This is a genomic window from Marmoricola sp. Leaf446, assembly GCF_001424755.1.
Taxonomy (GTDB): Bacteria; Actinomycetota; Actinomycetes; order Propionibacteriales; family Nocardioidaceae; genus Marmoricola.
The window spans coordinates 1-111,445 of record NZ_LMRF01000003.1 but is presented as its reverse complement, the minus strand read 5'-3'; the positions used below and the strand labels follow the sequence as shown (position 1 = coordinate 111,445).

The 111,445-nt window shown below is 73.5% G+C and carries 113 protein-coding genes (1 of these 113 cut by a window edge); 66 read left to right on the top strand and 47 right to left on the bottom strand.

Annotated features, from left to right (window positions below):
- Window positions 1–344, top strand: the 3' portion of a protein-coding gene (locus tag ASG49_RS10975; protein ID WP_056541634.1) for a hypothetical protein. The gene continues 391 nt to the left of window position 1, outside the view; 344 of the gene's 735 nt are visible here — the last part of the coding sequence; its start codon lies off the left edge, out of view; it ends in the stop codon at window positions 342–344.
- Between the two features lie 92 nt (window positions 345–436).
- Window positions 437–1,864 carry a PepSY domain-containing protein gene (locus ASG49_RS10970; RefSeq protein ID WP_056541631.1) on the top strand — a complete coding sequence of 476 codons (1,428 nt, stop codon included), beginning with the start codon at window positions 437–439 and terminating at the stop codon, window positions 1,862–1,864.
- Between the two features lie 3 nt (window positions 1,865–1,867).
- Here ASG49_RS10970 and ASG49_RS10965 read toward each other — a convergent pair whose 3' ends face one another.
- The 4 genes from ASG49_RS10965 to ASG49_RS10950 are packed head-to-tail and all read right to left on the bottom strand — an operon-like array spanning window position 1,868 to window position 4,043.
- Entirely contained in the window at window positions 1,868–2,482 is a 615-nt protein-coding gene (locus ASG49_RS10965; RefSeq protein WP_082534046.1) for a bifunctional 2-polyprenyl-6-hydroxyphenol methylase/3-demethylubiquinol 3-O-methyltransferase UbiG, read from the bottom strand.
- Between the two features lie 4 nt (window positions 2,483–2,486).
- A complete protein-coding gene (locus ASG49_RS10960) occupies window positions 2,487–2,882 on the bottom strand; it encodes a co-chaperone YbbN (protein WP_056541628.1) in 396 nt (131 codons plus the stop codon).
- 22 nt (window positions 2,883–2,904) lie between these two features.
- Window positions 2,905–3,450, bottom strand: a complete 546-nt coding sequence (locus ASG49_RS10955; RefSeq protein ID WP_156384299.1) for a hypothetical protein — start codon at window positions 3,448–3,450, stop codon at window positions 2,905–2,907.
- Window positions 3,447–4,043, bottom strand: a complete 597-nt coding sequence (locus ASG49_RS10950; protein ID WP_056541623.1) for an RNA polymerase sigma factor — start codon at window positions 4,041–4,043, stop codon at window positions 3,447–3,449. The genes ASG49_RS10955 and ASG49_RS10950 overlap by 4 nt, the downstream gene beginning before the upstream one ends.
- Window positions 4,044–4,214: 171 nt before the next feature.
- On the opposite strand from ASG49_RS10950, the gene ASG49_RS10945 reads away from it, so the two are divergent.
- The 9 genes from ASG49_RS10945 to nhaA all read left to right on the top strand — a co-directional run bounded on the left by ASG49_RS10945 (window position 4,215) and on the right by nhaA (window position 8,769).
- Complete coding sequence (locus tag ASG49_RS10945) at window positions 4,215–4,655, top strand: Asp23/Gls24 family envelope stress response protein (protein WP_056541620.1); 441 nt, start codon at window positions 4,215–4,217, stop codon at window positions 4,653–4,655.
- Complete coding sequence (locus ASG49_RS10940; RefSeq protein ID WP_056541618.1) at window positions 4,652–4,960, top strand: hypothetical protein; 309 nt, start codon at window positions 4,652–4,654, stop codon at window positions 4,958–4,960. Before ASG49_RS10945 ends, ASG49_RS10940 begins: the two co-directional genes overlap by 4 nt.
- Entirely contained in the window at window positions 4,957–5,274 is a 318-nt protein-coding gene (locus ASG49_RS10935; protein WP_056541615.1) for a hypothetical protein, read from the top strand. Before ASG49_RS10940 ends, ASG49_RS10935 begins: the two co-directional genes overlap by 4 nt.
- A gap of 51 nt (window positions 5,275–5,325) precedes the next feature.
- The gene (locus ASG49_RS10930; protein ID WP_056541612.1) at window positions 5,326–5,505 is read left to right on the top strand and encodes a hypothetical protein; all 180 of its coding nucleotides are present in this window, start codon (window positions 5,326–5,328) and stop codon (window positions 5,503–5,505) included.
- Entirely contained in the window at window positions 5,498–5,866 is a 369-nt protein-coding gene (locus ASG49_RS10925) for an Asp23/Gls24 family envelope stress response protein (RefSeq protein WP_056541611.1), read from the top strand. The genes ASG49_RS10930 and ASG49_RS10925 overlap by 8 nt, the downstream gene beginning before the upstream one ends.
- A gap of 34 nt (window positions 5,867–5,900) precedes the next feature.
- Complete coding sequence (locus ASG49_RS10920; RefSeq protein WP_056541608.1) at window positions 5,901–6,488, top strand: DUF6286 domain-containing protein; 588 nt, start codon at window positions 5,901–5,903, stop codon at window positions 6,486–6,488.
- Window positions 6,485–7,054: a hypothetical protein gene (locus tag ASG49_RS10915; RefSeq protein WP_056541605.1), complete on the top strand. Its 570-nt coding sequence runs from the start codon at window positions 6,485–6,487 to the stop codon at window positions 7,052–7,054. Before ASG49_RS10920 ends, ASG49_RS10915 begins: the two co-directional genes overlap by 4 nt.
- 65 nt (window positions 7,055–7,119) lie before the next feature.
- Window positions 7,120–7,293 (top strand): CsbD family protein, encoded by a 174-nt coding sequence (locus tag ASG49_RS18315; protein ID WP_082534045.1) that lies wholly within the window; start codon window positions 7,120–7,122, stop codon window positions 7,291–7,293.
- Between the two features lie 156 nt (window positions 7,294–7,449).
- Window positions 7,450–8,769 carry a Na+/H+ antiporter NhaA gene (nhaA, locus tag ASG49_RS10910; RefSeq protein ID WP_056541602.1) on the top strand — a complete coding sequence of 440 codons (1,320 nt, stop codon included), beginning with the start codon at window positions 7,450–7,452 and terminating at the stop codon, window positions 8,767–8,769.
- Window positions 8,770–8,779: 10 nt separating this feature from the next.
- Here nhaA and ASG49_RS10905 read toward each other — a convergent pair whose 3' ends face one another.
- Window positions 8,780–9,517, bottom strand: coding sequence for a hemolysin III family protein (locus ASG49_RS10905; RefSeq protein WP_056541600.1), 738 nt, complete (start codon window positions 9,515–9,517; stop codon window positions 8,780–8,782).
- 95 nt (window positions 9,518–9,612) lie between these two features.
- Here ASG49_RS10905 and ASG49_RS10900 point away from each other — a divergent pair, with 95 nt between their 5' ends.
- The 3 genes from ASG49_RS10900 (at window position 9,613) to ASG49_RS10890 (ending at window position 12,823) form a co-directional block, all read left to right on the top strand.
- A complete protein-coding gene (locus ASG49_RS10900) occupies window positions 9,613–10,389 on the top strand; it encodes an isoprenyl transferase (protein WP_056541598.1) in 777 nt (258 codons plus the stop codon).
- Between the two features lie 365 nt (window positions 10,390–10,754).
- The gene (locus tag ASG49_RS10895; RefSeq protein ID WP_235562037.1) at window positions 10,755–12,020 is read left to right on the top strand and encodes a PhoH family protein; all 1,266 of its coding nucleotides are present in this window, start codon (window positions 10,755–10,757) and stop codon (window positions 12,018–12,020) included.
- Between the two features lie 158 nt (window positions 12,021–12,178).
- Window positions 12,179–12,823 carry a hypothetical protein gene (locus tag ASG49_RS10890; RefSeq protein ID WP_056541593.1) on the top strand — a complete coding sequence of 215 codons (645 nt, stop codon included), beginning with the start codon at window positions 12,179–12,181 and terminating at the stop codon, window positions 12,821–12,823.
- 27 nt (window positions 12,824–12,850) lie between these two features.
- Here ASG49_RS10890 and ASG49_RS10885 read toward each other — a convergent pair whose 3' ends face one another.
- On the bottom strand, window positions 12,851–14,269 hold the full coding sequence (locus ASG49_RS10885; protein ID WP_056541590.1) for an aspartate ammonia-lyase: 1,419 nt from the start codon (window positions 14,267–14,269) through the stop codon (window positions 12,851–12,853).
- A gap of 24 nt (window positions 14,270–14,293) precedes the next feature.
- Entirely contained in the window at window positions 14,294–14,968 is a 675-nt protein-coding gene (locus ASG49_RS10880) for a hypothetical protein (protein ID WP_056541587.1), read from the bottom strand.
- A gap of 169 nt (window positions 14,969–15,137) precedes the next feature.
- On the opposite strand from ASG49_RS10880, the gene ASG49_RS10875 reads away from it, so the two are divergent.
- Complete coding sequence (locus ASG49_RS10875) at window positions 15,138–16,091, top strand: DUF559 domain-containing protein (protein ID WP_056541585.1); 954 nt, start codon at window positions 15,138–15,140, stop codon at window positions 16,089–16,091.
- Window positions 16,092–16,287: 196 nt separating this feature from the next.
- Entirely contained in the window at window positions 16,288–16,521 is a 234-nt protein-coding gene (locus ASG49_RS10870; RefSeq protein ID WP_056541582.1) for a hypothetical protein, read from the top strand.
- Window positions 16,522–16,527: 6 nt separating this feature from the next.
- On the opposite strand, the gene ASG49_RS10865 is transcribed toward ASG49_RS10870, so the two are convergent.
- The 4 genes from ASG49_RS10865 to ASG49_RS10850 form a co-directional block, all read right to left on the bottom strand.
- Complete coding sequence (locus ASG49_RS10865; RefSeq protein WP_056541579.1) at window positions 16,528–18,615, bottom strand: alpha-galactosidase; 2,088 nt, start codon at window positions 18,613–18,615, stop codon at window positions 16,528–16,530.
- Window positions 18,616–18,624: 9 nt separating this feature from the next.
- Window positions 18,625–19,551, bottom strand: coding sequence for a carbohydrate ABC transporter permease (locus ASG49_RS10860; protein WP_235562027.1), 927 nt, complete (start codon window positions 19,549–19,551; stop codon window positions 18,625–18,627).
- Entirely contained in the window at window positions 19,548–20,525 is a 978-nt protein-coding gene (locus ASG49_RS10855) for a carbohydrate ABC transporter permease (RefSeq protein ID WP_056541575.1), read from the bottom strand. Before ASG49_RS10855 ends, ASG49_RS10860 begins: the two co-directional genes overlap by 4 nt.
- A gap of 90 nt (window positions 20,526–20,615) precedes the next feature.
- Window positions 20,616–21,914: an ABC transporter substrate-binding protein gene (locus ASG49_RS10850; RefSeq protein WP_056541572.1), complete on the bottom strand. Its 1,299-nt coding sequence runs from the start codon at window positions 21,912–21,914 to the stop codon at window positions 20,616–20,618.
- Window positions 21,915–22,121: 207 nt separating this feature from the next.
- On the opposite strand from ASG49_RS10850, the gene ASG49_RS10845 reads away from it, so the two are divergent.
- From ASG49_RS10845 to ASG49_RS10835, 3 genes are all read left to right on the top strand, one after another.
- Window positions 22,122–23,129, top strand: a complete 1,008-nt coding sequence (locus tag ASG49_RS10845; RefSeq protein ID WP_056541570.1) for a LacI family DNA-binding transcriptional regulator — start codon at window positions 22,122–22,124, stop codon at window positions 23,127–23,129.
- Window positions 23,126–24,109 (top strand): hypothetical protein, encoded by a 984-nt coding sequence (locus ASG49_RS10840; protein WP_056541566.1) that lies wholly within the window; start codon window positions 23,126–23,128, stop codon window positions 24,107–24,109. The genes ASG49_RS10845 and ASG49_RS10840 overlap by 4 nt, the downstream gene beginning before the upstream one ends.
- A 63-nt stretch (window positions 24,110–24,172) precedes the next feature.
- Complete coding sequence (locus ASG49_RS10835) at window positions 24,173–25,255, top strand: ABC transporter ATP-binding protein (protein ID WP_056541563.1); 1,083 nt, start codon at window positions 24,173–24,175, stop codon at window positions 25,253–25,255.
- Here the strand turns inward: ASG49_RS10835 and ASG49_RS10830 are convergent.
- Complete coding sequence (locus tag ASG49_RS10830; protein ID WP_056541560.1) at window positions 25,245–26,195, bottom strand: alpha/beta fold hydrolase; 951 nt, start codon at window positions 26,193–26,195, stop codon at window positions 25,245–25,247. The two genes, ASG49_RS10835 and ASG49_RS10830, sit on opposite strands and share 11 nt — an antisense overlap.
- 75 nt (window positions 26,196–26,270) lie before the next feature.
- On the opposite strand from ASG49_RS10830, the gene ASG49_RS10825 reads away from it, so the two are divergent.
- Window positions 26,271–27,134 carry an alpha/beta fold hydrolase gene (locus ASG49_RS10825; protein WP_056541558.1) on the top strand — a complete coding sequence of 288 codons (864 nt, stop codon included), beginning with the start codon at window positions 26,271–26,273 and terminating at the stop codon, window positions 27,132–27,134.
- Here ASG49_RS10825 and ASG49_RS10820 read toward each other — a convergent pair.
- On the bottom strand, window positions 27,067–27,981 hold the full coding sequence (locus ASG49_RS10820) for a carbohydrate kinase (RefSeq protein WP_056541555.1): 915 nt from the start codon (window positions 27,979–27,981) through the stop codon (window positions 27,067–27,069). The two genes, ASG49_RS10825 and ASG49_RS10820, sit on opposite strands and share 68 nt — an antisense overlap.
- Before the next feature lie 8 nt (window positions 27,982–27,989).
- Complete coding sequence (glpX, locus tag ASG49_RS10815) at window positions 27,990–29,015, bottom strand: class II fructose-bisphosphatase (protein ID WP_056541552.1); 1,026 nt, start codon at window positions 29,013–29,015, stop codon at window positions 27,990–27,992.
- 43 nt (window positions 29,016–29,058) lie between these two features.
- Between glpX and ASG49_RS10810 the strand changes: the two genes are divergently transcribed.
- Complete coding sequence (locus ASG49_RS10810; RefSeq protein WP_056541549.1) at window positions 29,059–29,619, top strand: DUF4245 family protein; 561 nt, start codon at window positions 29,059–29,061, stop codon at window positions 29,617–29,619.
- Between the two features lie 4 nt (window positions 29,620–29,623).
- Here the strand turns inward: ASG49_RS10810 and ASG49_RS10805 are convergent, their stop codons facing one another.
- Together ASG49_RS10805 and xseA are read right to left on the bottom strand one after the other, a co-directional pair.
- On the bottom strand, window positions 29,624–29,845 hold the full coding sequence (locus ASG49_RS10805; protein ID WP_056541546.1) for an exodeoxyribonuclease VII small subunit: 222 nt from the start codon (window positions 29,843–29,845) through the stop codon (window positions 29,624–29,626).
- A complete protein-coding gene (gene xseA / locus ASG49_RS10800) occupies window positions 29,838–31,109 on the bottom strand; it encodes an exodeoxyribonuclease VII large subunit (protein WP_056541543.1) in 1,272 nt (423 codons plus the stop codon). The genes ASG49_RS10805 and xseA overlap by 8 nt, the downstream gene beginning before the upstream one ends.
- 56 nt (window positions 31,110–31,165) lie before the next feature.
- Between xseA and ASG49_RS10795 the strand changes: the two genes are divergently transcribed.
- Window positions 31,166–32,164: a 4-hydroxy-3-methylbut-2-enyl diphosphate reductase gene (locus ASG49_RS10795; protein WP_156384298.1), complete on the top strand. Its 999-nt coding sequence runs from the start codon at window positions 31,166–31,168 to the stop codon at window positions 32,162–32,164.
- Between the two features lie 3 nt (window positions 32,165–32,167).
- The gene (locus tag ASG49_RS10790) at window positions 32,168–32,788 is read left to right on the top strand and encodes an L-threonylcarbamoyladenylate synthase (protein WP_056541538.1); all 621 of its coding nucleotides are present in this window, start codon (window positions 32,168–32,170) and stop codon (window positions 32,786–32,788) included.
- On the opposite strand, the gene ASG49_RS10785 is transcribed toward ASG49_RS10790, so the two are convergent.
- Window positions 32,737–33,192, bottom strand: coding sequence for a DUF6542 domain-containing protein (locus ASG49_RS10785; protein WP_200936291.1), 456 nt, complete (start codon window positions 33,190–33,192; stop codon window positions 32,737–32,739). The genes ASG49_RS10790 and ASG49_RS10785 overlap by 52 nt on opposite strands.
- Window positions 33,193–33,211: 19 nt before the next feature.
- On the bottom strand, window positions 33,212–34,339 hold the full coding sequence (locus tag ASG49_RS10780; protein WP_056541535.1) for a DNA recombination protein RmuC: 1,128 nt from the start codon (window positions 34,337–34,339) through the stop codon (window positions 33,212–33,214).
- Between the two features lie 142 nt (window positions 34,340–34,481).
- Between ASG49_RS10780 and ASG49_RS10775 the strand changes: the two genes are divergently transcribed.
- Together ASG49_RS10775 and katG are read left to right on the top strand one after the other, a co-directional pair.
- A complete protein-coding gene (locus ASG49_RS10775) occupies window positions 34,482–34,928 on the top strand; it encodes a Fur family transcriptional regulator (RefSeq protein ID WP_056542008.1) in 447 nt (148 codons plus the stop codon).
- A 48-nt stretch (window positions 34,929–34,976) separates the two neighbouring features.
- Window positions 34,977–37,253 carry a catalase/peroxidase HPI gene (katG, locus tag ASG49_RS10770; protein ID WP_056541532.1) on the top strand — a complete coding sequence of 759 codons (2,277 nt, stop codon included), beginning with the start codon at window positions 34,977–34,979 and terminating at the stop codon, window positions 37,251–37,253.
- 207 nt (window positions 37,254–37,460) lie between these two features.
- Here katG and ASG49_RS10765 read toward each other — a convergent pair whose 3' ends face one another.
- The 4 genes from ASG49_RS10765 to ASG49_RS18310 all read right to left on the bottom strand — a co-directional run.
- Window positions 37,461–38,666, bottom strand: coding sequence for a cysteine desulfurase-like protein (locus tag ASG49_RS10765; protein WP_056542006.1), 1,206 nt, complete (start codon window positions 38,664–38,666; stop codon window positions 37,461–37,463).
- Window positions 38,667–38,779: 113 nt separating this feature from the next.
- Window positions 38,780–39,757 carry an ATP-binding protein gene (locus tag ASG49_RS10760; RefSeq protein ID WP_056541530.1) on the bottom strand — a complete coding sequence of 326 codons (978 nt, stop codon included), beginning with the start codon at window positions 39,755–39,757 and terminating at the stop codon, window positions 38,780–38,782.
- Between the two features lie 65 nt (window positions 39,758–39,822).
- On the bottom strand, window positions 39,823–40,332 hold the full coding sequence (locus tag ASG49_RS10755) for an ATP-binding protein (protein ID WP_056541527.1): 510 nt from the start codon (window positions 40,330–40,332) through the stop codon (window positions 39,823–39,825).
- Window positions 40,333–40,494: 162 nt separating this feature from the next.
- A partial coding sequence (locus tag ASG49_RS18310; RefSeq protein WP_156384309.1) for an exodeoxyribonuclease III occupies window positions 40,495–41,264 on the bottom strand: 770 nt, incomplete at its 3' end.
- A 122-nt stretch (window positions 41,265–41,386) separates the two neighbouring features.
- On the opposite strand from ASG49_RS18310, the gene ASG49_RS10740 reads away from it, so the two are divergent.
- The 8 genes from ASG49_RS10740 to ASG49_RS10705 all read left to right on the top strand — a co-directional run bounded on the left by ASG49_RS10740 (window position 41,387) and on the right by ASG49_RS10705 (window position 49,074).
- On the top strand, window positions 41,387–42,937 hold the full coding sequence (locus ASG49_RS10740) for a BCCT family transporter (protein WP_056541518.1): 1,551 nt from the start codon (window positions 41,387–41,389) through the stop codon (window positions 42,935–42,937).
- A complete protein-coding gene (locus tag ASG49_RS10735; protein WP_082534041.1) occupies window positions 42,934–43,869 on the top strand; it encodes a glycine betaine ABC transporter substrate-binding protein in 936 nt (311 codons plus the stop codon). The genes ASG49_RS10740 and ASG49_RS10735 overlap by 4 nt, the downstream gene beginning before the upstream one ends.
- 58 nt (window positions 43,870–43,927) lie before the next feature.
- Window positions 43,928–44,419: an Hsp20/alpha crystallin family protein gene (locus ASG49_RS10730; protein ID WP_056541511.1), complete on the top strand. Its 492-nt coding sequence runs from the start codon at window positions 43,928–43,930 to the stop codon at window positions 44,417–44,419.
- A gap of 61 nt (window positions 44,420–44,480) precedes the next feature.
- On the top strand, window positions 44,481–45,176 hold the full coding sequence (locus tag ASG49_RS10725) for a GNAT family N-acetyltransferase (protein WP_056541508.1): 696 nt from the start codon (window positions 44,481–44,483) through the stop codon (window positions 45,174–45,176).
- Window positions 45,177–45,211: 35 nt separating this feature from the next.
- Window positions 45,212–45,535 (top strand): TraR/DksA C4-type zinc finger protein, encoded by a 324-nt coding sequence (locus ASG49_RS10720; protein ID WP_056541505.1) that lies wholly within the window; start codon window positions 45,212–45,214, stop codon window positions 45,533–45,535.
- An 82-nt stretch (window positions 45,536–45,617) separates the two neighbouring features.
- On the top strand, window positions 45,618–45,827 hold the full coding sequence (locus ASG49_RS19120) for a hypothetical protein (protein WP_056541502.1): 210 nt from the start codon (window positions 45,618–45,620) through the stop codon (window positions 45,825–45,827).
- 62 nt (window positions 45,828–45,889) lie between these two features.
- Window positions 45,890–48,400, top strand: coding sequence for an RNA helicase (locus tag ASG49_RS10710; RefSeq protein WP_056541499.1), 2,511 nt, complete (start codon window positions 45,890–45,892; stop codon window positions 48,398–48,400).
- A 152-nt stretch (window positions 48,401–48,552) separates the two neighbouring features.
- Window positions 48,553–49,074 carry an AAA family ATPase gene (locus tag ASG49_RS10705; protein ID WP_056541496.1) on the top strand — a complete coding sequence of 174 codons (522 nt, stop codon included), beginning with the start codon at window positions 48,553–48,555 and terminating at the stop codon, window positions 49,072–49,074.
- Between the two features lie 247 nt (window positions 49,075–49,321).
- Here the strand turns inward: ASG49_RS10705 and ASG49_RS10700 are convergent, their stop codons facing one another.
- Genes ASG49_RS10700 through ASG49_RS10680 form a run of 4 tightly spaced genes read right to left on the bottom strand, consistent with a single transcriptional unit; the run spans window position 49,322 to window position 54,846 of the window.
- On the bottom strand, window positions 49,322–50,518 hold the full coding sequence (locus ASG49_RS10700; protein ID WP_056541493.1) for an acyl-CoA dehydrogenase family protein: 1,197 nt from the start codon (window positions 50,516–50,518) through the stop codon (window positions 49,322–49,324).
- Entirely contained in the window at window positions 50,515–51,408 is an 894-nt protein-coding gene (locus ASG49_RS10695; protein WP_200936289.1) for an alpha/beta fold hydrolase, read from the bottom strand. The genes ASG49_RS10700 and ASG49_RS10695 overlap by 4 nt, the downstream gene beginning before the upstream one ends.
- Window positions 51,398–53,350 (bottom strand): alpha/beta hydrolase, encoded by a 1,953-nt coding sequence (locus ASG49_RS10690; RefSeq protein ID WP_200936288.1) that lies wholly within the window; start codon window positions 53,348–53,350, stop codon window positions 51,398–51,400. The genes ASG49_RS10695 and ASG49_RS10690 overlap by 11 nt, the downstream gene beginning before the upstream one ends.
- A complete protein-coding gene (locus ASG49_RS10680; protein WP_056541484.1) occupies window positions 53,350–54,846 on the bottom strand; it encodes a long-chain fatty acid--CoA ligase in 1,497 nt (498 codons plus the stop codon). The genes ASG49_RS10690 and ASG49_RS10680 overlap by 1 nt, the downstream gene beginning before the upstream one ends.
- A gap of 109 nt (window positions 54,847–54,955) precedes the next feature.
- Here ASG49_RS10680 and ychF point away from each other — a divergent pair, with 109 nt between their 5' ends.
- Both ychF and ASG49_RS10670 read left to right on the top strand, forming a co-directional pair.
- Window positions 54,956–56,032: a redox-regulated ATPase YchF gene (ychF, locus tag ASG49_RS10675; protein WP_056541481.1), complete on the top strand. Its 1,077-nt coding sequence runs from the start codon at window positions 54,956–54,958 to the stop codon at window positions 56,030–56,032.
- Window positions 56,033–56,079: 47 nt separating this feature from the next.
- On the top strand, window positions 56,080–56,862 hold the full coding sequence (locus ASG49_RS10670) for an ABC transporter permease (RefSeq protein WP_235562026.1): 783 nt from the start codon (window positions 56,080–56,082) through the stop codon (window positions 56,860–56,862).
- Here ASG49_RS10670 and ASG49_RS10665 read toward each other — a convergent pair.
- Window positions 56,859–57,566, bottom strand: a complete 708-nt coding sequence (locus ASG49_RS10665) for a hypothetical protein (protein ID WP_056541476.1) — start codon at window positions 57,564–57,566, stop codon at window positions 56,859–56,861. The genes ASG49_RS10670 and ASG49_RS10665 overlap by 4 nt on opposite strands.
- A 106-nt stretch (window positions 57,567–57,672) precedes the next feature.
- Between ASG49_RS10665 and ASG49_RS10660 the strand changes: the two genes are divergently transcribed.
- Window positions 57,673–59,106 (top strand): aromatic ring-opening dioxygenase LigA, encoded by a 1,434-nt coding sequence (locus tag ASG49_RS10660; RefSeq protein WP_056541995.1) that lies wholly within the window; start codon window positions 57,673–57,675, stop codon window positions 59,104–59,106.
- A 26-nt stretch (window positions 59,107–59,132) separates the two neighbouring features.
- On the top strand, window positions 59,133–60,818 hold the full coding sequence (locus tag ASG49_RS10655; RefSeq protein ID WP_369814223.1) for a peptide chain release factor 3: 1,686 nt from the start codon (window positions 59,133–59,135) through the stop codon (window positions 60,816–60,818).
- 34 nt (window positions 60,819–60,852) lie between these two features.
- Here ASG49_RS10655 and ASG49_RS10650 read toward each other — a convergent pair whose 3' ends face one another.
- Together ASG49_RS10650 and ASG49_RS10645 are read right to left on the bottom strand one after the other, a co-directional pair.
- Window positions 60,853–61,725 carry an oxidoreductase gene (locus ASG49_RS10650; protein WP_056541471.1) on the bottom strand — a complete coding sequence of 291 codons (873 nt, stop codon included), beginning with the start codon at window positions 61,723–61,725 and terminating at the stop codon, window positions 60,853–60,855.
- 10 nt (window positions 61,726–61,735) lie between these two features.
- Window positions 61,736–62,950, bottom strand: a complete 1,215-nt coding sequence (locus ASG49_RS10645; protein ID WP_056541468.1) for an ATP-binding protein — start codon at window positions 62,948–62,950, stop codon at window positions 61,736–61,738.
- 146 nt (window positions 62,951–63,096) lie between these two features.
- On the opposite strand from ASG49_RS10645, the gene ASG49_RS10640 reads away from it, so the two are divergent.
- The gene (locus ASG49_RS10640) at window positions 63,097–63,960 is read left to right on the top strand and encodes a thioesterase family protein (RefSeq protein WP_056541465.1); all 864 of its coding nucleotides are present in this window, start codon (window positions 63,097–63,099) and stop codon (window positions 63,958–63,960) included.
- Window positions 63,961–64,132: 172 nt separating this feature from the next.
- On the top strand, window positions 64,133–65,521 hold the full coding sequence (locus ASG49_RS10635; protein ID WP_156384295.1) for a lytic transglycosylase domain-containing protein: 1,389 nt from the start codon (window positions 64,133–64,135) through the stop codon (window positions 65,519–65,521).
- A 46-nt stretch (window positions 65,522–65,567) separates the two neighbouring features.
- On the opposite strand, the gene ASG49_RS10630 is transcribed toward ASG49_RS10635, so the two are convergent.
- Window positions 65,568–66,599 carry a hypothetical protein gene (locus ASG49_RS10630; protein WP_056541459.1) on the bottom strand — a complete coding sequence of 344 codons (1,032 nt, stop codon included), beginning with the start codon at window positions 66,597–66,599 and terminating at the stop codon, window positions 65,568–65,570.
- A gap of 36 nt (window positions 66,600–66,635) precedes the next feature.
- Here ASG49_RS10630 and ASG49_RS19115 point away from each other — a divergent pair, with 36 nt between their 5' ends.
- Genes ASG49_RS19115 through ASG49_RS10600 form a run of 6 tightly spaced genes read left to right on the top strand, consistent with a single transcriptional unit; the run spans window position 66,636 to window position 71,365 of the window.
- Window positions 66,636–67,010, top strand: a complete 375-nt coding sequence (locus tag ASG49_RS19115) for a (deoxy)nucleoside triphosphate pyrophosphohydrolase (protein ID WP_235562025.1) — start codon at window positions 66,636–66,638, stop codon at window positions 67,008–67,010.
- Window positions 67,011–67,322: a hypothetical protein gene (locus ASG49_RS19110; protein ID WP_056541456.1), complete on the top strand. Its 312-nt coding sequence runs from the start codon at window positions 67,011–67,013 to the stop codon at window positions 67,320–67,322. It abuts the gene before it with no gap.
- 4 nt (window positions 67,323–67,326) lie between these two features.
- The gene (mshB, locus tag ASG49_RS10615; protein WP_056541453.1) at window positions 67,327–68,232 is read left to right on the top strand and encodes an N-acetyl-1-D-myo-inositol-2-amino-2-deoxy-alpha-D-glucopyranoside deacetylase; all 906 of its coding nucleotides are present in this window, start codon (window positions 67,327–67,329) and stop codon (window positions 68,230–68,232) included.
- 2 nt (window positions 68,233–68,234) lie between these two features.
- The gene (locus ASG49_RS10610; RefSeq protein ID WP_056541450.1) at window positions 68,235–69,962 is read left to right on the top strand and encodes a VanW family protein; all 1,728 of its coding nucleotides are present in this window, start codon (window positions 68,235–68,237) and stop codon (window positions 69,960–69,962) included.
- Window positions 69,963–69,977: 15 nt separating this feature from the next.
- Complete coding sequence (locus ASG49_RS10605) at window positions 69,978–70,814, top strand: triacylglycerol lipase (protein WP_235562024.1); 837 nt, start codon at window positions 69,978–69,980, stop codon at window positions 70,812–70,814.
- Window positions 70,811–71,365, top strand: a complete 555-nt coding sequence (locus ASG49_RS10600) for a hypothetical protein (RefSeq protein ID WP_056541447.1) — start codon at window positions 70,811–70,813, stop codon at window positions 71,363–71,365. Before ASG49_RS10605 ends, ASG49_RS10600 begins: the two co-directional genes overlap by 4 nt.
- On the opposite strand, the gene ASG49_RS10595 is transcribed toward ASG49_RS10600, so the two are convergent.
- The gene (locus tag ASG49_RS10595) at window positions 71,347–72,282 is read right to left on the bottom strand and encodes a GNAT family N-acetyltransferase (protein ID WP_082534038.1); all 936 of its coding nucleotides are present in this window, start codon (window positions 72,280–72,282) and stop codon (window positions 71,347–71,349) included. The genes ASG49_RS10600 and ASG49_RS10595 overlap by 19 nt on opposite strands.
- Window positions 72,283–72,415: 133 nt before the next feature.
- On the opposite strand from ASG49_RS10595, the gene fdxA reads away from it, so the two are divergent.
- The 4 genes from fdxA (at window position 72,416) to ASG49_RS10575 (ending at window position 74,864) form a co-directional block, all read left to right on the top strand.
- Window positions 72,416–72,739, top strand: coding sequence for a ferredoxin (gene fdxA, locus ASG49_RS10590; RefSeq protein ID WP_056541444.1), 324 nt, complete (start codon window positions 72,416–72,418; stop codon window positions 72,737–72,739).
- Window positions 72,736–73,842, top strand: coding sequence for a succinyldiaminopimelate transaminase (dapC, locus tag ASG49_RS10585; RefSeq protein ID WP_056541440.1), 1,107 nt, complete (start codon window positions 72,736–72,738; stop codon window positions 73,840–73,842). The genes fdxA and dapC overlap by 4 nt, the downstream gene beginning before the upstream one ends.
- Before the next feature lie 153 nt (window positions 73,843–73,995).
- A complete protein-coding gene (locus ASG49_RS10580) occupies window positions 73,996–74,337 on the top strand; it encodes a PadR family transcriptional regulator (RefSeq protein WP_200936287.1) in 342 nt (113 codons plus the stop codon).
- On the top strand, window positions 74,334–74,864 hold the full coding sequence (locus ASG49_RS10575; RefSeq protein ID WP_056541434.1) for a hypothetical protein: 531 nt from the start codon (window positions 74,334–74,336) through the stop codon (window positions 74,862–74,864). Before ASG49_RS10580 ends, ASG49_RS10575 begins: the two co-directional genes overlap by 4 nt.
- A gap of 168 nt (window positions 74,865–75,032) precedes the next feature.
- On the opposite strand, the gene ASG49_RS10570 is transcribed toward ASG49_RS10575, so the two are convergent.
- Together ASG49_RS10570 and dapD are read right to left on the bottom strand one after the other, a co-directional pair.
- Window positions 75,033–75,875, bottom strand: a complete 843-nt coding sequence (locus tag ASG49_RS10570; RefSeq protein ID WP_056541431.1) for a hypothetical protein — start codon at window positions 75,873–75,875, stop codon at window positions 75,033–75,035.
- A gap of 18 nt (window positions 75,876–75,893) precedes the next feature.
- Window positions 75,894–76,901, bottom strand: a complete 1,008-nt coding sequence (gene dapD / locus ASG49_RS10565) for a 2,3,4,5-tetrahydropyridine-2,6-dicarboxylate N-succinyltransferase (protein WP_082534035.1) — start codon at window positions 76,899–76,901, stop codon at window positions 75,894–75,896.
- Window positions 76,902–77,004: 103 nt separating this feature from the next.
- Here dapD and ASG49_RS10560 point away from each other — a divergent pair, with 103 nt between their 5' ends.
- The 8 genes from ASG49_RS10560 to ASG49_RS10525 are packed head-to-tail and all read left to right on the top strand — an operon-like array spanning window position 77,005 to window position 84,652.
- On the top strand, window positions 77,005–77,475 hold the full coding sequence (locus ASG49_RS10560) for a (2Fe-2S)-binding protein (protein WP_056541428.1): 471 nt from the start codon (window positions 77,005–77,007) through the stop codon (window positions 77,473–77,475).
- A 1-nt stretch (window position 77,476) separates the two neighbouring features.
- Window positions 77,477–79,981 (top strand): xanthine dehydrogenase family protein molybdopterin-binding subunit, encoded by a 2,505-nt coding sequence (locus tag ASG49_RS10555; protein ID WP_056541426.1) that lies wholly within the window; start codon window positions 77,477–77,479, stop codon window positions 79,979–79,981.
- The gene (locus tag ASG49_RS10550; RefSeq protein WP_056541422.1) at window positions 79,978–80,835 is read left to right on the top strand and encodes a xanthine dehydrogenase family protein subunit M; all 858 of its coding nucleotides are present in this window, start codon (window positions 79,978–79,980) and stop codon (window positions 80,833–80,835) included. The genes ASG49_RS10555 and ASG49_RS10550 overlap by 4 nt, the downstream gene beginning before the upstream one ends.
- A 1-nt stretch (window position 80,836) precedes the next feature.
- Entirely contained in the window at window positions 80,837–81,595 is a 759-nt protein-coding gene (locus tag ASG49_RS10545) for an SRPBCC family protein (protein WP_056541419.1), read from the top strand.
- Between the two features lie 48 nt (window positions 81,596–81,643).
- The gene (locus ASG49_RS10540; protein WP_056541416.1) at window positions 81,644–82,003 is read left to right on the top strand and encodes a lycopene cyclase domain-containing protein; all 360 of its coding nucleotides are present in this window, start codon (window positions 81,644–81,646) and stop codon (window positions 82,001–82,003) included.
- Entirely contained in the window at window positions 82,003–82,359 is a 357-nt protein-coding gene (locus ASG49_RS10535) for a lycopene cyclase domain-containing protein (RefSeq protein ID WP_056541412.1), read from the top strand. The genes ASG49_RS10540 and ASG49_RS10535 overlap by 1 nt, the downstream gene beginning before the upstream one ends.
- Window positions 82,356–83,111: a class I SAM-dependent methyltransferase gene (locus ASG49_RS10530; RefSeq protein WP_056541410.1), complete on the top strand. Its 756-nt coding sequence runs from the start codon at window positions 82,356–82,358 to the stop codon at window positions 83,109–83,111. The genes ASG49_RS10535 and ASG49_RS10530 overlap by 4 nt, the downstream gene beginning before the upstream one ends.
- On the top strand, window positions 83,108–84,652 hold the full coding sequence (locus tag ASG49_RS10525; protein WP_156384294.1) for an FAD-dependent oxidoreductase: 1,545 nt from the start codon (window positions 83,108–83,110) through the stop codon (window positions 84,650–84,652). Before ASG49_RS10530 ends, ASG49_RS10525 begins: the two co-directional genes overlap by 4 nt.
- Window positions 84,653–84,823: 171 nt before the next feature.
- Here the strand turns inward: ASG49_RS10525 and ASG49_RS19105 are convergent, their stop codons facing one another.
- From ASG49_RS19105 to idi, 4 genes are read right to left on the bottom strand one after another with little or no spacing between them, the layout of a single operon-like run.
- The gene (locus ASG49_RS19105; protein ID WP_200936286.1) at window positions 84,824–86,698 is read right to left on the bottom strand and encodes a DUF5914 domain-containing protein; all 1,875 of its coding nucleotides are present in this window, start codon (window positions 86,696–86,698) and stop codon (window positions 84,824–84,826) included.
- A complete protein-coding gene (locus tag ASG49_RS10510; RefSeq protein ID WP_056541407.1) occupies window positions 86,695–88,194 on the bottom strand; it encodes an NAD(P)/FAD-dependent oxidoreductase in 1,500 nt (499 codons plus the stop codon). The genes ASG49_RS19105 and ASG49_RS10510 overlap by 4 nt, the downstream gene beginning before the upstream one ends.
- Window positions 88,195–88,225: 31 nt before the next feature.
- The gene (locus ASG49_RS10505; RefSeq protein WP_056541402.1) at window positions 88,226–89,329 is read right to left on the bottom strand and encodes a polyprenyl synthetase family protein; all 1,104 of its coding nucleotides are present in this window, start codon (window positions 89,327–89,329) and stop codon (window positions 88,226–88,228) included.
- Window positions 89,326–89,919, bottom strand: a complete 594-nt coding sequence (idi, locus tag ASG49_RS10500) for an isopentenyl-diphosphate Delta-isomerase (RefSeq protein ID WP_200936285.1) — start codon at window positions 89,917–89,919, stop codon at window positions 89,326–89,328. The genes ASG49_RS10505 and idi overlap by 4 nt, the downstream gene beginning before the upstream one ends.
- A 158-nt stretch (window positions 89,920–90,077) precedes the next feature.
- Here idi and ASG49_RS10495 point away from each other — a divergent pair, with 158 nt between their 5' ends.
- The 3 genes from ASG49_RS10495 (at window position 90,078) to ASG49_RS19520 (ending at window position 94,247) form a co-directional block, all read left to right on the top strand.
- Complete coding sequence (locus ASG49_RS10495; RefSeq protein WP_056541399.1) at window positions 90,078–90,848, top strand: ABC transporter ATP-binding protein; 771 nt, start codon at window positions 90,078–90,080, stop codon at window positions 90,846–90,848.
- A gap of 2 nt (window positions 90,849–90,850) precedes the next feature.
- Window positions 90,851–93,388 carry an ABC transporter permease gene (locus ASG49_RS10490; RefSeq protein WP_056541395.1) on the top strand — a complete coding sequence of 846 codons (2,538 nt, stop codon included), beginning with the start codon at window positions 90,851–90,853 and terminating at the stop codon, window positions 93,386–93,388.
- A 118-nt stretch (window positions 93,389–93,506) separates the two neighbouring features.
- Complete coding sequence (locus ASG49_RS19520) at window positions 93,507–94,247, top strand: GntR family transcriptional regulator (RefSeq protein WP_082534034.1); 741 nt, start codon at window positions 93,507–93,509, stop codon at window positions 94,245–94,247.
- Here ASG49_RS19520 and ASG49_RS10480 read toward each other — a convergent pair.
- Window positions 94,244–94,606, bottom strand: a complete 363-nt coding sequence (locus ASG49_RS10480) for a hypothetical protein (RefSeq protein WP_235562023.1) — start codon at window positions 94,604–94,606, stop codon at window positions 94,244–94,246. The two genes, ASG49_RS19520 and ASG49_RS10480, sit on opposite strands and share 4 nt — an antisense overlap.
- A gap of 10 nt (window positions 94,607–94,616) precedes the next feature.
- On the opposite strand from ASG49_RS10480, the gene ASG49_RS10475 reads away from it, so the two are divergent.
- Window positions 94,617–95,339: a copper homeostasis protein CutC gene (locus ASG49_RS10475; protein WP_056541389.1), complete on the top strand. Its 723-nt coding sequence runs from the start codon at window positions 94,617–94,619 to the stop codon at window positions 95,337–95,339.
- Between the two features lies 1 nt (window position 95,340).
- Here ASG49_RS10475 and ASG49_RS10470 read toward each other — a convergent pair whose 3' ends face one another.
- The 5 genes from ASG49_RS10470 to ASG49_RS10450 form a co-directional block, all read right to left on the bottom strand.
- A complete protein-coding gene (locus tag ASG49_RS10470) occupies window positions 95,341–95,769 on the bottom strand; it encodes a hypothetical protein (protein WP_156384292.1) in 429 nt (142 codons plus the stop codon).
- A 182-nt stretch (window positions 95,770–95,951) separates the two neighbouring features.
- Window positions 95,952–97,160, bottom strand: coding sequence for a phosphoglycerate dehydrogenase (serA, locus tag ASG49_RS10465; RefSeq protein WP_056541384.1), 1,209 nt, complete (start codon window positions 97,158–97,160; stop codon window positions 95,952–95,954).
- 204 nt (window positions 97,161–97,364) lie between these two features.
- Window positions 97,365–99,014, bottom strand: coding sequence for a DNA repair helicase XPB (locus ASG49_RS10460; RefSeq protein WP_056541382.1), 1,650 nt, complete (start codon window positions 99,012–99,014; stop codon window positions 97,365–97,367).
- 9 nt (window positions 99,015–99,023) lie between these two features.
- Complete coding sequence (locus ASG49_RS10455; protein ID WP_056541379.1) at window positions 99,024–99,602, bottom strand: TIGR03086 family metal-binding protein; 579 nt, start codon at window positions 99,600–99,602, stop codon at window positions 99,024–99,026.
- Between the two features lie 123 nt (window positions 99,603–99,725).
- Window positions 99,726–101,888 (bottom strand): helicase-associated domain-containing protein, encoded by a 2,163-nt coding sequence (locus ASG49_RS10450; protein ID WP_056541376.1) that lies wholly within the window; start codon window positions 101,886–101,888, stop codon window positions 99,726–99,728.
- A gap of 67 nt (window positions 101,889–101,955) precedes the next feature.
- On the opposite strand from ASG49_RS10450, the gene ASG49_RS10445 reads away from it, so the two are divergent.
- The 3 genes from ASG49_RS10445 to ASG49_RS10435 all read left to right on the top strand — a co-directional run bounded on the left by ASG49_RS10445 (window position 101,956) and on the right by ASG49_RS10435 (window position 106,117).
- The gene (locus ASG49_RS10445) at window positions 101,956–103,800 is read left to right on the top strand and encodes a GAF domain-containing protein (protein ID WP_056541374.1); all 1,845 of its coding nucleotides are present in this window, start codon (window positions 101,956–101,958) and stop codon (window positions 103,798–103,800) included.
- A 79-nt stretch (window positions 103,801–103,879) separates the two neighbouring features.
- On the top strand, window positions 103,880–104,656 hold the full coding sequence (locus tag ASG49_RS10440) for a 3-hydroxybutyrate dehydrogenase (protein ID WP_056541372.1): 777 nt from the start codon (window positions 103,880–103,882) through the stop codon (window positions 104,654–104,656).
- A 93-nt stretch (window positions 104,657–104,749) separates the two neighbouring features.
- On the top strand, window positions 104,750–106,117 hold the full coding sequence (locus ASG49_RS10435; protein ID WP_056541369.1) for an MFS transporter: 1,368 nt from the start codon (window positions 104,750–104,752) through the stop codon (window positions 106,115–106,117).
- A 134-nt stretch (window positions 106,118–106,251) separates the two neighbouring features.
- Here ASG49_RS10435 and ASG49_RS10430 read toward each other — a convergent pair whose 3' ends face one another.
- On the bottom strand, window positions 106,252–106,824 hold the full coding sequence (locus ASG49_RS10430; RefSeq protein WP_056541366.1) for a YdeI family protein: 573 nt from the start codon (window positions 106,822–106,824) through the stop codon (window positions 106,252–106,254).
- A gap of 25 nt (window positions 106,825–106,849) precedes the next feature.
- On the opposite strand from ASG49_RS10430, the gene ASG49_RS10425 reads away from it, so the two are divergent.
- Complete coding sequence (locus ASG49_RS10425) at window positions 106,850–107,446, top strand: hypothetical protein (protein WP_056541363.1); 597 nt, start codon at window positions 106,850–106,852, stop codon at window positions 107,444–107,446.
- On the opposite strand, the gene ASG49_RS10420 is transcribed toward ASG49_RS10425, so the two are convergent.
- From ASG49_RS10420 to ASG49_RS10410, 3 genes are read right to left on the bottom strand one after another with little or no spacing between them, the layout of a single operon-like run.
- A complete protein-coding gene (locus ASG49_RS10420) occupies window positions 107,443–108,114 on the bottom strand; it encodes an anti-sigma factor (protein WP_056541360.1) in 672 nt (223 codons plus the stop codon). The two genes, ASG49_RS10425 and ASG49_RS10420, sit on opposite strands and share 4 nt — an antisense overlap.
- Complete coding sequence (locus ASG49_RS10415) at window positions 108,111–108,665, bottom strand: sigma-70 family RNA polymerase sigma factor (RefSeq protein WP_056541357.1); 555 nt, start codon at window positions 108,663–108,665, stop codon at window positions 108,111–108,113. The genes ASG49_RS10420 and ASG49_RS10415 overlap by 4 nt, the downstream gene beginning before the upstream one ends.
- A 21-nt stretch (window positions 108,666–108,686) precedes the next feature.
- Window positions 108,687–109,517: a DUF4394 domain-containing protein gene (locus tag ASG49_RS10410; protein WP_056541354.1), complete on the bottom strand. Its 831-nt coding sequence runs from the start codon at window positions 109,515–109,517 to the stop codon at window positions 108,687–108,689.
- A 122-nt stretch (window positions 109,518–109,639) separates the two neighbouring features.
- On the opposite strand from ASG49_RS10410, the gene ASG49_RS10405 reads away from it, so the two are divergent.
- Window positions 109,640–110,905 carry a NupC/NupG family nucleoside CNT transporter gene (locus tag ASG49_RS10405; protein WP_056541349.1) on the top strand — a complete coding sequence of 422 codons (1,266 nt, stop codon included), beginning with the start codon at window positions 109,640–109,642 and terminating at the stop codon, window positions 110,903–110,905.
- Window positions 110,906–111,445: the final 540 nt, after the last annotated feature.

The window sequence follows — 111,445 nt, the reverse complement described above, 5'->3', positions numbered from 1 at the left end:
ACCCGCTGACCCTGCCCGCACCGCTGCTGCACGCCGTGACCGACGTCGTCGACCACCCTGTGATGGCGCTGGCCCACGTGCTCGCCGCGGCTGCGTGCGGCTGGTGGCTGGCCCGCGGGGAGCGGGCGCTGTGGCAGCTCCTCGCCCTCACCGCCCGCGCGTGGGCGCGCCCGGTCGCCGTGGTGCTGCTGGCCGCGCGGGCGCGGGCGCGGGCGCTGCTCGCCGTGCTGCGCAGCCGGCTCTGCGACGTACGCCGCACCGTGGCGCTGCCCGACCCGCCACCCCGCTTCGCCGAGCTCCACGCCCGCCGCGTCCCCCGCCGCGGGCCACCCCTGGCCGCCTGACCCCCAGGCCTTCCGCGCCCCACCGCCGCCCGCTCGAGACCGACCGGGCCGGCGGCTGCTGCGCGTCCCCTCCGCACGCCAGGAGCACACCAGTGTCCGTCGAGACCCGTCCCACCGCACCACCCGCACGCACCCGCCGCCCCGCCCGTCGAGCCCGGTCCTCGGGCGGGCTGTTCCGCGCCTTCTGGCGCTGGCACTTCTACGCCTCGTTCGTCGTCGTCCCCGTGATGCTCGTGCTCTCGGTCACCGGGTTGATCTACCTGTTCCGGTTCCAGCTCGAGCCGGTGCTCAACCCGTCGCTGATGCAGGTCGAGCGGCCGGCCGGCACCGACATAGCCCAGCCGTACGCCGGGCAGCTGCGCGCCGTCGAGGAGGCCTACCCCGGCGCCGAGCCGGTGTCGCTGGCCGAGCCGCGCGATGCGGGCCGCAGCACCGTCGTCTCGGTGACGATGCCCGACGGCGAGGGCCGCGACGTCTTCGTCGACCCCTGGACGGCCGAGGTGCTGGGCGACCGCGACCCCGACACCACGCTCAGCGGCTACGCGATCCGGCTGCACGCCGACCTGATGTCGGGCCGCCCCGGTGACCTCGTGATGGAGCTCGGCACCTGCTGGGCGATCGTGATGTCGCTGACCGGCTACTACCTGTTCGTGCGCGGCCGTGCCGCCCGCAGGCGTCGGGCCCGGGCCGGCAGGCGCGGCGCCCGGCTGCGGGCCCGCCACGGCGTGCTCGGCTCGGTCGTCGGCGTCGGGCTGCTGCTCATGGTCGTCACCGGCCTGCCCTGGACCGGCGTGTGGGGCGCCACCGTGCAGCAGCTGGCCACCACCACCGGGTCCTCGATGTGGAGCCTCGACCACGGGGCCGAGTCCGCGCCGCTCTCGACGCTGGACGAGTCGCTGCCGCACAGCCACGCCGAGGTGCCGTGGGGGATGGGGGCGAGCGAGGTCCCGCGTTCGGGGGCCCACGAGGACGGGACCGTGGCGGTCGCCAACGTCGACACCGCGATCGAGGTGGCCGACGGCGAGGGCTTGCGCCACCCGATGACCGTTGCGCTGCCGTCGGGGGAGGACGGCACGTTCTCGGTGATCGGCTACGCCTTCGACGCGCCCAGCGACGAGCGGACGGTGCACGTCGACCGCTACGACGGCGAGGTGCGGTCGACGTACGGCTACGACGACTACCCGCTGCTCGCGAAGGTCGTCTCCCAGGGGATCGGCGTCCACGAGGGCCGCAGCCTCGGCGGCTGGACGATGGCGCTCGCCGCGGCGTTCTGCGTGGGCGTGGTCGCGCTGTGCGTGACCGGGCCGCTGATGTGGTGGCGACGGCGGCCCTCGGGCCCCCGGATGGGCGCCCCCCGCGGCCGGCTCCCGGTGCGCAGCTCGCCGGTGCTCGCGGTCGGTCTGGTGGCGCTGGCGGCGTTCCTGCCGGTCTTCGGCGTCAGCCTCGTGGTCGTGCTGCTGCTGGACCGGTTCGTGCTGCGGCGGGTGCCCGCGCTCTCGGACTTCTTCGGGACCGCCTGAGGGTCAGCGGCGGCGCAGGTGCACCAGGGCGTCGTACGCCGTGCCGGCGTCGCCGTGCCCGTCGGGCGCCGCGACCGTGCGCGTCACCCGGTCGGCGTGGACGACCTCGACCTCGGCGTCCGCGAGGTCGTCGAGCACGTCGGCGGCGCTGCACAGCACCGCGGGGTCCTGCGGCCCGCCGGTGCCCTCGGTCAGGTTGGTGGTGTCGTGACCCACGAGGTGGAAGGTGCCGCCGGGGACGAGCGCGTCCCACGCCCGGCGCAGCGCCGTACGCCGCTCGGCCTCCGGCAGGTGGAGGTAGGCCACCACCACGAGGTCGAGCGGGGCGGGCAACGGTGCGGTGAGCACGTCGCCCACCACCCACTCGACGTCGAGGGGCGGGTCGTGCTCCTCGGCCAGGCGTCGGCCCTTCCCGACCGCCACCGGCGACCAGTCGAGGGCGGTCACGTGCCAGCCGAGGGAGGCCAGCCACCGGGCGTTGCGGCCCTCCCCGCAGGCCAGGTCGAGGGCCCTGCCGGGTGGCAGGTGGGCGAGGTCGCGCTCGACGAAGGCGTTGGGTCCGGCGGACCACACGAGCGGCGCCGCGGCGTACCTCGCGTCCCAGTCGGCGGCGTCCACGGGCCTAGCCCTGCTGGCCGGACTGCTGCTCGGACTGCTCGCCCTGCTGCGAGGCGAGCTGGCGACGCACGTCGTCCATGTCGAGGTCGCGCACCGCGGCGATCAGCTGGTCGAGCGCGGCGGGCGGCAGCGCGCCGGGCTGGGAGAAGACCAGGATGCCCTCGCGGAACGCCATCAGCGTCGGGATCGAGGTCACCTGCGCGGCAGCCGCGAGCGCGTGCTGCTCCTCGGTGTTCACCGAGCCGAACGCGAGGTCGGGATGGGCCTCGGACGCGGCCTCGTAGGTGGGGGCGAACTGGCGGCACGGGCCGCACCAGCTCGCCCAGAAGTCGACGAAGAGCACGTCGTGCTCCGCGACGCTGGACTCGAAGTTCTCACCGGTCAGCTCGAGGGTCGGCATCGCACCAGCCTAACGAGCGGGCCTACTCGTCGCTGGGGTCCACCAGGTGGGGGTCGCCCACCGTGACGTCGCTGACGTGCACGTGGCTGACCGCCATCGTGACCGGCTCGGTGCCGTCGGCCGCGGCCCCCAGCGTCTGGGTGAGCGCCTCGGCCGCGAGCCGGCGGGTCCGGTCGCCGAGGACGAGGATGTCGGAGCCGTAGCGCACCAGCAGCTCGATCGTCACCGCGTCGAGCCGGCCGTCGCGCTCGACGTCGAGCAGCACCCGGCCGACGGCGCCGCCGTCGAGGTGGGAGTCGACGTGCTCGCGCAGCCGCTCGACCAGCACCAGCGAGGAGACCCGCAGGAACGACATCGTGCCGCGGCCCCGCACCAGCTCCGCGGGGCGGGGGGTGCGCAGCGACCGCTGGAGCACCTGGTCGGCGATCTCCACCGCCCGGGGGTGCGGCGGTTGGTCGCGCAGCAGCCGGGTGGCGTCGTCGAGCGCGCGGGCGCCGACCGGGGCCACGTCCTCGGCGGCGGGGTCGAGGGGGGTGGACCCGTCGTGGTGGTGCGGTGAGGCGCTCATCGCCACTGCTCCATCCTGATCGCGAGGGTTCGTCGGGCCCGGTGCAGCTGGCCGCGGACGACCCCGGGGGTGGTGTCCAGTACCCGCGCGATCTCGTCGTAGGAGAACCCCTCGAGCTCGCGCAGCAGCCAGCTGGCCCGCTGTCGCCACGGTAGTTCGAGCAGGGCGAGGTTGAGCGTCTCCCACAGCTCGGCGGCCAGCACCGACTGGGCCGGGTCCTGCGAGGCGGCGGCGCGGTGGGTGGAGCGGTCGATGATCGGCTCGAGGATCTCGCTGTTCACCGCGACCGGCCGGCGGCGGCGGCGTACCTCCAGGGCCTCGCGGGAGACGATCGAGAACAACCAGGTGGAGAAGCTCGAGGTGCCGCGGAAGTCCGGGAGCCCGCGCCACGCCTTGACCCAGGCCTCCTGGACGGCGTCGTCGGCCAGGGCGGCCTCGTGGTCGAGCATGCGCAGCGCGAACCGGTAGGTCGAGGGGAACAGCCGCCGGAACAGCTCCTCGTAGGCCACCCGGTCGCCGAGCCCGGCGCGCCGGGCGAGCGCCTGCTGCGTGGCCGCGGCGACGTCGGCCGTCGCCTCACCCTCGTCGGACACCGTCGTCCTCCTCCGCCGCACGGGTGTGCGGCGCCCTCGTCACGACCCTAGGGGTGCCCTGGGCGGTACGGAACATGCAGGTGTGAGCTGGGTCACGTCCGCGTGACGATTCGCGACCTCGGCCCGTCCAACCTGCGTACACCACACGACGTCCCAGGAAGGACGGATCCCATGACCGAGAAGTCCGTAGAGAAGAGCACCACCGCCAACGCCCTGGTGGGCAAGGACGGCCGCACCACGATCGCCGACACCGTCGTGTCGAAGATCGCCGGCATCGCCGCCCGCGAGGTCGCCGGCGTGCACGCCCTCGGTGGCGGCGCCGCCCGCGCCGTCGGCGCGCTGCGCGAGCGCATCCCCGGCAGCAGCACCAACCACTCCCAGGGCGTCTCGGTCGAGGTCGGCGAGCGTCAGGCCGCGGTCGACGTGCAGCTCGTCGCGGAGTACGGCGTGAGCCTGGCCGACCTGGCCACCGGCATCCGCCGCAACGTCATCTCCTCCATCGAGCGGATGACCGGCCTCGAGGTCACCGAGGTCAACATCGAGATCCAGGACGTGCACCTGGAGACCGAGGAGCGCACCGAGGACACCTCGAGCGAGCCGCGCGTCCAGTGACGTCCTCCGAGCTGCCGGTCGAGCCGGAGCCCGTGGAGCCGGACCCCGTGGACCGGGTGGCCGACGCGGTCGTCCGCGTCCCGGGCGTCACCGGTCTCCACGCCGGCTCCTACGGCGAGGTCGCGACCTACCTGCCCGGGCGCCGCGTCGCCGGGGTCCGGCAGCGCGACGGCATCACCGAGGTGCACGTCACCGTCGCCATGGGCACGGCGATCCTCGAGGCGGCCACGCAGGTGCGCACCGCCGTCGAGGCGGTCACCGGTGACGAGGTCCACGTCGTCGTCGAGGACGTGTCCCCGGCGTGACCGACCGTCGCGGGGCCGCGTCGCCCGGGTCCGAGAGGGCCCGGGCCGCGGCCCGGCGCGCCGTCATCCGTCGGCACCACCCCGACGTCGGCGGCGATCCCGAGGTGCTGCGGCGCGAGCTCGCGGCGGTGGACGCGGCGTACGACGCTCCCGCGGACACCGTGCCCGAGGTCGGGCTCCGGCCGCCCGGCCGCTGGCAGCCACTGGCCCGACGGGCCACCCGGGCCCGACGCACGGTCAGCCGAGGCACCCGGCAGCTGCGCTCGCGGCTGCCACCGGGCTGGCCCGGCGCCCGCCGCTGGACCGACATCTGACCTGCACCACCTGCTCGACCCCCACTCGTCCCACCACAAGGAGCCCCTGACATGACCACCTCCACCATCGGCCTCATCGCCGGCCTGCTGCTGGCCATCGCCGCCGCCGCCGGCGGCCTCGTCGGCTTCCTGATCGCGCTCGTCCTCGGCACCGCCGGCTACGTGATCGGCGGTCACTTCGACGGCGAGGTCGACCTCAGCCAGGTCTTCGGGAAGCGCGACCGTGGCTGAGGTAGAGACCCTGCCCGCCCCCGAGGAGCGCGGCCGCACGGTCATCGCCGACCGGGTCGTGGAGCGCATCGCCTCGGCCGCCGCGGCGGAGGTCGAGTCGACCGTCGACAGCCGCGGTGGCTTCGGCCGCCTCGTGCGCGGCAAGCTCCCCAGCGCGGAGGCCGTCGTGGCCGGCAGCACCTCGCGCATCGCCGTCGAGGTCGGGGCGATCTGGCCCACCTCCCTGCCGGTGCTCGCCGCACGCGTCCGCGACCACGTCGGGGAGCGGGTCCACACCCTCGCCGGTGTCGAGGTCACGGCGGTCGACGTCACCGTCGCCGACGTGGTCCACAGCACCGCCCCGTCCCGCCGCGTCCTGTGACGCGGCCCCCCACCACCCGAGAGGACCTCTCGTCATGACCCAGTCCGCGAGCGAGACCCGCCCACCGGCGGACGACGCCCTGCGCGCGTCCAAGCCGCCCGTCGGGGTCGGCGCCTCGCCGCTCGTCGCCCAGCTCGTCGCCCTCGGCCTGATCGCGCTCGGCGCCGTCGGCGTCCAGGCGCTGCTGAGCAGCACCGGCGCGATCAGCCAGGCCCCGTGGACCACGAGCGCCGTCGACGCCGTCGACGGCACCGCCTCCGACACCCCGGTCGTCCTCGTCGTGGCGGTCGTCGCCATCCTGCTCGGACTGCTGGTGCTGCCCATCGCCTTCAAGCGCCGCCCCCGCAAGGCCATCGAGCTCGACGCGACGACCGGCGTGCGACTGCGCACCGGCGACCTCTCCCGGGTGGCCAAGGCCGCGGTCGAGGGCACGGATGGCGTGACCGACGTGGACGTCAGGGCCTCGCGCCGCAAGCTCCGCGTGGTCGCCACCAGCGTGGCCGCCAAGGACCGCGACGCCGCCATCCGATCCGACATCGAGTCCCGGCTCCAGCCGACGCTGCGCGCGCTGCAGCACGGCCCCCGGCTCTCGGTCTCCGTCCGCAACGAAGGAGTGTCATGACCTCCCGACGCACCCTGCTCGTCGACCGCCTCGCCACGCTGCTGCTCGCGCTGCTGCTGCTCGCGGGGGGTGCCGCCGCGGCGTACTGGTGGAGCGGGCGCAGCCCGTTCGGCGACCGGCTCGACCTCGCGGTCGTGCGGGACGCGGTCGAGGCCGCCTGGTTCCCGTGGGTCGCCGCCCTCGTCGGCGTCGTCCTGGCGCTGCTCGGCCTGCGCTGGATCCTGGCCCACCTGGGTCGGCCCACGGTCTCCCGGCTGCACCTCACCGGCTCCGGCTCCGGTGGCCGCCTCGACGTCAACGCGGGTCAGGTCGCCGGCGCGGCCGCCGACGCGCTGGCCGACACCATCGGCGTGCGCAGCGCCCGGGGCACGGTCGTCCGCGACCGCGGCCAGCTGGTGGCCCGCCTCACCGCCACCATCGAGCCCGACGCCGACCTCGGCGTCGTCGCGCGGCGGGCCGACCTCGTGTCGGCGCAGCTGCGGGAGGTGCTCGACCGGGACGACGTGCGCTGCAGCGTCGAGCTCCGGGTCGCCGCACGCAGCCGCGGACTCGTCCGCGCCCACTGACCACACGTTCGGATCCGGACGTTTGGGGAACGCACCAACCAACACCCGACACGAGAGGAACCATCATGGGACTCGCCGACAAGGCCAAGAACACCGCGGAAGACCTCAAGGGCAAGGCCAAGGAGGCGCTGGGCGACGCCAAGAACGACGACCAGCTCAAGGCCGAGGGCAAGGCCGACCAGACCAAGGCCTCCACCAAGCAGGCCGGCGAGAACGTGAAGGACGCCTTCAAGGGCTGACCTCCACCTCGCAGCGACGCCCCGTCCCCGGTCCGCCGGGGGCGGGGCGTCGTCGTTCCCGGGGGCGACCGGTCGTGCCGGTCGGTCCGTAGGATGGCCGTGGTGTGCCGGGAAGCCTGGTCGGCGACGAGTGCCGACCTGCCCCGAGGAGACCCTGTGCCGTCCACCCCCTCCGGACCCCCGTCCCGCCGCCGCACCCTGCTCGGCCGTGGGTCGTGGGCCGAGACCACCCGCGTGGCCGACGTGCTGCGCCGCGAGACGGTCGGTGGAGCGCTGCTCCTGCTCGCGACCGTCGTGGCCCTGGTGTGGGCCAACTCGCCGGCGGGCGGGTCCTACCTCGCGCTGCGCGACACCGTCGTCGGCCCGGCGGCCCTGCACCTCGACCTCTCGCTCGGCACCTGGGCCGCCGACGGCCTGCTGGCGGTGTTCTTCTTCGTGGTCGGCCTGGAGCTCAAGCGCGAGTTCGTCGCCGGCGACCTGCGCGACCCACGCCGGGCGGCGCTTCCGGTGCTGGCCGCGGTCGGCGGCATGGTGGTCCCGGCCCTGGTCTTCGTCGCCGTGACGCTGCGGGCGGGCGACGGCGCGGTGCGGGGCTGGGCGATCCCCACCGCGACCGACATCGCGTTCGCGCTGGCGGTGCTGGCCGTCATCGGCAACCACCTCCCGACCGCGCTGCGCACCTTCCTGCTGACGCTGGCGGTGGTCGACGACCTGCTGGCGGTCACCGTGATCGCGGTCTTCTACACCGCCGACCTGCAAGCCCTGCCGCTCCTGCTCGCGCTGGTGCCGATCGCGGGCTTCGGCTGGCTGGTGCAGCGCCGGGTCCGCTCGCCCTGGTTGCTGCTGCCCCTCGCGGTGCTCGCCTGGGGGCTGGTCCACGAGTCGGGCGTGCACGCCACCGTGGCCGGGGTGGTGCTCGGCTTCACCGTGCCGGTGCTGCGCAGCGCCGCGGCAGGCGGACCCGACGCGGGTCCGGGACTGGCCGAGCACCTCGAGCACCGGGTCCGGCCGCTGTCGGCGGGGGTCGCGGTGCCGGTGTTCGCGTTCTCCGCCTGCGGGGTCGTGGTCGGCGGTTGGAGCGGACTGGTGGGCTCGCTGTCCGACCCGGTCGCGCTCGGCATCGTCGCGGGGCTGGTGCTCGGCAAGCCGGTGGGGATCCTCGGCACGACGTACGTCGTCGCGCGGCTCACCCGCGCCGACCTCGACCCCGACCTGCGCTGGCTCGACGTGCTCGGGGTCGCTGTCCTCGCCGGGATCGGGTTCACGGTCTCGCTCCTCATCGGCGAGCTGGCCTACGGCCAGGGCAGCGGTCGCGACGACCACGTCAAGGTGGCGGTGCTGACCGGCTCGGTCCTCGCGGCGACGCTGGCCGCGGTCGTGCTGCGGTCGCGGGACACGGCGTACCGCCGGATCGCGGAGGCCGACCGCGTCGACCTCGACGGCGACGGGGTGCCCGACACCTACCAGCAGGAGTGAGTCGGCGCCCTCAGCGCAGGGAGTACGTCGCGATGCTGGCGGCGACGTAGTGGCAGACGAAGGCCGCGATCGTCAGGGTGTGGAAGACCTCGTGGAAGCCGAACCAGGTCGGGAACGGATCGGGCTTCTTCAGGCCGTAGACCAGGCCGCCGACGGTGTAGAGCCCGCCGCCCACGACGAGGAGCGTCGTGACGGCCGGGCCGCCCGAGCCGAGGTCGCCGGCGTAGAAGATCGCCACCCAGCCCAGCGCGACGTAGATCGGGGTGTAGATCCAGCGCGGCGCGTGGCTCCAGAAGATCCGGAACAGCACGCCCAGGATCGCGCCGGTCCACACGATCGCGAGCAGCGCGGTGCGCTCGGGGTCCTCGAGCAGGATGAGCGTGAAGGGCGTGTAGGAGCCCGCGATCAGCAAGAAGATGTTGGAGTGGTCGAAGCGGCGTAGGAACGCCATCGCCCGGGGCGACCAGGTGCCGCGGTGGTAGACCGCGGAGACCGCGAACAGCAGCAGCGCGGTGCCGGCGAAGATCGCCGAGCCGACGCGGGTGGTGACGGTCGGCGAGAGCACCAGCAGCACGATCCCGGCCGCGAGCGCCAGGGGAGCGGTGCCGGCGTGCAGCCAGCCACGCAGCTTGGGCTTGACCTCCTCGGCGACGTCGCGCACCCGCTCGCGGACCTGGTCGGCCGCCTCGTGGCCGCGGTCGGACACGCGGTCGCGGGCACGCTCGGGGAGCGGTCGGTCAGGGGCCATGTCCGAAGCGTACGGAGCCGAGGCCGGGACAGGCACGCCTGCGGCGGGCGTTGAGGTCGACCTCACACGGCCCCGCGACGAGTACAGTCGCAGCCGTGGCAGCGTGGAAGCAGGGCCTGCGGCGGGTGCTGTACCCCGCCTACGAGGCGCGCGTCGTACGCCGTCTGCCGCCCGAGCGCATCCCGCACCACGTCGGGGTGATGCTCGACGGCAACCGTCGCTGGGCCCGTTCGGTGGGCGCCGACACCGCCCACGGGCACCGTGCCGGGGCGGCCAACATCGAGCCGCTGCTCGGCTGGTGCGAGGAGATCGGCGTCGAGGTCGTCACGCTGTGGCTGCTCTCCACCGACAACCTCAACCGCCCGAGCGAGGAGCTGACCGACCTCCTCGGCATCATCGGCGACGTCGTGGAGTCGCTGGCCGCCCAGGGCCGCTGGCGGATCAACCCCGTGGGGGCCCTCGACCTGCTGCCGTCCCCGGTCGCCGAGCGGCTCAAGGCCGCCGCGGAGTCGACGCGCGAGGTCGACGGCATCTGGGTCAACGTCGCCGTGGGGTACGGCGGTCGCCGCGAGATCGCCGACGCGGTGCGCTCCCTGCTCCACGAGCACGCCGGCCGCGGCACCACCCTGGAGGAGCTGGCCGAGGTGCTCGACGTCGAGCACATCGCCGAGCACCTCTACACCAAGGGCCAGCCCGACCCCGACCTCGTGATCCGCACCAGCGGCGAGCAGCGTCTCGGCGGGTTCCTGCTGTGGCAGAGCGCGCAGAGCGAGTTCTACTTCTGCGAGGCCTACTGGCCCGACTTCCGCAAGGTCGACTTCCTCCGCGCCGTCCGGGCGTACGCCGCCCGCGAGCGCCGCTTCGGTGCCTGAGCCCGTCCGAGGGCGGTTCCTGACCGCCGCGTAACACGACGTTCACCCCGCGTACGGGCGTGTCGCCCGCGGGTGGTCCCCACCCCGGCCTACCTTCGGGTCAATCGGCTGTGGGGAAGCAGTCCGATGCCAGGAGGGCGACCATCTTCGTGATGATCCACGACGACAGCAGCACCGGGAACCGGCACTCCGGCCCCCGGCGCCCCACCCGGTCCGAGCAGCTCTACTAACGGACCGGGGCGCTGAGTGCGCGCGTCGGTCACCTAGGGGAAACCGTGGCACCAGCGCAGCGCACCTCCGTCCAGCAGCAGGCTCCCGGGGCCGAGCCGGGCGACACCCGTCGCACCTACGTCCTCGACACGTCGGTGCTCCTCGCCGACCCGAAGGCCATCTCCCGGTTCGCAGAGCACGAGGTCGTGCTCCCCGTCGTGGTGATCACCGAGCTCGAGGGCAAGCGGCACCACCCCGAGCTGGGCTACTTCGCCCGCTCCGCGCTGCGCGGGCTCGACGAGCTCCGCGTGGCCAACGGCCGCCTGGACCAGCCCGTCCCGGTGGGGGAGGAGGGCGGCTCCCTGCGCGTCGAGCTCAACCACACCGACGCCACGTCGCTGCCCTCGGGCTTCCGGCTCGGCGACAACGACACGCGCATCCTCGCCGTGGCCCGCAACCTCGCCGACGAGGGCCACGTCGTGACCCTGGTCAGCAAGGACCTGCCGCTGCGCATCAAGGCCTCGGCGGTGGGGCTCGACGCGGAGGAGTACCGCGGCGAGCAGGTGCACGAGTCCGACGCCGGGTGGACCGGGATGGCCGAGCTCGAGGTGTCCGGCGCCGACCTCGACGAGCTGTACGACGACCAGGTGATCGACCTCGACGCTGCGCGCGACCTGCCCTGCCACACCGGGCTGGTGCTCGTCTCCGAGCGCGGGAGCGCCCTGGGCCGCGTCAAGGCCGACAAGCAGGTGCACCTGGTGCGCGGCGACCGCGAGGCGTTCGGCATCCACGGCCGCTCGGCGGAGCAGCGGATCGCGCTCGACCTGCTGCTCGACCCCGAGGTCGGCATCGTCTCCCTCGGGGGACGCGCCGGCACCGGCAAGTCCGCGCTCGCGCTGTGCGCCGGGCTGGAGACGGTGCTCGAGCGGCGCCAGCACAAGAAGGTGGTCGTCTTCCGGCCGCTGTTCGCGGTGGGTGGCCAGGAGCTCGGCTACCTGCCGGGCAACGAGTCGGAGAAGATGTCGCCGTGGGGCCAGGCCGTCTTCGACACCCTGGGCGCCATCACCACCCCCGACGTCGTCGACGAGGTGCTCGACCGGGGCATGCTCGAGGTGCTCCCGCTCACCCACATCCGGGGTCGTTCGCTGCACGACGCGTTCGTGATCGTCGACGAGGCGCAGTCGCTGGAGCGCAACGTGCTGCTGACCGTGCTCTCACGGATGGGCGCCAACTCCAAGGTGGTGCTGACCCACGACGTGGCGCAGCGCGACAACCTCCGGGTGGGGCGTCACGACGGCGTCGTGGCGGTCGTCGACCGGCTCAAGGGGCACCCCCTGTTCGCCCACACGACCCTCACCCGGTCGGAGCGCTCGCCCATCGCGGCGCTGGTCACCGAGATGCTGGAGCACGTCACGATGTAGCGAGGACCACACCCCAGGACGGGTGGTTGGACTTGCAACCACCCGTCCGGGCGTGTTTCGGTGGTGACTTCTTCCCCCTGCGCTCCACCCTTCTCGGGTGGGTTCGTCCCCGATGTCGGAGCGCGGTTGACGTTGTCGCCAACCGATGGGCCCCACCTGTGTCGCACCACCACCACGCCAAGCACCGCAGCCTGCCCGAGCGCGGCCACCGGCGCCGCGCGCTGCGGCGTACGACGCTGCTCTCCTCCGTCGCGCTCGGCGCGACCGGTCTGGTCGTCGCCGCCGGGGTGCTGACCGGCTCCGCGCCCGGCGACGGGGCGGCGGCCGCGCTGGCGCGCCCCGCCGTCACGGCCGGTGACCTCAGCGCCGACGAGCTCGCCGAGCGCGAGCGCGACGTCTCGCGCTCCGACGCCGGGCGCCGCCCGCTCGCCGACCGGTCCAAGACGAGCGACCTCGCCAGCGCCGCGGGTCGCGCGCGCACCGGCACCCAGGACCTCGCGAAGGCCGACCCCAAGGTGCTGGCCCGCGCGTTGATGCCGGAGTTCGGCATCAGCGCCTCGGAGTTCGGCTGCCTCGACAGCCTCTGGTCCGGGGAGTCGGGATGGAGCACCACCGCGGACAACCCGACGTCCTCGGCGTACGGCATCCCGCAGGCGCTGCCGGGGTCCAAGATGGCCTCGGCCGGCCCGGACTGGCAGACCAACCCCGAGACGCAGATCCGCTGGGGTCTGGGCTACATCCAGGACCGCTACGGCACGGCCTGCAGCGCGGAGTCGTTCAAGCAGGGCAACGGCTGGTACTGACGCCGCCGCCCTGCCGGGACGCCGCGATCAGACCCGCGGGCTCGTCATGGCCGCGACGTCGAGGGCGTCGTCGAGCTCGGCCTGGGTGAGGTCGCCGCGCTCGACGTAGCCCATCTCGAGCACCTGCTCGCGGATGGTCCGGCCCTCCTTGAGCGCCGCCTTGGCGACCTTGGAGGCCTCCTCGTAGCCGATGTGCTTGTTGAGCGGCGTGACCACGGACGGCGAGGACTCGGCGTACGCCCGGCAGCGCTCGACGTTGGCCTCGATGCCGTCGACGCAGCGCTCGGCGAGCACCGGCGCCACGTTGCCGAGCAGCCGCAGCGACTCGAGCAGGTTGCGGGCCATGACCGGCAGCATCACGTTGAGCTCGAAGGAGCCGCTCGCGCCGGCGTGGGCCACGGTGGCGTCGTTGCCGATGACCTGGGCGCACACCATCAGCGTCGCCTCGGGCAGCACCGGGTTGACCTTGCCGGGCATGATGCTCGACCCCGGCTGCAGGTCGGGCAGGCGGATCTCGGCCAGGCCGGTGGTGGGGCCCGAGCTCATCCAGCGCAGGTCGTTGCAGATCTTGGTCAGGCCCACCGCGATGGTCCGCAGCTGGCCCGAGAGCTCGACGAGGGCGTCCTGGGAGCCCTGCGCCTCGAAGTGGTTGCGCGCCTCGGTGAACGGCAGACCGGTCTCGGCGGCGATGTCGGCGATGACCTTCTCGGCGAAGCCGGGCGGGGTGTTGATGCCGGTGCCGACGGCGGTGCCACCCAGCGGCAGCTCGGCGACGCGGGTCAGCGAGGACTCGACGCGCTCGATGCCGTAGCGCACGATCGCGGCGTACCCGCCGAACTCCTGGCCGAGCATCACCGGCGTCGCGTCCATCAGGTGGGTGCGACCCGACTTCACGACCTCGGCGAACTCCACCGCCTTGGCCTCCAGCGACGACGCGAGCCGGTCGAGCGCGGGCACGAGGTGGTGGGCGGCCGACTCGACCGCGGCGACGTGGATCGAGGTGGGGAAGGTGTCGTTGCTCGACTGGCTGGCGTTGACGTGGTCGTTGGGGTGGACCTCGACGCCGGCTCGGCCGGCGATGGAGGCGAGCACCTCGTTCATGTTCATGTTGGAGCTGGTGCCCGAGCCGGTCTGGAAGACGTCGATCGGGAACTCGTCGAAGTGGTCGCCGGCGATGACGGCGTCCGCGGCGGCGGTGATCGCGTCGGCGCGCTCGGCGGTGAGGATGCCCAGCTCGGCGTTGACCCGCGCGGCCGACTTCTTCACGCGTGCGATGGCGACGAGGTGGGAGTCCTCGAGGGTGCTGCCGCTGATCGGGAAGTTCTCGACCGCACGCTGGGTCTGCGCCCGCCACAGGGCGTCGCGGGGGACCTCGATGTCGCCCATGCTGTCGTGCTCGGTGCGGGTGGGGGTGGCGCTCGGGCCGGTCGTCGTCTCGCCGTTCATGGCACGGACGCTATCGCGTGCGGGTCAGCCGCGACGGGCGGCGTAGAGGTAGTAGGACTCCTCGCGACCCTGCAGGTCGACGTCCAGCGCCTGCTCGGTGCACTCGCCGAACACCGTCCGCAGCGTCGCCTCGAGCTCCGGTGACCGGTCGGCGGACCACACCACCAGCACGCCCCCGGGGTTGAGCAGCGCGTGCACCTCGGTGAGGAACGGCGCGTCGTACACCTCGGCGTTGGCGTCGTGCACGAGGTAGCCGGGTCCGTTGTCGACGTCGAGCAGCACCAGGTCGTAGGTCCGGGTCGCCTCGGCGACGGCCGTCACGAGGTCGGCGGTGACCAGCTGCACCCGTCGGTCGGCCAGCACGCCGGGGCCGTGCGGCACGGTGCCGTCGCGCATCCACCCGACCAGCGCCTCCTCGACCTCGACGACGGCCACCCGCTCGACCCGGGGGTCGGCCAGCAGCCGCTGCACCGTGAAGCCGAGCCCCAGCCCGCCGACGACCACGTCGCGGGGGTCCTCGACCAGCGCCAGCGCGCTCGCCGCCAGCGCCTCCTCGGTCGACGTCTCGTGGGTGTCCATCACGAACACCCCGTTGACGCGCAGCTCCAGGACGTCGGCCGCGTGCTCCGACGTGCGCCGCCGCAGCACCACCTCCCCCCGCTCGGACTCCGCCCGCGCCACCTCGGCGTACTCGGTCATGGCGGGCTCCTGTGCGTCGGGTGGGATGGCGTGATGCGTCATACGAGCTCGTCGCCCGGACCGCCGCACTGTATGACGTCCGGCAGGGGCAGCCGTCCGGCCCCGGTGGTCGTCCACAGGTCGCGGCCGGGGGCTACCGCCTGCGCGTGGGCTGCGGCACGGTGCGGCGGTGGAGATCCGGGAGGTACGCCGCCGGCGGCGCCGGCTGGCCCTCGACCTGGCCGACCGGCAGGGCGGGGTGCTCTGCCGGGCCCAGCTCTACGCCGCCGGGTTCAGCCGGGGAGAGGTGCGTGCCCAGCTGCGGGCCGAGCGGTGGCAGCCCGTCGGGCGCCACTGCGTCGCCGTCCACACCGGACCGCTGACCGACCTGGCGCGGCTGTGGTCGGCGGTCCTGGAAGGCGGTCCGCGCGCCGTGCTCGACGGCGACTCGGCGCTGGTCGCGGCGGGGTTGTCGCGCTACGAACCCGAGCGCATCCGCGTCTCGGTGCCGCGGGGCGCCCGCGTCCGGCACCGCGGGACCTCGGTGGACGTCCGGCAGACGCGGCGGTGGGACCCCGACGACCTCGAGCCGGGATCGTCGCCACCTCGCACCCGGGCCCCGGTGGCGGCCGTGCGCGCCGGCCTGTGGGCGCGCACCGAGCGGCAGGCGACGCTGGTGGTGACGATGGCCGTGCAGCAGCGGCTGGTCACCCCCGAGGAGCTGGCGGTCGAGCTGCTGCGGGTCCGCCGTGCCCCGCGTCGGGCGCTGCTCGGCGGTCTGGTCCTCGAGCTGGCCGGTGGAGCCGGGTCGCTCGGCGAGCTCGACGTGCTCCGGGCGTTGCGGGAGCGGGGGCTGCCGCAGCCGGACCAGCAGGTGCTGCGGCGTACGTCGTCGGGGAGCTACTACCTCGACTTCCGCTGGGCCCGGTGGGGGCTGGTGCTCGAGATCGACGGGGTGCAGCACGGCTGGGTGGAGAACGTCGTGGCCGACGCCGTGCGGCACAACGCCGTCGCGATGGACGGCGACGTGGTGCTGCGCCTCCCCGTGCTCGGCCTCCGTCTGGTGCCCGACCTGTTCCTCGACCAGGTGGAGGAGGCGCTGCGCCGCGCCGGGTGGAGCGACGGGGGCGCGGTCGCCTCCTGAGCCGCCACCCGGCCCCCGTCGACGCGTCATACGTCGTGGCCGTCGGGGCAGCCATCTCGTATGACGTCCCGGGATGCGTCATGCGTGGCGGTCGTCAGGGCGACGAGGACGTATGACGCGGCGGGGACGTACGACGCGGCGGGGCGCGAGGGGGCGGTGGGTACCGTCGGGGGCACACGACCAACGAGGAGAGCACGTGAGCGAGCAGGACTCCGGGGGCCAGGTCTCCGAGGTGGACAACCTCGGCGACGGCAGCGACATCCAGCCCGACCAGTCGGTGGCGGGCAAGCCCGACGACGACGGGGTCCAGGAGGGTCGGCAGGGTCCCAACGCCCGCACCGGCGCCCGCGCCGAGGAGCACCGCAACGAGGACTACACCCGCGACGGCGAGGCCCGCGACCCGGAGGTCGACCGCGACCTCGACGCCTGAGCCCGCTCAGACGCGGGTGAGGTGCACCAGCGTCGCCGTCTCGGGCTTGCGGCGCGGCACCCAGTAGCCCCGGGTCGCCAGCAGCCGGCCCGTGACGGGGACGCCGTCGGTGGGCCCCTTCTCGGCCAACGGCGAGGACATGCTCGTCCAGCCGTGGTCGACCTCGCCCTCCCACGCGAGGTCGTAGCACGACTCGGGGTCGAGGCCCGGCACCCGGACGAACACGCCCCGGTTGTGCGACGGCTCGTCGAGCTGCACGTGCGCGAGCAGCGCCTCGGACCGGTCGGCCGCCACGACGCCGTGGAGCAGCACCGTCGGGTCCGGTGACCCAGGTCGTACGACGCGACCCGAGTGCAGCAGCGCACGGTGCTGCTTGAACCGGGCGATCCAGCGACCCAGCCGGGCGAGGTCGTCCTCGTCGGCCAGGGTGAGGTCCCACTCGATGCCGAACGCGCCGAACATCGCCGTCGCGCAGCGCAGGTCGAGCGGCAGCGTCCGCCCGGTGGTGTGCGAGGTGGGGGAGGAGACGTGGGCGCCGGCGTACTCCGGGGCCACCAGCTGCGTGGTCCAGCGCTGGATCTCCTGGCGCGCCATCGCGTCGGTCATGTCGGAGGTCCACACCCGCTGCACCCGCTCCAGCACGCCGAGGTCGATCCGGCCGCCGCCCGAGGCGCACGACTCCCAGTCGATGGCGGGGTGCGCGGCGCGCAGGTCGTCGAGCAGCCGGTAGAAGGCGATCGTCTGGCGGTGCACGGCGGGCGCACCGCCGAGGGCCCCGCTGCCGGCCTCGAGCAGGTCGCGGTTGTGGTCCCACTTCACGGCGTCGACCGGGTAGGCCCCGAGGACGCCGCTGATCTTGGCGAAGACGTGCTCGCGGACCTCGTCGCGCGAGAGGTCGAGCACCAGCTGGTGGCGCCACAGCAGCGGCACCCGGTCGCCCGTGGACAGGATCCAGTCGGGGTGCTCGCGGTAGAGGTCGGAGTCGGGGTTGACCATCTCGGGCTCGATCCAGAGCCCGAACTCCATCCCGAGCCCCGTCACGTGCTCGACCAGCGGGGTCAGCCCGTCGGGCCAGACGGCAGGGTCGACCTCCCAGTCGCCGAGGCCACGGGTGTCGTCGCGTCGGCCCAGGAACCACCCGTCGTCGAGCACGAACCGCTCCACGCCGACCGACGCCGCGCGGTCGGCGATCGCCCGCAGCCGGTCGAGGTCGTGGTCGAAGAACACCGCCTCCCAGACGTTGAGCACCACCGGCTGCAGGTCGGGGTGCGCCGGCAGCGAGCGCTGGTGGGCGTGGAACGCGGCGGCGACGCCGTCGAGGCCGTCGGCCGCGGCGACGACGTGCACCCACGGGGAGGCGTAGCCCTCGCCGGGGGCCAGGGTCAGCTCGCCGGGCAGCAGCTGCTCGCCGCCCCCGACGGTGGTGCCGGTGGCGGCGTCGCGCTCGACGCGCAGCACCGAGCTGCCGCTCCAGGCGACGTGGACGGCCAGCACCTCACCGGACGTGGTGGAGAAGCCGGGGGTGCCCAGGACGGTCATGGTCGCCGCGCCCAGGCCGGGCCGGCCGACGCCGGACTCGCGCAGGTAGAGGCCGTCGGTCAGCGCGTGACGCTGCGGCTGCCGCTCGCGCTCGTGGCGGCCGGTGAAGTCGAGCACCTCGGTGAGGTGGTCGGGCACGGGTACGACGACCTCCAGCCCGTCGAGGTGGTAGCCGGTGGCTCCGGTGTTGGTCAGGACGTGCCGCAGGCGCAGTGCGCCGCCCGGCAGCGTCTCGGCCTCGGTGAGCAGGTCGAGGCCGGCCTGCTGGTCGCGCAGCGTGACGCGCAGCGTGGTGTCGTCGTGGGTCAGGTCGACGCACTCGAAGCGGGTCGACCACCCGGCACCGCCGTCGCGGTGGCCGCGCAGGTGCGGGCGGGTGTAGCGGCCGCGCGCGTGCTCGCCGAGCAGCGGCAGGCCGGGGCCGTTGGGGAGCAGGGGCAGGCCGGACGCGTCGTCACCGAGCAGACCGACCGCGAGCACGACGGGGAACCCGTCGTGCTCGCGGACCAGCTCGATGCCTGTCGTCCCGGCCGAGGGCCGAGGCGGGAACAGCATGCGGTCGTCTCAGCCCTTCACCGCTCCCGCGGTCATGCCGCGGACGAAGTAGCGCTGGAGGGACAGGAACACCAGGATCGGCACGACCATGGTCAGGAACCCGCCGGCGGTGGTGAGGTTCCAGCCCTGGCCGAGCTGGCCGCGCAGGCCGGTCAGCGCCAGGGTCACCGGCTCGTTGTCGCCGGGGCCGATGAAGACCAGCGCGACGAGCAGGTCGTTCCACACCCACAGGAACTGGAAGATCGCGAACGACGCCAGCGCGGGCGTCGACATCGGGAGCACCAGCCGGTAGAAGGTCTGGAAGTGGCTGGCCCCGTCGATCTTGGCCGACTCGATGATGGTCTTGGGCAGCGTCGCCATGTAGTTGCGCAGGATGTAGATCGCGAGCGACATGCCGAACCCGATGTGGGCGAGCCACACGGCCGGGAACGTGCCGTTCATGCCGAGGAAGCCGTAGATCTTGAGCATCGGCACCAGCGCCACGTAGTTGGGCACCACGAGCATCGCCACGATCGTCAGGAACAGGACGTCGCGGCCCTTGAACTCCATGAACGTGAAGGCGTACGCCGCGAACGCGGCGATGAGCAGCGGGATGAACGTGGCCGGCAGCGTGATCGCGAAGCTGTTGATGAACGCGTTGCCGAAGTTGGACCCGGTCCAGGCCTCCTGGTAGTTGCCGAACGTCAGGTTGCCCAGGCTGCCCAGGACGGTCCACCAACCGGAGTTGTTGGAGTCGTCCAGCGGACGGAAGGACGTCACCAGGGTGCCGATGACCGGGATCAGCCAGGTCAGGCAGAGCAGCGTCAGCACGATCTTGGTGCCGATGCCGGCCTTGGCCGGGTTGGGGTCGAAGCTGCTGGCCCGGCGGCGCTTGGCCGGCTCGGCCGTGGTCTCGCTCGGCGGAGGGGCCTGGGTGGGGGCGGTCATGCCGGTCATGCGTTGGCCTCCTCGCGGCGGAAGTGCCGGACCTGGTAGATCATGATCGGCACGACGGCCACCATCAGCATCACGACGATGGCGGCAGCGGCACCGCTGTTGAAGTTGGTGTTGAGCTGGTTGAAGAACTCGTTGCCGAGCACGTTGGTGTTGAAGCCGCCGTTGGTCATCACGTAGACGATGTCGAAGATCTTCATGACCGCGATCGTGACGGTGATGAACACCGTGATGATCGTGCCCTTGATCTGGGGGACGACGACCTGGAAGAAGATCTGGCGCTCGCCGGCGCCGTCGATGCGGGCCGCCTCGAGGGTGTCGCCCGGCACGCCCTTGACGGCGGCGGAGAGCAACACCATCGCGAAGCCGACCTGGGCCCAGAGCAGCACGATCATCAGCAGGATGCTGTTGAACCGGAAGTCGGAGGTCTGCAACCAGGCCACCGGGCTGCCGCCGAGCTTGGTCCAGATGGCGTTGAGGATGCCGATCTGGGCCTGGCCCTCGGGCTGGGTGGCGTAGATGAAGCGCCAGACCGTGGCCGCGCCGACGGCGCTGATGGCCATCGGCATGAAGATGATGGTCTTGGCCAGCTTCTCGGCGCTGGGCTTGAGCCGGTCGGCGAGCACCGCGACCCCGAGGCCGAGGACGACGGTGGTCGCCGGGACGATGAGGATCCACAGCAGCGTGTTGACCAGCGTCTGCTGGAAGGCGCCCGAGGTCAGCAGCTGGGTGTAGTTGGCCAGGCCGATGAACTCCGTGGAGGTCGCGTCCTGGAAGCTCGCCACCACCGTCTGGATGGCCGGGTAGACGAGGTAGACGATGATCGCCAGGTAGGCGGGCAGGATGTAGAAGAAGGGCTTGATCCGCTCCTCCCACTTGGTGGGCATCAGCTCGGCCAGCTTGTTGAGCAGCCAGTACAGCGCGAGCGCTGCGCCGATGCCGGCGGCGACCGTGATCACGGCGCTGAGCAACTTCATGTGTTCACACCTTCTTGGTCAGGACGGACGGCCGGGCTCCGGCGGGGCGGGTGGGGACCCGCCCCGCCGGAGGTGTCACCGAGTCGGTCGTCAGCTGGCGGGCCAGCTGCCGTCGATGTTCTTCAGCGCGGTGTCGAGGTCCTCCTGGCCGGCGATCCAGGCGGTCATGTCCTTCCAGAACGTGCCCGCGCCGACCTCACCCGGCATCTGGTCCGAGCCGTCGAAGAGGAACTCCGAGGAGTCGTAGGCCACGCTCGCGACCTGACGGGTCAGGTCGTCGGGGTAGTTGGCCGCGTCGAAGTCGGTGTGGGGCGAGATGAACGAGCTCGACTTGGCCGCCTCGTTGCCGATGTCGGTGCTCGACAGCAGCTTCATGACCGTCTTGGTCGACTGCGAGTCGTCGAGCATGGTGGCGAGGTCGCCACCGCCGAGGACCGGGTTGTCGCCGCCGGCCTCCGCGGGCGGGAACCCGAAGACACCCACGTTGGCGTCGAGGTCGGAGGTCACGTCCTTGGGGAAGAACCCGGTGATGAACGAGCCCTGCTTGTACATCCAGCAGCCGGGCTCCGCGTCGAACATCGGGTTGCCGGCCGTGCCGAAGTTGGTGCTCGCGATCGCCTTGCGGCCACCGAGCACGTTGCCCTCGGTGAACATCAGCTCCTCGAACTCCGCGGCGGCCTCCTTGACCACGGGGGAGTCGAACTTGGTCTCGTTCTTGACCCACTTCTTGTACTCGTCGGGGCCGCCGTAGCGCATGATCAGGTCCTCGAACCAGTCGGTGACCGGCCACCCGGTGGCGGTGTCGGACTCGATGCCCATGCACCAGGGGGTGTTGCCGTCGGACTTGATCTGGTCGGTCAGCTCGTTGAGACCGTCGATGGAGTCGGGGGCCTCGTAGCCCTCCTTCTCCCACGCCTTCTTGGGGTAGAGCACCAGGCTCTTGACGTTCATGCTGACGAGCAGGCCGTAGAGCTTGCCGTCCACGGTGCCGGCCTCGAGCGTGCCGGGCACCATGTTGCCCTCGAGCGCGCCCGTGTCGACCACGTCGTCGAGGGCGAAGGCCTTGTTGCGCTTGACGATGTCGCCGACGACGCCGGGCTGCGGGATGAACGCGATGTCCGGGGTGTCGTTGGCCTGGATGCGCTGCATGATCAGCTGGTTGATGTTCTCGACCTTCTGCCAGTCGATCGTGATGCCCTCCTTCTTGGCCTCGGCGGTGAGGGTCTTGCTCAGGCCGTCCTGCACGGGCTGGTCGATCGAGCTCCAGATCGTGACCTTCTTGTCGTCGGCGCCAGAGCCGCTGCCGCCGCCGCAACCGGCGAGCGAGGCCGCGGTGGCCATCGCCGTCACGGCCAGCACGGCGGTGCGCGCCCGCTTGGGGAACTGCATCGTGGATCTCCTCGGTGGTGAAGGGGGGAAGTGGTGCTTGACCTTCGGCCGACAGTTGGCCGTAATGTGACAGGCACCACATGCTGAATCGAATCAGCACAGTACGGGGTCCGGCTCCGCTGCTGTCAAGCATCGATCGCACGACGTCTAGGCAGGTCCGGTCCTGCTGCTGGACTGGTCGGCCCGGGACAGGGGAGAGAGGACGTCATGCCCAAGCTCAGACGCGTCACGCTGACCGACGTCGCCCGCCGTGCCGGCGTGTCGGTGACCACGGCGTCCTACATCCTCAACGGCCGTTCGGCCCAGATGCGGATCTCCAAGGACACCGACATCAAGGTGCGCGAGGCGATGCGCGAGCTGCAGTACCAGCCCAACTGGAGCGCGCGCACGCTGCGGCGCAAGAGCACCCAGACCATCGGCCTGGTCTCCGACTTCATCGCCGGCGGCGCGTTCTCGAGCGAGCTGCTCACCGGCGCCAACGCCGCGGCGCGCCAGCGCGACCACCTGCTCGTCATCGGGGAGTCCCAGGGCGACCCCGAGCTCGAGCAGCTGCTCGTCGAGGAGCTGCTCTCGCGCCAGGTCGACGGCATCGTCTACGCCACCCGCACCGCACGTGAGGTGGAGGTGCCCGACCGGCTGCGCGAGGTCCGCACGGTGCTGCTCAACTGCGCCGACGCCCGGGGTGACCTGCCGGCCGTGCTGCCCGACGACGTGCAGGCGGGCCGCACCGCGGCCGAGATCCTCATCCGTTCCGGGCGCGACGGGACGATCCAGGTGGTGGGCGAGGACCCGACGCCGTCGGCGACCGCCGGGCCGCAGCGGATGACCGGGATCCACGAGGCGATGCACGCGGCCGGACGCGTGCTGGGGCCGACCGTCGCGTGCGAGTGGGACGTCGTGCCCGCTCGTGAGGCGATGCTCGGCTGGCTCGCGACGCACGAGGCTCCGGCGGGGCTGATCTGCCTCAACGACCGGGTGGCGCTGGGCACCTACCAGGCGCTCCAGCAGCACGGGTACGCCGTGCCGCACGACGTCAGCGTGGTCTCCTTCGACGGGTCGGAGGCGGCGGCGTGGCTGCAGCCCGAGGTCACCTCGCTGCGGCTGCCGCTGCTCGAGATGGGGGAGCGTGCCATCGACCTGCTGCTGGGTGGGGGGAGGGTCAAGGACATGCTGCGGCTGCCGCTCACGGTGCACCAGGGAGGATCCGTCGCGTGACCTTCGATCTCGACGACTCCTACGTGTGGGACTTCTGGACGGCGTACGACGCTCCGGTGACCCACCTGTTCTTCCTGCACGCCCCGCGGACCCTCGGTGACCCCGAGCTGCGCCACCGAGCCGCCCGGGTCGGGCACGCGGTCTCCACCGACCTGCTCACCTGGGAGCGCCTGCCCGACCCGCTGCCCGAGCCGCGGGAGGGCCTGGACGACCTCGCCACCTGGACCGGCTGCGTCACCCGCGGCGACGACGCCTGGTGGCTGTTCACCACCGGTCTGAGCCGCGCCGACGACGGACTGGTGCAGCGGATCGGCTCGGCCCGCTCGACCGACCTCGTGACGTGGAATCGCACGCCGCTGCTGCTCGAGGCCGACCCGGCGCACTACCAGCGCTCGGTCGCCGCGTGGCCCGAGGAGGCCTGGCGCGACCCGTGGGTGGCGCGCGACGAGGCCGGCACCTGGCACCTCCACGTCACCGCGCGCGACGCGGCCGGCGGACCCGGCGCCGGGGTGGTCGGGCACGCGACCTCGACCGACCTGGTCGACTGGCAGGTGCAGCCGCCGCTGAGCGAGCCCACCGGGCGGTTCGAGTGGCTCGAGGTGATCCAGGTCGTGGCCGTCGAGGGGCGCTGGGTGCTGGTGTTCTCCTGCCTGTCCGACCAGATGCCGGGCGCGGCGCCGGGCGACGGCGGCGTGTGGACGGTCCCGGTCGCGGGGCCCGGTGCGCCGGTCGACGTCGCCGCCGCGGTGCGGCTGCTGGACGAGCGCCACTACGTCGGCAAGGTCGTGGAGCACGACGGGGCGGCGTACCTCATGGCCTTCCGCAACCAGGGTCCCGACGGCGCGTTCGTCGGGGGTCTCGCCGGCCCCGCGCGGCTGCGCTGGCGCGCGGACGGGCGCGGCCTGGAGCTGGACCCGGAGGACCAGACCGGTGCTGAAACGTTTGAGCGCTCCATTGTCGCCACGCGGACGACGCCCTAGTGTGAGCGCCGTCACTTACAACGGATCGTCCGGCACGTTCCTGCCGGTGAGGAGATAACGCAGATGGCATCGATCAGCTTCAAGCAGGCCCAGCGCTGGTACCCCGGCGCCGACAAGCCCGCCGTCCCGGGCATCGACCTGGACATCAAGGACGGCGAGTTCATGGTGCTCGTCGGCCCCTCGGGGTGCGGCAAGTCCACCACCCTCCGGATGCTCGCGGGGCTGGAGGAGGTGAACAGCGGCCAGATCTTCATCGGCGACAAGGAGGTCACCAAGCTCCCGCCGAAGGACCGCGACATCGCGATGGTGTTCCAGAACTACGCGCTCTACCCGCACATGACGGTGGCCGACAACATGGCCTTCGCGCTCAAGATGGCGAAGATGAAGCCCGAGGAGCGGCGCAAGCGCGTCGAGGAGGCCGCGCGCATCCTCAACCTGACCGAGTACCTCGAGCGCAAGCCCAAGGCGCTCTCCGGCGGTCAGCGCCAGCGCGTCGCCATGGGGCGCGCGATCGTCCGCAACCCGCAGGTCTTCTGCATGGACGAGCCGCTGTCCAACCTCGACGCCAAGATGCGCGTGCAGACCCGCACCGACATCGCCAAGCTGCAGACCGACCTCGGCGTCACCACCGTCTACGTCACCCACGACCAGGTCGAGGCCATGACGATGGGCGACCGCGTGGCGGTCATGAAGGACGGCTACCTGCAGCAGGTCGACACCCCGCTCAACCTCTACGACCGGCCCGTCAACCTGTTCGTGGCCGGCTTCATCGGCTCGCCGCAGATGAACCTCATGGGCGCCACTGCCAAGGACGGCCGGGCCGTCGTGGGCGACTACGTCGTGCCGGTCGACGAGACCGCCTCGCGCAAGATGAACGGCGACATCGTCATCGGCGTCCGGCCCGAGGCCTGGCGCATCGTGGGCGCCGAGGACGGCGGCCTGCCGGTGACGGTGACGGTCGTGGAGGAGCTCGGCTCCGACGCGTTCGTCTACGGCACCAGCGGCGTCGAGGGTGCTCCCAGCAACATCATCGTGCGCGTCTCCGCGCGCGACTCGGTGCACAAGGGCGACACCATCCACGTCACCACCGACCCCAAGAGCGTCCACGTCTTCGACGCGGAGTCCGGGGACCGGCTCAGCGACTGACGTCGCCGGCGGACCGGGTGCCCTGCGTCGCGGGTGCCCGGTCCGCCGTACGCCGCACCAGGTCGACCAACGTGTCGAACAGCTGGGGCGGCAGGTCGTGGCCCATGCCCTCGACCACCAGCAGCTCGGCGCCCGGGACGGCCCGTGCCGTGGCCCGTCCGCCCGAGACGTGCACCATCTTGTCGGCGCTGCCGTGCAGCACCGCCACCGGCATCGCGAGCCGAGCGAGCGCCTTGCTGCGGTCGGGCTGGCTCACGATCGCGAGCATCTGCCGCATCACGCCGGAGGTCGAGACGCCCCGGTCGAAGGTCTCCTCGGCGCGCTCGCGCAGCCGCTCCTCCGAGACCGGGAAGTGCGGGGAGCCGATGACGTTCCACATCTTGGCCGAGGTCGCGGCGTACGCCTCCTTGCCGCTGCCGCGCGGCGAGAGCAGCATCGGCAGCAGCGAGGGGTGCTGCCAGCCGACGGTGCGTCGGCCCAGCGTCGACATCACCGAGGTCATCGAGCGCACCCGGTCGGGGTGCTCCACGGCGAGGGTCTGCACGATCATGCCGCCCATCGAGACGCCGACGACGTGCGCGGAGTCCCAGCCGAGGTGGTCCATCAGCCCGACGGCGTCGCCGGCCATGTCCGAGATCGTGTACGGCGCGCGCACCGGGCGGCCGAGGAAGGCCTGCACCAGCTGGGCGCGGCCGACGCGGCCCTTGATCCGGCTCGAGCGCCCGGTGTCGCGGTTGTCGTAGCGCACCACCTGGAAACCCTCGCCCGCGAGCTGCTCGCACAGCTCGTCGTCCCACCAGTTCATCGGGCCGCCGAGGCCCATCACCAGCAGCAGCGGGTCGCCGTCGGGCGACCCGAAGGTCTGGTAGCACAGCTCCACCCCGGGGGAGACCGGTGCGAGCAGCTCCTCGGAGACCGGGACGTCGGCGTTGCTGGACATCGTTCCTCTTTTCCCTGATGCCGGATTATGTGCGATTTGAGAGAAGTGACTGATCACTAACGCTACCGTCCGAGGATGAGCTCACCACTCGGTTCGTTCCTGGTCCCCGACGGATTCGGCGGCCCCTCCGGGGTCCGGGCGCTCGCCCGCGAGGCCAGCACCGTGACCGAGGCGGCGCGGCTGCTGCGTCGTACGCGCACGGACCGGAAGGCACGCTCGGTCCTGCCGTACGCCGGTCCGCACCGCGTCAGCGCCCACGACCCGGTCGTGCTGGTGCCCGGCTTCATGGCCGGCGACTCCACGCTGCGGGCGATGTCGGCGTTCCTGCGCCGCGAGGGGTTCCGCACCTACCGCTCGCAGATCCACGTCAACGTCGGCTGCACCCGCGAGGCGGGCGACCGGCTCGAGCAGCGGCTGGAGGCGATCGCGGTCAAGCGGGGTCGCAAGGTGACCATCGTGGGCCACAGCCTCGGCGGGATGCTCGCCCGCGGGGTCGCGGCCCGCCGGCCCGACCTCGTCGAGGGCATCGTCGCGCTGGGGTCGCCGGTGCTCGCCCCCGGCGCGGTCCACCGGCTCCTGGCCTGGGACGCGCGGCTGCTGGCACGGCTCAGCACCGCCGGGCTGCGCGGGCTGATGAGCGCCGACTGCTTCGGCGGCGAGTGCGCCCGGGCCAGCTGGGAGGAGAGCCGGATGCTGCTCGACCCCGCGGTGGCCTTCACGGCCGTCTACTCCCGTCGCGACGGGATCGTCGACTACCGCGCCTGCCTGGACCCCGCCGCCCGCCACGTCGAGGTGACCACGAGCCACTGCGGCATGGCCGTCGACCCGGTCGTCATGGACCACGTGCTGCGCGCGCTGCGCGACCAGCAGGTCAGCCGGGCCAGCCTGCTGGCAGCTCCGATCGACGAGGTGGGTTCGCGCCGCGCCGCTCACAGGTGATCGCGGCGACCTCGATCGCCCCGGCCAGGAGCCGGCGCAGCGCCGCCTCGTCGGTCGGCAGGTCCTGCGCGTGGTGGTCGTAGGCGTCGAGGTCGGAGAGCTGGGCCAGCGTGGCCGCCATGAAGGCGTCGCCCGCCCCCACGGTGTCGACGACGTCGACCGGTCGCGGGGTGGCGTCGTGCTCACCCTCGGCGCTGAAGGCCGTCGCGCCGGCCGCGCCCCGGGTCAGCAGCACCAACCGGGTGCGGGCGCCGGTGAGCAGCTCGCGGGCGACGTCGTCGACGTCGGACCCGGGGTCGAGCAGCTCGGCGTCCTCGTCGCTGAGCTTGACCAGGGTGCAGCGCGAGCCGAGCTCGCGCACGGCGTCCCAGACCCGGGCGCGGTCGTCGACGAAGGTCTCGCGGAGGTTGGCGTCGAAGCTGACGAACAGGTCGCGGGCCACGGCCTGGTCGACGAGGTCGGAGACCGCGTCGCGGCCCGGCTCGAGCAGCGTGCCGAGCGACCCGACGTGCAGCGCCCGGCAGGGCGGCAGCTCCTGGGCGGGCAGCGACCACTCCAGGTCGAAGTCGTACGCCGCCGCGCCGCCGGCGTCGAGCCGCGCGGTGGCGACCGACGTGCGGCCCGAGGTGGTGGGGACGGCGACGATCTCGGCGCCGCTCGCGGTCACGTGGGCGACCACGGCGCCGCCTCGCTCGTCGTGACCCACCTGGGTGATCAAGGTGGCGGCGACGTCGAGCCGGGCCAGACCGACCGCCACGTTGAGGGGGGACCCGCCGGGGGTCTCCGAGGTGTCGCCGTCGGGGTCCACCACGACGTCGACGAGCGCTTCACCAGCGACGACGATCACGACGCGCCCTACCGGCCGAAGTCGACGTCGGCGTAGGCACTGAGCTTGGAGAGCCGGTGCTCGGACTTGATCGACCGGATCGTGCCGCTGCGCGAGCGCATCACCAGCGAGTGGGTGGTGGCCCCGCCCGCGACGTAGCGGACGCCCTGCATCAGCTCGCCGTCGGTGATGCCGGTGGCGACGAAGAAGCAGTCGTCGCCGCTGACCAGGTCGTCGGTGAGCAGGACGCGGTCGAGGTCGTGGCCGGCGTCGACCGCCCGCTCCCGCTCGGCGTCGTCGGTGGGCCACAGCCGGCCCTGGATGACACCGTCGAGGCACTTCATCGCGCAGGCGGCGATGATGCCCTCCGGCGTGCCGCCGATCCCGAGCAGCAGGTCGATGCCGGTGCCCTCGCGGGCAGCCATGATGGCGCCGGCGACGTCGCCGTCGGTGATGAACTTGATGCGGGCGCCGGTCTCGCGGATCTCCTGGGCGAGGCCCTCGTGACGGGGCCGGTCGAGCAGCACCACCGTGACGTCGCCGGGCTTGGTGCCCTTGGCCTTGGCCACCTGGTGGATGTTCTCGGCGACGGGGTAGCGGATGTCGACCACGTCGGCCGCGGCGGCGCCGGTGACGAGCTTCTCCATGTAGAACACGGCCGAGGGGTCGTACATCGAGCCGCGGGGGGAGACCGCCAGCACCGAGACGGCGTTGGCCATCCCCTTGGCGGTGAGCGTGGTCCCGTCGATCGGGTCGACCGCGACGTCGACCTCGGGGCCGTCGCCGGTGCCGACCTCCTCGCCGTTGAAGAGCATCGGGGCGTCGTCCTTCTCGCCCTCGCCGATCACGACGGTGCCGCGCATGCTCACGGTCGAGACCAGCACCCGCATCGCGTTGACCGCGACCCCGTCGGCGCCGTTCTTGTCGCCCTTGCCGACCCACCGGCCGGCGGCCATCGCGGCGGCCTCGGTGACACGGACGAGCTCGAGGGCGAGGTTGCGGTCGGGGTAGCTCGGGGCGACGGTCAGGGCGTCGGGCAGCTGGCTGTCGGACATGGTGGTGATCGTAGCCTCAGGCGGGCTTGGCAGGATTGGTCTCATGAGCCAGTCCACCGGCAGCCCGGGCCGTTACCGCCGGAGCTCGGGCGGGCTGATCGGCGCCATGATCGTCACCGTCGTGCTGGTGGTCGTCTACGTCGGCGTGCGGGGCTTCCTGTTCGGCGACCGCAGCGCCGACGTCGAGGGCGTCGACTGGGAGGCCCAGGTGCGCGCCGGCCGCGCCGACGGCAAGCTGACGGTGGCCGCACCGAGGTCGTTGCCGGAGGGCTGGAAGGCCACCAGCGCGGCGTACGAGACCGGTACGGCGCCCAGCTGGCGCCTCGGGGTGCTCGACCCCGACCAGCTCTACGTCGGCGTCTACGAGCGGCTCGCGAGCATCGACGACCTCGTGCAGGAGCACGTCGACGAGGACGCCCAGGACGAGGGCACGGTCACCGTCGCGGGCGAGGAGTGGCGGGTCTTCACCGACTCCGGCGGCGACTACGCGCTGGCCCGGACCGTCGAGGAGCCCGTCGGTGGCCGCGGGTCGGTCGTCGTCGTCGGCACGATCCCACCGACCGAGGTCCGTGACTTCGCCGCCGGGCTGACCACCGGCGATTAGCCGGCTAGTCCTCCAGCGCGGCGTCGAGTCGCTCCCGGGCGCCCTCGAGCGCCTCCTGGCAGACCCGCGCGAGCTCCTCGCCGCGCTCCCACAGCGCCAGCGACTCCGCCAGGCTGGTGCCGCCGCCCTCGAGGGTGCGGACCACCTCGACGAGCTGGTCGCGGGCGTCCTCGTAGCTCAGCCCGCCGGACGGCCCGTCCTGCGCCGGCTCGGTCTGCTCACTCATCGGGGTCCTCCTGGGGGTCGGTCGGGTCGGTCTCGCCGACGAGGGCCACGCGCTCGACGCCGGTGACTTCTGCGCCGATGCGGCCGTCGGCGACGCGGACGTGCAGCGTGGCGCCGGGCTCGAGGTCGGCCACGCTGGACCGGGCCCGGCCGTCGGCGTCGGAGATGACGGCGTAGCCCCGGCGCAGGGTGGCCAGGGGCGACAGGGCGCGCACGCGGGCGAGCTGGTGGCCGAGGTCGACCTCGCCGCGGTCGACCCGGTGGCCGAAGCTGCGGCGCGCGCGGTCGCGCAGCGCGTCGACCTCGTGGGCGCGCTCGGCCAGGCCCGCCCGCGGGTCGGCGAGGCTGGGGCGCGAGCGCAGCGCCTCGAGGGTGCGGCGCTCGCGGTCGAGCAGCTGGCGGACCGCACGGCGGCCGCGCTCGCGGGCGGTGAGCACCCGCTGCGCCTCCTCGGCCACGTCGGGCACGACCCGCTTGGCCGCGTCGGTCGGGGTGGAGGCGCGCAGGTCGGCGACGAGGTCGAGCAGCGGGGAGTCGGGCTCGTGGCCGATGGCCGAGACGACCGGGGTCGTGGCCGCGTGCACGGCACGGACCAGCGACTCGTCGGAGAACGGCAGGAGGTCCTCCACGGAGCCTCCGCCGCGCGCGATCACGACCACGTCGACGTCGGTGTCGCGGTCGAGGGCGGCCAGCGCCTCCATCACCTCGCGGGCCGCGTGGACGCCCTGCATCGCGGCGTACCGCACCTCGAAGCGGACGCCCGGCCAGCGGCGGCGCGCGTTGTCGAGGACGTCGCGCTCGGCCGCGCTGTTCTGCGCGGTGACCAGCCCGACGGTGCGGGGCAGGAACGGCAGCCGCCGCTTGTGCACGTCGGAGAACAGGCCCTCGGCGGCGAGCAGCTGGCGACGGCGCTCCAGGCGGGCCAGCAGCTCGCCCTCGCCGACCAGCCGGATCTCGCGGACCTGCAGCGAGAGGGTGCCGCGGGTGGGGTAGAACGACGGCTTGGCGTGGACCACCACCGACGCGCCCTCGACCAGCGGGGTGGGCAGGGAGTCGACCACGCCGCGTGGGCAGGTGACCGAGACCGAGACGTCGGCCAGCTTGTCGCGCAGCGTCAGGAAGACGGTGTTGAGCCCCCCGCGGCGGGAGACCTGGGTGACCTGTCCCTCCACCCACACCGCCCCCAGCCGCTCCACCCAGGCGCCGATGGCCTGGCTGATCTGGCGGACGGGCGCTGGGTGCTCGGGGGAGGTCTCCAGGGCCATGACCGCACCCTAGGTGCCAGGACCGACGGCGAGGGTCGCCGCCTACCATGGGACCCATGACCGACCTGGGTACGCCGACCTTCCTCCCGCCCGACCAGGCCGACCTCGCCGTCCGGCTGGCCGCGCCGCGCGGCTACTGCGCGGGCGTCGACCGCGCCGTGATCACCGTGGAGAAGGCGCTCGACCTCTACGGCTCCCCGGTCTACGTGCGCAAGCAGATCGTGCACAACAAGCACGTCGTGGCCGACCTCGAGTCACGCGGGGCCATCTTCGTCGAGGAGCTCGACGAGGTGCCGTCCGGCGAGACCGTGGTGTTCTCCGCCCACGGCGTCTCCCCGGCGGTGCACACCGACGCCGCCGAGCGCGGCCTGAAGACGATCGACGCGACCTGCCCGCTGGTGACCAAGGTGCACCACGAGGCCCGCCGCTTCGCCACCGACGACTACGACATCCTGCTCATCGGCCACGAGGGCCACGAGGAGGTCGAGGGCACCGCCGGCGAGGCGCCCGAGAACATCCAGCTCGTGCAGAGCCCGGCCGACGTCCCGAACATCGTGGTCCGCGACCCCGCCAAGGTCGCCTGGCTCTCGCAGACCACGCTCTCGGTCGACGAGACCATGGACACCGTCGACGCGATCCGCGAGCGGTTCCCGCTGCTGCTGGACCCGCCGAGCGACGACATCTGCTACGCCACCCAGAACCGCCAGCTGGCCATCAAGGAGATCGGCGCCGACGCCGACCTCGTGATCGTCGTGGGCTCGGCCAACTCCTCCAACTCGGTGCGGCTCGCCGAGGTGGCGCTGGAGGCGGGCGCCAAGGCGGCCTACCGCGTGGACGACGCGAGCGAGGTCGACGTGGCCTGGCTCGAGGGGGTGCGCAAGGTCAGCGTGACCTCGGGTGCCTCGGTGCCCGACTCGCTCGTGGTCGGCGTGCTGGAGCTGCTCTCCGAGCACGGCTACCCCGACGCCGAGGCCGTGCACACGGCCGAGGAGTCGCTGATCTTCGCCCTGCCGCCCGAGCTGCGTCGCGACCTGCGGGCCGCCGGCAAGTCCTGAGCCGTGGCCCGTTTCCTCGACGTCCACCCGGTCGACCCGCAGCCGCGGACCATCGCGCAGGCGGTCGCGCTGCTGCGCGACGACGGCCTGCTGGCCTACCCGACCGACTCCGGCTACGCGCTCGGCATCCAGCTGGGCAACCGTGAAGGGCTGGCCCGCATCAAGCGGCTGCGCGACCTCGACGACCACCACCACTTCACGCTGGTGTGCCGCGACTTCGCCCAGCTCGGCCAGCTCGTCAAGCTCGACAACGCGGCCTTCCGGGCGGTGAAGTCGGCGACCCCGGGGCCCTACACCTTCATCCTGCCGGCGACCTCGGAGGTGCCGAAGCGGCTGATGCACCCCAAGAAGCGCACGGTGGGCGTACGCATCCCCGAGCACCCGGTGGTGCAGGCGCTGCTCGCCGAGCTGGGGGAGCCGCTGCTCTCCAGCACGCTGCTGCTGCCGGGCGAGACCGAGCCGATGACCGACGGCTGGACGGTCAAGGAGACGCTCGACCACCAGCTCGACGCCGTGCTCGACAGCGGCGAGTGCGGCCAGGAGCCGACCACCGTCGTGGACTTCTCCGAGGGCTACCCCGAGGTGACGCGGGTGGGAGCGGGCGACCCGGACCGCTTCGCGTAGCGCTCCCCGTGGCGCGCACGCACGCGCATCCGGACCACCAGGACCGCCAGCACCAGGGCGTACGCCGCGGCGAGACCGCCCGCCCGGTGGGCCAGGCCCGAGACGACGGCCTGGACGACGGTGTCCTCGGGCAGCGCGACCCAGCCCGGCTCGAAGACCGCGGCCAGCAGCACCAGGCCCAGCAGGAGCAGCGGCGGGAGCACCGCCACCGGGAAGAAGTCGCTCGGCCGCACGGCCAGCGCGGCGGCGACGCAGAGCGCGACGAAGCCGAGGTCGAACAGCAGCGACAGCTCGGGCCCGAGGAGCAGGTCGACGGCCAGCACGAGCAGGCCGGCCAGGACCGCCAGCCGCACGACGCGGCTGCCGCTCAGCTGTCCCTCTTCCCACAGGGTGGGTGCGCTCACGTCGACAAGATAGGTCGGCTCACGCCGTGTCGCGGCGCGACTCGCCGGGCGGCGTCCCGTCGTGGGGCAGCTCGGGGCGGGTGGGCGCGACCTCGTCGAGCAGCTCGGCGGCGGTCAGCGGGCGCGAGGTCGTGGTCACCGACCGGGGCCGCGCCAGCTCCTCGCGGGTCACCCCGATGTCCTCGAACTGGCGGGCGGTGACGAGGACCCGGCTCTCCAGCGACCCGACGGCGGCGTTGTAGCCCTCGACGGCGCCGGTCAGCGCACGGCCGACCCGGTCGAGGTGCCCGCCCATGATCGCGATCCGGGCGTGGAGCTCCCGGCCCAGCTCGTGGATCTCGCGGGTGCGCTCGGCCAGCAGCTCGGTGGTCCACCCGTGGGCGACGGTGCGCAGCAGCGCGATCAGCGTGGTGGGGGTCGCGAGGACGACGTCGCGCGTCGCGGCGTACTCCAGGAGGGTGGGGTCGGTCTCCAGGGCCGCGGCCAGGAACGACTCGGCGGGCACGAACATCACCACGAACTCCGGGCTGCCCGGCAGCGCCCGCCAGTAGGCCTTGGTCGACAGCGCGTCGACGTGGGCGCGGACCTGGCGCACGTGGCGGCGCAGGTGGGCCTGGGTCTCGTCCTCGTCGTCGGCGGTGAGTGCGTCGAGGTGGGCGTCGAGCGGCACCTTGGCGTCGACCACGACCGATCGGCCCCCGGCCAGCCGCACCACCAGGTCGGGGCGCTGCCGCCGGGCGTCGCCGTCGCTGAGGTGGACCTGCTCGGCGAAGTCGCAGTGCTCGACCATCCCCGCCAGCTCGACCGAGCGACGCAGGTGGAGCTCACCCCACTGGCCGCGCACGTGGGGCCGCCGCAACGCCGTCGACAGCGCGCCCGTCTCGCGCCGCAGCAGGTCGGTGCTGTGGCGCACGTCGTCGACCTGCTGGCGCAGCTGCCCCTGCCACGAGGCGCGCTGGTGCTCGACGTCGCGCAGCCGCTCGTGGAGCCGGTCGAGGCCGTCGCGCAGCACCGCCTGGTCCTCCCCGCGGGCGCCCAGCGCCCGCAGCACCTCGGGCTCCCCGGCGCGCCGCGACCACACGAGCGTCGCGAGCGCCCCGAGGAGCAGGCCGATCACCAGGGTCAGCACGGGCAGCAGCAGGTCCATCCCCGCAGCGTGGCAGCGACCACCGACAGGCCTCGACAGGCTCGGCCGGCGAGGGTGGGCTCGGCCGGCGAGCGGGGGCGGCGTTCGGACACGCAGCGCCCCTAGTCTTGATTCGTTCCAGAAAGTGCGGGAGGGTGAGGTGATGGAGACGAGGGCGGAGGGTCGGCTGCGCGAGGCGTCGCTGCGCGTGACCCGTCCGCGCGTCGCCGTGCTGGAGGCCGTCAGCGACCACCCGCACGCCGACACCGAGTCGGTGATCCGGCACACCCGGGAGCGCCTCGGCGAGGTCTCCCACCAGGCGGTGTACGACGTGCTCAAGGCGCTCACCGCTGCCGGTCTCGTACGCCGGATCCAGCCGACCGGCTCCGTGGCCCGCTACGAGGCCCGGGTCGGCGACAACCACCACCACGTGGTGTGCCGCTCGTGCGGCGCCATCGCCGACGTCGACTGCGCCGTCGGCGGTGCACCGTGCCTGCACGCCTCCCAGGACCACGGCTTCGCCATCGACGAGGCCGAGGTCGTCTACTGGGGCACCTGCCCCGGGTGTGCGGTCGCCGGCACCGCCGTCGCCGCCGTCCAGCCCCTCTGACCCGCACGTCCGTCCCGACACGACCAGCACCGCAGCGGAAGGAACCAGATGACCGAGAACACCGACAACGCGCCCGTCAGCCCCCAGGGGGTGGACCGGAAGGCCGAGGGCGGCTGCCCGGTGATGCACGAGGGCTCCGCCGCCGCCCAGGGCAGCGAGAGCGAGAACCCCGTCATCGACTCGCCGACCCCCACGACGAGCCGGCCGCACACCATCCAGGACTGGTGGCCCAACTCCCTGGACCTGTCGGTCCTCCACGCGCACTCCTCCAAGGGCAACCCGCTGGGCGCCGACTTCGACTACGCCGCGCAGTTCGCGCAGCTCGACGTCGACGCGGTCAAGCACGACGTCGTCGAGGTGCTGCACAGCTCGCAGGACTGGTGGCCGGCCGACTTCGGCCACTACGGCGGCCTGTTCATCCGGCTGAGCTGGCACGCGGCGGGCACCTACCGGATCTACGACGGTCGCGGCGGCGCCGGTGACGGCGGCCAGCGCTTCGCACCGCTCAACAGCTGGCCCGACAACGCCAACCTCGACAAGGCCCGCCGCCTGCTGTGGCCGGTCAAGCAGAAGTACGGCGTGAAGCTGTCGTGGGCCGACCTGCTGGTCCTGGCCGGCACCGTGGCCCTGGACGACATGGGCCTGGAGACCTTCGGCTTCGGCTTCGGTCGCGTCGACACCTGGGAGCCCGAGGAGATCTTCTGGGGCCCCGAGGACACCTGGCTCGGCGACGAGCGCTACGCCTCGGAGGAGCGCGAGCTGCACGAGTCGCTCGGCGCGGTCCAGATGGGCCTGATCTACGTCAACCCCGAGGGTCCCAACGGCAACCCCGACCCGCTGGCCTCCGCCCGTGACATCCGGGAGACCTTCGCCCGGATGGCGATGAACGACGAGGAGACCGTCGCCCTGATCGCCGGTGGTCACACCTTCGGCAAGACCCACGGCGCCGGCGACGCCGACCTCGTCGGCCCCGAGCCCGAGGGTGCCCCCCTCGAGGAGCAGGGCCTGGGCTGGAAGAGCGGCTTCGGCAGCGGCAAGGGCGAGGACGCCATCACCTCGGGCCTCGAGGTCACTTGGACCCGCACGCCGGTGCAGTGGAGCAACGACTACTTCGACTTCCTCTTCGACCACGAGTGGGAGCTGGAGAAGAGCCCGGCCGGGGCCTACCAGTGGGTCGCCAAGGACGCCGAGGCCGTCATCCCCGGCCCGACGCCCGAGTCGCCGAAGCGTCGGCCCACGATGCTGACCAGCGACCTCGCGCTGCGGGCCGACCCGGCGTACGAGGAGATCTCGCGCCGCTTCCGTGACAACCCCGACGAGTTCGCACTGGCCTTCTCCAAGGCCTGGTACAAGCTGCTGCACCGCGACATGGGACCGGTCTCGCGCTTCCTCGGCCCCTGGGTCGCGGAGCCGCAGCTGTGGCAGGACCCGGTGCCGGCCCACGAGGGCGAGCTGGTCGGCGACGCCGACGTCGCCGCGCTCAAGGAGGCCGTCCTCGGCTCCGGCCTGACGGTCTCGGAGCTCGTGCAGACCGCGTGGGCCTCGGCGGCGACCTTCCGGTCGACCGACAAGCGCGGTGGCGCCAACGGCGCCCGCATCCGGCTCGAGCCGCAGCGCGGCTGGGCGGTCAACCAGCCCGAGCAGCTCGACCGCGTGCTGGCCACCCTCGAGGACGTCCGGTCGGAGTTCAACGGCCGGGGCGGTGCCCAGGTCTCCCTGGCCGACCTGATCGTGCTCGCGGGCTCCGCTGCGGTCGAGAAGGCCGCCCGGGACGCCGGGGTCGAGGTGACCGTGCCGTTCCGCGCGGGTCGCACCGACGCCACCCAGGAGCAGACCGACACCGACTCCTTCCGGGTGCTCGAGCCGCGCGCCGACGGGTTCCGCAACTACCTGCGGGCCGGCGAGAAGACCCACCCCGAGGTGCTGCTCGTGGACAGGGCCTACATGCTCGACCTCACTGCTCCGGAGATGACCGTGCTCGTCGGCGGCCTGCGGGCGCTGGGCAACAACGTGGAGGGCTCGCAGCACGGCGTGCTCACCGACCGTCCCGGCGTGCTCAGCACCGACTTCTTCCGCAACCTGCTCTCCCCGGGCACGCAGTGGAAGGCCTCGGAGTCCGAGGAGCACGTCTACGAGATCCGCGACCTCGCCAGCGGTGAGACCCGCTTCACCGCCACCGCGGTGGACCTGATCTTCGGGTCCAACTCGCAGTTGCGCGCGCTCGCGGAGGTGTACGCCGCCGACGACGCGGGCGAGAAGTTCGTGCACGACTTCGTCGCCGCGTGGACCAAGGTGATGGACGCCGACCGGTTCGACCTCGCCTGAGGACGTAGCCGCTCGACACCCGGAGCCCGGGTCGACCACGGTCGGCCCGGGCTCCGGCGCGTCCGGCGGGCGGCGTACGACGGTGGGGCTCGTCCATTCCCCGTGCGTTCCTGCTGCTTCCCGGAGAGGACTTCGACCGGGAAGTGTCGGTTTCACAGGGGACCCTGTGAACCGCCGCCGACACCGACCCCTGGCGCGCGGGTGTCCTCAGCCCAGCGAGTCGAGCCCGGCGAGCAGCCGGTCGACGTCGTCCTCGGAGGAGTACGCCGCCAGCCCGACCCGCACCGCGCCGGCGTCGCCGAGGCCGAGCCAGCGCGAGGCCTCGATCGCGTAGAAGTTGCTCGCCGGCGCGTTGATCCCGAGCGAGCCAAGGTGCTCGTGGACCTCGCGACCGGCGCGGCCCTCGACCTCCAGCAGCACCGTGGGCGTACGCCGCGCCGCCCGGCCGTGCGTCCGCACGTGGCCCATCGACCCCAGGCCGTCGAGCAGCCGGGCCAGCAGCGCCGCCTCGTGGCGCTCGACCGCCGCCATCGAGGTCAGCACCCGCTCCCGCCGGGCGGGCGGCTCGGCTGCGCCCGAGGGGACGAGGGCGGCCACGAAGTCGACGGCCGCGGTGGTGCCGGCGAGCAGCTCGTAGGGCAGCGTGCCCAGCTCGAACCGCTCGGGCACCGCGTCGGTCGAGGGCAGCAGCTTGTCGGGCCGCAGTCTCTCGAGCAGGTCGGGGGAGGCGACCAGCGCGCCGTGGTGGGGGCCGAAGAACTTGTAGGGCGAGCAGGCCAGCAGGTCGACGCCGAGCGCCGTCAGGTCGACCGCGGCGTGCGGCACGAGGTGCACCGCGTCGAGGTGGACCAGCGCGCCGACGGCGTGGGCCGCGGCCGCGACCGCGGCCACGTCGGGCCGGGTGCCGATGAGGTTGGAGGCGCCGGTGACCGCGACCAGCCGGGTGCGCTCGCCCAGGACGTCCGTGACGTCGTCGAGCTCGCCGGTGACGCGGTCGAAGCCGAGCCACCGCACGGTCGCCCCGACCCGCTCGGCCAGCGTCACCCACGGGCGCACGTCGGCGTCGTGGTCGAGCCGGGTGACGACGACCTCGTCGCCGGGCCCCCAGCCGGCCGCCAGCGTGCGGGCCAGCGACCAGGTCAGCTCGGTCATCGAGCGGCCGAAGACGACGCCGCGGGGGTCGCCGCCCACCAGGTCGGCGACCGCGGCGCGGGCGGCGGTCACGACCTCGTCGGCGCGCCGCTCCGAGGGGTTCACCGGTCCGCGGTTGCTCAGCCCGGCGACGAGCGTGTCGGCGACCGCCTCGGCGACCACGGTCGGCGTGAGCGAGCCGCCGGGGGAGTCGAAGCGGGCCCGGCCGTCGGCCAGCGCGGGGAAGGCGCGGCGTACGCGCTCCAGGTCGAGGTCGTCCATGGCGGTCTCCTGGTCTCCTGCNTCGAGGTCGACCACGACGGGGGCGTGGTCGCTGGCGCCCTTGCCGGCGCGCTCGTCGCGGTCGGTGGCCCAGCGTGGCACCACGTGCGTGCTCACGGCAGCCGGTACAGCGTCGCGCGGCGCTCCCCCTCTTGAACCAGGCGCCCAGCGAGCACCAGGCCCTTCAGGAGCTGCCCCGCCTGATAGCGATCCAGGCCGGTCAGTTCACGAACCCTGGCGTTCGTGACGGGATGCGCCCGGGCGGCGTCGAGCACGACCTCCTCGTGGCTCCGGCCGGGACCGATGACACCCAAGGTGTAGTAGGCCCGGCCTCTTGTTCCATGCCGCAGCAGCATGCCCGCGTTGCGAAGCCGCCCCAGCCGTGCTCGAACCTCGACGCTGTCCGCGCTCATGAGCTCCCTGGCAGTGCCGTTGGTCACTCGACCTTCGCGCATGACCGTGAGGAGAAGGGCGCGATCGCCTGGTCTCAGTCGTCCCTGCTGCTCGTACTCGTTGAGCCAGGCGCGCTCCGTGCTGCTGATTTGGCCCCGCAGCTTGAGCGTGACGCTGAATGCGCCCTCAATCTCGTCAAAGACCGGTTCGTCCAGCAGCTCGAAACGCATGCCGTCCTGGATCACATCGATGCCCTGGCCACTGTCCTCAGCGAGCCCGAATCGACGCAGGACGTCGATGACCGTGTGGTTGCGAGGGGCTTGGGCGTCGCGCAGGGTCGCGATGGTCACGGGCGCGGGCAGCCCTCCCGGACTGGTCACTTTCACTGCGGAGGGGCGGACCTCGATCACGACGGGGGTGGAATCAATCGAGTAGTCGCGGTGTGCGACCGCGTTGGCGACAGCCTCACGCACCACCCGGCGAGGCAGGCGTGGGACATCGTGTCGTCGAGGGCCGGTGATGACCATCTCTGTCCCGATGTCACGAAGCACCCACTCCGTCGCATGCTCGATCTGTGACTGCACGGGTCCGGTCAGAGAGTCCCGGCGCACGTAGCTGGTCGAGTCGTCGGACTCGTACGAACGGATGTCGATCGTGAACTTGGCTGTGCCCAGGCTGCTGTCGGGGTTGGTGAGCACCAGAGCACCAGCGATGGTGAGAGTCCCGTCCGCATGAAGCAGGCCGCGCTCCGACCATCGGTCCGTCAGGCCTTCCGTTCCCCATCCGTGTACGGCTCCGCGATCTCCGGCGTGACCGTGCTGGGGTCGACACCGCTCGGGCTGGCCTCGTAGCGGCGTAACGCCCTGGAAGACATGAGTCTCCACAACTCGGCCCCGAAGACCGCAACGTTCCGACCGCCTCTCCGCTGGAGTACGCGGCCGTCGCTCGTCTGGGCGACCTCATCCTCACGGCGCTCGACGTCGACCACAACGATCGGAGTGCCGTCGACGTTGCTCTCGCTGATGGAGTAACGACCGACGTTGCGGGCGGCCAGGGCTGCCTCGTGAATCGCATCGTCAGTGCCTCGGTCACGCTTTCTCCCGAGCACGTGTCGTTGGTCGTCGACCCCGATGAAGATCGTGCCGCCACCGGAGTTGGTGAAGGCGACCATGGCCTCCTGCAACTTCTTGGAGGAGGCGCCGGACTTGAGTTCGACGTCGTCGTCCTCCCGCTCGACGAGGGACCGGAACTCTGCCGAGGACCACTGGTGCATGGGTCGAGTTTGTGACTCTTTTGAAGACGAATCGACCCCCTGTGGAGGGTCACCCATTTCGACTTCATACAACCTTCAAAACCCCTTACGTGCTCACAGCAACCCTTCTGACCTGGCGCGATGCGATCAGGCATGTGGATAACTGGTGGCCGCCCGGTGGTNTCGAGGTCGACCACGACGGGGGCGTGGTCGCTGGCGCCCTTGCCGGCGCGCTCGTCGCGGTCGATGAAGGCGCCGCGCACCCGGCCCGCGAAGGACGGGTTGCCGAGCACGAAGTCGATGCGCATGCCGCGGTTGCGCTCGAAGCGCTGCCGGTAGTAGTCCCAGTAGGTGTAGACCTCGGGGCCCGGCGTGTGGGGCCGTACGACGTCGGCCCAGCCGTCGTCGAGGAACGCCTCGAAGGCGGCCCGCTCGGGCCGGGTCACGTGGGTGCTCCTCGCGAACGCCGCGACGTCGAAGACGTCCTCGTCCTGCGGCGCGATGTTCCAGTCGCCGACGAGCGCGACGTCGCCGGTCATCGACCGCGACGCCTCGTGCAGCCGCGCCAGCCAGTCGAGCTTGTAGGCGTAGTGGGGGTCGTCGACCTTGCGGCCGTTGGGCACGTAGAGCGACCACACGCGCACCCCGCCGCACGTCGCGCCCAGCGCTCGCGCCTCGGCCACCCCGGGGTCGCCCCAGGTCGGCATGCCGGCGAAGCCGACCTCGACGTCCGCGATGCCGACCCGGCTGAGCACGGCGACGCCGTTCCACTGGTCGTGGCCGACCGCGGCGACGTCGTACCCCAGGCTGGCCAGCCCCATCAGGGGCAGCTGCTCCTCGCGGGCCTTGGTCTCCTGCAGCGCCAGCACGTCGACGTCGTGGCGCTGCAGGAACGCCTCGACCCGGTCGATGCGGCTGCGGAGCGAGTTGACGTTCCAGGTGGCGATGCGCACCGGCCGAGGGTATGCCGCGGCGGCGACCCGTCGGCCGGGGGTGGTCGACCCCGGCGCCCCAAGTGCTGTTGACTGAGCGAGTCAGTGGACTAACGACCCGACACCACCAGGAGCCGTGCCCGATGAGCAACCGCCTGCTGAAGGGCACCGATCCCGGAGTGTTCTGGGGGTCGGCGCTGCTGATCCTGCTGTTCGTGGCGTGGGGCCTCGTCGCGCCGGAGAGCCTCGGTGCCCGGATGACGGCCGTGCTCGGCTGGGTGGTCGGCAACTTCGGCTGGGGGTTCATCCTCATCGCCGTCGGCGGGCTGGTGCTGAGCATCGTGCTGGTGCTGCACCCCTGGGGACAGACCCGTCTGGGACCCGACGACTCGCGGCCGGAGTTCAAGACGTTCTCCTGGGTCTCGATGATGTTCGCGGCCGGTCTCGGCGCCGGGCTGCTCTTCTACGGGACCGCGGAGCCGATCTCGCACTGGGCCGCCCCGCCGCACGGACTCGCCGAGCCGCAGAGCGAGGAGGCGGCCAAGGTCGCGCTGCGCTACACCTACTTCCACTGGGGCTTCAACGGCTGGGCGCTGTACGCCGTGATGGGCGGCGCGCTCGCCTACTTCAGCTTCCGCAAGGGCCTGCCCAACCTGGTCAGCTCCTGCTTCACGCCGGTCCTGGGCCCCGACGCCAACACCCGGGTGATCGGCCGGGTCATCGACGCGCTGGCCATCGTGGCCACGCTGTTCGGCACCGCGACCGCGCTGGGCCTCAACGGGCTGCAGCTCAACTCGGGCCTGCGCTACCTGACCGGCATCGAGAAGTCGAACACCGTCGCGGTGGCGATCATCGTCGTCGTCACGCTGCTGTTCTGCGTCTCGGCCACGACCGGCGTCGAGAAGGGCATCCAGTTCCTCGCCAACCTCGGCTCGGTCGCCACGGTCGTGCTGTTCCTGTTCTTCCTGCTCGCCGGCGGCTTCACCGTGCTGGTCATCTCGCAGGGCATCGAGACCATCGGCGACTACGTCGTCCAGGTGCTGCCGATGTCGCTGGAGACCGGTGTGGGCGACGAGGAGTGGATGGCGAACTGGACGATCTTCTACTGGTCGTGGTGGATCTCCTGGGCCCCCTTCGTGGGCATGTTCGTGGCCCGCATCTCGCGCGGCCGCACGATCCGCGAGTTCGTGCTCGGCGTGACCGCGGCGCCCACCGGCTTCGGCTTCTGCTGGTTCGCCGTCGTGGGCGGCACCGGCATCGAGCTGCAGCGCACCGGAGCGGCCGACCTGCTGGGCTCGGTCTCCACGCCCGAGCTGTCGCTGTTCAACGCCCTCGACGCGCTGCCGTTCCCGGTGGTCACCTCGGCGGTGTGCATCTTCCTGATCGCGCTGTTCTTCGTCAGCGGCGCCGACGCGGCCGCGGTGGTGATGGCCACGATGGCCAGCCGCGGCACGCAGGAGCCGCCCAAGCTGGTCGTGGTCGTGCTCGGCGTGCTGATGGGGCTGATCGCCTGCGCGATGCTGCTCGTCGGCGGGCTGGGGGCGCTGCAGCAGGCGGCCATCCTGGGCTCGGTGCCGTTCTCGTTCGTCATCGTCGGGGTGGCGTGGTGCTGGATCAAGGCGCTGCGCGAGGAGTCCCGCGCGGGGACCGACGTCGTCGCGCCCACCGAGCCGGTGCGCGAGGCGGGCCGGTGAGGCGCGGGGTGGTGGCCACGGCGGCGCTCGCGGTCTCGCTCGCGCTGGGCGTGGCCGGCTGCGGCGAGGTCAAGGAGCCGCGCGGCTCCTCGCAGCCGCAGGGCGCCAGCCTCCGCATCACCCTGGGCACCCAGGAGTTCCCCGAGGGACGGATCCTGGGGGAGCTGTGGCGCCAGGTGCTCGCCGTCAACGGCTACGCCGTCGACCTGCGCAAGGGCGTCGGGCCGGCCCAGGACCTCGACGAGGCGCTCAAGGCCGACGAGGTCGACGGCTACGTCGCCTACACCGGCACCGTGCTCTCCGTGGTCGCGGGCGAGGACCCTTCGGGCCTGGACCCCGAGGAGACCTACGACGCCGTCCGGGAGTTCTACGCCGGCCAGGACATGGTCGTCAGCCCGATGACGCCGTTCGAGAACACCGACGCCGTCGCCACCACCACGACGTACGCCGAGGAGGAGGGACTCACCTCGATCGGCGACCTCGCCGACGTCTCCGGGCTCCGGCTCGGGGCGCGGCCGGAGTTCGAGGACCTCGACCTGGGGCTGGCGGGGCTGCGGTCGACGTACGGCCTGACCGACGTGGAGTTCACCCCGGTCGAGCTGGGCGAGCAGTACGCCGCCCTCGACCGCGGCGAGGTCGACGCCGTCGACGCCTTCACCACCGACCCGGCCCTGCGCGACGGGGACTACCGGCTGCTGGAGGACCCCGAGCGCCTCTTCGGCTCGCAGAACGTCGTCATGGTGGTCGGCGAGGAGAAGCTGGCCGAGATCGACGACGAGCGGTTCCTGGCCGTGGTCGACTCGGTCAACGAACTGCTCACCGAGGACGTGATGGTGGACCTCAACGCCGCGGTGGAGCAGGGTCGTGACGAGGAGTCCGTGGCCCGCACCTTCCTGCGCGAGAACGACCTGCTCGAGCGCTACCGGGGCTGAGACCCACCCACCGCACGGCACCACCGAGGCACCACCCGTCATCCCAGGAGGAGAGCCCATGGCCGAGCCCGAGGCGCGACGCAACCCCTTCGAGGGGGTGACCGACTACTTCAGCGAGCTGAGCCGGATGCGTGAGGTCGGCACCCACGGCCGCGAGCACCCGCGCGAGGAGCACGAGCGCACCCACGCCAGCGCCTGGGTGCCGACCACCGACATCCTGCTGCGCGGCACCGACCTGGTGATCCGCGTGGAGCTGGCCGGGGTGGAGCCGGGCTCGGTCGACCTGGGGTTCGCCCACGGCCACCTGAGCATCTCGGGGTCCCGGGCGGGCGACGAGGAGGGCGTGCAGTACTACGTGCGCGAGCGCTTCCACGGCGCCTTTCGCCGCACCGTCACGCTGCCCGAGGGCACCACCCGCGAGCAGATCACCGCGCGCCTGGTCGACGGGCTCGTCGAGGTCACCGTGCGCGGCGCCGCCGAGGCCGACGCGCCCGAGCGGATCAGCCTCGACGACGCGCGCGGCGAGCCGCAGGTCCGCTCCGTCGACTGAGGGGGCGCGGGCGCGCGGAAACCGGTTGCCGGCGCCCGCCTCTCCTCGGGGAGGATGCGGCATGCTCACCCTGGAGGACGTCTTCCCCCCGTTCGCGCTCGCGCTGTCCTGCGGCCCGGTGGAGCTGCGGGTGCTGCGCGACGACGACCTCCCGGAACTGGTCGAGCTGGTCCGCGGCGGCGTCGTCGACCCCGACCTGCCGATGCCCTTCCTCCGGGCCTGGCACGAGGAGCCCTACGCCCCGGGTGCTCCGAGCGGCTTCCCGACCTCCTCGCTCGCCTGGTGGTGGACGCAGCGGGCGACCTTCGCACCCGGCGAGTGGCGCCTGGCCCTGGTCGTCCGCCGCGACGGCGTCCTGGTCGGCATGCAGGACCTCCACGGACAGGACTTCGTGCAGACCCGCCGGGTCGTGACCGGGTCGTGGCTGGGACGGACCCACCACGGGAGGGGGACCGGCACCCTGATGAGGCAGCTGGCCGTCGGGTTCGCGTTCGACGAGCTCGACGCCGTGCAGTGCGAGTCCGGCTACGTCCTGGGCAACGGGGCCTCGGCGGCGGTGAGCCGCAAGGTCGGGTACGCCGACAACGGGCGCCGACGCGTCGTCCAGCACACGCTGCACGGCCCCGTCGGCGTGGAGGAGCAGACCGTGCTGGTCACGCCCGACACCCTCGTCCGCCCGGACGCCCCGGTCACGGTCGTGGGCGCCGACGCGCTGCGGCGCTTCCTGGGGATCGACCGCGGTCCCGCCGACGGGTAGCGGGACCGGGCGGGGGCAGCGGGCATGCTGGACGGATGGACCCGCGCCGCACGCTGACCGAGAAGCTCGCCGAGATCGACGCGCAGATGGCCGAGATGGAGCGTCCCCCGACCGAGACGGGCGGCATCTCCTTCGGCAAGCGCATCGGCGAGGGCACGTCGCTGGCCATCGACCGGATGCAGCAGGTGGCCGTGCACGACCAGCTGCAGGGCGTGCGCGCCGATGTCGTGAGGGCGCTGGAGAAGCTCGACGACGGCTCCTACGGCCGCTGCGACGGGTGCGGTCGCGAGATCCCCGCGGGGCGCCTGGAGGCGCTGCCCTGGGCCGTGCTGTGCGTGGAGGACGCCGCCCGCCGCTGAGCGGCCCACCCCGGCCGCGGCCCGGCGCATGGAGCGCGCCGTCCTGGGCACGAGACGTCATCGGGCAACGTGGCCCGCGACGATGAGGGAGACCGTCATGGCCAATCTGCGAGGAATCATCAACAAGGTCGCCGGCGGCGCCGCGAGCGGACGCCGCACCGGCGGCACCCCCGGTCCCGGACGCGTCGGTGGCCCGGGTGCCGGCGCCGGTGCCGGCGGTCGCCGCAGCTCCGACGAGGCCATCGGCCGCGGCGTACGCGGACTGCTGAGCCGCTTCGGCGGACGCCGCTGACCCTCGGGGTCGAGCACACCGCGACGGCGGCCGGGCCGCGGGTCGGGGAGACTGGGCGCACGATGCGCCTCCTCGACCTGCTGCCCGGCTCGCCCGACGCCCCCGTCCCCGCCGACCCGGACGCGCTGTACGACGCGTTCTCGACGTGGGTGGGCGAGCAGGGTCTGACGCTCTACCCGGCGCAGGAGGAGTCGCTGCTCGAGCTGGTCAGCGGGGCCAACCTGATCCTGTCCACCCCCACCGGCACCGGCAAGAGCCTGGTCGCGCTGGCCGCCCACGCCGTCGCGCTGTCCGAGGGCCGCCGGACGTTCTACACCGCCCCGATCAAGGCGCTGGTCTCGGAGAAGTTCTTCGCGCTCGTCGACGTGCTCGGTCCCGAGCACGTCGGGATGCTCACCGGCGACGCCGCCATCAACGCGCAGGCCCCGGTGATCTGCTGCACCGCCGAGGTGCTGGCCAACATCGCGCTGCGCGAGGGGTCCTCGGCCGACGTCGGCCAGGTCGTGATGGACGAGTTCCACTACTACTCCGAGCCCGACCGCGGCTGGGCGTGGCAGGTGCCGCTGCTGGAGCTGACCGGCGCGCAGTTCGTGCTGATGTCCGCCACGCTGGGTGACGTCAGCCGGTTCGAGGCCGACCTGACCCGGCGTACGGGACGGGCCACGGCGGTGGTCACCCACACCGAGCGGCCGGTGCCGCTGAGCTACGAGTGGGCCGTGACGCCGCTGCACGAGACGATCGAGGAGCTGCTGACGACCCACCAGGCTCCGGCGTACGTCGTCCACTTCACGCAGGCCTCCGCGCTCGAGCGCGCCCAGGCGCTGACCAGCGTCAAGGTCGCCACCCGCGAGGAGAAGGACCGGATCGCCGAGCGGCTGGTCGACTTCCGGTTCGCGCCCGGCTTCGGCCGAACGCTGTCGCGGCTGCTCAAGGCCGGGATCGGCGTCCACCACGCGGGGATGCTGCCGAAGTACCGCCGCCTCGTCGAGCAGCTCGCCCAGGCCGGCCTGCTCAAGGTCATCTGCGGCACCGACACCCTCGGCGTCGGCATCAACGTGCCGATCCGGACCGTGGTGCTGACCGGGCTGACGAAGTACGACGGCCGCCGCCAGAGGATGCTCAAGGCGCGCGAGTTCCACCAGATCGCCGGGCGCGCGGGGCGGGCGGGCTACGACACCGCCGGCACCGTCGTGGTGCAGGCGCCCGACCACGTCGTGGAGAACGCCCGGCTGGTGGCCAAGGCCGGCGACGACCCCAAGAAGCTCAAGCGGGTGCAGCGCAAGAAGCCGCCCGAGGGCCAGGTGACCTGGAACGAGGACACCTTCCGCCGGCTGGTCGAGGGCGAGCCCGAGCCGCTGGTCTCGCGGATGCGGGTCACCCACTCGATGCTGCTCAACGTGATCGCCCGGCCCGGCGACCCGGCCGCGGCGATGCGGCGGCTGCTGCGCGACAACCACGAGGACGAGCGCTCGCAGCGGCGGCTGATGCGGCTCGCGGCCGCCCAGCACCGGTCGCTGCTCGCGGCCGGGGTGGTGCGGCTGGTGCCGCGCGAGCCCGACGGGCGGCGGGTCCGGCTGGCCGAGGGGCTGCAGCTCGACTTCGCGCTCAACCAGCCGCTCTCGGCGTACGCCCTGGACGTGCTGGACACCCTCGACCCCGAGTCCGCGACGTACGCCCTGGACATCCTGTCGGTCATCGAGGCCACCCTCGACGATCCCGGGCCGGTGCTGCGCGCGCAGGAGCACCTCGCGCGCGGCGAGGCGATCGGGGCGATGAAGGCCGAGGGCATCGAGTACGACGAGCGGATGGAGCTGCTCGAGGAGGTGACCCACCCGAAGCCGCTGCAGGAGCTGCTCGAGCACACCTTCGGCCTCTACCGCGCCCACCACCCGTGGGTCGGCGAGGACGCGCTCTCGCCGAAGTCGGTGGTGCGCGACCTCTACGAGCGCGCGATGTCGTTCGGGGAGTACGTCGCCTTCTACGGCCTCACCCGCTCCGAGGGACTGGTGCTGCGCTACCTCGGCGACACCTACCGCGCGCTGCGCCAGACCGTGCCCGACCGCGTGCGCACCGACGAGCTGACCGACATCGTGGAGTGGCTGGGCCTGCTGGTGCGCCAGACCGACTCCAGCCTGCTCGACGAGTGGGAGCAGCTCAGCGACCCCGACCACGTGCTCGCCGAGGTCGGCCCCGACGTGCTGCCGCCCGCGCCGTCGGCGATCACCGCCAACACCCGCGCCTTCACGGTGCTGGTGCGCAACGCGATGTTCCGCCGCGTCGAGCTGGTCGCCCGACGGCGGCTGGACGAGCTGCAGTCGCTGGACGCGGACGTCGACTGGGAGGCCGGCCTCGTCGCCTACTTCGACGAGCATGCGTGGATCGCCACCGACGCCGACGCCCGCAGCCCGCTGCTGTTCCAGGTCGAGAAGACGCCGACGACCTGGGAGGTCCAGCAGGTGCTCGCCGACCCCGAGGGCCACCACGACTGGCGGATCACGGCCACCGTCGACCTCCCCGCCTCCGACGACGCCGGTGAGCTGGTGCTGGGGGTGGGTGGGGTGGTGCGGCTGTAGGGCGGTTTCACCGGCTAACCGGTGAAACTGTCCGTGCAACCGGGAGGAAACGGGCGCCTGCGGGCAGTTTTGACACACCGGTCGCCTGATTTGTCCGCTGGCGGCGCCTCTGCGCGGTGGACGCAGTCCTCCCGTCGCGGTGGGATGGCCGCGTGTACGTCGTCCTGACCGGGCCGCCCGCCTCCGGCAAGAGCACCCTCGCCGCTGCCCTGGCCGTCGAGCTCGGGCTGCCCCTGCTGGCCAAGGACACCCTCAAGCGGGGCCTCGTCGACGTCCTGGGGGCTGCGGACCTCGAGGCGTCGCGGACGCTGGGACGGGCCGCGGTGGTGGCGCTGCTGGCGGTGGCGCGGGAGGCGCGGTCGGGGGTGCTCGACAGCGTGTGGGTCGACCGGGCGCGGGCGGTCGAGCAGCTGACGGAGCTCGGGGTCGACGTCGAGGTGCACTGCCGCGTCGGCGTACCGATCCTGCGGCAGCGGTACGCCGCCCGCGCCGCCACCAAGGGCCCCGGTCACTTCGACGCCGACCGCCCCGAGTCCGAGCTCTGGCCGCCCTCGGCGCTCGAGCCGCTCGCCGGAGGCTGGCCGGTGCTCGAGGTCGACACCACCGGCCCCGTCGACGTGGCCGCCCGTGCCCGGGACGTCATCGGGATCGTGGCCTCCAGCCCACGATCCTGATGACGTCCCGGCGTGGATGGGGTGGGAGCCCGGGGCGCGACGTCGGTGCGTCATACGAGCGGGCCGCCAGGGCGACGAGGACGTATGACGCGTCCCGGAGCGTCATACGAGGTGGCCGCCCCGACGACGAGCTCGTATGACGCGCCACCGCACCGCCGCCCCGGACGCGCCACCGCACCCGCCGACGCGCACGCACCCGCCGCACCCGGCACCCGGCAGCGCACCCCGCACCGCCAGCGAGGACGCCCTAGACGAACGCGCTCTCGCCCGTGATCGCCCGCCCGACGATGAGGGTGTTGATCTCGCGGGTGCCCTCGTAGGAGTAGATGGCCTCGGCGTCGGCGACGAAGCGGCCGACGTGGTGCTCGAGCAGGATGCCGTTGCCGCCGAGGACCTCGCGGGCCCAGCCGACCGCCTCGCGCATCCGCACGGTCGCGTGGGCCTTGCACAGCGAGGCGTGCTCGTCGCGCAGCTGGCCGGCGTCCTGCAGCTGCGAGGCGCGGGCGTTCATGGCGGTGGACGCGGTGACGTTGGCGAGCATCTTGACCAGCAGGTCCTGCACCATCTGGAAGCCGGCGATCGGGCGCCCGAACTGCTCGCGCTGCTTGGTGTAGCGCAGGGCGTGCTCGAAGGCGCCGCGGGCGCACCCGGCGGCCTGCCAGGCCACGCCCATCCGGGTCACGCGCAGCACGTCGGAGGTGGTGCGGAAGGACTCGGCGCGCTGCAGCCGGTTGGCCTCGGGGACGCGGGCGTCGCGCAGGTGGATCTCGGCGTTCTGGACGACCCGGAGGGCGATCTTGTCCTCCTGCTTGACCAGCTCGACGCCCTCGGTGTCCTTCTCCACCACGAAGCCCTTGACCTGGCCGTCGTCGGTGTCGCGGGCCCAGACGACGATGAGGTCGGCGAAGGTGGCGTTGCCGATCCACTTCTTGTCGCCGTTGAGCACCCACTCGTCGCCGTCGCGGGTCGCGGTGGTGGCCAGGCCCTGCGAGATGGCCGAGCCGGTCTCGGGCTCGGTGAGGCCGAAGGCGCCGATCAGCTCCATCCGTGCCATCGCGGGCAGCCAGCGCTCGCGCTGCTCGTCGGAGCCGCCGAGCTGGATCGAGCCCATCGCCAGGCCGCCGTGGACGCCCATGAAGGTGCCCATCGAGGGGTCGACGCGTGCGAGCTCCATGGCGACCAGCCCGTCGACGAGGGCGCCGCGGGCGGGGCAGCCCGGGCCGTCGTACGCCAGTCCGGCGATGCCGAGCTCGGCCATGCCGGGCAGCAGCTCGTGGGGGAACTCCGCCCGGGTCCAGTACTGGTTGATGACCGGCTCGACCTCGCGGGTCATCCACGCCCGCACCCGGCTCAGCAGCTCGCGGTCCTGCTCCTCGAGCAGCAGCTCGAAGCCCAGGAAGTCGGAGAAGGGGGACTCGTCCACCTGGCCGTCGAGCTCGCTCATGCGGGTCTCCTCAGGGTGTCGGGCTCGTCCAGGAAGGCGTCGATCACCGGGGCCAGCTCGTCGGCCTCGGTCAGGATGCCGAGGTGGCCGCCGTGGTAGAGGTGCAGCCGGGCGCGGGGGATCATCGCCGCCTGCATCCGGGGGTTGACCGCCGGGATGATCGGGTCGTCGTCGCCGCCCATCACCAGCGTCGGCTGCCGCAGCAGGCCGAGGAACGGCAGGCTCGTCCAGCCGGCCATCGCGGCCAGCTGGTAGTAGTAGCCGCGCTTGGGGCCCGACCGGGTCGCCGCGTGCAGCAGCGCCGCACCCCGCTCGGGGTCGGTGCGCATCGAGCCGCCGTAGATCTCGGGGGCCACGCGGGCGGCGTACTCCGGGTCGCGGTGGCGTCGCGGCGTCGACATGATGCCGAGCACCCGCGGCGAGGCGGGCACCATCAGGCACCCCGTGCCGGTCGCGACCAGCACCACGCGGTGCACCTTGCGCGGCGACTGCACCGCCAGCTGCTGCGCCAGCCCGCCGCCCCACGACAGCCCGAAGACGTCGAAGCGGCGGTGGCCGAGCCTGGCCATCAGGGCGGTGACCCACGACGACAGCGCGGCGATGGGGTACGGCGTCGGCGGCAGCGCCGACCCGCCGATGCCGGGCACGTCGAAGCGCACCAGGCCGCGGTCGGGGTGGAGCTGGTCGACCAGCGGCTGCAGCGCCTCGAGGCTGACCCCGATGCCGTTGCACAGCAGCAGCGGCGGCTTGGCGGCGTAGGACCCCACACCCGGCCGCACCGAGACACGCGCGGTGATGCCGCGCACCGTGAGCTGGCGCACGACGTCGCGGCGCCGCGGCGTCATCACGTCACCCTCGTCCGAGGAGCCCCGGGGCGGCTCAGCGGTCATGGACGTAGGTCCCGGGCGCGTCCGCGAGCGGCTCGTGGGACGCGTTGCCCAAGCGGCGGGGCTTGGTCTTCTCCTCGCCGGTGCGCTCGGCCAGCCAGCCGGTCCAGTCGTCCCACCAGCTGCCCTTGACCTTGACGGCCTGGCTGAGCCACGCGGCGGCGTCGGCCGGGTTGTCGGTGCCCTGCTGGCCGCCGCCGGAGGGCGAGGTCTGGAAGCTGGCCTTGGGGTTGCCGGGCGGGTTGACCATGGCGGCGATGTGGCCGCTGGTCGACAGCACGAACTTGGTGTCGCCGCCCAGCAGCTGGGTGGTCTGGTAGCACGACTCCCACTTGCACAGGTGGTCGGCGATGCCGGCCACGACGTAGGTGTCGGTGGTGACCTTGGACAGGTCGACCGGGGTGTCGAGGATCGACGCCGCGTCGGGCTCGACCAGGGCGTTGCGGATCGCGAGGTCCATGAAGTCGCGGTGCATCGCCGCCGACATCCGCACCGGGTCGGCGTTCCAGTAGAGGATGTCGAAGGCCTTCGGGGCGTGGCCCATCAGGTAGTTGTTGACCCAGTAGTTCCAGATCAGGTCGTTGGGCCGCAGCCAGGCGAAGATCTCCGCCAGCGTGCGGCCGTCGAGGTAGCCCTTCTCCTTCGACGCCTGCGTCGAGGCGGCTGCCGACTTGTGCGAGAGCAGCGCGCTGGTCACGCCGGCGCGCTCCTGGTCGAGCACCGTGACCGCGAGGCTGTACGCCGCCACGCGGTCGAGCTGGTCGGTGCGGGCCAGGTGCGCGAGCACCATCGAGGCGATCATGCCGCCGGAGCAGATCCCGAAGATCGCGGTCTTGTCCTGGCGCGAGATGTCCTCGCAGGCCGACATCGCCTCGAGGATCGCCTGGCCGTAGGTGTCCAGGCCCCAGTCGGCGTGACGCACGTCGGGGTTGCGCCAGGAGATGCAGAACACCTGCTGGCCGGACTGCACGAGGTGCTCGACGAGGGAGCGCTGCTCGGCGAGGTCGATGACGTAGTACTTGTTGATCGTCGGCGGCACGATCAGCACCGGCACCTCGCGCACCTTGGGCGTCTGCGGGGTGTACTGGATCAGCTCGAAGACGTCGGTGCGGAACACGACGGCACCCGGGGTGACGGCGATGTCCTTGCCGACCTCGAAGGCGTCGGCCTCGACCATCGACGGCACCCGCGGCGGGGTCGCGAAGTCGCGCACCAGCCGACGGCCGCCCTCGACGAGGTTGCCGCCCCCGGTGTCCAGCGTCCGCTTGATGACCTTGGGGTTGAGGAACGGGTTGTTGCTGGGCGCGGCCGCCTCGACCAGGTTGTCCATGATGAAGCGGATCCGCTGGTCGTCGCCCCACTCCAGCGCGGCGTCGTCGACCAGGCCGCGGGCGGCCTCGCCGAGCGCGAGGTAGCCCTGGAGGGTCCGCTTGAACAGCGGGTTGCGGGCCCAGGCCTCCTCGGTGAAGCGGCGGTCCTTCTCGGCCGGGGCGAGCCGGGATCGGCCCAGGCCGACCCGGGTCAGCTCGGCGGCGAGCCCGGTGGTGCGGCGTACGACCTTGCCGGGGTGGCGCACCAGCCCGGCGGTGAACTTGATGCCGGAGACCCCGGGCACGAACCGTCGCAGCGGCCCGGTCCCGGCGTCGGCCAGCAGCAGGTCGAGCGGGGTGGCGAGCGGGGTGCTGGCCGAGGTCTCGGCCTGCTCCTGCGACTCGTCCTGGCGGTGCATCCGACGCTCCGCCGCGTCCGACGACGCCGACGACGCCGACGACGCAGCCGGCGCCTTCTTGCTCGCCTCGGTGGTGCCCTTCGGGCTCGCCTTCCTCGCAGCTGCCTTCTTGGTCGGCGAGGACTTCTTCGCCGCCGGCTTCTTCTCGGCCGGCTGCTCCTCGGAGGCCCGCTGCGCGGGTGTCTCGACGGCGGGCTTCTCGGTCGTGGCAGTCATCAGGATCCGTCCTCGGGTGCGTTGACCTCGCGGCGCAGGATCTTGCCGGTGGGGCCCTTGGGGAGCTCCTCGACGATCCACACCGCGCGGGGGTACTTGTAGGCGGCGAGCCGCTCCTTGGCGAACGCCTGGAGCTCCTCGACCTCGACCGTGGCGCCCTCCTTGAGCGCGACGGCGGCGCCGACCTCCTCGCCGAGCGAGTCGTCCTTGATGCCGATCACGGCCACCTCCCGCACGGCCTCGTGCTCGTAGAGCGCTTCCTCGACCTCGCGCGGGTAGACGTTGTAGCCGCCGCGGATGATGAGGTCCTTCTTGCGGTCGACGATGAAGAAGTAGCCGTCCTCGTCTCGCGTGGCGACGTCGCCGGTGGAGAACCAGCCGTCCTTGATCGACTCGGCGGTCGCCTCGTCGCGGCCCCAGTACCCCTTCATGACGTTCTCGCCCTTGATGACGATCTCGCCCTTCTCGCCCTGGGGGACCTCGTTGCCGTCGTCGTCGACGACCTTCATCTCGCAGCCCCGGACCTCGGTGCCGATGGAGCCGGGCTTGCGCTCCTGCCCGGGCTGGTTGAAGGACGCGACCGGCGAGGTCTCGGAGAGGCCGTAGCCCTCGAGCACGATGCAGTCGAACTTCTTCTCGAAGCTCTTCATCACCTCGACCGGCATCGCCGAGCCGCCGGAGATGCAGGTGCGCAGGCTCGACATGTCGGCCGCGTCCGCGCCCTTGGCGTGCAGCAGCGCGGCGTACATGGTCGGGACGCCCTCGAAGACGGTCACCTTGTCGCGGCCCACGACCTCGAGCGCCTTCTCGGGGTCGAAGCGGGGGACCAGGGTGAGGCAGGAGCCCTTGAGCACCGAGGCGTTGAGGCCGCAGGTGAGCCCGAAGACGTGGAAGAGGGGCAGGCAGCCCATCACGACGTCGCCCTCGGTGATCTCGATCAGCGTCTCGGCGCTGGTGGCGGCGTTGGTGCTCATGCTGTGGTGGGTCAGCTGGGCGCCCTTGGGCTGCCCGGTGGTGCCGGAGGTGTAGAGCAGCACCACGTCGTCGTCGTCCTCGCGGCTGACCACCTCGGTGACGGGCTCGTGCTGGGCCAGCACGTCGGCGAAGTCGGTGCCGACCTCGACGCACTCGATGCCGACCTCCGAGGCGCCCTTGCCGGCCTCCTCGGCCATGTCCTTCCAGGCGAAGACGATCGAGGCGCCGGAGTCCTCGAGGTAGTACTTCACCTCGCGGCCCTTGAGCAGCGGGTTCATCGGCACCACGACCGCGCCGACGGTGAGCGCGCCGTAGAAGATGACCGGGAACGGCGGCACGTTGGGCAGCACCATCCCGACGCGGTCGCCCGGGCCGATGCCCTTGCTGCGCAGCATCCCGGCGACGCGCTGCGCCCCGGCCTGCACGTCGGACCACGTCAGCACCAGGTCGTCGAGCTTGATGGCGGGGCGGTCGGGGAACCGCTCGGCGGTCGCGGTCAGGTTGTCGGCCAGGTTCGTCATGCCCCTTGTCTACCCCGTCGTGACGCGCGCCACACCGGTCGGGCCCACTCGTCCGGGCGTACGGCGACGATTCGGCGACCCGGTGCCTGCGCTCGTAGACTCGCCGCCCGTGGCCCTCACCATCGGGATCGTCGGACTCCCCAACGCCGGCAAGTCGACCCTCTTCAACGCGCTGACCAAGAACGACGTGCTCGCGGCGAACTACCCGTTCGCGACGATCGAGCCCAACGTCGGCGTCGTCGGGGTCCCCGACAGCCGCCTCGGCGTGCTCGCCGGGATCTTCTCGTCGGCCAAGGTCCTGCCCGCCACGGTGGAGTTCGTCGACATCGCCGGCATCGTCGCCGGCGCCTCCCAGGGGGAGGGCCTGGGCAACAAGTTCCTCTCCCACATCCGGGAGTCCTCGGCCATCTGCCAGGTCACCCGCGTCTTCCGCGACGAGGACGTCACCCACGTCGACGGCAAGGTCGACCCCGCCTCGGACATCTCCACGATCCAGACCGAGATGATCCTCGCCGACCTGCAGACGGTCGAGAAGGCGGTGCCCCGGCTGGAGAAGGAGGCCCGCGGTGACAAGGCCAGGGCCGCCAACCTCGCCGCCGCTCGGGAGGCCCTCGAGGCCCTGGAGGCCGGTACACCGATCAGCTCGACGAAGATCGACCGCGACCTCGTCCGCGAGCTGTCGCTGCTGACCGCCAAGCCCTACATCTACGTCTTCAACTGCGACGCCGACGAGCTCGGCGACGAGGAGCTCAAGCAGCGGATGCGCGACATCGTCGCCCCGGCCGAGGCGATCTTCCTCGACGCCAAGTTCGAGGCCGAGCTGGTCGAGCTCGGCGACGACGACGAGGCCCGCGAGATGCTCGCCGAGACCGGCGTCGACGAGCCCGGGCTCGACGTCCTGGCCCGGGTCGGCTTCGACACCCTCGGCCTGCAGACCTACCTCACCGCCGGCCCCAAGGAGTCCCGCGCCTGGACCGTCCGCAAGGGCGCCACCGCACCCGAGGCCGCCGGCGTCATCCACACCGACTTCCAGAAGGGCTTCATCAAGGCCGAGATCGTCTCCTTCGACGACCTCGTCGAGGCCGGCTCCATGGCCGCCGCCAAGAGCGCCGGCAAGGTGCGCATGGAGGGCAAGGACTACGTCATGGCCGACGGCGACGTCGTGGAGTTCCGCTTCAACGTCTGACGGCCACGGCGACCCGGCGACGAGCGCCCCCGCCTAGCCTGAGCGGCGTGATCCCGCTCGTCGAGTCCGTCGCGCCGGCGCCCGACTGGCGCCTGGCCGTGGTGCTGGTGCTGCTCGTCGCCCTGGCGGTCGGCGTCTCGGTGCTCGCCCGCACCGGCGTGGCCCGCGAGCAGCTGGTCGCGGCGGTGCGGGCGGTGGTGCAGCTCGCGGCCGTCTCGCTCGTGATCGCGGCCGCGCTCGCGTCGGTCTGGTGGTCGCTGCTGGTCGTCCTGGTGATGTACGCCGTGGCGGTGGCCACCGCGACGAGGCGGGTCGACGTGCCGGCCCGACAGGCCGGGTGGGTCGGCCTCGCCGTGGCGGCGGGGGCGCTGCCCGTGTTGGTGCTCAGCCTCGGCTCGGGCGTCATCCCCTTCTCCGGCGCCGGGATCGTGCCGGTGGCCGGCATCGTCGTCGGCGGGACCATGACGGCGGCGACGCTGACCGGGCGGCGTACCTCCGACGAGCTGGTGCAGCAGCACGGCCGCTACGAGGCCGCCCTCGCCCTGGGGCTGCCGCAGCACGAGGCGGCCTTCCTGGTGGTCCAGCCCTCGGCCCGGGAGGCGCTGGTGCCCGGCATCGACCAGACCCGCACCGTCGGCCTGGTGACGCTGCCCGGCGCCTTCATCGGGGTGCTGCTCGGCGGCGGGACGCCCCTGGAGGCGGCCTCGGCCCAGGTGCTGGTGCTGATCGGGCTGATGGCCGGGCAGGCCGTGACCAACGCCGTCATGCTGCGCCTGATGACGCGCGCCCGGATCGTGCGCCGGGACCTGGCGGGAGCGTTCCCGCGCTAGGCGGACCACCGCTGCGTCCGGCGACGCGTCCGCCACCGGCCCCACAGCACGAGCAGCGCCACCGGGCCGGCGACCACGCCGAACGTGATGAGCTCGGCCCGCAGCGAGCCGGCGAAGAAGGCGCAGAACGACGCGAGCATGACGGTCGTCAGGGTCGCGCCGACGAGGCCGGTCCGCCCCCGCCGGGGGAAGTCGTCCCAGGAGGTGCGGCGGTGCCAGACGCCGAGCAGCATCAACGCGCCGAGCGAGCCGAGCCAGAGGCCGGCCCACAGGGTGGTCCGGTCACGGCCGGGCTCGCCCGACATCTCGACCACCCGCTCGCCGTCGACGTCGAACGCCACGACCGTGTCCCCGGCGTACAACGCCGTCACGGGAGCCCCCGCCAGCAGCGTGGGCATCGCCCCGCCCCGGCTGGTCTCGTCACCCGAGAAGCGCACCCAGGCGTCGTCGACCGCCGGGTCGTCCGGCTCGAAGTGGTAGCGCTGGGAGGTGCGACCGCGGCGGTCGGTGAGGCTCCCGGGCACCGGCACCAGGCAGTCGTCGGCGCCGACGGCCGTGCCGGGGTCGCAGACCCGGTCGGACGCCATGACCTCGGCCCGCTGCCGGTCCTCGTCGAAGAGCCAGGGGGAGTAGAGGCCGGCCGCGAGCAGCACCAGGCCGACGGGGACCTGCAGCCACGGGGAGAGGGCCCGGCTGCGGTTCACCCGGCGGAGGCTACCGGCCGCCGAGGGGCGACGTCCCGGCCCTGCCGGTCTAGGGTGAGCGCCGGGCGCCACTGTGACGCCCGTCACGTCCTGCTCGGAGGCCGTCATGCTGGTCCGTCACCGCCGCGCCCTCGCCGGCGCGCTCGCCGCCGTCACCGCGGCCACCACCCTGGCGCTGGTGCCGGGCACCGGCGTCGCCGAGGTCCGGCAGGCGGGTCGGCCGGCATCGGTCCCCGGCGACCAGCCGCTGCCGGGCTACACGATCGCCAACCCGCCGCTGGCGCCGCTGGTCGTCGACGGCCGCCCCACCCGGGTGGTCCAGGGCGTGCACCAGCACGCGGCGTACGACCTCGAGGTGCCCGCCCGCTGGAACGGCGAGCTGGTGATGTGGGCCCACGGCTACCGCGGCACCGGCCGGGTCCTCACTGTCGACGCGCCGCAGTTCGGGCTGCGCGAGCGGCTGCTGCGCCAGGGCTACGCCTGGGCCGCGTCGAGCTACGCCCAGAACGCCTACGACGTCCGCACCGGCGTCACCACGACCAAGGGCCTGGCCGACCTCGCGGCGAGGAAGCTCGGCCGCGAGCCGCGCCGCACCTACCTCGCCGGGGTCTCGATGGGCGGCCACGTCATCGGCCGCTCGCTCGAGCAGTACCCCCGGGAGTACGACGGCGCGCTGCCGATGTGCGGCGTGCTGGGCGACCAGGAGCTGTTCGACTACTTCCTGGGCTACAACCTGGTGGCCCAGGACCTCGCCGACCGCCAGGTCTACCCGCCGCCGGCCGACTACCTCACTACCGACGTGCCGGTGATCCAGCAGCGGCTGGGGTTGGCCGGGCTGCGGCCGGGCGGGCCGGACACCACCAACGAGCTCGGCAAGCAGCTGCGCGCGGTCACCACGAACCTCTCCGGCGGCCCGCGCCCCGGCGCCGACCAGGCCTTCGCGGTCTGGAAGGACTTCCTGTTCACGCTCTACACGCCCGACAACGGCGGCCCGCTGTCGGAGAACGCCGGCCGTCTCGCCCAGAACCTCCGCACCACCTACGCGCCCAACACCCCGGTCGACGTCAACGCAAGCGTGCAGCGGGTGGCGCCGACCGACCCGGTGTCCCGGCGCACCCACCGCCTCACCCAGGTGCCCCGCATCGAGGGCCGGCCGCGGGTGCCGGTGATGACGCTGCACGGCCTCGGCGACCTGTTCGTGCCGTTCTCGATGGAGCAGGTCTACCGCCGTGAGGTCGCCCGCCAGGGACGCTCGGACCTGCTGGTGCAGCGGGCCGTCCGCGCCGCCGGCCACTGCGAGTTCACGCCCGCCGAGGTGGGCCGCGCCTGGGACGACCTGACCCGCTGGGTGGAGTCGCGGCGCCCCGGCCGCGGGCTCGCGAAGGGCCGCCCGGTCGCGCGTCCGGCCGGCGACGACGTGCTGACCGCGTCGACGGTCGCCGCCCCGACGTACGGCTGCCGCTTCACCGACCCCGCGGCGTACGCCTCGCCGGGGCTGTTCCCGACCCGGGCGCTCTACCCCCGCTGCCCGGCGGGGTGAGCCGCCCGCCGACGTAGCATGGGGGGCTGCCCGCCCACGAGAACCCAGGACCCGTCATCTCCACGCCCACCGACGCCAGGCCGCCCGCCTCGCAGACCGCCTCGCAGCCCGCCACCGACGACGTACGCCGGGAGGCGCTGCGTCGCCGCACGTTCGCCGTCATCAGCCACCCCGACGCGGGCAAGTCGACGCTGACCGAGGCGCTGGCCCTGCACGCGCAGGTCATCAACGAGGCGGGTGCGGTCCACGGCAAGGCCGGCCGCCGCGCGACCGTCTCGGACTGGATGGACATGGAGAAGGCCCGCGGCATCTCCATCACCTCCGCGGCGCTGCAGTTCGCCTACGGCGACCACGTCGTCAACCTCGTCGACACCCCGGGCCACTCCGACTTCTCCGAGGACACCTACCGCGTGCTCTCGGCCGTCGACGCCGCGGTGATGCTGGTCGACGCGGCCAAGGGCCTGGAGCCGCAGACGCTCAAGCTCTTCCGGGTCTGCAAGGCCCGCGGCATCCCCGTCATCACCGTCATCAACAAGTGGGACCGGCCGGGCCTGGACCCGCTCGCGCTGATGGAGGAGATCCAGGACCAGATCGGGCTGGTGCCGACCCCCCTGACCTGGCCGGTCGGCATCGCGGGCGACTTCCGCGGCGTGCTCGACCGGCGCACCGGCGGCTACGTCGCCTACACCCGCACCGCCGGCGGCGCCACCCGTGCCCCGGAGGAGCGGATGGACGCCGGCACGGCGGAGCAGCGCGAGGGTGACGTCTGGACGACCAGCGTCGAGGAGTCCGAGCTGCTGGCGGCCGACGGCGCCGACCACGACCAGGACCTCTTCCTGTCGGGGTTCACCACGCCCGTGCTCTTCGCCTCGGCCATCCTCAACTTCGGCGTGGCCACCATCCTGGAGACGCTGGTCGAGCTGGCGCCCCCCGCGGCGCCGTTCCACCACGGCACGGAGGACGCCGACGGCCGCCTCGCCGAGGTCCGCGAGGTGACCGCGCCCTTCAGCGCGTTCGTGTTCAAGGTGCAGGCCGGCATGGACACCAACCACCGCGACCGGCTGGCGTTCGCCCGGGTCTGCTCGGGCGTCTTCGAGCGCGGCATGGTCGTGGTGCACGCGCAGAGCGGCCGGCCGTTCGCGACGAAGTACGCCCAGAGCGTGTTCGGCCGCGACCGGGCGGTCCTCGACACGGCGTACCCCGGCGACATCGTGGGCCTGGTCAACGCCAACGCGCTCAAGATCGGCGACACCATCTACGTCGACGAGCCGGTGCAGTTCCCGCCCATCGCGACCTTCGCCCCCGAGCACTTCGCGGTGGCGACGGCCGTCGACCGGGGTCGGTTCAAGCAGTTCCAGCGCGGCATCGACCAGCTCGACGGCGAGGGCGTGGTGCAGGTGCTGCGCTCGGACCTGCGCGGCAACCAGTCGCCGGTGCTCGCTGCGGTGGGCCCGATGCAGTTCGAGGTCGCCTCGGCCCGGATGGCCGACGAGTTCGGCGCGGCGATCCGCCTGGAGACCCTCGGCTACAGCCAGGCCCGGCGCACCGACGCGGCGTCGGCGCCGACCTTCGCGGGCGTCCGTGGGGTGGAGGTGCTCGAGCGCAACGACGGCACCCTGCTGGTGCTGGCGCCGGACAAGTGGCGGATGAGCGTGATGGAGCGGGACCACCCCGACCTCACCCTCGAGCCGCTGCTCGCCGGCGAGCGCTGAGCGCCCCTGACCCCAACGGGGGCGCCCGGTGGGCTCAGCCGGCGAGCTCGGCCAGGTCCTCCCCGGTCAGCTCGACGTCGCGCACGGCGAGGTTCTCCTCGAGGTGCGCCACCCGCGACGTGCCCGGGATGAGCAGCACGTTCTCGCGCAGCGCGAGCAGCCAGGCGAGGCCGACCTGGGCCGGCGTGACGCCGCGGCGCTCGGCCACCGCGAGGACCCGCGGGTCCTCGCTCACCTTGGGCATGCCGGGGAAGGCCGAGCCGAGCGGGAAGAACGGCACGTAGGCGATGCCGAGCCCGGCGCACAGCTCGAGCACGTCGAGGTCGTGCTGGTCGACGAGGCTGAAGGGGTTCTGCACGCAGACGACCTCGGTGGTCTCCGCGGCCGTCCGCACCTGGTCGAGCGTCACGTTGGAGAGGCCGACGCCGGCGATCTTGCCCTCCTCGCGCAGCGCCACCATCTCGGCGAGCTGGTCCTCCAGCGGCACCAGCTGGTCGGCCGGCACGTCGTGGCCGGCGTCCATCAGCCGCAGGTTGACCGCGCCGAGCCGCTCGACGTCGAGCGTGCGCAGGTTGTCCTCGACCCCGCGGCGCAGCTCCTCGGGCCGCTGGGCGGGGAGCCAGGCGCCCTCGGCGTCGCGGCGGGCGCCGACCTTGGAGACCAGCACGAGCGGCTCGGGGTAGGGGTGCAGGGCGTCGTGGATCAGCTCGTTGGCGACGTCGGGGCCGTAGAACTGCGAGGTGTCGACGTGGTCGACGCCCAGCTCGACGGCTCGCCGCAGCACGGCCAGCGCCTCGTCGCGGTCGCGCGGCGGACCCATCACGCCCGGGCCGGGCAGCTGCATCGCGCCGTAGCCCACGCGGTGGACGGGCAGGGAGCCGAGGGTGCCGAGGTCGGGGTTCGTCATGCCCCCGACGCTAGCCAGTGGTCGGCGACGCCGCGGGTCCGGTCTGGTCGGGCAGCTCGAACCAGACCTCGGTGCCGCCCTCGGGCACCGACTCGATCCCGGCGCGGCCGCCGTGGGCACGCACCAGCCGGGACACGGTCGCCAGCCCGATGCCGTGCCCCTCGACGTCGTGGTCACCGCGCTGGAACAGCGCGAACGCCTGCACCCGGCGCTCGTCGGGGATGCCGACGCCGTTGTCGCGGACCGCGATCCGGTAGCCCCCGGGACGGCGTCGCGCGGTCACCCGGATCCAGGGCGCGACGTCGGGGCGGGCGAACTTCACCGCGTTGCCCAGCAGGTTCTGCAGCACGGAGTACATCGCGTCGGGATCGGCCCGCACGACCGGGAGGTTGCGCGTCTCCACGACCGCGCCGACGGGGTCCAGCACGTGGGCGGAGTCGGCGACCAGCTGCTCGACGACCCGACCGAGGTCGACGTCGGTGCTGCCGCGCCGGGTCTCCACGGGGTCGACGTCGAGGTTCTGCTCGAGCATCCGCAGCAGCCGGCCGGCCGAGCTGCGCATCCGGTCGAGCAGGGTGGCGACCGCGGGGGTGCGGTGGCCGGCCAGCTGGTCCTCGAGCAGCTCGACGCCGGCCGTGAGCGCCGCCAGGGGGACTCGCATGTCGTGGCTCAGCTCGGCCGCGATCTGGCTGATGACGGTGGTCGCCGCCTCGCCGTCGGGCCGGGTGATGCCCGGGTCGGCCTCGCGCCGCAGCCGCAGCTCGATCAGCTGGGCCACGCTGGCGGCGAGGGTGGAGAGCGAGCGTCGCTGCATCGGACCCAGGTCGTGGGGCCGGGGGTCGATGACGCACAACCGGCCGAGCGAGACGCCGTCGGGGGTGTGCAGCGGGGCCGAGGCGTAGAACCGGCTGCTGGCGCGGGTGCCGTCGACCCAGCTGATGGTGCGGTACGCCGCGTGGTCCTGCGCGTCGCGGACCACGACCACCTCGTCGCGGTCCATCACGGTGGCGCAGAAGGTGTCGTCGGCCGGGCACACGAACGGCTCGATGCCGTAGGTCAGCGGCACGTGGAAGATCTCCTCGCGGCGGATGGTCACCCCGGCGGCCTCCGCGTCGCACAGCCCCGCCGCGAGTCGCAGCAGGTCCTGGAAGTCGACGTCGTCGGCCCGGGCCAGCACGCGGAGGACCTCGTCGACCGCCGCCGGCGCAGCACCTGAGGAGCCCATCGCCGCCACCTCTCCACCCCCGTGGCACCCGTCGGCCCCCGTCGCGACGCCCGGTGGCCAGCACCCTCAATGTAGGCGGCACGTGGCGCGAGGTGAAGGGGGCGACCGGAGGCAGCCCCGTGCCGCCGCCCACCTAGCCTGGCGCCATGACCTTCGAGCTCGACCGCACCGCCGCCGTGACCCCCGTGGGCGGGGGCGCGTACGCCGCCGACCTCGACGCGGGCTGGGTGGTCGGCGGCGGTGTCAACGGCGGCTACGTGCTCGCCGTGGCGACGGCCGCGCTGCGCGCCGAGCTGGCCGAGGTCGGCCACCTCGACCCGGTGAGCGCCAGCGGCTACTACCTGTCTCCGAGCGTGCCCGGCGCGGCGACGGTCCGCACCCGGGTGCTGCGCACCGGCGGTCGCCGCTCGACGGTGGCCGCGACGCTGAGCCAGGAGCAGGACGGCGTCGAGGTCGACCGGCTCACCGTGCTGGCGGTCCTCGGCGCCGTGGCGGACGGCGGGGCGCCCGCGTCCGACGCCGCCGTCGAGGCCGTACGACGCCAGCCCGCGCCCGTCGACCTGCCGCCGGTGGAGCAGTGCGTCAGCGCCTCCGACGCCCCCGACGGCGGACGCCTCGCGCCGCCGCTGATGCAGCGGCTGGACCTGCGCCTGGACCCGGCGTACGCCGGATGGGCGGTCGGGCGACCGAGCCGGGCCGGGGTGGTGCAGGGCTGGATGCGCCTGGCCGACCACCGGCCGCCCGACCCCTGGTCGTTGCTGGTCGTCGTGGACGCCCTGCCCCCGGTCAGCTTCGACCTGGGGTTACCCGGGTGGGCACCCACGGTGGAGCTCACCGTGCACGTGCGGCAGCGGCCGGTCGACGGCTGGCTGCGGGTCCGCCACGCCACCCGGACGGTCGCCGGCGGGAGCTTCGAGGAGGACTGCGAGGTCTGGGACGAGGCCGGCCACCTCGTGGCCCAGTCGCGCCAGCTCGCGCTCCTCCCACGCGCCCCGCGAGGTCGTTCCTGACCCTCGCGTCACACCCGTCCCAGGCCCGGTCTAGTCGCCCGTCACGATCCGGTCTCTGTTTGCCCGGAGTTGGTCGCCCGGGTGTTCCGCTGTGACCCAGGGCGCCGCAAGATAGAGGCTCGAACCCGGGCAAAAAGGCCCGTAAATACGGACAAAGGTGGAGACTCGGGGCATGAGCCGACGAACGACCGTGGCCGGACTGCTGGGGTGCGCGCTGCTCGCCGCACCCGTGGCGTCCTCCAGCCAGGGCCCCACCGCGCTGGCGCCCGAGCGGGCCGCCGCCGAGTCCGTCCCTGCCGCTGCCGCGACCGGTGCCACCGAGGTCCCGCTGCCCGACGCCGTGGTCGTCCCGGCGTCCACCGACGCCCGCTCCTGGGCGTCCGGCACCGCCCCCACCGGGGTCGCACCCGACCGGCTCTCCTCCGTCGTCCTCGACGCCTACACCCGTGCCGCGGCGCTCGCTCCGGAGCGCTGCCACCTGACCGTCCCGCTGCTGGCCGCCATCGGCCAGGTCGAGAGCGGCAACATGGTGGGCCGGGCGCTCGACGCGGACCACCGCGCCACCCCGGCCATCGTCGGCCCGCGCCTGGACGGCGGCGCCTTCAGGGCGGTGGCCGACACCGACAAGGGCCAGCTCGACGGCGACCGCAGGTTCGACCGGGCCCTCGGGCCGCTGCAGTTCCTCCCGTCCACCTGGCGCTCGGTCGGGGTCGACCTCGACGCGGACGGCACCCGCGACCCGCAGAGCATCTACGACGCCGCCGGCGGTGCCATGGTCTACCTGTGCGGCGAGGGGCGCGACCTGGCCCAGGACGCCGACCTCCGCGACGCCGTGCTGTCCTACAACCGCTCGCAGGCCTACCTCTCCCAGGTGCTGCGCTGGAAGACCACCTTCGACGCCGCCGAGCTCGACCAGCTCAGTTCGCTGCCCGCCTTCTCCTCGTGGGCCGTCGCCACCGCTGTCACCGGCCCCGCGAGCCCCGAGGGTCCCCGCGTCGACGTCGCCGAGGCCGTCCGTCCCGTGCCCGTCGGCCCCCGCGCCCCGCGCCCGTCGAGCACGCCGACCTCCGTCAGCACCGGGAGCACCGGTGGCACCGGCACCGCGCCGGTCCGGCCGACCCCCGGTCCGGGCACCACCCCCACCGACCCCGCGACGCCGGTCACCCCGGGCACCCCGACCACCCCCGGCACCCCGGGCGGCACGCCGGCCCCGGGCGGGCCCGTCGACCCGGCCGACCCCACCGCGCCCGCGGACCCCGCCGACCCCACGGCACCCGCCGACCCCGCGGAGCCGGGCAGCCCGACGCCCGACCCGACCCCGGACCCGACGCCGACCCCGGACCCGACCCCGGAGCCGACCCCCGTGCCGGCGGCCGTCCCGGCGCTCGCCGACCTCCCCGTCTGCCTCGAGCCCGCCGATCCGTCGCTCCCCGCGCCCGCGCCGGTCGACGCCGTCACCCACCCGCAGCTGGTGCTGGGGGAGACCGAGGGCACCGTGCTGCTCCCCGACGGGACCCTCGTGACCCTCGACCAGCTCTGCCAGGGCACGCCGCCCGCCTGACCCGACCCGACCCGGTCGGCTCCGGGTCCGACCGGCAGCGCGCCGGTCAGCCCATGTCGACCGTGCCGCGGCGCATCGCGTAGACGTAGCGCCGACCCGGGTGCTCGGTGACCGACCAGAGCAGGTCGAGCTCGGGCCAGTAGGCGATGTCCTCGGGCCCGATCGGCAACGCGCCCGGGAAGCCCCGGAAGCGGCCCGGCCGACCGACGTACAGCGTGCCGTGGCGGAACCGGCCGCGGCTGCTGGTGACGTAGTAGGTGTCGCCGACCACCGCGGCGCCCTGCATCTGCCCCAGGCCGCTGTCGTGCAGCCGCAGCGCCGAGCAGCGACCGTCCTCGGTGGTGCTGAGCAGGTGCGTCTCGGGGTCGAGGGGGAAGTGCGCGATGCGCCGGGTCTGGTCGCTGCCGTGGGCGTACTCGCCGGCCAGCAGCTCCGGCGGGTCGGCGCCGCGGTCGAGCGAGCAGAACGAGTAGCGCATCTCCTCGGTGTCGTCGTCGTGCTCGGCCCGGTAGGCGAAGCGCACCGGGAGCACGTAGCGGTAGCCCAGCGCGTCCTCGAGGTCGTCGACCCGCACGAGGTCGTCGAGGCGGCAGCTGACCAGGCCGCGTCGCGTGCCGGCCACGTGCAGGTAGGGGCCCCACCACACCAGCCCGCCCGCGTGCACCTGCACCGGCTTCAGCCGGGCCCGGCCACGACGGTCCACGACCGGCTCGACCAGGAGCACGTGGCGGTAGCGCAGCGTGTCGAGGTCGACCACGGTGATCCGGCTGCCGTGCTTCTGCCCGTCGACCTCGTGGGCGTACCAGCTCACCACCACCAGCCGGTGCCCCGCGGTCACCGCCGGGTCGTCGGCGTCGGCGGAGGTGGTGATGCCCTGCGGCCACCAGCGGCGGTTGCGCGCGTCGCCGGGCTGCCAGGTCCAGCCCCACTCCACGGCCCGCCCCGGGACGCGCGCGAGCTCGGCCTGCCGGTTCAGGTGCGGCAGCAGCCCCGCGACCCCCACCCGGCGCCCGAGCTGGGAGGCGACGGCCTCGATCTCCTCGACGTTCTCGTCGGTGCGGCGCAGGTGGATGGTCACGGCCCCCAATCTAGGAGCCCGCCTACGATCGTCGGCGTGAGCGTGGTGGGAGTGGCGGTGCGGGCCGGCGGGCGGGTCCTGGCCGCACGGCGTACGGCGCCCGTGGCGCTCGCCGGTCGCTGGGAGCTCCCCGGCGGCAAGGTCGCCCCGGGCGAGACCCAGGAGCAGGCCGGCGTCCGCGAGGTGCGAGAGGAGCTCGGCTGCGAGGTCCGCTGCGTCGGCGTGCTCCCGGGCCGGGTGCCGCTCGACTGGCCCCTGGTGTTGCACGTCGTGGTCGCCGACCTCGTCGACGGCGAGCCGGAGCCCCGCGAGCACGACGCCGTCCGCTGGCTGGCCGCCGACCAGCTCCACGAGGTGGCCTGGCTCGAGGGCGACCGGCCGTTCCTCGATCTGGTGCGGGGGTGGCTCTAGGTGACCGGGGCACGCGGCGTCTTCTTCGACGGCGACGACGCCCGCCTGGCCGCCGAGCGGCTGCGCCGCGACGGCTTCGAGGCCGAGGTGGCCCGCCAGCCGCTGGCCGGCGAGGACGACGACGAGGACCACCCGTGGGTGGTGGTGACCGACGCCCCGGTGGTGATGCTCGAGCTGCTGGTGGAGGCCCACGACGGCTGGCTGGAGGAGGCGGCCGCCCCGCCGCCGCCCGCGCCGCTCGTGCTGCCGCGGGCCCCGCGGCGCCTGCACCGTGACTCCCCGGAGGACCGTCGGGACCCGCGCCTAGGCTGAGGGCATGGACAAGCACCTGCTCCTCGTGCACGCCCACCCCGACGACGAGAGCATCGGGCAGGGCGCCACGATGGCGCGCTACGTCGCCGAGGGCGTCGGCGTCACCCTGGTGACCTGCACCGGTGGCGAGATGGGCGAGATCCTGGTGCCCGAGCTGGAGCACCTCGCGGCCGACTGCGACGACGGCCTCGGCGAGCACCGGCGCGGCGAGCTGGCCAACGCGATGAAAGCCCTCGGCGTCACCGACCACCGCTACCTGGGCGGCTTCGGCCGGTTCCGCGACTCCGGCATGCAGTGGCACGCCGACGGCCACGCCGTGGCCGCCGACGACGTGCCGGTCAACGCGTTCTGGCACGCCGACCTGACCGAGGCGGCCACGCTGCTCGTCGAGGTGATCCGCGAGGTGCGCCCGCAGGTGCTGGTCACCTACGACGAGTTCGGCGGCTACGGCCACCCCGACCACGTGCAGGCCCACCGCGTCGCGACGTACGCCGTGGCGCTGGCCGCCGTCCCCTCCTACCGCCCCGACCTCGGCGAGCACCACGACGTGGCCAAGGTCTACTGGGGCGCGATGTCGGCCGAGAAGGTGCGCGAGGGCCTGCGCGCGCTGCGCGACGCGGGCGACACCACCACCTTCGAGGGCATGGAGCCCGACGGCGACCTGCCGGCGTTCATGGTCCCCGACGCCGCGCTCACCGCGGCGATCGACGCGACCGACTACGCCGCCGCCAAGACCGAGGCGCTCAAGGCCCACCGCACCCAGATCGCCGTGGACGGCCCGTTCTTCGCGCTGTCCAACAACCAGGGCGCCAACATCTGGGGCACCGAGTACTTCCGCATCGCCAAGGGGGCCCCCGCCCCGGGCGAGGCGGGCGCGCTCGAGGACGACCTCTTCGCCGGGCTGGTCTGAGCGTGGCCGATGACACGGCCCGGAGCGGGCCCTCCGGGCGTCGTCGTGCTGCGCTGGGCGGCGTCGGCCTGGTCGGCCTCGTGGCCCTGGTGTGGCTCGGCGTGGGGCTGTGGGGCGGCGACCGGCTTCCCCGGGGCACCTCGGTGGCCGGGGTCGCCGTCGGCGGTCTCGACCGCGACGAGGCACGGGCCCGGCTGGAGTCCGAGCTGGGCGACCGCGCGGCGCGGCAGGTCCGGCTCACCTACGCCGACGGCCGCGCCGAGCCCGTCGACCTGCGCGAGGCGGGCGGACGGCTCGACCTCGAGGACACCCTCGACCGTGCCTCGGCCGGCGCCCGGTTCGCGCCGACGCGGGTGTGGGCGCTGGTCGTCGGCGGCGACGAGCTCGCCCCGACGGTGCGCTTCGACAGCGAGCGGCTCGACGCCACGCTCGACACGCTGACCGAGGGGCTGCGACGTCCCGCCGTGGAGGGCACCGTGCGCTTCCGCGACGGCGAGGCGCGACCCGTGCTCGGTCGGGCCGGCACTGCCGTCGACCGCGACGCCACAGAGCAGCTGCTGCAGGAGCGGTTCCTGCGCGGCGGCCGGGTGCCGCTGCCGGTCGTCGAGGTGGAGCCCGACGTGTCCGACGCCGAGGTGCGGGCCGCGATGCGCGACGTCGCCCGGCCGGCGATGTCGGGCCCGGTCACGCTGGTGCTCGAGGGCCGCGAGCTGCAGGCACCGCCCCGGCTGTTCGGCCGCGGCCTGCGGATGGTCGAGCGCGACGGCGACCTCGTGCCCGAGGTCGACGGGAAGCGCATGATCGAGGCGCTCGCCCCGGTGGTCGCCCAGGTCGGTCGGGCGCCCGTGGACGCGACGGTCGAGATCGTCGACGGCCGGCCGCGCGTCGTACCCTCCCGGCCGGGGCTGGAGCTCGACCCCGCCGAGCTCGAGGAGGGCTTCGTCGAGGCCGCCACGGCCACCGGCGAGGCCCGCCGGCTGCAGGTCGACGGCCGTCGCGCGAAGCCCGACCTCACCACCGCCGAGGCACGCGAGCTCGGGGTGCGCCGCAAGGTCAGCAGCTTCACCACCAACTTCCCCTACGCCGAGTACCGCAACGTCAACCTCGCCCGGGCCGCCGAGCTGATCGACGGCACCCTGCTGCTGCCCGGGGAGACCTTCAGCCTCAACGGCATCGTGGGGGAGCGGACGGCCGAGAACGGTTTCACCGAGGGCTACGTCGTCAGCGACGGCATCTTCCGCAAGGACCTCGGCGGCGGCGTCTCGCAGATCGCCACCACCACCTTCAACGCGATGTTCTTCGCCGGGCTCGAGGACGTCGAGCACAAGCCCCACTCGGTCTACATCGACCGCTACCCCGAGGGCCGCGAGGCGACCGTGGCCTGGCCGACGCTCGACATGGCGTTCGAGAACGACAGCCCCCACGGCGTGCTCGTCACGGCCTCGGTGACCCCGTCCACGCCCAGCAGCCAGGGGTCGGCGACGGTGGAGATGTGGTCGACCAAGCGGTGGGACATCACGTCCCGCACCAGCGACCGCTACGCCTACACCTCGCCCGCGACGCGCACCCTGGACGACGAGGACTGCGAGGAGGCGACCGGCACCAGCGGGTTCAGCGTCGACGTGTTCCGCGACTTCAAGCGGCCCGGTTCTGCCACAGTGCTGCGCACCGAGAAGTTCCACACCGACTACATCCCGGCCGACACGGTCGTCTGCGAGCCGCCGGGCTGAGACCTGGAGGCCGCCGTGCGCCGACCGACGAAGCCGAGCGGGGCGGTGCGCGGCCTGCTGGTCGTGGCGGTCGCGCTCGCCGGGATGCTCGTGACGCTCCCCGCGTCGCCGGCCGCGGCGGCGGCGCCGACCGCGCAGCCCGTCCGCACCGCGGCGGTCAACGACTGGGCCTGCCGGCCGACGGCCGCCCGGCCGACGCCGGTGGTCCTGGTCCACGGCACCTTCGGTGACAGCGCGACCCTGCTGCGGCGGCTCCGCGGCTCGCTCCTGGCGGCGGGGTACTGCGTGTTCTCGATCAACTACGGCCAGCGGGCCACCGCGCCGATCGAGGACTCCGCGGCCGAGCTGCGCGACGTCGTCGACCGGGTGCTCGCCGCCACCGGGGCGCGCAAGGTCTCGCTGGTGGGCCACTCCCAGGGCGGCATGATGCCGCGCTACTACCTGCGCTTCCTGGGCGGTGCGGCCAAGGTCGACGACCTCGTCGGCCTGGCACCGTCCAACCACGGCACCCGCACCCCGCTGCTGCTCACCCCGGGCCTGTCGGTGCTCTGCCCCGCCTGTCGGCAGCAGGCCGCGGGCTCGGTGTTCCTGCAGCGGCTCAACGCCGGTGACGAGACGCCGGGCGCGGTCAGCTACACCACGGTCGTGACGCGGTACGACGAGGTGGTGGTGCCCTACACCTCGGGCTTCCTCGACGGTGCGACCAACGTGGTGGTGCAGCAGAAGTGCCGGGCGCACCTCCCGGGCCACCTGCTGCTGCCCTCGGACGGGGTGGCCGTCCGGGTGGTGCTGCACGCGCTGGACCGTCGTGGGCCGGCCAGCCCGACGTACCAACCGTCGTGCCTGCCGTGAGCGGCCGTTCCGGGTCGGGCGGGCCCGCCGGCGTGCCCTCCGACCCGGCGGGCTTCGCGCGCGCCGGATACCCCGTCGCCGCGGTGTTCCTGGCCGCGATGGTCCTGGGGTTCGGCATCGCCGCCCTGGTGGCCCAGCTGACCGACCCGGTGCGGGTCGACGACGTCGGGTCGTTCGTGTTGCCCGAGGCGGGCGAGGGTCGTGCGGTCTACGTGTCCCAGGACGCGTTCGACCCGCTGGACGAATCGCCCTGCCGTGCCGGTGGTGGCACGCTCGAGGGGGGCAGCGCGATCGCCCTCCCGCGTTCCATCGCGGGGGAGGAGACCCAGGTCGTCGGGCACCTCGGGTCCACCGACGCAGGGGTCCGGGTCACCTGTCCCACCCTGGCGGGCACGCCGGGCTGGCTGGCGCAGCCGGCTGCGTACCGGTGGCTGATGACCGGCATGGCGCTCGTCATGCTCGTGGTGCTGACGGTGATCCGGCTGATCGCCGTGGCGGTGCTGGGTGACGCCGGGCGTGGAGGTCCGGGCCCTCAGGGAGCCGCGAGGTAGAGGTACTGGTGGTGCTCGGCCCAGCCGAGCGCCTCGTAGAGCCCGCGGGCCGCCTCGTTGGACTCCACCACCTGGAGGTAGACCGTGGTCGCGCCCGCCTCCGCGCCCCGCTCCAGCAGCGTGGCCAGCACGGCACGGGAGAGGCCCTGCCCGCGGCGGTCCTCGCGCGTCCAGAGCCCGGAGACGCCGCACCAGTCGCCGTGCACCGTGCCGCGGCCCCGGGCCACGACCTCGCCGGCCTCGTCGCGGACGGTCGCCAGGGTGACGTCGCCGGCCTCCATCACGGCCCGGGCGGCGTCGCCGAAGCGGGCGGCGCGCTCGTCGGTCGCGAGCCAGCCGTCGTCGAGGCGCGTGCTCCCGGCGACCACGACGTCGGGCGCGTCGAGGCGGCGTACGACGCGGGAGAGGGAGGCGAGCATCAGCGACGTCGTCTCGTACGGCGCCCACGCGGCGTCCTCGAACGCGTGCATCTGGGCTGATCCGGGCAGCACGTGCGCCCGGGGGCGGAGCGAGCGGGCGGCGTACCACTGCTCGACGTGGGCGACGGCGTCGTCGAGCGGGCGGTCGGGGTCGGAGACCGCGAGCACGGAGTTGGCCCGCGAGGAGAAGCCGCCCGACGCGCGCAGCAGCCAGCCCCCGAGCTGCTCCTGCTCGGCCGCCGGCCAGCCGGGGGCGGCCAGGTGGTCGGCCCGGGCGGGGTCGAGGCGGTGGTGGACCGACGGCCGCGGCGGCACCGGCTTGCCGGCGACGAGGTCGGCCAGCGGGATTCGCAGGACGTCGCCGGTCTCCCGGCGTACGGCCACGACGCCGTCGCCCCAGGCGACGCACTCGCCCAGGACGTCGGTCATCGCGGGGCCGCCCGAGGGGCCGGCCTCGCCGCGCACCAGCCGCCGCACCACGACGCGGGTCCCGACCACGTGGGGTCCCAGGGTGTGGGCACCGACGGGATCGTCCGACGTGTCGCGAGAGGGTCCGTCCGAGCCAGGCACGAGGGGATACTAGGCTCAGCACCGTCCGATCCCGGACCCCATCGCATGTAGGAGGATCCAGGTGACCTACGTCATCGCCCAGCCCTGTGTGGACCTGAAGGACCGTGCGTGCGTCGACGAGTGCCCCGTCGACTGCATCTACGAGGGCAAGCGGATGCTCTACATCCACCCCGACGAGTGCGTCGACTGCGGTGCCTGCGAGCCGGTGTGCCCGGTCGAGGCCATCTACTACGAGGACGACACCCCCGAGGAGTGGAAGGAGTACTACGACGCCAACGTCCACTTCTTCGACGACCTCGGCTCTCCCGGTGGTGCGGCCAAGATGGGCGAGATCGACAAGGACCACGCCCTGGTCGCCGCGCTGCCGCCCCAGAACCAGGAGTGACGCGCAGCCCCGTCTCCCGTCGGCTCCCGGACTTCCCCTGGGACCAGCTACTGCCGTACGCCGCGACGGCCCGCGCCCACCCGGACGGGGTCGTCGACCTCTCGATCGGCACGCCGGTCGACCCGACGCCCGAGGTGGTGCAGCAGGCGCTGCGTGACGCGGCGGACTCGCCGGGCTACCCGACCACCCTCGGGGTGCCCGAGACCCGCCAGGCGGCGGTCGACTGGCTGGCACGCTCGCACGGCGTGACCGGGCTCGGCCTGGACGGCGTGCTGCCCGTGGTCGGCTCCAAGGAGCTCATCGCCGGGCTGCCGACCCACCTCGGCCTGGGCGCCGGCGACCTCGTGGTCCTGCCCGAGGTCGCCTACCCGACCTACGAGGTCGGCGCCGCGCTGGTCGGCGCCGAGACCCTCGCCACCGACTCGCTGACCGCGATCGGTCCCCGCACCCCGGCGCTGCTGTGGCTGAACTCCCCGTCCAACCCGACGGGTCGCGTGCTGCCGCCCGACCACCTGCGCAAGGTGGTGCAGTGGTGCCGCGAGCGCGGGGTGCTGCTGGTCAGCGACGAGTGCTATCTCGAGTGCACCTGGGAGGGCGAGGCGCTCTCGGTGCTCCACCCCGACATCTGCGGCGGCTCCCACGAGGGGCTGCTGGCGGTGCACTCGCTGTCCAAGCGGTCCAACCTGGCCGGCTACCGCTGCGCCTTCGTGGCCGGCGACCCCGTCGTCGTCGCCGAGCTGCTCGCCGTCCGCAAGAACCTCGGCCTGATGATGCCCGGCCCGCAGCAGCGCGCCATCGTGGCCGCCCTCGACGACGACGACCACGCCCGCGAGCAGCACGCCCGCTACGCCGCGCGCCGCGGCGTGCTGAAGGAGGCGTTGGAGGGCGCGGGCTTCGCGATCAGCCACTCCGAGGCCTCGCTCTACCTCTGGGCCACCCGTGACGAGTCCTGCTGGGACACCGTCGCCTCGCTCGCCGAGCGCGGGATCCTGGTCGCCCCCGGCTCCTTCTACGGCCGCGCCGGGCAGCAGCACGTCCGGGTCGCCTTCACCGCCACCGACGAGCGCATCGCGGCAGCGGCCGAGCGGCTGGCCCGCGGCTGACGCCGTGGCGGTCGCCGGAGGGCGACCGGCTGGTCGCGTCGACGGGCTTCGAGGTCGCTCCGGTCACGCCGGACATCTGCTCCCTCCTGCTCGGGTGAGGTCTGCTTCGTCCGGTACTTGACGATGCCAGGTACTCGGCATCATGATCATCGGGTGGACCTCGACCCGCAGATGCTCAAGGGAGTGCTCGGCATGCTGCTGCTGCGGCTGCTCGACGCCGAGGAGTCCTACGGCTACGCCGTGGTGGTGCGGCTGCGCGAGGCCGGTGTCCTCGGCCTCGCCGAGGGCACGGTCTACCCCGCCCTCACCCGGTTGGAGGGGGCGGGCCACCTCGAGTCCCGGCTCGTGGCCTCGACCTCGGGTCCTGCTCGGAAGTACTACCGCACCACGCCGGCCGGTCGGGAGGCGCTCGCGACCCGCGAGGCGTCCTGGCGGCTGCTCCGCGCCGCCGTGGACCGCGTCGGCACCGTCCCCGATCCGGAGGTCCTCCGATGAAGCTCCTCGACCGTGCCCGCCTGGGCCTCTACGTCCAGCGCTACGACTTCTGGCTCGACGTCGCCGACGTACGCCGTCGCCGGCGCCGGGCGCTGCGACACGAGCTGCGCGCCAACCTGCACGACGCCGCGCACGACGTGGGCGCCGCCGTGGCGGTGGCCAACCTCGGCTCGCCGCGCACGCTGGCCCGCGAGACCGTCGGTGAGGCAGCCGGCCGCCCGGCACGTCCGCACTGGACCGCAGGCGGTCAGTGGGCGGTGGCCACCTTCGTGGTGCTCCTGCTGCTGTGGACGCTCTCGCTGCTCGCGTTCCTCGACGGCGTGCAGGCCACCGGTGCGACGGGCACGGTGACCGGCTCGGTCTTCCCGTGGGGCGGCACCGTCGAGGCGCGGGTCGGTCGGGGGCTGCAGGTCTCCGCGTCCGTCCCGGTGACCGTCTGGGTGCTGACCCTCGTCGCCTTCGTCGTCGGCTCCCGGGCCTGGGTGCTCCTCACCCGCCGCGGGGAGCACCTCACGCCGGTCGGGTGAGGTCGGCCCGCACGCCGCGGCGTACGACGGCGGTGGCGGTTTCCCAGGTGATGAACCGAAACCGGGTCCTCGCACACCGCGCGTCGTGTGTGAAGAGGCAGGTCGGGTTCATCACCTGGGAAACCGGACGCGCCGACCCGCCGACCCAGAGCGAGACGTACGCCGCGCCTAGCCCAGCCGCACGACGACCGAGCGCGGGCCGGCGACACCGTCGGCGTCGACCCAGCCGGCCTCGGAGTCGTCCCCGCTGCGCCACCGGCGTCCGCCGTGCTCGACCTCGACCGGTGCGAGGTCGCCGGCGTGGGCCAGGACGAACTGGGCCACCGCCCAGCCGCGCCGGGCGCCCGCCTCGTCGCCGGAGACCCGCACGGTGACGTCGCGACGGGGACCGACGGCGGTGTCCAGGCCGCCGAAGGCCTGCTCGAGGGTGCGCACCACCCGTGCCGCGCGGCCGGGGGACTCGGGCTCGCGCACCACGCAGCTGAACCGGCCGCCGCCGCTGTAGCCGGTCAGCACGGACGCCAGCGCGCGGGCGTCCGCGGCGTGGTCCTGGTAGGCCTCGGGGAAGCCGGAGCGCTGCACCCGCTGCGCCGCCTCGGTGATCCGCATCCGCTGGTAGCCGTCGATCTTCTCCAGTGCGTCGTAGAACGCGTTGATCGCGTAGTACTCGTCCTGCACCTGCTCGGCGGTGCCCCAGCCCTGCGAGGGCCGTTGCTGGAACAGCCCGAGCGAGTCGCGGTCGCCGTAGTCGATGTTGACGATCTTGCTCTCCTGGTAGGCCGTGGCCAGGGCGATCGACACCGCGCGGGCGGGGAGGCCACGGCGTACGCCGACCGCCGCGATCAGCGTCGCGTTGCGCGCCTGCTCCGGTGACAGCTCGACGCGCAGGCCGTCGAGCTCGGCGGCGCAGCCCTCGGGGTCGGGAAGCGGCCCCGAGCCGCGCCAGGTCGCCACGCCGACGCCCACCACGACGGCGAGCACCACGAGGAGGACCAGGGTGGGCAGGCGCACGACGGGAGCAGGGAGGGGCTAGTTGGCGTGGAGGGCGTCGTTGAGCGTGATGCCGTGCCCCGAGCGCGGCACCGCCTCGACGGCGCCGGTGACCGAGTTGCGGCGGAACAGCACGCCGTCGCTGCCGGAGAGCTCGAGCGCCTTGACGACGGTCGGCTCCTCGCCGGGCCGGACCAGCGTGACCTTGGTGCCGGCGGTGACGTAGCAGCCCGCCTCGACGACGCAGTCGTCGCCGAGCGAGATCCCGATGCCGGCGTTGGCGCCGAGCAGGCAGCGCTCGCCCAACGAGATCACCTGGGTGCCGCCGCCCGAGAGCGTGCCCATGATCGAGGCGCCGCCCCCGACGTCGGAGCCGTCGCCGACCACGACGCCGGCGCTGATGCGGCCCTCGACCATCGAGGACCCGAGCGTGCCGGCGTTGTAGTTGACGAAGCCCTCATGCATCACGGTGGTGCCGGCGGCGAGGTGGGCGCCGAGCCGGACGCGGTCGGCGTCGGCGATGCGGACGCCGCTGGGCACGACGTAGTCGGTCATCCGGGGGAACTTGTCGATCCCGATCACCTGGACGTGGCCGAGGGCGCGCAGGCCGACCCGGACGTCCTCGAAGCCCTCGACGGCACAGGGCCCGGCGCTGGTCCACACCACGTTGGCGAGCCTGCCGAAGACGCCCTCGAAGGACAGCCCGTGGGGCCGGACCAGGCGGTGGGAGAGCAGGTGGAGCCGCAGGTAGGCGTCGGCGGCGTCGGCCGGGGCGGCCGCGAGCTCGACCTCGGTGGTGACGACCTCGGTGCGGACCCGGCGCTCGGGGTGCTCCCCGGCCAGCGCGGCCAGCGCGGCCGGCACCTCGGAGGCGGCGTCGGCGGGTGCCCGGCCCAGGGCGGGGGAGGGGTACCACGTGTCCAGGACGGTGCCGTCGGCGGCGACCGTGGCGACCCCGTGGCCCCAGGCCCAGGAGGTGTCGGCGGCGGGGTCGGAGGGGGCCCCGCCGGTGTGGTCGTCGGGGCCGTCGGCGGGGTGCTGGGACATGCGCGCCAGGCTACCGGCCACCAACCTTTGTCCAACCACGGAGACCTAGCGTGAGCGCCGTCACACGACGTCTGTGCTCACCTGTCCCGAGGAGTCCTCACACATGACCAGGATCGAACTCAAGGTCGACGGCGCGACCGTCTCCGACGACGTCGAGCCGCGGATGCTGCTGGTGCAGTACCTCCGCGAGAAGCTCGGCAAGACCGGCACCGTCATCGGGTGCGACACCAGCAACTGCGGTGCCTGCACCGTCCACCTCGACGGGCGCAGCGTGAAGTCGTGCAACGTGCTCGCCGTCCAGGCCGACGGCGCCGAGGTGACCACCATCGAGGGCCTCGCCACCGACGGCGAGCTCCACCCCGTGCAGGCGGCCTTCCACGAGTGCCACGCGCTCCAGTGCGGCTTCTGCACCCCCGGCATGATCATGCAGTCCGTGGACCTGCTCAAGGACAACCCGAACCCCTCCGAGGCGGAGATCCGGGTCGGCATCGAGGGCAACCTGTGTCGCTGCACCGGCTACCACAACATCGTCAAGGCCGTGCAGACCGCGGCCGGCCAGAAGACGGAGGCCTGAGATGACCGCCACCCAGGACGCCCCCACCACCGAGCCCCGCCTCGAGATCGGTCGCGACCGCCGCCGCAAGGAGGACCAGCGCCTCATCACCGGCCGCACCAAGTGGACCGACAACATCCAGATCAACGGCATGCTGCACCTCGCGATGGTGCGCAGCCCCTTCGCCCACGCCAAGATCACCAACATCGACGTCTCGGAGGCCAAGGCCTCGCGCAACGTGGTCGACGTGCTGACCGGCGCCGACCTGGCCGAGACCCAGGGCGTGCTCATCAACGCCTGGCCGATCACCCCCGACCAGGTCACCCCGACCCACCTGCCGGTCCCGGCCGACCGGGTCAGCTTCGCCGGGGAGATCGTGGCGGTGGTCGTGGCGCGCTCGCAGGCCGAGGCCCGTGACGCCGCCGAGCTCGTCGACGTCGACTACGAGGAGCTGCCCGCGGCGCTCGACCTCAAGGAGGCGGCCGCCGACACCGTGCTCGCCCACCCCGACCTCGGCACCAACAAGTCGGCGCTGTGGAAGTTCGACTCGGCCGAGGCCGGCACCGGCGGCGACGTCGAGGAGGCGATCAGCAAGGCCCGCGAGGGCGGCGTCGTCATCGAGCGCGAGTTCCGCCAGCAGCGCCTGATCCCCGCCTTCATGGAGCCCCGCTCGACCGTGGTCGACCCCACCGGCGAGCAGCTGACGATGTGGTCGGCGACCCAGATCCCGCACATCCTGCGCTTCGCGCTCGCCGCGACCACCGGCATGCCGGAGTCGAAGATCCGCGTCATCGCCCCCGACGTGGGCGGCGGGTTCGGCGGCAAGCTGCAGACCACCCCCGAGGAGTGGATCACCGTCGCGGTCGCGCGGCGCACGGGCAAGCCGGTGAAGTTCACCGAGACCCGCTCGGAGTCGCTGATGTCGGCCCACCACGGCCGCGACCAGTGGCAGAAGCTGACCCTGGCCGCCGAGAAGGACGGCACCGTCACCGGCCTCAAGGTCGAGCTGCTCGCCGACCTCGGCTCCTACGTCAGCCTCGTCGGCGGCGGCGTCCCGGTGCTCGGCGCGTTCATGTTCAACGCGATCTACAAGTTCCCGGCCTACCACTTCGCCTGCCAGACGGTGCTGACCAACAAGACCTGGACCGACGCCTACCGCGGCGCCGGCCGGCCCGAGGCCACCTTCGGCATCGAGCGGATCATGGACGAGCTCGCCCTCGAGCTCGGCGTGGACCCGCTCGAGGTCCGCGAGAAGAACTGGATCAAGGCCGAGGAGTTCCCCTTCACCACGGTCGCCGGCCTGGAGTACGACTCCGGCAACTACGAGGCCGCCACCGCCAAGGCCAAGGAGATGTTCGGCTACGACGAGCTCCGCGCCGAGCAGAAGCAGCGCCGCGAGTCCGGCGACAAGGTGCAGCTCGGCATCGGCGTCTCGACCTTCACCGAGATGTGCGGCCTCGCCCCCAGCCGGGTGCTCGGCTCGCTCGACTACGGGGCCGGCGGCTGGGAGCACGCCTCGGTGCGGATGCTCGCGACCGGCAAGGTCGAGATCGTCACCGGCGCCAGCGCCCACGGCCAGGGCCACGAGACGGCGTTCAGCCAGATCGTCGCCGACCGGCTCGGCGTGCCCTTCGAGGACGTCGAGGTGCTGCACGGCGACACCCAGGTGGCCGCCAAGGGCCTCGACACCTACGGCTCGCGCTCGCTCGTCGTCGGCGGCGAGGCGCTGGTCAAGGCCACCGACAAGGTCGTCGAGAAGGCCAAGCCGGTCGCGGCCCACCTGCTCGAGGCCAACGTCGAGGACATCGAGTTCAAGGCGGGCAGCTTCGGCGTCCGCGGCACCGACGCCGCCGTCTCCATCCAGGACGTCGCCGGCGCCGTGTTCGTCGCGCACAACCTGCCCGACGGCATGGAGCCCTCGCTGGACTCCGACGCGACCTACGACCCGATCAACTTCAACTACCCCCACGGCACGCACCTGTGCGCCATGGAGGTGGACACCGAGACCGGTCAGGTCAAGATGCGCAAGTACACCTGCGTGGACGACATCGGCAACGTCATCAACCCGCTCATCGTCGAGGGCCAGGTCCACGGCGGCCTCGTGCAGGGCATCGCCCAGGCGCTGTGGGAGGAGGCGGTGTACGACGACTCCGGGACCCTGGTCTCCGCGTCGTTCGTGGACTACCTCGTGCCGACGGCCGCCGACACGATCAACTACGACGTGGGCCACAACACCACGCCGTCGCTGACCAACACGCTGGGCACCAAGGGCGTCGGCGAGGCGGGCACCATCGCCTCGACGCCGGCCGTGGTCAACTCCGTGCTCGACGCGATCCGCCAGTTCGGCGTCAAGGACATCCAGATGCCGTGCACGCCCGAGCGGGTGTGGAAGGCGATCCAGGACGGCACCGCCGGCGCCACCGAGGACACCGTGGGGGCCGCGGCCGCCCACTTCGACCCCGCCACCGACGGTGAGGGCCAGTCCCAGCGCCACGACGGCAACAGCAGCGAAGGAGCAGGTCAGTGATCCCCACCCAGTTCGCCTACGTGGCACCCACGTCGGTCGAGGAGGCCCTCGCGGCGCTGGCCGAGCACGGTGACGAGGCCAAGATCCTGGCCGGGGGGCAGTCGCTGCTCCCCGTGCTCCGGATGCGCCTCAACGCCCCCGAGGTCGTCATCGACATCGGCAAGATCGACTCGCTGCGGGAGATCCGCGACGAGGGCGACACGATCAGCATCGGCGCGATGGCGACGTACGCACAGATCCTGGGCGACGCCGGCATACGGGACAGCCTGAGCCTGCTGCACAAGGCCATCACCGAGGTGGCCGACCCGCAGATCCGGCACCGCGGCACCCTCGGTGGCGCGCTCGTGCACGCCGACCCCGCGGGCGACTGCGGGGCACCCACCCTGGCGCTGGAGGCCGACCTGGTCATCCAGGGCCCGGGCGGGGAGCGCACGGTGGCGGCGACGGAGTTCTTCGAGGACCTCTTCACCACCGCCGTCGGCGAGGACGAGATCCTCACCGCGATCCGGTTCCGCAAGCACGACGGCTGGGGCTCGCACTACGAGAAGTTCGTGCGCGTGGCCCACCAGTGGCCGATCGTGTCGGTGGCCGCCTCGGTCAAGGTCGAGGGCGGCACCATCAGCGAGGCCCGGCTCGGCCTGGTCAACATGGGCTCCACCGCCCTGCGGGCCACGGCGACCGAGCAGGCGCTGGTGGGTCAGCCGGCGACCGAGGACGGCGTCCGCGCCGCGTGCGACCTGGCGGCGGAGGGCACCAACCCGCCCTCGGACCTCAACGGCGACGCGGCGTACCGCTCGCACCTCGCCACGGTGCTCACCCGCCGTGCGGTGCTCAAGGCGGCAGGCTCGAGCTGACATGGACCTCAAGCACGAGTTCACGGTCCCGGCCACGCTCCAGGAGACGTGGGACGCCTTCAACGACATCGCCAGCGTGGGGGAGTGCTTCCCCGGCGCGCAGGTGACCTCGGTCGAGGGCGACACGTTCAAGGGCACGGTCAAGGTCAAGCTCGGCCCGATCGCCCTGGTCTACAGCGGCACCGGCACGTTCCTGGAGAAGGACGAGTCGGCGCGCACGATGAAGATCGAGGCCAAGGGCAAGGACAAGCGCGGCAACGGCACCGCCGGCGCCGACGTGCTAGCCCGGATGAGCGACGTGGGCGGCGGGTCCACCCGGGTCGAGGTCACCACCGACCTCAACATCACCGGCAAGCCCGCGCAGTTCGGTCGCGGCGTCATCCAGGACGTCAGCGACAAGCTGCTCGGCCAGTTCACCGCCTGCCTCGAGCAGAAGGTGGGCGCCCCCGCCGGCCCGGTCTCCGAGCCGGAGCCGCCGGCAGGTGCGGCCGACCCCGCTCCGGCCACGCCGGCCTCGGCCGGTGCGGGCGACCGTCCCGAGGAGGAGCGGGTCAGCAACATCCGCCGGCTCGCCTCCAGCGACGGGGGCACGGCCGCGGCCCCGGCGGCGGCGTCGGGGGGCTCGGGCAGCAACGACGACGCCCTCGACCTGGGGGCCACGGTGCTCCCGGTGCTGGCCAGGCTGTACTGGAAGCAGGCCCTCGGCGGTGTCGTGGTGCTGTGGGTCCTGTCCAAGCTGCTGGGTCGCCGGTCGTCCTAGTCACGGGGGGCGGGTGGTCACGACCACCCGCCTCCTAGGCTGTCCGCGGTGGACCAGTACCAGTACCTCCTGCTGATGGCGGGCTGCCTGCTGCTCACCCTTCCCCTCGAGTTCGTCCTCGGGGCACGGGTGTGGCGCCGGCCGCGCCGCCTGCTGCTCGCGCTGCTGCCCGTCGTCGTCGTCTACGGCGTCTGGGACGTCGTGGCCATCGCCCGCGGCACCTGGGACTACAGCGAGCGCTACACCACCGGCATCCTGCTGCCCTTCGCGATGCCGCTCGAGGAGCTCGTGTTCTTCGTCGTCATCCCCATCTGCGGGCTGCTGACCTACGAGGCGGTCGGCAACACGCTGGGCTGGCTGCGCGCGCGGCGTACGACCGCGGCGGCACCCGTCGAGCGGGGTGCCTGATGCTGGAGTACACCGTCTTCGCGGTGCTCTCGGTCGTCGTGGTCGTGGCGCTGGAGCTGCTGTGGTTCCGCACCGGGGTGTTCCGCACCCTGCAGTACTGGATCGCCATGGCGATCGTGCTCGGCTTCCAGGTGCCCGTCGACGGGTGGCTGACCAAGCTCTCCGACCCGATCGTGCTCTACGAGGAGAGCGAGATGACCGGGTGGCGGATCCCCTGGGACATCCCCGTCGAGGACTTCGCCTTCGGTTTCAGCATGGTCACCCTGACCATGTTGCTCTGGCTGCGCCTGGGCCCACGCCCGGTGGCAGAGACCCCACCGTCCACCTCCACCCCGTCCGAGCAGAGGACCCCATGACCACCGCCACCGCCCCCAGCGTCCCCGAGACCTTCGACGGGGTGGCCCCGACGTACGACCTGATGGTGGCACTCAACCCCGGCTACCACGCCCAGCTGCGACGCTCCGCCGAGGTGCTGGTGGCGGCGCTCCCGCGGCCCGCCGACCGGCCGCTGCGCGTCGTCGACCTCGGCTGCGGCTCGGGCGCCTCCACCCGCGCCCTGGAGGCCGCGCTGCAGGCCGCCGGGGTGCCGCACGAGATCGTCGGCGTCGACGGCTCCGCCGGCATGCTCGAGCAGGCGCGGCGCAAGACCTGGACCAGCCCGGTGCACTTCGTGCAGGACGACGCCGAGCACCTCGACCTCGCCACGTGGGGGCGCGCCCACCTCGACGGCGAGGGCACCGTCGACGGCGTGTTCGCGGCGTACCTCGTGCGCAACGTGACCGCCCGCGACGCCCTGCTGGCCGGCATCGTGCGGCTGCTCGTGCCGGGCGGGTCCGTCGTGGTCCACGAGTACAGCGTCGTCGAGAGCCGCGTCGGCCGGCGGGTCTGGGACGCCGTCTCGTGGGGCGTGGTCGTGCCGCTCGGTCTGCTCACGGCCCCACGCAGCCCGATCTACCGCTACCTGTGGCGCAGCGTCGTCGACTTCGACAGCACCCACCTGCTCCGCAGCCGGATGGTCGCCGCCGGTCTCGTCGACGTCCGCAGCCGCAGCTTCGGCGGCTGGCAGCGCGGCGTGCTGCACACCTTCGTCGGACGTCGGCCCGCGTGAGCGGACCCGGCTGGCGCCCCGGCCGCGACCCCCGCGCCGAGTGGCACGCGCCCGCGGGCGGCGCCGCCCACGACGGGCAGCGGCACCACGTGGCCGTCGTCGGGGGCGGCATCGCCGGCCTGTCCGCCGCCACCGCGCTCGCCGAGCGCGGTGTCCGCGTGACGCTGCTCGAGCGTGGCGACCGTCTGGGCGGCCGGGTGGCGTCGTGGCCGGTCACGGTGGACGGCACCACGACGGCGATGAGCCGCGGGTTCCACGCCTTCTTCCGGCAGTACTACAACCTGCGCTCGCTGCTCCGGCGCACCGACCCGGCGCTGGAGCGGCTGCACGCGGTCGAGGACTACCCGCTCTCGCTCAAGGACGGCCCGACCGACTCCTTCACCGGCATCGCGCTGACACCGCCGCTGAACATCGTGTCCTTCGTGCTGCGCTCGCCGACCTTCCGGCTGCGCGACCTCGCGGCCGTCGACGTGGGCGCGGCGATGGAGCTGCTCGACGTCGACTTCCCGGCCACCTTCGAGCGGTACGACGGCGTCAGCGCCGCGGCGTACCTCGACCGGCTGCGGTTCCCCGACCAGGCCCGTCACCTGGCGCTGGAGGTGTTCGCGCGCAGCTTCTTCGCCGACGCCCGGGACTTCTCCGCGGGCGAGCTGGTCGCGATGTTCCACTCCTACTTCCTCGGCTCGGCCGAGGGGCTGCTCTTCGACGTGCCGGTCGACGACTACGACACCGCGTTGTGGGCGCCGCTGGGGCGGCACCTCGACGGCCTCGGGGCCGAGGTCCGCACCGGCGAGGCCGTGGAGTCGGTCACCTCGGCCGGTGACGGCGCCCTCGACGTGCTCACCGGGGCCGGCTCCACCCGCGTCGACGGGGTCGTGCTCGCCCTCGACCGGGCGCCGCTGCAGCAGCTGGTCTCCGCCTCGCCGGGGCTCGGCGACGACGCCTGGCGCGCGTCGCTGGCGGCGCAGCGCTCGGCGCCGCCGTTCGCGGTGTGGCGGCTGTGGCTCGACCGTCGCGTCGCGCCCGGCTCGGCGCCGTTCCGTGCCACCAGCGGCTTCGGCCCGCTCGACAACGTCTCGGTGCTGGAGCTGCTCGAGGAGGGGGCCGCGCGCTGGACCGGCGAGCACGACGGCTCGGTCGTCGAGCTCCACGCCTACGCCCTAGAGCCGGCCGCCGACGTGCAGGCGCTGCGGGAGCGGCTCTGGCGCGAGCTGCTGGTGCTGCACCCCGAGCTCGACGGCGCCCGGATCCGTCACGAGGAGTGGCTCTGGCGTGACGACTGCCCGCTCGTGGGCACCGAGCCGTGGGCCTCGCGCCCCGGCGTCGTCACGCCCGACCCCCGGGTGGTGCTGGCCGGTGACGGCGTCCGCTGCGAGCTGCCCGTCGCCCTGATGGAGCGCGCCGCCACGACCGGCTTTCAGGCCGCCGACCGGCTGCTCGCGTCGTACGGCGTGACGGGCCACGGCGTCTGGACCGTCCCCACCTCGCACCGCCACCGCGTCGTCCCCACCCTCGCGCGCTTCCTCGACAAGCGGGGGTAGGTGCCCGGGGTGGCAGGTCACGGTCGTGATGTGCGTCCGCTTGCGACGCCCGTCTGACATCGACAGCCGGATTCACCGGTCGACCGGTGAATCCGGCCCTCGATGTCAGAGCAGGGTCCTCGACACCCACCCACCACGACGCTGACCTGACATCGAGGTGGTGACGCCCGATCAGACGCCGTAGTGCTCGCCGCGGGAGCGGAGGTCGTAGCTGCGCTCGGCGTAGGTGAGGTCGTCGACCCAGAGGCGGCGGGCGACCTTCTTCATGGCCGGGCGGAGGGCCGGGGCGAGGTGGCGGGCGACGGCGAAGCCGGTGCGGTCGGAGGTGGCGATGGTGGCCTCGGTCATCATCGTGCGCGGGCGGCCGTCGGCGCCGGGGCCGAGCGGGGTCGCGTGGGTCTCGACCACGCTGCCGGCGCCCTCGCCCTCGGTGATGGTCATGACGATGGTGCGGGCGTCGGGGCAGGCGAACTCCGCGCGCACCGGCACCCCCCAGGTGCGGCTGAGCCGGAAGGTGACGTCGACGGTGAGCACGTGGTCGTCGCTCAGGTCCTCGACCACCGCGAGGTGGCTGAAGGAGTAGGGGTGGAACCACGAGCCGTGCCACGGGTCGAGCCGGTTGGCGATGATGTCGCGCGGCTCGCAGGTGCCCTCGACCTCGATCACGGCGGCGACGGAGTCGAAGGTCTCCGGGCGCGCGGTCAGGCGGGGCCGCGGCAGCGGGGTCTCGCCCTGGGTGGGCAGCTGCACCCAGAGCAGCACGCCGTCGTCGTGGGCGGTGTACGGCGTCCAGCCGGGCGCCCCGTCGGCGCCGATCGCCAGGCCGTGCCACCGGCAGTGGAGCCGGTCGCCGAGCACCTCGCAGTCCTCGAGCAGCGCGCCGAGGTGGGGGCAGCTGCCGGGGCCGGCGACGACACCGGTGGAGGAGCGCCACAGGGTGACCTCGCGGCCGCCGAGCATCCGCACGATCGAGCGGTCGCGCAGGTCGCGGCTGGCGCCCACGACGTACCAGCCGCCGGGGTCCTGGGCCAGCGCCGCGTCGAGCGACCGACGGATGCGCCGGGGGGAGGCGTCGCGCCAGCTGGGGGCGAGCCGGTCGCGGGGCGGCATCCGGCGCAGCTCGACCGGCACCCGCGAGCGGGCCGGCGCGGCGGGAGCGGGAGCCGCAGGTGAGGTGGCCGGGCGGCGGGCCACGACGGTGCGGGCGGCGGTGCCGGCCTTGCGCCAGGTGGGCACCCGGGCCCGCTGGCTGAACACGTCGTAGTCGGACTCCTCGATCTTGTCGAGGATGCCGGAGTAGAGCACGCGCGCGGTGCGCACGCAGCGCTCGGCGGCGCCGGCGAGGTGGGCCAGGCCGCGGTCGGCCTCGACGTAGAGCTCGCGGTTGCGCTCGATCTCGAAGCGCATCAACCGACGCCAGTCCTCGGTCACGGTGCGGGCGGCGGGGTCGGCGCCGAACCGCTCGAGGTCCTCCTGGGGCAGGTAGACCCGGCCCCGGTCGAGGTCCTCGGCGACGTCGCGCAGGAAGTTGGTGAGCTGGAAGGCCAGGCCCAGCGCGCGGGCGGGCTCGAAGGCCGCCGTGCTCCGCGGCTGCAGCACCGGCAGCATCATCTCGCCGATCACCGCGGCCGAGCCGTCCATGTAGCCGAGCAGGTCCTCCCAGCTGCGGTAGCTGCTGGTGTCGAGGTCCTGCGCCATCGCGTCGAAGAACCGGTCGAAGCACCCGGGGTCGATGCCGCACTCCTCGACGCTGCGCGCCACGGCGGCCAGCACCGGGTCGGGGCTGCCGCCGGTGGCCACGGCCTCGCCGAAGCGGGCGCGGAACGAGGCCAGCTCGGCGCGGGTCTGGGCGGTGTCGCGCCCCAGCGCGACGGCGTCGTCGACGATGTCGTCGGCCAGCCGGCACAGGGCGTAGACGGCGTGCACGTGGCGCCGCTGGGCGGCGGGCAGCAGCGCCGCGCCCCAGAAGTACGTCGTGCCGTACTTGCGGGTCAGGTCGGCCGCCTGGCGGTAGCCGACCTCGAGCGTCGGGTCGAGCAGGGTCACCGGGCCACCGCCTCGCGCCGCGTCGTCGGGAGGTACGCCGTGGCGCGCTGCGCCGCGAGCTTGCCCGAGACCAGCACCATCGGGACGCCCACCCCGGGGGTGGTGCCGGAGCCGGCGAAGAACAGCCCGGGCACCCGCTTCTCCGCGTTGGGCGGCCGGAACGGACCGGTCTGCGCGAAGGTGTGGGCGAGCGCGAACGGCGTGCCCTGGGCCATGCCGTCGGCCTGCCAGTCGAGCGGGTCGACCAGCTCCTCGGCGACGATGTCGGTGGGGTAGCCCTCGGTCTCGAGGAAGCGCAGCAGCGAGTCGCGCATCGGCGCGCGCTGGGCCTTCCAGTCGACCTTGCCGGCCAGGTTGGGCACCGGCTCCAGGACGTACATCGTGGTGCCGCCGGGCGCGGCCAGCGACGGGTCGCTGAGCGAGGGCACCGTGACCAGCCGCGACGGGTCGGGCATCAGCCGGCCCTGGTTGATCAGCGCGTCGAAGGAGCTGTCCCAGGCCTCGCCGAAGTGGATGTTGTGGTGGTCGGTGCCGGGCGCGACCTGGCCCCGGGCTCCGACGTGCCACACCACGGCGGAGGGGGAGTAGGTGCCCTTGCGCACGACGCGCCCCGGTCGCAGGTCGGGCAGCAGCCGCTCGTAGGCGACGGGCAGGTCGAGGGTGCAGACCACGGCGTCGGCACGCAGCTGCTCGCCGCCGTCGACCTCGACGCCGGCCACGCCGCCGTCGACGCCGCGGCGCAGGATCCGGGTCACGGTCTGGCCGTAGCGCAGGTCGACGCCGCCGCGGGTGGCGGCCCGCTCCAGCGAGCGCGGCACCTGGCTCATGCCGCCCTCGGGGAAGTAGACGCCCTCGATGCAGTCCATGTAGGTGATCACGGCGTACAGGCTCAGCGCGGAGCTGGGCGGCAGGCCGGCGTACATCGCCTGGAACGTGAACAGCCGCCGCAGCCGCTCGTCGGAGAATCGACGGCGCACGGCCGGGCCGAGCTTGCCGAAGCCCCCCATGGCGACCAGGCGCGCCGCCGCCCCGGGGTTGCGCAGCAGGTCGAGCGGGGAGTCGAAGTTGGTGTCGATGAAGTGCGGCATCTCGATGGCGTAGAGGCGCTGCAGCCAGTCGACGAAGCCGTCGAAGGCGACGGCGTCCTTGCTGCCGCAGGTGGCTTCGATCTCGGCCCGCATCGCCTCGTGGCCGGCGCGGACGTGGATCTCGCTGCCGTCGGCGAAGCGGGCGCGGTACGCCGGGTCGAGCTGGCGCAGCGTGATGACGTCGGACAGGTCGCTGCCGGCGGCGCGGGTGGCGTCCTCGAGCAGCCCCGGCATGGTCATCACGGTGGGACCGGTGTCGAAGGTGTAGCCGTCGCGCTCGACGCGTCCGGCGCGGCCGCCCGGGATGGTGCCGCGCTCGACGACGACGACCTCGTGGCCGCTCCCGACGAGGTGACAGGCGGTGGCGAGGCCGGCGAGACCGGCTCCGATGACGACGACGGTGCTCATGGGGAGTCCTCAGGGGGGTGGGGGGTGACGCTCACCGCTGTCGCCAGGCGACACGGCGGGCGACCTCGGCCAGCCCGGCGACACCCTCGTCGCTGAGCCGGTGGTGGTCGAGGGCGGCGAGGGAGCGGTCGACGCGGTGCTCGACCATCTCCTCCACCTCGTCGCGGACGCCGTCGCGGACCATCGCCTCGGCGAGGGTGGCGACGTCGGCCTCGTCGTGGGTCTGGCGGCGCACGCGGCGCAGCGCGGCGGCGCCCGCGCCGCCGAGACGCTGCTCGGCGATCGCGAGCAGGACGGTGGACTTGCCGAGCCGCAGGTCGTCGCCGACCGGCTTGCCGGTGGCCTCGGGGCTGCCCCACACGCCGAGCAGGTCGTCGCGCAGCGCGAACGCCTCGCCGAGGTGGCGGCCGTAGTCGCCGAGCGGCGCCAGGGTCGCGGCGTCGGCGCCGGCGACGGTGGCGCCGAGCTCGACCGGCCGCTGGATGGTGTAGGCGCCGGACTTGGCCCGGGCCACCTCGAGCGCTCGGCGCAGCGCGTCGCCGTCACCGCCGCGGGCGGCGTCGGCGAGGTCGCGGGCCTGGCCGCGCACCAGCTCCACGCAGGTGCGTCGCCACAGCCGGCGTACGTCGGCCGGCAGCTCGCCCACGAGGTCGTCGGCCTCCGCGTGGCCGAGGTCGCCCGCCAGCACCGCGATCGAGTCGCCGTAGCGCTCGGCGTCGTCGTGGCCGTGGGCCGCCCGGTGCCGCTCGGTGGCGAGGACGTGGACGGCCGGCCGGCCGCGCCGGGTGCCCGACCGGTCCATCACGTCGTCCTGCGCGAGGGCGAAGGCGTGCAGCAGCTCGAGCGCCGCGCCCACCGCGACCATGTCGTCGTGGGTCGCGGGCGCAGCGTCGGGCACCGCGACCCAGCCCCAGTGACACAGCAGCGGGCGGAACCGCTTGCCGCCGGCCAGCACCAGGCCGGTCAGCAGGTCGGGCACGTCCTGGTCGCCGAGCACGGTGTCACGGGCCTCGGCGCCGGCGTGCCACTCCTCGCGCAGCGCGCGCAGCCGCTCCAGCAGCAGCATCTCGACGGCCCGCAGCGACGCCTGCGCGTCGGGGACCGGGTGCGGGACGGGCGCCAGGGCGGCGTTCACGGTCGTGCGCCGCCCTCGGGTGTCGAGCCGAGCGGGAGGTCGGGACCGAGGGCGCGGACCTGCAGCACCATCCAGGGGCTGAAGACCATGGGGGTGCGGGTCACCGCCTCGTGCAGGTCGGCCCAGGGCACCCATGCCGTCTCGGCCACCTCGGCGGGGTCCGGCCGCAGCCCCAGGTCGGGCTCGACGGCCACGGCGTGGACCGGGCAGATCTCGTTCTCCACCACGCCGCCGGCGTCGACGGCGCGGTAGCGGAAGTCGGGCAGCACCAGGGTCGGCTCCCCGACGTCGACGCCGAGCTCCTCGGCGACCCGACGGCGGGCCGCGGCCGCCGGGGACTCCCCGGGGCGGGGGTGGCCGCAGCAGGAGTTGGTCCAGACCCCGGGCCAGGTGCGCTTGGGCAGGGCCCGCCGGGTCAGCAGGGTGCGCCCCTGCGGGTCGATGAGGTGCAGCGAGAACGCCAGGTGGAGAGGCGTGTCGGTGTCGTGCACGGCGAGGCGCGGCGCGGTGCCGGTGGGGGTGCCGTCGTCGTCGAGCAGCACGACGTCGTCGGGGACGGCCGTCGAGGTGGACGCGGGTCGCACGGTCACGGGGGATGGCTCCTGGATGGGATGCGGCTACCCCGACCCTAACCAGGGCCCCAACCCGGGCGCGCCCGCGTGCTCGCGGGGACGGGCCGCCGGAAGGACCGGGGGCCGAGCGTCGTCGACCGCGGGCGGGCGTGGCGGACCGGGGCAGACTGGGCCGCATGGTGGCGGGGGAGGCGGACACGGTGTCGGCGGGCGCGGTGGAGCCGGTGGTGGTGGTCCGCGACCTGACCAAGGTCTACGGCACGGGCGCCGGCGAGGTGCGGGCGCTCGACGGGGTGAGCCTGGACCTCGGTGGGGCCGAGTTCACGGCCGTGATGGGCCCCTCGGGATCGGGCAAGTCGACCCTGATGCACTGCTGCGCGGCCCTCGACACGCCCACCTCGGGCCGGGTGCTGCTGGGCGAGGACGACCTCTCCCGGCTCGACGACACCCGGCTGACCCGGCTGCGGCGCGACCGGATCGGCTTCGTGTTCCAGTCCTTCAACCTGGTCCCGACGCTGTCGGCCCAGGAGAACATCGCGCTGCCGCTCGCCATTGCGGGCCGTCGGCCCGACCCCGCCTGGTGGGAGCTCGTGGTCGGGGCGGTCGGGATCGCCGACCGGCTCTCCCACCGGCCGCAGCAGCTCTCCGGCGGGCAGCAGCAGCGGGTGGCCGTGGCCCGGGCGCTGATGAGCCGCCCCACCGTGGTCTTCGCCGACGAGCCCACCGGCAACCTCGACTCCCGGTCGGGCGCGGAGGTGCTGGCCCTGCTCCGGCGGGCCGTCGACGAGTTCGGCCAGTCGATCGTGATGGTCACCCACGACCCGGTCGCCGCGGCGTGGACCGACCGCGTGGTCTTCCTGGCCGACGGCCGAGTCGCCGGGGAGCTGCGCTCGCCCACCCGCGAGACGGTGCTGGCGCGGATGACCGACCACGAGCGGGGCGCCTGACCGTGCTGCGCGCCGCGTGGCGGAGCCTGCTCGGACGCCGGCTCCGGCTGCTGACCAGCACCCTGGCCATCGTGCTCGGCGTCGCCTTCGTCGCCGGCACGCTGATCTTCACCGACACCCTGGACCGCAGCTTCACCTCGATCTTCGACAGCTCGGTGGGCGACGTCGTCGTGGAGCCGACCGGCGCGGCGACCAGCGGCTCGGACCGTACGACGCTCACCGTGCCCGCCGCCGTGGTCGCCGACCTGGCCGCGCTGCCGGGGGCCGCCCGCGCCGACGGCCGGGCCTCGGGGTCGGGCGTCTTCGTGGTCGGCGCCAACGGCCGGGTGGTCGGCGGCCAGGGTGCCCCGGGCATCTGGCGCAACGACTCCACCGCCCCCGCGGCCGGCGGCGTCGAGCCGCTCCAGGTGCTCCGGGGACGCTCGCCCCGTGGTGAGCAGGAGGTGGCGATCGACACCGCCACCGCCCGGCGGGCCGGGTACGCCCTCGGCGACCGCGTCCGGCTGGTCAGCGTCGGCGAGCGCGCGCTGCTCACCCCGACGCTGGTCGGGCTGGCCGACTTCCCCGACGGCGGCTCGCTCAACGGGGCCAGCGTGGCGCTGTTCGACACCGCGACCACCCAGCGTCTCTTCCTCGAGGACCGCGAGGTCTTCACCAGCGTCTGGGTCACCGCGCGTCCCGGGGTCAGCCAGGACGAGCTGCGCACGCAGGTGGCCCGGGTGCTGCCCGACGGGCTCACCGCCCAGACCGGGGAGAAGGCCGCCGCCGCCTCGGCCAGCGGGCTGCTCGAGGCGATCTCGTTCCTCACGGTGTTCCTGCTCGTCTTCGCCGGCATCGCGCTGGTGGTCGGCTCCTTCCTCATCGTCAACACCTTCTCGATGCTGGTGGCGCAGCGCAGCCGCGAGCTGGCGCTGCTGCGTGCGCTGGGCGCCTCGCGCGGCCAGGTCACCCGGTCGGTGCTGTTCGAGGCGCTCGTGGTCGGGCTGCTCGGCAGCACCGTCGGGCTCGGGCTCGGCGTGCTGCTGGCGCTCGGCATCCAGGCGCTGTTCTCCCGGCTGGGCCTCGACCTCAGCTCGCAGGCCCTGGTCATCGAGGCGCGCACGCCGCTGGCCGCGCTGGCCGTCGGGGTGCTGGTCACCGTCGTGGCGGCCTACCTCCCCGCCCGTCGCTCAGCGCGGATCGCCCCGGTCGCCGCGCTGCGCGACGACGTGGCGATGCCGGAGTCGGCGCTGCGGCTGCGCGGCTGGGCCGGGCTGCTGCTGGTGCTCGCCGGGGCGGCGCTCGGGGCGGTGGGCCTGCTGGCCGCGGTGTCGCAGCCCGGCTACTGGGTCGGGGTGGGCGCGCTGCTGGCGATCCTCGGGGTCGCCGCGGCCAGCCCGGTGCTGGCTCGGCCGTTCCTGCGCGTCGTGGTGTCGGCGTACACCCGGGGCTTCGGGACCGTCGGTCGGCTGGCCGGCGAGAACGCGCTGCGCAACCCGCGCCGCACCGCCGCCACCGCGTCGGCGCTGATGATCGGGCTCACCCTGGTCACCACGATGTCGGTCGCGGGCAGCTCGGCGGGGGCGAGTGTCGACCGGACCGTGGCCCGCAGCTTCCTGGGCGACGTCGTGGTCAGCAACGCGATCGGGCAGCCGTTCAGCGCCGAGGTCGCGGACCGCGTCGAGGGGGTCGCGGGGGTCGGGTCGGTGACCCGGCTGCGGACCGCGGAGAGCCGCACCGCCGACGGCCGTGCCTTCCTCACCGCGGCCGACCCGCGGACGCTGCCCGACGTGCTGCGGCTGGACCTGCTCGCCGGGTCGCTGTCGGACCTGCGTGGCGACACCCTGCTCGTCGGTGAGGAGAAGGCGCGCGAGGACGGCCTGGCGGTCGGCGACGAGGTCACCTTCCGCTTCCCGAGCGGGCCGCGGGAGCTGCGGGTCGTGGGCATCCACGACGCCGCGGTCGCGGGCTACCTGACGACCCTGCAGGTGCTGCGCGAGGGCGGCTACCCGCCCGAGGACTCCGCCCTGCTCGTCGCCGTCGCCCCGGGAGCCGACGCCGCCGCCGTGAAGACCGGCATCGAGGACGTCACCGCCGACCTGCCGATCCTCACCGTCAAGGACCAGGTGGAGTACGCCGCGGAGCAACGCGAGCCGATCGACCGGCTCGTGCTGATGATCTACGCCCTGCTCGGCCTGGCCCTGGTGATCGCCGTCCTCGGGGTGGTGAACACCCTGGGCCTGTCGGTCGTCGAGCGCACCCGCGAGATCGGCCTGCTGCGCGCGATCGGCGTCGACCGCCGGCAGCTGCGCCGCATGATCGGGCTGGAGTCGGTGGCCATCGCCGTCCTGGGCGCCCTGCTCGGGCTGGGGCTCGGCCTGGTCTTCGGGCTCGCGCTGATGCAGTCGCTCCGTGACGAGGGCCTGGAGGTGACGCGGGTGCCGTGGTGGAGCCTGGCGGGCTACCTCCTCGCTGCGGTCGTCATCGGCCTGGTCGCCGCGGTGCTCCCGGCGCGCCGCGCGGCACGGCTGGACGTCCTGGACGCCGTCTCCCGCGAGTGATGACGCCGGTCGCCCACCTCGACCCAAGATTTTCGGGCCCGAGGTCCCACGGCGGCACCGACCCCGGCTAGGTTGCTCGGGTGGCACGCTGGCCCGACCCGGAGAAGGAGTCACCGACGTGACAGAGGAGCGCTCGACGCGCGGCGGCGGCCGCCGCGGCCGCAAGCACGTGCTCGTCCGCGAGTACGTCCGGTCGGTGATCGTCAGCGCCGAGCCCGGCACGCCCGCCCCGTCCGAGCGTGACCTGGCCGAGCAGTTCGGCGTCGCCCGGATGACGGTGCGCCACGCCATCGACGCGTTGGTGGCCCAGGGGCTGCTGGAGCGCGTGGCCGGTCGCGGCACCTTCGTGACCAAGCCCCTCATCGACATGCAGATGCGGCTCTCGGCCTACACCGAGGAGATGGAGCGGCGCGGCAAGAAGCCGGAGTCCCGGACCCTCCTGGCCCGTCGCGAGAGCGCCGGGCCCGGCGTGGCCCGCGCGCTGGAGATCGACGAGGGTTCCGCGATCGTCCACTGGCAGCGGCTGCGCCTGGCCGACGGCGTGCCGATGGCCATCCAGCACGTCTACCTCTCCCTCGACCTGTTCCCGACCTTCCTCGACGAGGCGCTGCCCAGCAGCCTCTACTTCTGGCTCGCGATGCGTGACCTGATGCCGACCTGGGGCGAGGACTCGGTGCTGGCGGGCATCGCCACCGAGGACGAGACCGAGCACCTCGAGCTCGAGCCGGGCTCCCCGGTGCTGCACATCTCACGGCGCGCGTTCTGCCGCGAGAACGTCGTCGAGGTGACCCGCAGCGTCTACCGAGCCGACCGCTACACCCTCTGGGTCCCGGTGCTCCGGCCCGAGCACCTGCGCTAGCCGGCCCGGGTCGTCGGGAGCTCGCCGACCGGGGCCACGGCGGTCTGGGAGACCTCGCAGACCCAGGTCGGCTCGGGGCCGCCGAGGTCGGGCTGCACGTGCACCGGGTGGGGGTCGGCGTGGTCGCACCAGTGGCACAGCGGCCACCGGCCGCGGGAGTCGAGCAGCGCGTCCTGCACGTCCTGCGCCACCAGGCCCACGACGAAGTCGCGGCCCTCGGCCCACTGCTCCAGCCACCACCCGCGGTCGGCCAGGGCGGACTCGAGCAGCGACACCGAGGCCGCGTCGGCCACCCCGCTCGCCTCCAGGTCGTGCAACACCAGGGCGCGTGCCGCCATGACGGGGTCGGGGGATGTCACGATGACCATTGTGACCCCTGACCCCGCACGCCTCGACGTCGTCGTCACGCGCGGGCGCGACGCGGCCCCCGCCCAGGCCGGCGGCGCCGACCGGCTGCTGCTCGGCTCGTTCCCCGGCGGGGCCCCCGACCAGGGCCACCACTCGCCCGAGCCGGCTCTGCTCTCGACCGTCGTGCGCGAGACCGACCTGCCGGTGTGGGTGGTGCTGCGCCATGACGAGCTGCCCTTCCACCGGCTGGTGGCGCTGGGGGCGACGTACCTCGAGCTCGGGGCCGCCGGCCTCGCCTTCGGGTTCCTCGACCGCGACCTCGAGGTCGACGGCGCCTCCTGCGCGGAGATGTCGCGCGAGCTCGGCCACGTGCCGTGGCTCTTCGACGGCTTCGACGCGACGCTCGAGCAGCGCACCGCCTGGCGCGACGTGCGCCACCTGCCCGGGCTCGACGGCGTCGTCACCGCCGGCTCCACCCGCGGGCTCGAGCACGGCGCCGAGGAGCTGCTGTCCCGGCTGCACGCCGACCCCGCGCTCGCTCCGCTGGTCGTCGCGGGCGGTGGGCTGACGCCGGCGCTGGTGCCGTGGCTCGCGCGCGCCGGAGTACGCCGCTTCGCCGTCGGCGCCTCGGCCCGCGAGGGCGGCTCGTGGAACCGCGCGTCCGTCGACGCGACGCGCGTGCGCACCTGGCGGATGCTGCTCGACGACGCCGTCGACCTCGCGCTGGGCGTGCCCGCGGGCTAGCTCAGCCCGACCGGTCGCCGCGGGCCCAGGAGACGTGGCTGCGCCAGTGGTGCAGCAGGGTCACGGTCTCGGTGACCCGCGGCCGCAGCGGGCCGAGCTGGAGCGTGACCGGGCTCCCGTGGCGCTGCTGCCGCCGGCGCAGCGAGCCACGTCGGTGGGACGGCACCCGCCGCACGACCGCCTCCGGCTCGCGCACCCGGACGACGACGCAGTCGCCGCCGAGCCTGATCCGGGTCACCTCCTCCCAGGGGACGAGGCCGGTGGCGTCCCAGGTCCAGGTCGTGGTGATGCCGCGCTCGTCGACCCGGAGCAGCGGCAGCCGCAGCAGCCCTCGCGCCAGGAACCACAGCCCGGCCGGTCCGGCGAGGGCGGCGGCGGCGAGCGCCGCGACCACCCCGGCTCCCGCCCGCGGGCTGCCGGTCGCGGTCAACCAGCCGCTCGCGACCAGCCAGACCAGTCCGGCGGCCGTCGCGAGGCCGACCGCGGCCGCGACGAGGTCCTGCCCGAGGGCGACCTCACCAGCAGCGGCTCGGGCGGCTCGGAGGCACGGTAGGAGGGACCGCTCACCCGGACATGGTGCCGCGTCGACGACGGCCGCGGGCGGCGTACGGCTCAGGCGTGGTGGGTGCGCAGCCAGATCGTCGACTCCGCGTCGCGCAGCCCGGCGATGGCGGCGTCCGACAGGGCGGTCTCGACGTCGGTGACGACGTAGCCCTGCTCGCCGCGCGTGGAGAGGTACTGCGCGGTCACGTTGGCCTCCTGTTCGGCCAGCACCTGGTTGACCGAGGCGAGGACGCCCGGGACGTTGTGGTGGAGCAGCGCGACGCGCGACCCGGTGGTCAGTGCCGGGACGGGCACCTCGGGCAGGTTGACCGACAGCTCGGTGCTCCCGCCGGCGTGGTAGCGGGTGAGCTTGCCGGAGACGAAGTAGCCGATCTCCTCCTGGGCCTCCTGCGTCGAGCCGCCGACGTGGGGGGTGAGGATGACGTTGGGCAGCCCGCGCAGCGCCGACTCGAACTCGTCGCCCTGCGCCTTGGGCTCCACGGGGAAGACGTCGAGCGCGGCGCCGGCGATGTGGCCCGAGAGGATGTGCTCGCGCAGCGCGACGTCGTCGACGACCATGCCGCGGGCGGCGTTGATGAACAGCGAGCGCGGCTTCATCTGCGCGAACTGCGCGGCACCGAACATGCCGGCGTTGCCCGGGCGGCCGTCGACGTGCAGCGAGACCACGTCGGCCTCCTCGAGCAGCTGCTCCATGGTGGCCACGCGCCGGGCGTTGCCGTGGGCCAGCCGGTCGGCGGTGTCGAAGAAGATCACCCGCAGGCCCATCGACTCCGCGAGGTTGGACAGCTGGGTGCCGATGTTGCCGTAGCCGATGATGCCGAGCGTGCGGCCGCGGACCTCGTGGCTGCCCTGCGCCGACTTGTCCCAGACGCCCGCGTGCATCTTCTCGGTCTTTTCCGGCAGTCGGCGGGCCAGCGCGATGATCTCGCCGATCACCAGCTCCACGACGCTGCGCGTGTTGGAGTACGGCGCGTTGAACGCCGCCACGCCCCGCGCGGCCGCGGCCGCCAGGTCGATCTGGTTGGTGCCGATGCAGAAGGCCCCGATCGCCCGCAGGTCGGGGCAGGCGTCCAGCACGCGCTCGGTGACCTTGGTGTTGGAGCGGATCCCCACCATCGTCTTGCCCTGCAGCGCCTCGATCAGGTCGTCCTCGGCGAGCGAACCGGGGCGGGTGTGCACGAGGACGTCGTTGCGCTCGAACACGTCGGTCGCGACGGGGTGGATGTTCTCGAGCAGGAGGACTTCGGGCTTGGTCACGGGTCCGAGTTTACGAGGGTGGCCGACCGGGGCCGTGCTCGCCGTCTGTCGCGAGACGGTGGGGGCGGGGGTGCGCGCGGGGGTGCTGACCGGCCCGGCGTACGGAGACGCGCGGACACAAGTCCTGCCGAGCGCGGCCTTCGTCCGGGTTCGTCCGGGCGCTCGGCGGACTTGGGTCCGCGCGTCTACGGGGCAGCGGCCGCCTCAGAGGTCGGCGGCGTCGAGGATCCGGTAGGCGTAGCCCTGCTCGGCGAGGAAGCGCTGGCGGTTCTGGGCGAAGTCGGCGTCGACGGTGTCGCGGGAGACGATCGTGTAGAACCGGGCGGGCTTCTGGGTGCCGTCGGCGCCCTTGGCCTTGGGGCGCAGCAGCCGCCCCAGGCGCTGGGCCTCCTCCTGCCGGGAGCCGAAGGAGCCGCTGACCTGGATCGCGACAGCGGCACCGGGCAGGTCGACGGAGAAGTTCGCGACCTTGGAGACCACGAGCAGCGGGATCTCGCCGTGGCGGAAGCCCTCGAAGAGCCGCTCGCGCTCCTTGACGCTGGTCTCGCCCTTGATGACGGGGGCGTCGAGGTGCTCGGCGAGCTCGTCGAGCTGGTCGAGGTACTGGCCGATCACCAGGGTCGGCTCGCCCGGGTGCTGGGAGACGAGGTGCGCGGCGACCTTGACCTTCTCGTGGGTGCAGCTGGCGAGGCGGTAGCGCTCCTCGGGCTCGGCGGTGGCGTAGGCCAGCCGCTCGGAGTCGGGCAGCGTCACCCGCACCTCGACGCAGTCGGCGGGGGCGATCCAGCCCTGGCTCTCGATGTCCTTCCACGGGGCGTCGTACCGCTTCGGGCCGATCAGGCTGAACACGTCGCCCTCCCGGCCGTCCTCGCGCACCAGGGTCGCGGTCAGGCCGACGCGGCGACGGGCCTGGAGGTCGGCGGTCATCCGGAAGATCGGCGCGGGCAGCAGGTGCACCTCGTCGTAGACGATCAGGCCCCAGTCCTTGGCGTCGAGCAGCTCGAGGTGGGGGTAGACGCCCTTGCGGCGCATCGTGAGCACCTGGTACGTCGCGATGGTGACCGGCTTGACCTCCTTCTTGGCCCCGGAGTACTCGCCGATCTCGTCCTCGGTCAACGTCGTACGACGCACCAGCTCGCTCTTCCACTGCCGCGCGCTGACGGTGTTGGTCACCAGGATGAGCGTGGTCGCCTTGGCCTGGGCCATCGCGGCCGCGCCGACGAGGGTCTTGCCGGCGCCGCAGGGCAGCACCACGACGCCGGAGCCGCCGTGCCAGAACGACTCGGCCGCCTCGCGCTGGTAGGGCCGCAGCTGCCAGTCGGCCTGGTCGAGCTCGATCGGGTGGGCCTCCCCGTCGACGTACCCCGCGAAGTCCTCGGCCGGCCAGCCGAGCTTGAGCAGCGCCTGCTTGAGGTTGCCGCGCTGGCTGGGGTGGACGGCGACGTTCTCGGGGTCGAGCCGCTCGCCGAGCATGCCGGAGACCTTCTTGGAGCGGATCACCTCCTCGAACACCGCGCGGTCGGAGCTGGAGAGCACCAGGCCGTGGACCGGGTGCTTGTCGAGGCGGATCCGGCCGTAGCGGTCCATCGTCTCGGCGACGTCGACGAGCAGCGCGTGCGGCACGGCGTAGCGGCTGAAGGTGAGCAGCACGTTGACGACCTGCTCGGCGTCGTGGCCGGCGGCGCGCGCGTTCCACAGCCCCAGCGGGGTGAGCCGGTAGGTGTGGATGTGCTCGGGGGAGCGCTCGAGCTCGGCGAACGGCGCGATCGCCTTGCGGGCGGCGTCGGCCTGCTCGTGGTCGACCTCGAGGAGGAGGGTCTTGTCCGACTGGACGATGAGGGGGCCGTCGTTCACCGCTCGAGCCTACGGAGGGGGCGTGCGGGGCGTGCGACCGGAGAGGCCCAGCACGCGGTCGAAGTACGCCGCCCCGTCGGGCACGGCGACGACCGGCCCGAACAGCCCGCCCCGGTCGGACCCGTCGGGGACCCCCTCCGACGGCGAGACGATGGGCAGCACGGCGTCGCACTCGGCGTCGGTCGGCTCGTAGGCCTGCCCGGTGGCGGCGGCGAGGTCGTGCCCGTGCAGCAGCACCTCGTCGAGCGCCACCAGCCCGGCCACCTCGCCCGGCAGGTCGACCCCGCCGGCCCTGGTCATCCCGGTCCAGGAGGCCGGGTCCCGCCACGCGGCGGCGAGACCGGCCAGTGCGGCGGGCACCTGCTCGCGCCAGTCGTCGGGCAGCGGGTCGTCGACCGGGGCGGGGGGCGTGCTCGTCGTCGGCCCGTCCAGCTTGGCCGCGGCGTCGCGGAAGGCGATCGCGAGGCCGAGCAGGTGGTTGAGCACCTGCTGCACGGTCCCCGCGGGGGTGGGTCGGTCGAGGTGCTCGTCACCCACCGCGGTGGCCACGGCAGCGGTGCGGTCGGTGGTGGGGGTCAGGTCGATCATGGTGGTGTCGACCGGCGCGGGTCGGCGTACTCATCGGGGTGGGCAGGCTTTTCGTCACCTCGGCAGGCATCGCGACGCCTGCCAAGCACCAGATTCCCCGGACGTCCGGGGAATCAGCAGCCCCTACCCCGGCTGCCGGGTGACGGCGGTGATGCGGTGGACGGCGAAGGTGCGGTCGGCGTCGCTGCGCTCGTCGTACGCCGTGAGCTGGCCGCCCTCGACGCGCACCGGCGTGACGACGCGCTCGGCGACGGTGCCGTCGTTGCCGACGTAGCCGATGACCAGCTCGCCGCGGGTCTCGACGGCCTCGCGGAGCAGGGCGATCACCTCGGCGGGGGTGGAGGCGCTCAGGGTGCGCTCGGCGCGGGTGCGGGTGGTGCGGTCGCCGGAGCGGACGGCCGCGACGACGGCGCCGGTGCGGGCGGCGGTGCGGACCGCCGGAGGGGAGCCGCGGCGCGGGGCGCGGGCGCGGTAGACGTCGGGGCGGGCGACTTGGACGGTGCCGTCGGCGGCCTCGACGACCGGCGCCAGGCCGAGCTCGCGCAGCCGGGGGAGCAGCGTGCCGAGCGCGACGTCGGAGACCAGCACCGTGGGGGCGAGCCGGCGCAGCCGGAGCGTCGCCGCGCCGGGGGCGTGGAGCAGCTCGGTGAGTGCGGTCTCGTCGTCGCTGCGCAGGAACGACTCGGCCCGACCGGCGCGCAGCGTGCCGAACCGGCGCGAGACGTCGTCGACGAGGTAGGTCAGTGACTGCGGGACGGGAGTGCGCGAGACGCTGCCGACGAAGTCGTGGACCTCGGCCGCGGACCAGCCCGCGTCGAAGGCGCGACGCACGGAGGAGCCGGCGAAGCGGTAGACGGTGGCACCGCCGCGCGACTCCACGTCGGCCACCATCGCCAGCCGGCGGGCGACGTCGTGCTCGAGCGGGCCGGGGGCGACGGCGGTGAGGTCGGCCTGCAGCAGCACCTGGTCGACCGGGGTCGGCAGCAGCGCGGCGAGGGCGTCGACCAACTCGCCCTGCTCGTCGCCGTCGAGCAGCCGGCGCGCGTAGGTGGGCGGGCCGTCGAGCCCGGTGAGGCCGAGCAGCGCCGCCTGCGCCAGCAGCGGGGCGACCTGCTGCCAGCGGGACGCAGGCCGGCGGGGCCGTCGCCAGCGCAGCCGCTCGACCAGGGACGGGACGCCGGTGACCGGGGCCAGCACCTCGCCCGGCGGCAGTGAGGCCAGCTCGGCGAGCACGTCGTGGCGCAGGTCGCGCAGCCAGCTGCGCTCGAGGTCGGGGGAGAGGGCGTTGACGGGCTTGTCGGCCATGCGGGCGCCGACGAGCGAGACCAGCCGTGGCGAGTCGAGCCAGGCCCGGGCCAGCCGCAGCCAGCGGTGGGCGGCGTCGCCGACCAGCCAGGCGTCGTAGGCCTCGGTCGGCAGCCAGGCCCCGTCGAGGTCGTCGGTCATGCCCTGGGCGAGCAGCCCGGCGGCGGCGGCGGTCTCGACGACGAGGGCGGCGACGTCGCTCTCGACGTGGAGCAGCCCGGTGGTCGCCTTGAGCTCACGGACGCCGAGCCCGCCGCCCTTGAGCGCCGGCGGGGCGTGGGTCCCCCAGCGGTCGAGGAGCAGCTCGGTGCGGCGTACGGCCTCGAAGGCGGCGCCGGCGGCGGCCCGGTCGACGAGGGCCGCGCCCCGGTCGGAGGTCGCCAGGGCGGGTGGTACGTCGAGCGGGTGCTCGGCGGAGGCGTACCACCCCAGGCGGACGGTCCACGGGACCGCGACGTGGCGCTCGTCGCGCCGGGCCAGCAGGCCGGTGGCGACGAGGTCGGCGGTCGGCCCGGGACGCCCGCTCCAGCGGCCGTCGGCCAGGGTGGTGACGAGGTGGTCGAGGATCGCCCGCGCCTGCGGGTCGAGGTCGGCGAGCAGGTCGGGGACACGCTCGACGTCCGGACCGGGGGGCACGGCGAGCAGGTCGGCGACCACGGTGACCGGACGCGGGGGCGTGCCCCACACCAGCGCCAGCAGGTCGAGCCGGTCGAGCGCGGCGTCGACCGACCCGGCGGACGCGGGCAGGTCGTGGGGGTCGGTCTGCTGCACCAGCGCCTGCAGCACGGTCAGCTCGAGCAGGTCGAGGCCGTCGAGGGCGCGCAGCACCGAGCTGCGGACCACCACCCGCGCGGCCAGCTGCGAGGAGTCGTGCGGCGCGGGGGTGGCGAGGTCGGGACGGGCGACCAGGAGCGCCGCCAGCCGCTCGTCGGGCCAGCCGCGCAGCTGGTCGGCGAGGGAGCGGGGGGCGGCGGTGGACATCCGTCGAATTCTACGGGCCCGCTCGTGGGGTCGTCGCCCCACGAGCGTCGCTGGCAGGATCGGGGCCGTGGACGTGGCCGGCGACATCCTGGAGCAGCTGCTCGCCGGCGCCGGTCGCGAGGAGCTCGAGGCCACCCTCGCCCGCGCCGAGGGGGAGGTCGAGCCGCGCGAGCTGGCGCGGGTGCGCGACCTCGCCGCCCGGGTGCGGGACCAGATGGAGCGGCAACGCAGCCGGGAGGCCGAGCTGTCGGGCCTCTACGAGACCGCCCGCGACCTGACCGCGATCCGCGACCTCGACGCGATCCTGGCCGCGATCGTGCGGCGGGCGCGGCAGCTGCTGGGCGCCGACATGACCTACCTCTCGCTCAACGACGAGGCCGACGGGGCGTCGTACATGAAGGTGACCGACGGGGCGCTCACGCCGGAGTTCCGCACGCTGCGGCTGCCGTTCGGGACCGGGCTGCTCGGGCTGGTGGCGCAGGCGGGGGCGCCGTACTTCACCGAGGACTACCAGGCCGACGAGCGGTTCGTGCACCGGCAGTACATCGACTCCGCCGTCGACGGCGAGCAGATCCGGGCCATCCTCGGGGTGCCGCTCGAGGTCGAGGGCACCGTCATCGGAGCGCTGCTCGCGGTGCACCGCCGGGTGCGGCCCTTCCCGGCCGAGGAGGTGACGCTGCTGACCTCGTTCGCCGCCCACGCGGCGGTGGCGCTCGAGAACGCCCGGCTGTTCCAGCAGGCCCGCGACGCCGCGGCCGAGGCGGACGCCGCGAGCGCGGAGCTGCGGGCGCGCGGCGCGGCCACCGAGCGCGCCGCGCACGCGCACGACCTGCTGACCGACGTGCTGCTGCACCGCGGCGGCGTGGTCGAGGTCGGGCAGGTGCTGGCCGAGGTGCTCGGCGGCCACGTCGAGGCGTACGACGAGGACGGCCGTCAGCTCGCCGGGCAGCCGGCCGCCCCGCCGGAGGGCCTGGCCGAGGCCGTCGCCCGGGCCCGGACGTCCGGACGCTGCACCCGCACCGACGACGCGGGCACCTGGGTGGCCGCCGCCACCGCGGGCGACGAGCACCTCGCCACCCTGGTGCTGCGCACCGACGGCCCCATGGGGCTGCCCGAGCGGCGCACCCTGGAGCGGGCGGCGCTGGTGACGGCGATGGTGCTGCTCTTCGGTCGCAGCGAGGCCGAGGCCGAGAGCCGCGTGCGCGGCGAGCTGGTCGCCGACCTGCTGGCGGCCCGGCCGCAGGACCCGGAGCGGCTGCGGGTGCGGGCGCGGCAGCAGGGGGCCGAGGTCGACGGCGACCTGGCCGTGGCCGTCGCCCGGCACGCCTCGGAGCGGGCGGGGCAGCGCGTCGTCGGCAGCCTCGCCCGCGAGCTGCGCGGGCTCGGGACGGTCCACGAGGGCCAGGTGGTGCTCGTCGCCCGCGCCGAGCCGGTGGCGCTGGGGGAGCAGCTCCGCGACCGGCTGGGAGGTGCCACGGTCGGCGTCAGCCACGTCGAGGGCGGGCTGACCGGGGTGGCCGCCGCGTGGCGGGAGGCCCGGCGGACCCTGGGCGTGCTCTACCGCCTGGGCCGCACCGGCGAGGTCGGCGACCCGGCAGCACTGGGGCTGGCCCGGCTGCTGCTCGGCGACAACGGGCCCGCGGAGGTCGACGAGTTCGTCGACCGCACCATCGGCCCGCTGCTGCGCTACGACGCCGAGCGCGACACCCGGCTGGTCGAGACGCTGGCGGTCTGGCTCGACGCGAGCGGGGGCCTGCGCGAGACCGCCGAGCGGCTCCACGTGCACCCCAACACCGTCACCCAGCGGCTGGACCGGGTGGGCCGCCTGCTCGGCGCCGACTGGCGCCAGGGCGCCCGCCGGCTCGACGTGCACCTCGCGGTACAGACGCACCGGCTGCGCGACCTGATGTGACCTGAGCACACACATCGCCGCAGATGGTGTGCCTCACCACATCGCCACGCGGCGGTGACCCGCCGTAGCGTCCCGGGGCATGACCTCCCTCACACCCGGTGGGCCCGACCTCGCCGGCCGGACCGCCCTCGTCACCGGCGCGGGCAGCGGCATCGGCCGCGCCGTGGCGCAGGCCCTGGCCGAGCACGGCGCCACCGTCCTTGCGCTCGACGTCGACGGTGACAAGGCCACCGAGGCCGCGCAGGCCGTCGGTGGCGAGGCCCTCGTGGCCGACCTGTCCGACCGGGCCGCGATCGACGCGCTCGAGCTGGGCTCGCGCGGCATCGACGTGCTCGTCAACAACGCCGGTATCCAACACGTCGCACCTGTCGAGGAGTTCGACCCCGACCGGTTCGCGCTGATCCACCGGATCATGCTGCAGGCGCCGTTCCTGCTCGCCCGTGCCGTCCTGCCCGGGATGTACGCCGCGGGGTGGGGTCGGCTGGTCCACGTCTCCTCGGTGCACGGCCACCGCGCCTCGGCGTACAAGTCGGCCTACGTCAGCGCCAAGCACGGCCTCGAGGGCCTGTCCAAGGTCCTCGCCCTCGAGGGCGCCGCGAAGGGCGTCACCAGCAACACCGTCTGCCCCGGCTACGTCCGCACCCCGCTGGTCGAGGGCCAGATCGCCGACCAGGCGCGCAGCCACGGCATCCCCGAGGACGAGGTCCTCGACTCCGTCCTGCTCGCCCGTACGCCGGTGAAGCGGCTCGTCGAGCCCGACGAGGTCGCCCGCACCGTGGCCTACCTCTGCGGGCCCGGCTCGCAGTCGGTCAACGGCTCGTCGTTCCTCATGGACGGCGGCTGGACCGCGCAGTAGCGCCGGCCGCCCCGCGTCGGCACCCGCACGACCCGCCCACCCCGCACCGCCCGTCTGCACCGCACCACCGCCCACACCACAGGAGATCCACCCATGTCAGCACCCACCACCGGGGCCACCAGCCCCCAGACCGAGAAGCCCGGACCGGGCATCGTCAAGGTCGTCTTCGCCAGCCTGATCGGCACGGCCGTCGAGTGGTACGACTTCTTCCTCTACGGCTCCGCCGCCGCCCTCGTCTTCGGGGTGCTGTTCTTCCCCGAGGGCGACGAGGTCACCGGCACGCTGCTCGCGTTCGGCACCTACGCCCTCGGCTTCGTCGCCCGACCGCTCGGCGGCGTCGTGTTCGGCCACTTCGGCGACCGGGTCGGCCGCAAGAAGATGCTCGTCACCTCGCTGCTGATGATGGGCATCGCGACCTTCGCGATCGGCCTGCTGCCGACGTACGCCACCATCGGCATCGCGGCGCCGATCCTGCTGCTGGTCTGCCGGCTGGTGCAGGGCTTCGCCGTCGGCGGCGAGTGGGGCGGCGCGGTCCTGATGGCGGCCGAGCACGGCAAGGACAGCCAGCGCGGCTTCTGGTCGTCGTGGCCCCAGGCCGGCGTGGCGCTGGGCAACCTGCTCGCCACCGGCGTGCTGTTCGTGCTCGCGGCCTTCCAGAGCGACGCCGCCTTCGAGGCGTGGGGCTGGCGGATCCCGTTCCTGCTCTCCGCCGTGCTCGTGCTGATCGGTCTGTGGGTGCGCCTGTCGATCGAGGAGTCCCCGGTCTTCAAGGAGGCCCACGCCGAGATCGTGGAGAAGAAGCAGGAGGCCAACCACATCCCGATCCTGGAGGTCTTCAAGAACTACCCCCGCGAGGTCTTCTCCGCGATGGGCATGCGCCTGGCCGAGAACACCAGCTACTACATCTTCACGATCATCGTCATCACCTTCGTCACGACGTACGACGGGCAGGAGCGCGGCCCGATCCTGCAGGCGCTGCTGATCGGCTCGGTCGTGCACTTCGTGTGGATCCCGATCGTGGGCGGGGTGTCCGACGTGGTCGGCCGCAAGCCGCTCTACCTGGCCGGCGCCGTCGGCGTCGCCGTGTGGACGCTGTTCTTCTTCTTCCCGCTGGTCGAGAGCGGCACCCAGGGCAACCTGATCATCGCCGTGGTCGTCGGCCTGATGCTGCACGGACTGATGTACGCCCCGCAGGCGGCGTTCTTCTCCGAGCTGTTCGGCACCTCGGTGCGCTACACCGGCGCCTCGGTGGGCTACCAGCTCGCCTCGATCCTGGCCGGCGCGATCGCCCCGATCGTGGCGCTGAGGCTGCTCGGCTCGGTCGAGGAGTCCAACACCTTCGCGGTCGGCATCTACATCACCGTCACCTCGGTGCTGACGATCATCGCCGTGCTCGCCGCCAAGGAGACCCGCAACACCTCGCTGCGCCACGACCGCGTGGTGCGGGGTGCGCACGACTGATCGGTCCGGGGGCCGGGCCTGCCGGTTTCCCAGGTGATGAACCCGAGCTGCCTCTCCGCACACGGCACGTCGTGTGTGGAGAGGCAGTTCTGTGTGCGAGGAGGCGACTTCCCTTCATCACCTGGGAAACCGGATCACCCCGCCGGACGCTCGCCCGCCGCGGTCCGGTCGGCGACCTCGGTGACGCGGCGGGCGCGGGTGTCGGGCCGCTTGGCGCCGACGAGGTGGACCAGCGCGGCCCGGCGGGCCGAGCGGCTCAGCGCGTCCCAGGTCGGCCGGGCGGCCCGGTCGGCCAGGGCCGTCGCCAGGTCGTCGGGCACGACGAGGTCCTCCACGTCGTCGAGGAGCGTCCACGAGCCGTCGGCGACCGCCGCGTCGACGACCGCCTGACCGGCCGGACACATCCGGCCCTCGTCCTGCAACCGGGACAGGCGCTGCTTGTTGGGCCGCGACCAGCCGCTGCCCGGCCGGCGGTGCGTGAACCACATCGCCGTGCGCTCCTCGTCGAGGGCCTTCGAGGTGGCGTCGATCCAGCCCTGGGTCAGGGCCTCGCACACCAGGTCGTCGTACGACGGAGCCGGGCGACCCGTCGACCGCTTCCACCACACCACCCACACGCCCGTGCCGCGGTCGTGGTGGGCGGCGAGCCAGTCGCGCCACTGCTCGGCGCTCTCGACGTGGAGCTGCTCCCCGTCCCGGACCGCCATGGCGCCGACGCTAGCCTCGACGCCGATGTCCGTCACGCCCGCAGCACCCCTCGTCTGGTACGTCAGCTACGGCTCCAACATGGCCGCCGACCGCCTCGCCGCCTACCTGGCCGGCGGCGTCCCGGCCGGCGGCCGCCGCGTCAACCCCGGCGCTCGCGACGCCACCCCGCCGCGGCGCAGCGAGCCGGTCGACCTCCCGGGCGCGCTCTACTTCGCGGGCGAGTCGCCGCAGTGGGGCGGGGGAGTGGCGTTCTACGACCACGACGCGACCGACCGCGGCCCGACCGCCGCGCGCGCCTACCTCGTGACCGCCGCCCAGTTCGCCGACGTGGCGGCGCAGGAGATGCACCGCGTGCCCGCGGCCGGTGACCCCGTCGAGCAGGTGCTGCTCGACGGGTTCGAGGGTCGTCACGAGGTCGGGCCCGGCCGCTACGAGACGCTGCTCGAGGTGGGGCGGCTGGAGGGGCTGCCGCTGCTGGTCTTCACCTCGCCCCACGGCATCGACGCGGTGCCGCACACGCAGCCGGCGCCGCACTACCTCGCGATGCTCGCCACCGGGCTGCGCGAGTCGCGCGGCTGGGACGAGGCGCGCTTCCGGGCGTACGTCGACCGGGTGACCTAGCCGAAGGTCGCGGCGGCGACCACCCGGCCGTCGCTGTCGGTGACCTCGAAGCCGGCCGCCTGGTCGCGCAGCACCGAGCTGTTGAGGTTGCAGTCCATCTCCCGGGCGCCGGTGCCCACGAACTCACCGGCCGGGTAGCGCCGGCCGCCCCTGCCGAGGACGTCGACGCGGTAGCGCCCGCCGTCCTCGAAGCCGCTGGCGCGCAGCTTCACCTCCACGCCCCAGGTGTGGTTCACGAGCGCGGCGGAGGCCTGCACCCCGGGCGCCTCGTCGCGGACGCCGACCGCCTCGGTGGGCACTGCCGGCGTCGTCGGGGTGGGGTCGTTGCGCAGGCTCTGCACGCCCAGGGAGAGCACCAGGGCCAGGGCGGCCGCGACCCCCGCGACGCCTGCCGTCCGCGCCCACGACGTACGCCGCTCGGCCCGCGCCGCGTGCTCGACGGCCCCCACCACCCGGTCGGCCAGACCCGGGGGCACGTCGCCCGCCGCCGGGGCGGGGCGCACGCGCAGGTCGGCCAGGGCGGCCGCCACGGGGGTCAGCTCGCCGAGCTCTGCGGTGCAGGAGGCACACCCGTCGAGGTGCTGCTCCAGTCGGGCCGCGGACGCCTCGTCGAGCTGGCCCAGCACGTAGACGCCCAGGTCGGTCCGCAGCCGTTCGTGCTCGTTCACGGTGACACCTCCATCTCCTCCATCACCACGCGCAGCGCCTTGAGGCCGTAGAAGACCCGGCTGCGCAGCGTGCTCGCCGGGATGCCCAGCTCGGCCGCCACCTCGTCGTAGGGGCGGTCCAGCAGGTAGGTCTGCTCCAGCGCCACCCGGTGGTCCTCGCCCAGGCGCCGCAGCGCCTCCTCCACCAGCCAGCGGTGCACCAGACCCTCCCACGCGTCGGGCCCGACCTCGGGCGACCCGGCGAGCGTCTCGTGGTCGGCCAGGCTGCGCAGCCAGGGGCGGGCGCCGCGGTTGCGGTGCAGGTCGACCACGACGTTGCGCGCGATGCCGAACAACCAGGTGCGCAGCGCGGCGACCTGGGGGTCGTAGCGCTCCCGGGCGCGCCAGGCGCGCAGGAAGGTCTCCTGCACCGCGTCCTGCGCGAGCCCCGCGTCACCGAGCCCGCGCAGCGCGAACCGGTAGAGCTCGCCGCCGTGGGCGGCGTACGCCTCGCGCACCCCCTCCTCGCGGGAGAAGGTGGGGGTGTGCGGGGTGTGGCGGGTCGACGCCATCGGTGGTGGGGGCTCCTGGGGTCAGCGCGGGATCGGCAGGGCGATGTCGCTGACCTGCAGCGACCGGGGGAAGGTGCCCCGGCGGTCGGCGTCGCCGCTGATCAGGTCCACGCTGTACAGACGGTAGGACCCGGCGAAGGACATCGTGGCGTATCCGGTGCTCTGGCTGCCGACGATGTCGAACCCGGCGTCGCCCCCGGCGTTGAGGCCGAACTTGCCCGTGGCGGCCAGGGTGCCGGCGTTGGCGGGGACCTGGGTGACGACCTGGTCGAGCGCGGTGTCGAGGTCGTAGAGGGTGGTCGCCGTGTCGGGGTCCAGGTCGTTGTTGGTGTACGCCGCTGCCACGACGCCGGTCGCCGTCGCGGCGGGAGCCGTCGGCGTCGCCGGGTAGGTCAGCGTGCCGTCCACGACGGTGGTGTCGTCGGCGAGGTTGTGGCGCAGGTTCTGACCGGTGTTGCTGACGACGCGGAGCCGGTCGGCGGCCGGGTTGAAGTCGACGCCGAAGGCGGTGCCGGACAGGGCCACGCTGAGCTGGCTGACCTTGGTGGCCCGGGCCCGGGTGTCCAGGGTGTAGATGCCGCCCTGGTCGCCCACGGCGTACAGCTTGCGGTCCTGGACGCGGTAGTCGATGCCGACGACCTCGGTGTCACCGGCCAGGCCCTGGATCGAGCCCAGGCGCTTGACCTTGCTCGCCCGCGAGACCGGGAACTGCACCAGCGTGGTGCCGCCGACGAGGCCGATCGCCTGCCGGGCCGGGGGCTTGCGGGCGGCCTCGGCGCTGGTGGCGGCCACCGGGACGGTGAGGGCGGCCACGAGGCCGGCGGTGATCACTGCGGTGCGGGTGCGGTTCATCGTGGGGCTCCTACGGGTCGGTGGAGGTGCGTGCACCCGTACCTACGTCCCGGTCGCCGCCCGCGTTGAACGAGACGGCGACTTTCTTCCCAGGAGTCCCGACGGCTGGGACGATCGGCGCCATGGCCGACCTCAGAGGGGTCCTCGGACTCGCCCTGCTGCTCCTGGTCGCGGTCGCGTTCTCCCGTCATCGCCGGGGGATCAGCGTGCGCACCGTCGTCGCGGCGCTCGCGCTGCAGGTGGCCTTCGCGCTGCTGGTGCTCCGGTGGGGGCCGGGGGAGGCCGCCCTGCGCTGGGTCTCGGGCCGCGTGGAAGCGCTGATCGGGTTCACCGAGGAGGGCACGAGGTTCGTCTTCGGGTCGCTGCTCGACGTCGGTCCCGAGGACAGCCCGATCTTCGCGCTCAAGGTGCTGCCGGTCATCGTCTTCCTCGGCGCGCTCGTCTACCTGCTGTTCTACCTGCGGGTGATCCAGTGGGTGACGCACTGGGTCGGCGGGGCGATCGCGTGGCTGCTGCGCGTCACCAAGGTGGAGTCGATGTACGCCGCCACGGTGATCTTCCTGGGCCAGAGCGAGGCCCCGCTGATGGTGGCGCCGTACCTCGCCCGGATCCGCACCGCGCAGCTGTTCGCCCTGATGACCGGGGGCTTCGCCGCCGCCGCGGGCTCGACCCTGGTCGGCTACTCGCTGCTGGGCGCGCCGCTGGAGTACCTCCTCGCGGCCACCGTGATGAACGCGCCCGCGGGCCTGCTGATGGCCAAGATCCTCTGGCCCGACAGCACGCCCGAGCCGGACTGGTCGACCATCGAGCAGGCGGCCGCCGACTCCGAGGAGGCCGCCTTCGACGTGCGCACCGTGCGCGACGAGGAGTCGGCCAACGTGATCGACGCGGTCGGGCGGGGCGCGCTGGCGGGCGGCCGGATCGCGGTCACCGTCGGGGCGCTGCTCGTCGCGTTCGTGGCGCTGATCGCGATGCTCAACGCCGTGCTCTCGCGAGTGGGCAGCTGGGTCGGGGTCGACGACCTGACCTTCCAGGGCGTCCTGGGCTGGCTGCTGGCGCCGCTCGCCTGGCTGCTCGGCGTGCCCTGGTCGGAGGCCCCGGAGGCGGGGTCCTTCATCGGCCAGAAGACGATCCTCAACGAGTTCGTGGCGTACGCCGACTTCGGCGCCCAGGTCGACTCGCTCTCGCCGGTGACCGTCGTCGTGGTGACCTTCGCCCTGGCCGGCTTCGCCAACCTGGCCTCGATCGCGATCCAGATCGGCACCTACTCCGCGCTGGTGCCCGAGCGCCGTGCCCAGGTCGCCCGCCTCGGGCTGCTCGCGCTGCTGGGCGGGTCGCTGGCCAACCTCGCCAACGCCGCCGTCGCCGGGCTGGTCGTGGCCACCTAGCGTCTGGCGCCTGCGTCGGGGATCCTGTCCGTCGAGCCCGTCGGGGTGCCCGTGATGGGTCGGGGCGTGGGTCGCCGGCCGGTGGGTCGCTGGGTCGCTGGGTCGCTGGGTCGCTGCGAGCGTCATACGTCCTCGTCGTCCGGGCGGCCGGCTCGTATGACGTCCCGTGGGTGCGTCGTACGAAGTGGTGGCGGGTCGGTGGAGCGTCAGACGGCGTCGTCGTCCAGGTGACCGCTTCGCATGACGTCGCGGGGTGCGTCATGCGGAGTGGTCGTCGGGCCCGCCAGGACGTATGACGAGTCCGGTGGCGTGGCGTGTGCCGGTCGGACGAGGTGGTGCATGCGACGCCGCCGGCTGGTCGAGGAGGTCGCTCTGCGACCGTCACGAGACCCACCGCAACCCGGTCGACGACCACCCGCAAGAAACTTCCGCACGCCGTCCGCATTCCGGACGAAACCCCAGGTCAGAGCCGGTTTCTGTCGGTGCTCGGTGCTTGGATGGAGGTATGGAAGAGCAGGTCGCGACCCCCGCCGGCGGGCA

Coding starts and splice junctions, on each gene's coding strand:
- ASG49_RS10710 (WP_056541499.1), top strand. CDS start 45,890: ATGCGCCTCCTCGACCTGCTGCCCGGCTCGCCCGACGCCCCCGTCCCC.
- ASG49_RS10765 (WP_056542006.1), bottom strand. CDS start 38,666: ATGGACGACCTCGACCTGGAGCGCGTACGCCGCGCCTTCCCCGCGCTG.
- ASG49_RS10560 (WP_056541428.1), top strand. CDS start 77,005: ATGACCAGGATCGAACTCAAGGTCGACGGCGCGACCGTCTCCGACGAC.
- ASG49_RS10780 (WP_056541535.1), bottom strand. CDS start 34,339: ATGGACCTGCTGCTGCCCGTGCTGACCCTGGTGATCGGCCTGCTCCTC.
- ASG49_RS10450 (WP_056541376.1), bottom strand. CDS start 101,888: ATGTCCACCGCCGCCCCCCGCTCCCTCGCCGACCAGCTGCGCGGCTGG.
- ASG49_RS10905 (WP_056541600.1), bottom strand. CDS start 9,517: ATGGCCCCTGACCGACCGCTCCCCGAGCGTGCCCGCGACCGCGTGTCC.
- ASG49_RS10805 (WP_056541546.1), bottom strand. CDS start 29,845: ATGAGTGAGCAGACCGAGCCGGCGCAGGACGGGCCGTCCGGCGGGCTG.
- ASG49_RS10775 (WP_056542008.1), top strand. CDS start 34,482: ATGGAGACGAGGGCGGAGGGTCGGCTGCGCGAGGCGTCGCTGCGCGTG.
- ASG49_RS10645 (WP_056541468.1), bottom strand. CDS start 62,950: ATGGGCTCCTCAGGTGCTGCGCCGGCGGCGGTCGACGAGGTCCTCCGC.
- ASG49_RS10855 (WP_056541575.1), bottom strand. CDS start 20,525: ATGAAGTTGCTCAGCGCCGTGATCACGGTCGCCGCCGGCATCGGCGCA.
- dapD (WP_082534035.1), bottom strand. CDS start 76,901: ATGTCCCAGCACCCCGCCGACGGCCCCGACGACCACACCGGCGGGGCC.
- ASG49_RS10730 (WP_056541511.1), top strand. CDS start 43,928: ATGGCCGAGCCCGAGGCGCGACGCAACCCCTTCGAGGGGGTGACCGAC.
- ASG49_RS10455 (WP_056541379.1), bottom strand. CDS start 99,602: ATGATCGACCTGACCCCCACCACCGACCGCACCGCTGCCGTGGCCACC.
- ASG49_RS10945 (WP_056541620.1), top strand. CDS start 4,215: ATGACCGAGAAGTCCGTAGAGAAGAGCACCACCGCCAACGCCCTGGTG.
- ASG49_RS10430 (WP_056541366.1), bottom strand. CDS start 106,824: ATGGCGGTCCGGGACGGGGAGCAGCTCCACGTCGAGAGCGCCGAGCAG.
- katG (WP_056541532.1), top strand. CDS start 34,977: ATGACCGAGAACACCGACAACGCGCCCGTCAGCCCCCAGGGGGTGGAC.
- ASG49_RS18315 (WP_082534045.1), top strand. CDS start 7,120: ATGGGACTCGCCGACAAGGCCAAGAACACCGCGGAAGACCTCAAGGGC.
- ASG49_RS10960 (WP_056541628.1), bottom strand. CDS start 2,882: ATGCCGACCCTCGAGCTGACCGGTGAGAACTTCGAGTCCAGCGTCGCG.
- ASG49_RS10920 (WP_056541608.1), top strand. CDS start 5,901: ATGACCCAGTCCGCGAGCGAGACCCGCCCACCGGCGGACGACGCCCTG.
- ASG49_RS10680 (WP_056541484.1), bottom strand. CDS start 54,846: ATGACGAACCTGGCCGACAACCTGACCGCGACCGCCGAGCGGTTCCCC.
- ASG49_RS10530 (WP_056541410.1), top strand. CDS start 82,356: ATGACCACCGCCACCGCCCCCAGCGTCCCCGAGACCTTCGACGGGGTG.
- ASG49_RS10930 (WP_056541612.1), top strand. CDS start 5,326: ATGACCACCTCCACCATCGGCCTCATCGCCGGCCTGCTGCTGGCCATC.
- mshB (WP_056541453.1), top strand. CDS start 67,327: ATGGACAAGCACCTGCTCCTCGTGCACGCCCACCCCGACGACGAGAGC.
- ASG49_RS10740 (WP_056541518.1), top strand. CDS start 41,387: ATGAGCAACCGCCTGCTGAAGGGCACCGATCCCGGAGTGTTCTGGGGG.
- ASG49_RS10720 (WP_056541505.1), top strand. CDS start 45,212: ATGGACCCGCGCCGCACGCTGACCGAGAAGCTCGCCGAGATCGACGCG.
- ASG49_RS10915 (WP_056541605.1), top strand. CDS start 6,485: ATGACCTCCCGACGCACCCTGCTCGTCGACCGCCTCGCCACGCTGCTG.
- ASG49_RS10810 (WP_056541549.1), top strand. CDS start 29,059: ATGAGCCAGTCCACCGGCAGCCCGGGCCGTTACCGCCGGAGCTCGGGC.
- ASG49_RS10555 (WP_056541426.1), top strand. CDS start 77,477: ATGACCGCCACCCAGGACGCCCCCACCACCGAGCCCCGCCTCGAGATC.
- ASG49_RS10545 (WP_056541419.1), top strand. CDS start 80,837: ATGGACCTCAAGCACGAGTTCACGGTCCCGGCCACGCTCCAGGAGACG.
- ASG49_RS10640 (WP_056541465.1), top strand. CDS start 63,097: ATGACCTTCGAGCTCGACCGCACCGCCGCCGTGACCCCCGTGGGCGGG.
- ASG49_RS10835 (WP_056541563.1), top strand. CDS start 24,173: ATGGCATCGATCAGCTTCAAGCAGGCCCAGCGCTGGTACCCCGGCGCC.
- ASG49_RS10845 (WP_056541570.1), top strand. CDS start 22,122: ATGCCCAAGCTCAGACGCGTCACGCTGACCGACGTCGCCCGCCGTGCC.
- ASG49_RS10535 (WP_056541412.1), top strand. CDS start 82,003: ATGCTGGAGTACACCGTCTTCGCGGTGCTCTCGGTCGTCGTGGTCGTG.
- ASG49_RS10830 (WP_056541560.1), bottom strand. CDS start 26,195: ATGTCCAGCAACGCCGACGTCCCGGTCTCCGAGGAGCTGCTCGCACCG.
- ASG49_RS10405 (WP_056541349.1), top strand. CDS start 109,640: ATGGCCGACCTCAGAGGGGTCCTCGGACTCGCCCTGCTGCTCCTGGTC.
- ASG49_RS10650 (WP_056541471.1), bottom strand. CDS start 61,725: ATGACGAACCCCGACCTCGGCACCCTCGGCTCCCTGCCCGTCCACCGC.
- ASG49_RS10795 (WP_156384298.1), top strand. CDS start 31,166: ATGACCGACCTGGGTACGCCGACCTTCCTCCCGCCCGACCAGGCCGAC.
- ASG49_RS10415 (WP_056541357.1), bottom strand. CDS start 108,665: ATGGCGTCGACCCGCCACACCCCGCACACCCCCACCTTCTCCCGCGAG.
- glpX (WP_056541552.1), bottom strand. CDS start 29,015: ATGTCCGACAGCCAGCTGCCCGACGCCCTGACCGTCGCCCCGAGCTAC.
- ASG49_RS19120 (WP_056541502.1), top strand. CDS start 45,618: ATGAGGGAGACCGTCATGGCCAATCTGCGAGGAATCATCAACAAGGTC.
- ASG49_RS10885 (WP_056541590.1), bottom strand. CDS start 14,269: ATGAACGGCGAGACGACGACCGGCCCGAGCGCCACCCCCACCCGCACC.
- ASG49_RS10695 (WP_200936289.1), bottom strand. CDS start 51,408: ATGACCGCTGAGCCGCCCCGGGGCTCCTCGGACGAGGGTGACGTGATG.
- ASG49_RS10725 (WP_056541508.1), top strand. CDS start 44,481: ATGCTCACCCTGGAGGACGTCTTCCCCCCGTTCGCGCTCGCGCTGTCC.
- ASG49_RS10860 (WP_235562027.1), bottom strand. CDS start 19,551: ATGACCGGCATGACCGCCCCCACCCAGGCCCCTCCGCCGAGCGAGACC.
- ASG49_RS10700 (WP_056541493.1), bottom strand. CDS start 50,518: ATGAGCGAGCTCGACGGCCAGGTGGACGAGTCCCCCTTCTCCGACTTC.
- ASG49_RS10865 (WP_056541579.1), bottom strand. CDS start 18,615: ATGCTGTTCCCGCCTCGGCCCTCGGCCGGGACGACAGGCATCGAGCTG.
- ASG49_RS10690 (WP_200936288.1), bottom strand. CDS start 53,350: ATGACTGCCACGACCGAGAAGCCCGCCGTCGAGACACCCGCGCAGCGG.
- ASG49_RS10825 (WP_056541558.1), top strand. CDS start 26,271: ATGAGCTCACCACTCGGTTCGTTCCTGGTCCCCGACGGATTCGGCGGC.
- ASG49_RS10850 (WP_056541572.1), bottom strand. CDS start 21,914: ATGCAGTTCCCCAAGCGGGCGCGCACCGCCGTGCTGGCCGTGACGGCG.
- ASG49_RS10575 (WP_056541434.1), top strand. CDS start 74,334: ATGAAGCTCCTCGACCGTGCCCGCCTGGGCCTCTACGTCCAGCGCTAC.
- ASG49_RS10880 (WP_056541587.1), bottom strand. CDS start 14,968: ATGACCGAGTACGCCGAGGTGGCGCGGGCGGAGTCCGAGCGGGGGGAG.
- ASG49_RS10495 (WP_056541399.1), top strand. CDS start 90,078: ATGGTGGCGGGGGAGGCGGACACGGTGTCGGCGGGCGCGGTGGAGCCG.
- ASG49_RS10955 (WP_156384299.1), bottom strand. CDS start 3,450: ATGAGCGCCTCACCGCACCACCACGACGGGTCCACCCCCCTCGACCCC.
- ASG49_RS10660 (WP_056541995.1), top strand. CDS start 57,673: ATGCTGGTCCGTCACCGCCGCGCCCTCGCCGGCGCGCTCGCCGCCGTC.
- ASG49_RS10440 (WP_056541372.1), top strand. CDS start 103,880: ATGACCTCCCTCACACCCGGTGGGCCCGACCTCGCCGGCCGGACCGCC.
- xseA (WP_056541543.1), bottom strand. CDS start 31,109: ATGGCCCTGGAGACCTCCCCCGAGCACCCAGCGCCCGTCCGCCAGATC.
- ASG49_RS10755 (WP_056541527.1), bottom strand. CDS start 40,332: ATGCACCAGTGGTCCTCGGCAGAGTTCCGGTCCCTCGTCGAGCGGGAG.
- ASG49_RS10410 (WP_056541354.1), bottom strand. CDS start 109,517: ATGAACCGCACCCGCACCGCAGTGATCACCGCCGGCCTCGTGGCCGCC.
- ASG49_RS10425 (WP_056541363.1), top strand. CDS start 106,850: ATGTCCGTCACGCCCGCAGCACCCCTCGTCTGGTACGTCAGCTACGGC.
- ASG49_RS10510 (WP_056541407.1), bottom strand. CDS start 88,194: ATGAGCACCGTCGTCGTCATCGGAGCCGGTCTCGCCGGCCTCGCCACC.
- ASG49_RS10435 (WP_056541369.1), top strand. CDS start 104,750: ATGTCAGCACCCACCACCGGGGCCACCAGCCCCCAGACCGAGAAGCCC.
- ASG49_RS10635 (WP_156384295.1), top strand. CDS start 64,133: ATGAGCCGACGAACGACCGTGGCCGGACTGCTGGGGTGCGCGCTGCTC.